Here is a 97,378-nt window from a genome sequence, read left to right as displayed (position 1 = left end):
TAGGGCGTGTTGATCTTTGTGGATTGAAATTTGTTCAATCTAGGGGCGATTAAATCGCGGCGCGAGGTTTGTAACCTAGTGGGCTAAGTAAAAACCGAGCAACAAAGAGTTAATCGTCCCTAGAAAGAACCCAAAGGGCAGCGCATGTTTGGCATTTATGCTGCGTTATCGCCTATTTATGGGGAATAACCACACTACATAGGCGCTGCCTTGCCTAAATACCAAACAGTCTGCTGCAAAATTAATCACGAAAGGTCAACACGCCCTAGGTTTAATTATATTTTAGCAATGACTAATTTTTTTGCATGCGGCTCATTTCTGCATGACAGCTTTGCATTGTTAACAAGGTTTTAGCTAGTGCTGCTTCGCAATCAGCAGGTTGTGGCTTATCCATTGCAGATTTAATTTCTGCAAGTGTTTTATCTTCAACCTCCTCAAGCTCTTTTACATATGTGCTGTCGTTGTTTGAGCTAAATGTAGTAAGTAATGCGGTATAAGCACGGCGTGCTTCAATAGCAAATGAAGAACCATCCTCACGCTCACCTTTTTCGTTAATAGCATAAGGTTGCAGGCGTTCAACGCTTACTTTTCGTGCGTCAATCATACGCTGAAAAAGTGCACCAATTGCCGGGTCTTCAATTTTTTCTTGAGCCTTTGCATAAAAGTCGATGCCACTGTTCATTACTTGGATGATGTCTGTAATATGATTTACTTCTGTTCCTTGATGGGTGTTCATAATGACCTCTTTAATTAAATGAATGTAAACTTCTATTTAATTGGAGCAAAGGCCGTTCCATAAATTTTGTTTTTTTTAACTCAATGATTTTAAATGTTTATTTTTATTTTTTAGTAAAAAGGCTAATTGTTTTTTAAATTAGCCTAGCAATTTTTACAAGGGATCGTGTAATAAAGTTATTTTAGCTCTTCTGCCACCTCGGCTACTTTTTGACGTAGCCAAATATGGCTGGCATCTCTGTGTAAAAGTGGGCTCCAGATCATGTCAAGCTCAAAGGGCGGAATAGGAAAAGGAGGTTCTAAAATTTTAAGACCAGCATCGTCTAGGTAAATATTTGCGGCTTTAGATGGTAGAGTCGCAATCAGGTTTTTCTCTTTGGCTAAATGAATTGCTACATGGTAATTACGTGTAAACGTAGCAATATTACGGTGCTTACCAAAGTGTGCGAGTGCTTCGTCAACCCAACCTAATTTTTGTACGTCTTTTGGATCCATACCCACACCGACGCCAAAACCAGTTTTACTCACCCATATATGACGTGCTTTTAAATAGCTATCAAGACTGAAGTTTTCAATTATTGGATTATCGGCTTTTACTAAGCAGCAAAAGCTATCTTTCCAAATACGTTTGTGATGAAACGATTGCGGTAGATTTTCAAAGCGGTTGATTGCCATATCTACTTTACCATTTTCAACGTCATGAAAGGTAACATCACTTGGCGTGAGTATGTCTAAGGTTGTATCAGGCGCTTCTTCGTGCAATTTACTTAGCAGCTTAGGGGCAAGGGTGCTGGCAGCGTAATCGCTGGCCATTATTCTAAATACACGCTTACTCTGGCTTGCTTCAAACTCTCTATTAGGGGCGAGAGTCTCTTCAAGCGTCATTAAGATGCCGCGTATCACAGGTTGCAGCTCTAATGCGCGCTCTGTAGGGACCATACCATCGCTGGTACGCACTAAAATCGGATCGTTGAATAGGTTACGCAATCGTTTCAGGCCGTTACTCATCGCCGGTTGTGTGATACTTAATTGGTTTGCAGCGCGTGTTACGTTACATTCTCGCAGTAGTGTGTCGAGGTAAACGAGTAAATTTAAATCTATTTTACTTATATTCATGTATCTGTCCTTGCGTTTACCAGTGGTGGATAAAACGCTGTGCTGTCGGATATGGATAAATGTGGCTCACTTGCCCATCCTTTACATTCTGCTGTGCTTGCTTCCAAAAACTAACATCAAGCAATTCAGGGTGCGTGCTTATCAAAAACTGTTTGTAAGTCGGGTTAGGTGTAACAAAGGTACATAACTGCTCAGGAAAAACATCTTGGGGTGCGACCGAGTAGCTCTGTTCGTCGGTTAAATAGTCGTCGTAACTTTTTGGTTTCGGTAGTTCTCTAAAGTTCATGTCTGTTAAATATTGTACTTCGTCGTAATCATAGAAAATAATGCGCTTGTGTTTACTTACCCCAAAGTTTTTTAAGAGCATATCACCTGGAAATATATTAACGGCAATCATTTCTTTGAGTGCTTGGCCGTATTCTTCAATGGCATCTGCTGCGCTTTCGTCATCTGCATTTTCTAAAAACAGGTTCAGAGGTGTCATACGCCGTTCAATGTAAAGGTGTTTTATTATCAACCAGTCTCCTTCAATAACCATAGATGAGCCAATTGTTTTATGTAACTGCTCAAGCAAGTTACTATCAAAACGCGACAAAGGAAATACAACATTGGAATACTCTATGGTATCGGCCATACGGCCTACACGGTCATGGCTTTTTACTAGTTGGTAGCGTTTTAAAACAGTGTCGCGGCCAAATGGCTTACTTTCACCAAATTTATCTTTTATTACTTTAAATACGTAACCAAATGAGGGCAGTGTAAATACCATCATCACCATACCTGGGGTGCCAGGTGCTATGGTAAACTCGTCATTCGAGTGCGTTAAGTGATTTAAAAACTCACGATAAAACTCTGTTTTACCTTGTTTATGAAAACCAATAGCATTGTAAAGCTCAGCAATAGTTTTATTGGGCATTAATTGATTTAAAAACCGAACTAGCGCCGAAGGGGCATGCGTTTCTACCATAAAATAAGCACGCGCAAAGCCAAAAATAACACGCATTTGTGATGATTTAGTGAGTAGGGCGTCTAAATATAGACCTTTATCTTCATGGTGAAGGACTGCAATAATAAATGGCTGCACACCGCTTTGAGAAACTACTCGGCCAACGATATATGCCGCTTTGTTACGATAAAATGCAGTATGGAGTATATCAAAACGCATTTGCCAAGGCTGATGGTGTGTGTCGGGCGCTTGTTTATAAAATGCCTTAACAAGCAGGCGAATATCTCGTTCTAAATCGACAAACGGGGCTTTAAAATCAAAATGGTTAATAATGCGCTTAATTGTTGGTTTTAAGCCATCAACTACCGGGAAATAACTCCGGTACTCAGACTCTACCGGTACCGATGGCGCATCTTTTAATGTCGCCTGTACAAATATAAAATCGTTGTGAAAGTAGCGCCTGTGATACAAACGACAAAATACTGAATTATAAAATGTTTCAGCAAGCTCGGCTTGAGGGTGAAAGCATAAAAAGTGTTGATATACTTTTTTTACTTCAAGCCAAAAAACTTCGTCGAGGGTATCTGTAGGATGTGCTTTTTTTAAAGATTGGGTGGTTTCGTTAACACGATCATCATAATAACTAATCCGCAGGCGGCTAATATCATTAATTGCTTGCCAGTTTTTATTAGCGAAAGCGAGCGGGGCTTTAGCGGTGATTTTTTGAAATAGTTTATAGTGCTTTTTAAAGCCGGTTAAAATTAATTCAGCAATATTACGTGGCTGCATAAGCACTCCTTAATACATGTTAGAGTTTATACTCTATAGTGTTAAGGGTATGTTATTTTTGATTTAAAACCAAGCTATATTACGCCTTACGCTTTTATGCGAGTTTTATTTTGCTTGCTGGTATAGGGTTATTTCTTTTTCGATCTTTTTAATTTTTTTAGAAATAACAGAGGCTTCTTTTTTATGTGTTTTATTTATTAACTTGATCTGTTTAGTAATATCTTTAGCAATACGCTTTTTGTCATCATCACTTAGAATATGACTGAGCCGTTGCTGTTGTTTATATTCGTCGCGCTGTTTTTCGCGGTCGAGTATAGCTAATTTATGGTTATTGCTTCGAAGCTGAGCTTGTAACATGCTTAGTATTCTTTCACGCTCAATATCGTTTAACTGTTTGTTGTAATCTGTTTTAGGAGCTGTTTGAAGTACGTTCGTGGTATTTACTTTGTACGTGGTTGCTTGATCATCACAAGGGAATTGAGAAAATATAGTCCCTTTTGCTGTGACACATTTGTAGTAGTTTGTTGCGTTACTGCATAAGCTAATTGAGAAGCAAAATGCATATAAAAAGTAACGAGAAAGTTTACACATAACTGCCCTCCTTGGATTTGTTTTACTTTGCTAATAGTGCACGTGAAAGTAAAACTATAACCTAGCACGGCGGTTTAGCAAGCTAGGTTATTCGCGGCAATTACTGCGTAAATGTTTTTAATTTTTTAATGCTTTGAACTAAAAATGGAATATCTAGCCCTTGCTCTATAGAAAATCCCTCAGCGGCAGAGATATTTTTAAAGTTTCCATCTGAATCTATAAGTGTAATTCTATCTTTCTTATAAGCTATCACCACGCCTTGGGAGTAATTTACGCCCGTGTCGTCTTTTTTCTTGTATAAATTAACACCCAGCATAGTTTGCTTTGCAATAGCTTTGCAATTTAGATACTGACCCACACTTGTTGCCATTAAATCGCTTGGCTGAATTAGTCCATCTACTTTTGAAATTCGCTTATCAGAGCTATATAAAACAGATGTCGTCACAACTTCTTGGCTATCACTTGCTAAGCTGAAGGCGAAAAACTGGCTAGTTTCATCACGAGAGATCAACGTGTCAGACCCCTTAATAACTCTAATAATGCTATTAGTGTGGGCTTGATCGTTAATAAAGCTTAGCTCGTCTATCCCTTTTATTTCTATGCTACGACGCTGACTTTGCCAAGCGGGTAGCGTTTTATCCTTTAAAATTGCCATTTTATAAAAAGCGGGCAAACCATATACTAAGCTAAATAGCATATCGTCATGCTCTGTTGGCTGCAAAAATTGCTTTGTTTTATACACTGTTTTATTTGCAATAAAATTTGCAAGTTGTTTATCTGTTTCAAAAACAAATATATCAACATTTTTTTGTACATAATCGTCACACTTTGCCAAAGGTGTCGGTATTTGGTAATTGATATTTTGGTTATTAATTTTAACGTTATGCGCTTGGTTGTAGCTCTCTAGATCAAGCAAATCGTTTTTAGCCAATAAGCTTTTAGCTGTCGTAGGATACGAAAGTGGTAGGACGTTATCTTGCTTAGTAATATCAAATTTTAAATTAGCATCGGCCCAAATATGAATACTGTGGCTAAGTGCAAAACACATAATTAAAAATGAAATTGCATATCGAGCAAATTTCAATTGTTTTAGTTGTTCCAACCGTTGCCACGTAAAGTTACTGACAATTAATTGAAATCCTAAGATGAGCAGAACAACAGCGCTTGCAAGTATTGTTGTTAACGCCGGAGAGCTGGTTAAGCGATGCCATAACAGCGATAAAATTTCTGGTAAGGCCGATGTGCTTAAATGATACCCTAAATTAAAATAGACATAAGCATCAAGCGTTAGTAACGAAGCTCCGCACGTAGCAATGACAGCAGCCATACCACGAATATGTCTGGGGTAGGGGAAAACTAAACTAAGCGGGAATACCGTCAGCACAAACGCTATAAAGGCAATAAAACTAGTGTGGCTTAGCCATGTCACTAGCATATAAGTGATGCCCATAAAGCTTGTTGGCGGCGAGTCTGCAAATAAATAGCTTAAACTAATTAAGAGCGCTAAACCGATATTGGCAAAGGTAAACCAATGCCCCCAGCTTAACAACTGACTCGCTTTTGATGAAAACTGATTGTGCTGCGATAAATTCATAGAGTCTATTTAACCGACTGTGAAAGAGCTTTTGCAAAGTTCTCAGTGACGGCTTGTCTTTTCCCTGTTGGTACATGCTCTTTTAGGATATGCGTGATAGAATTTCCTAAACACATTAGACTTAAATCAACCGGCGCATTGTGCTTAGTTAGCACATCAATAAGCTGATCGACGATTTGTTCTACTTCTTCATTAGAGTATTTTGATAAGATTGGCATCAGTTGGTTCAATAAAATAGTTATATTCCCGTATTTTAACACTAGAGGCGTGAAAAACAAAGATGACAACAGACGTTAAAAAATTAGTCGTTCATTATGTAGACAAAAAAGACGATGATACGCAAATTCACCTTCGAAATGATGAAATGATCATTAACGACAAAGTGGCCGTATTTATCGAACAATTGCATCATGCATACAACGGCAAGCCTGGTAAAGGCTACTGTGCGTTTAGTGGCGATAAAAACAGTGTTGTTGCGTCAGCAATGCAAAGTTATCGCAATGACGAGCTTGGCTTTTGGCATATGACAGAGCAAGCCTCAACAGTTTTAAAAGAAGAACTTGATAAGTATGCATTTAGCGAAACAGGTTATTTAGTATTTTGTCATTATCAGTATGTTGCTACCGATTACATGTTAATTGCGATGATTAATATTAAAGAGCACTACTCAATGACCTCAGAGCTCGATTTAGCGGCTTCTCGTCATTTAGATATATCTCGTATGCAACTTGCAGCGCGTATCGATTTAACAGCGTGGGATACACAGGCAGAAGATAATCGTTATATTTCGTTTATTAAAGGGCGTGCGGGTCGTAAAGTTGCTGACTTTTTCTTAGACTTTTTAGGCTGTGAAGAGGGGATTGATTCAAAACAGCAAAGCCAAGTAATGCTTAGCGCAGTCGAAGATTATTTATCTGAGCAACAATTTGATAAATCAGAAAAAGACGATTTACGTAAACAAGTATTTGATTACTGTAACGATTGCGTAACTACAGGCGAAGATGCCAGCGTAAGTGAGCTTTCTGCAACGCTTACAAAAGGCGATGACAGCCCGTTTGATAGTTTTTGCAAAGAGCAAAGCTATGACTTGGAAGAAACCTTCCCTGTAGATAAAAAAACCGTAACCAGTATGGTAAAGTTTTCAGGGCTTGGTGGGGGAGTAAGTGTCAGTTTTGAGCGTAAGCATTTAGGTGAACGCGTAACGTATAATGAAGCAACAGATACGTTAGTGATTAAAGGTATTCCACCAAACTTAAAAGATCAGCTACAACGTTTTATGGAGAATGAAAGCGAATAATTTTTTGATTTAACAGAAAGTTGATTTAAGAACGCGATATTTATATCGCGTTTTTTATACGCTGTACTTCTTATGGTTTATCATTTTATGCTGGTTGGTATTATTAGTGATTACGGGCGTTGCCCGTCACGCCAACAAGTTGCGCGTCTACAAGTGTGTGTTTATAAGTTGGGATTATGCAGGGTGTTAAATTGTGGCTGTAGGCGTAAAGCTTGCTTGCGCGAAAAGCATCGCTTTTATGTGTTTAATGTTTTGGTAAGTGAAACTTTTAGGTATTTAAACAAAAAAGCCCCGCTATTTATTAAATAGCGGGGCTTTTTAATGAGTACTAATTACTAATCAACACTCATTGTTTTAGTCATTGCAGCGCTTGCACGACCAGCAGGTTTGATGGAACCTGCACGTAACCCACTATCAGGCACTAGTTCACGTTTGTCATGAGCCATAGCAACAGATACATGTTTTACTTCGCTATCAGTCACTGGAGTTGGCTGTGCCATTGGCGCACTTGCTGACCCTTGAGTTACTACTGTTTTAACATGCGGTGCTGATTTCTCAGCTTTAGTAGGCTGCTCAGTTACTACTGGCGTTTCAACTTTAGCTGGCTCTTCAGTCACTACTGGAGTTTCAACTTTCGCTGGCTCTTCAGCTACTACTGGCGTTTCAACTTTAGCTGGCTGCTCAGTTACCACTGGCGTTTCAACTTTAGCTGGCTGTTCAGTTACCACTGGCGTTTCAACTTTAGCTGGCTGTTCAGTTACTACAGGTGCTTCAACTTTAGCTGGCTGTTCAGTTGTTACTGGTGTTTCAACTTTAGCTGGCTGTTCAGTTACTACAGATGCTTCAACTTTAGCTGGCTCTTCAGTCACTACTGGCGTTTCAACTTTAGCTGGTTCTTCAGTCACTACTGGAGTTTCCACTTTCGCTAAGTCTTCTACGGCTATTGCTTGTTCAACTTTTTCAGAAGCATCAACAGCTGTTTCTTGCGCTTTAGCTTTAAGTTCGGCTTCATATTCGGCTGCAGCTTGATCTGCTACTGGCACAAATGCAGGCGCTTCGTCTGATTTGTTTTCAGAGTTTTCACCTTCAGGGCGACGGCGACGCTGACCTGATGCACGAAGGTGACGAGGAGAGCGGCGCGAACGCGTACGTGTTTGCTCTTGTTCTTCGTCAGTAGATACTGTGTCATCGTTAGATTCAATATCTACTATTTCTTCTTTAATATGCGCCGCTTTTTCAGCTGGTGCCTGTTGTTGCTTTTCTACAGCAGGTGCTTGCGGTTGAACTTGTGGTTTTTCTTCTTTCTCTAGTGCTTGCTCAGGAGCTTGAACAGTTGACTGCACTTGCTCAGCATTTTCGTCTTCTAAGCGTACTTTCTTACGTAAATTACGACGTTGGCGACGAACCTTAGGTTTTTGTTCCTTAGTTTCTTGCGCTGGCGCTGACTTAGACTCTACTTCAACTTTCTCCGTAACTTTTGCTGGAGCATCAGTTTTTACTTGGTCTTTATCTTCAGTTTTGCGCTCTGGTCGTTTGCGTGAATTAGGATTACGACGACGCTTATTGCGATTTTCGCTTTTTTCCTGATTCTCGTTAGTTACAGCTACAGAGTCTGTTTTAACGTCTTCTTCATTCGTTGCACGTTCTGCACGAGGCTTTGAACGCGGGTTATTATTACGACGACGTTGGTTGTTATTACGACGACGATTATCATTACCACGGTTCTTATTGTTACGCGCTTCTTCTTGCTGTAACTTTTCAGCGGCTTCTTTCTTCTCTTCTTCGCTTTCGCTAGCAAAGAGTGATTTAAACCATTTCGCGATAGTGTCTAATAGCCCACCTTGCGCTTTTGAACTAGCGACAGCTGGAGTAGCAATTGCGGCCGGTGCTGCTTGAGGCGCAGGTGTAGAAGGCATAACAACGCCTTTTAACATTGGTTCTTCACGCACAGCTGCTACGGGTGTTCTCGACATTTCAAACGTTTCAGCTTCTGGAGCAACAACCTGTCCATAGCTAACAGTTTCAATCGTTTCGTCTTTGCGTAAACGCATTACTTCGTAGTGTGGTGTTTCCATATGTTGATTAGGAATAATAACTACGTCACAGTTATGTTGCTTTTCGATGCGGTGAACGCTACGGCGTTGCTCATTTAATAAATAAGCGGCAACAGCAACAGGCACTTGTGCATTTACTTGTGTGGTATTGTCCTTAATCGCTTCTTCTTCAATTAAACGAAGGATAGATAGTGCGATTGACTCGTTAGAACGAATCGTCCCTTGACCGCTACAACGAGGACATGGTCCTTGGCTCGCTTCACCCAATGAAGGACGTAAGCGTTGACGCGACATTTCAAGTAAACCAAAGCGAGATATTTTACCAATTTGAACGCGAGCACGATCTGGGCGAACAGCATCTTTTAAACGATTTTCTACTTCACGCTGATGGCGTGGTGGCGTCATATCGATAAAGTCGATAACAATTAAACCACCTAAATCACGCAGACGTAATTGGCGCGCAATTTCGTCTGCAGCTTCTAGGTTAGTGTTAAGTGCTGTTTCTTCGATATCGCCGCCTTTTGTTGCTTTAGACGAGTTAATATCGATAGACGTTAGCGCTTCGGTAGGGTCAATTACAATTGAACCACCTGATGGTAAGCGTACTTCACGTTGAAACGCAGATTCTATTTGGCTTTCAATCTGGTAATGGGTGAATAATGGAGTATCACCTTGATAAAGCTTAACGCGGCTCATAAAATCAGGACGGAAACGTTCAATGTGCGCTTTAGCTTCTTCAAAAACACGGGGTTTATCAATTAAAATCTCACCAATGTCACGGCGTAGATAATCGCGAATTGCACGGAATATAACGTTACTTTCTTGGTGGATTAAAAACGGCGCTTTAGCACTTTCAGCAGCAAGTCTAATGGCTTCCCAATGAACTAGTAGTGCTTTTAAGTCGTAGTTTAGTTCTTCAAATGATTTACCAACACCAGCGGTACGAACAATTAAGCCCATTCCTTTAGGGAGTTCTAAACGATTAAGCGCTTCTTTAAGCTCAGTACGTTCATCCCCTTCAATACGACGTGAAATACCGCCAGCACGAGGGTTGTTTGGCATAAGTACTAAATAGCTACCGGCAACACTGATAAAGGTTGTTAACGCAGCGCCTTTTTGGCCACGCTCTTCTTTATCTACTTGTACGATTACCTCTTGACCTTCTTTGATCACGTCACGAATATTCGGGCGACCATGAAAAGTGTAACCTGCAGGAAAATAAGTACGGGCAATTTCTTTTAGAGGAAGGAAACCATGACGATCAGCACCGTAATCAACAAATGCGGCTTCAAGAGATGGTTCAATGCGAGTAATTTTACCTTTGTAAATATTCGCTTTTTTCTGTTCGTGACCTGGGCTCTCTATATCTAAATCATATAGGCGCTGGCCGTCAACCAGTGCTACACGCATTTCTTCTTGCTGCGTTGCATTGATTAGCATACGTTTCATATTATTACTCTACTAGTTTATGTCGCTGACATGACGATGTTTTCTCGCCTGTTCAGTTGTTCCAGTTTTTAGAATGTGCAGCCTCACGACTGGGTCTTTAACGGAACGGCTCTGTATTTTCGTATGCAGTATTTTAATGGTGGCAAACAATAGTGCGTAGTCACGCTATTAAATTCTTAATGGTGTAAAAATGTCGGCTTTTCAGCTGCTTTACATTTTACCCAGAAGTCGGCCTGTCATATTAATCTTACTAAATATCATTCATATTAGGCGTGTTGGGCTCATTAAATAGTTTAACAATACACATTTGATGTAGTGTTAATCGTTATTTTATAAGCAAAGTCACTGCCAATGTTAATGAACGCTTATTTATTAGATTTTTTTAGTTCTAAATAAGCTGCTATACGGGACTACAATAATTGAGCAAATGCTGAACGACGTGTTGTCACGTCGTCACTATCAGACAAATTATCTGTTCATTGCTTTTTCTATCACGTTAAAAGTCGCTTCATGTTCAAACTTAACCAGCAATATATTACGCGCATTGCTGTTAATTGATCGCACGTGTTTACTAGGTATGTATAAAAGCTTTGGAAAACTTAACTCGGATCTGTATGATCGGCTACCCAGAATGTGCATCACGAATGTTTTAATGTGTTAAAAAGCACCGTTGTTATTTGCAAATACTAAATATTTGCGCTGCTGATTATCCCACTATTATTACAGTGTTAGCAACTAAATTATTTTACTTAAATTAGTGATTAGGCAATGTCAGAAAAAAACGACTTACAAGTAACTTATGTCACAATCAATGAGGACCATTTAGGTCAACGAATTGATAACTTTCTTATTACCCATTTAAAAGGGGTGCCTAAAAGCGCTATTTATAAACTATTGCGTAAAGGCGAGGTGCGAGTTAATAAAAAACGCATTAAGCCTGTGTATAAGCTGCAACTTGATGATGTACTGCGTATTGCGCCGATTAGAGTGGCTGAGCGCGAAGAATTTGTACCTTCAAAACTCGATAAAGTAACGCGCTTAGAAAACGATATATTATTTGAGGATAAATACCTTATTGTCATTAATAAACCATCCGGTATGGCCGTTCATGGCGGCAGTGGTTTAAGTTATGGTTTAATAGAAGCTTTGCGCGCACTTCGCCCAGAGGAGCGTAGCCTTGAGCTAGTTCATAGGCTTGACCGTGATACATCGGGTTGTTTACTTATAGCGAAGCGTCGTTCAGTGTTAACAGCATTGCATGAGCAACTTCGTGAAAAAACTATGGAAAAAAACTATTGGGCGCTTGTAGAAGGGCAGTGGGACTCTAAAACGAAGAATGTAACCGAAGGGCTGCGTAAAAATACACTTAAATCGGGTGAGCGCGTAGTACGTGTAGATAACACTGAAGGTAAACCTTCACATACTCGCTTTAAAGTACTTGAACGTTTTAACGATTGCTCATTGGTACAAGCATCGCCGGTTACAGGGCGCACGCACCAAATTCGTGTGCATACGCAATGTAAAGGTCACCCAATAGCGTGTGATGATAAATATGGCGATCAGGGTTTTGATGAATCTATGCGTAAAGTCGGTTTAAATCGCTTGTTTTTACATGCGCATGACTTGAGCTTTTATCATCCTAAAAATGAAACAACCATGCGTATTGAGGCACCACTAGACAAAACGCTTAAAAATACATTACTAAAATTACGAGATGCAAAACTGTGATTGCGATAACTCCCGTTAAAAAATATAAGCTTGTTATTTTTGATTGGGACGGCACTATTATGGATTCGGTCACTAAAATAGTGAACTGTATCCGCAGTAGTGCCGAATTGCTTAGCATCACACCACCAGGTGATGACGCAATCAAAAACATTATTGGCCTGTCGCTTGATAAAGCAATAGATGTTTTATTTCCAGCGAATACAGCACAACATGAAGCGTTAATTACAGGGTATAAACACCAATACAGTGTGGATATCACTCCTACTCCTGTATTTGACGATGTTGCTAGTGTATTAAGTGCTTTAAAAGAGCAGGGCATTGTTTTAGCTGTTGCCACAGGTAAAGGTAGGGGTGGGCTAGATCGTTTGCTTGAACAAAGCCAGTTGCGCCATTTTTTTAGTGCAACGCGAACAAGTGACGAAGCGCAATCTAAGCCCTCTCCAGATATGCTGTATCAATTGCTTGAAGAGCTTGGCATAAGCGCTCAAGATGCTGTAATGATTGGTGACACTCAAATAGACATGACAATGGCAAAAGCTGCTGGCATGGATCGAATAGGTGTCACTATGGGCGTACACGGTAAACAGCAGCTAAATGAGCTTGACCCTATTGCAACCGTAGATAACTATCTGCAGCTGCAACAGGTGCTACTTGGCTAATTTATTTTACTAACCTGAGCTCTGGATAATAAATCTATCTCAAGCTGCTATTTTCAGCGCTAACTACGTTGAATTTACTTGCAATAGGCCAGCTATTGACGCGTAAATTCGCCTTGTTTTCACTGAAAATCTCTGGCTAGAGAAAAATAAATTTAAATATCACTATGATTCAATACATTAGTAAATATCTTAACCAGAGTTCAGGTTAACTAGAACTTGTTTTGAACGGTTAGTACATCAATACCAAACTCAGCCAATAATTGGCTGAGTTTAATTAACGGTAAACCGATTAGGCTGTTAGGATCGTCTCCGCTTAGCTTTTCAAACAAACAGATCCCCAACCCTTCACTTTTAAAGCTGCCAGCACAGTTATACGGCTGCTCTGCATCGCAATAAGCACTAATTTGTGCGTCATTGAGTGTTTTAAATGTAACATCAAAAGGTTCAACACAGGTTTTTTTGGCGCCAGTTACAATATCGTAAACACAAAGCCCTGTTAAAAATGTTACAGTATGACCGCTAAATAAATTTAGTTGTTTTATGGCATTTTGCTTATTGTGTGGTTTACCTAAAATTTGATTATTAAACACAGCGACTTGGTCTGACCCAATAGCTAAGCCTTTGTTAAAGTGTTTATTAGCAGCAGATGCTTTTAATTCACTTAAACGTTTAACTAGTTCTGCGGGGGTTTCGCCTTTGTGCGCAGACTCGTCAACGTCTGGTGAAAATGTATCAAAGGGTAAATTAAATTTTTGTAATAAAGACTGCCTAAAAGGCGAGCTTGACGCTAATATAAGTGAGTGCATCACGGATTGTTTTCCTGCGATAAATAAGATTGAGTTAGGATAAATCAGATCCGTGAGTAAAACACGTTAAAAACCAAGTAAAAATGGTTTTTTACTTTGACTAACAAACTAACTATCTATATGATGCAGCCCCTATGCAAAAGGTGAAAATTCCCATCACTCTTCATCCAGGCAAAGCAGCGCAGCACCGTTTAAAGTATGACGGAATTGTACCGCTTGAAAAACTTACTCGTTTAGAGAAAGTTGTGCAGGAAGAAGTAGGTGAAATAGCGGTAAAAATTCATTGCAAAAACGACGATCAAGGTTTCGCTGTGATTAGAGGCAATTTGTCCACACACGTAACTGTGATTTGTCAACGTTGTAATGGTGATTTAGGGTTGGATTTGGTTCAAGACTTTGTATATTCACCAGTAGATGAAGATACTGAGTTAGATATTTTTCCAGAAGACTACGATGAAGTAGCACTTGATGAAAATGGTGAAGTTAACATCTTTAATTTAATTGAAGATGAACTGATTTTAGCAATTCCATTAGTGGCTACCCACAACGAAGCTTCATGCAGTTATTCAGCAAAGCCTGCCAGCTTTGGTGTTTTAAAGGCGGAAGATGATAAACCTAATCCATTTGATATTTTGAAACAACTTAAGAAAGATTCTTAGGAGAAGACTATGGCTGTACAAAAAAGCAAAAAGTCTCGTGCAAGACGCGGCATGCGCCGTTCACACGATGCGATCAGTGGTCCAACTTTAACTGTAGATCAAACATCTGGTGAGACTCATCGTCGTCACCATGTGACTGCAGATGGTTACTACAAAGGCGTTCAAGTAATTTCTAAATAAGAGATTACTTATATGCTGAATCATCTAACCATAGCGTTAGATATGATGGGGGGCGATTACGGCCCCCGTTCATCTATTCCTGCTGCCGTTCATGCGGTAAATGTTCATGCCAATTTAACACTCATTTTGTGTGGTAACGAACAGGTTATATCTAAAGAACTCGAATCCCTCGATTCTTTATCTCACCCAAGACTTATAATTCGTCATTGCAGTGAAATTGTCACAAATGCATGCGAACCTGCAATTGCTGTGCGTTCAAAAAAAGATTCTTCTATGCGTGTCGCCCTTGATTTAGTTAAATCGGGTGAGGCTCAAGCATGTGTCAGCTCTGGTAACACGGGCGCGCTATTCTTTATGGCTCACTACGTATTAAAAATGCTGCCAGGCGTTAAACGTGCTGCACTCATTTCAGCGGTACCCACAGAGCGTAAAAACCCAGTATATTTGCTCGATTTGGGCGCTAATGTACATTGCGACGCCGAAATGCTGTATCAGTTTGGCATTATGGGCTCTGTAGTGGCAGGGCAAGCTCTGGGCACTGATAACCCTCGTGTTAGTTTATTAAATATCGGCGCTGAAGACATTAAAGGCCATGATGATATTAAACAGGCCGCACAATTAATGCAGCAAAGCCCCTACATTAATTATATTGGTTACAGTGAAGGTAGCGATATTTTTACAGGTAAAGCTGATGTAATTGTATGCGAAGGATTTGTTGGTAATGTTGCGCTTAAAACATGTGAAGGTATTGCTAAGCTTATTATGAATAAGTTTACAGCAGCACTCGAAAAACACATTTTATACAAATGTTTGGCGTTTATGTTGCGTCCAATAATAAAAAAACTCTATAAAAGGGTGAACCCCGACCAGTATAACGGTGCTTCTCTGGTAGGATTGCGCGGTATTGTCGTTAAAAGCCATGGAAATGCCTCCGCTAAAGCATTTCAAGCTGCAATCGATGAAGCAGTTAAGGAAGTTGAACGTCAACTTCCTGATAAAATAGCTGCTATTTTCGAAAAAACACATTCTAAAGACACGGCGGTCAATCAATAATTGATGTGCCGTGTAATTCATTATTTATTTGTTTAATTAAAAAGAGCAAAGTATGGCACAAAAAATTGCACTTCTATTCCCAGGTCAAGGCTCGCAAAGCGTTGGTATGTTACACGCGCTACTAGAGAGTTCAGAGAGTGCTAAAGCAACATTTGCTGAGGCATCTGATGCGTTAGGTTACGACTTAGCAGAGTTAGTTCTTAATGGACCAGAAGAAAAATTAAATCAAACTCATCGAACTCAACCAGCCTTACTTACAGCAAGTGTTGCTATTTATCGTGATTGGTTAGCAGCAAACCCTGATACTGACGTTGTTATGGCAGGCCACAGCTTAGGTGAGTACTCGGCACTGGTATGTAGTGATGTTATTAGCTTGAGCGAAGCGGTTAAACTTGTTGAAAACCGTGGTTTTTATATGCAAGAAGCAGTTCCTGCTGGCATAGGTTCAATGGCGGCAATAATTGGTTTAGGCGATGAAGAAATTAAAGCAGCTTGCGCTGCGTCAGCTCAAGGCGACGTTGTCTCTCCAGTAAATTACAACTCTCCAGGCCAAGTTGTTATTGCAGGACATAAAGCGGCAGTAGATAGAGCATCGCAAGCATGTAAAGATGCTGGTGCTAAACGTGCACTACCACTTTCTGTAAGTGTCCCTTCGCACTGTGAATTAATGAAACCAGCAGCTGATAAATTAGCTGCTGATTTAGCCGCTTTAACATTTAATACACCTAAGTGTGATGTAATTAATAATGTTGACGTAAAAGCAGAACACTGTGCTGATGCAATCAAAAATGCACTAGTACGCCAGCTTTATAGCCCAGTTCGCTGGACTGAAACAGTGCAGGCATTAGTTGCACAAGGTGTAACGCAAAGCTACGAATTTGGTCCTGGTAAAGTACTAACAGGGCTGGCAAAACGAATCGATAAAGCAATGATCTGTGGCTCAGTAAACGATGCCGCTTCAATTGATGCAGCTAAATAAGAGTATATATAATGTCTAATTTATTTTCTTTAGAGGGCAAAGTTGTCCTCATCACCGGCGCTAGCCGTGGTATTGGTAAAGCAATCGCAACAACCTTAGTTGCACAAGGTGCAAAAGTTGCGGGTACTGCGACCAGTGAGTCAGGCGCTGCTAAAATCAGTGAATATTTAGGTGACAATGGTAAGGGCTATGCGCTAAACGTCACTGATCCTGCATCGATAGAGACAACACTTGCGGCAATAAAAGCGGACTTAGGTGACATCGATGTACTTGTAAATAACGCGGGTATTACACGTGACAACTTATTAATGCGTATGAAAGAGTCTGAGTGGGATGATATTATCGATACCAACCTAAGCTCAATCTTCCGTTTATCTAAAGCGGTATTACGTCCAATGATGAAGAAAAAGAACGGTCGTATTATTAACATAGGCTCAGTAGTCGGTACTATGGGCAATGCAGGGCAAGCCAATTATGCGGCAGCTAAAGCCGGTGTAATTGGTTTTTCTAAATCGCTTGCACGCGAAGTGGCTTCTCGTGGTATTACAGTAAATGTAGTAGCGCCTGGTTTTATTCAAACGGATATGACCGATGAACTCAGTGACGATCAAAAAGCAGCTACACTTGCTAATGTACCGGCAGGGCGTTTAGGCCAACCAGGCGAAATAGCCGCTGCAGTTTGTTACTTAGCATCTGATGCTGCGGCGTATGTATCAGGCGAAACTTTGCATGTAAATGGTGCGATGTACATGGTTTAATCGTTATTTTACCTGTACTAAAACTAATTTAAGTTAAGTAGAGTAACTCAAAAACATTGAATTTTTTGTGAACTTGCTTTAAACATACTTGAAATCGCTGCGAAAATAAGCGATAAAAGATAAAACTTACTCTCAGAGGTTTGACCAGATAATTATTTATGGTCAAATCATTGAATCAGAGAATTATGCGGCGTAAACTACGCGGCAATCTGAAAATAACGCATTGGCGTTTTTAATAAAGGAAAGAAGAATGAGCGATATCCAAGAACGCGTAAAGAAAATTATTATTGAACAACTAGGTGTTAAAGAAGAAGAAGTTAAAAATGAATCTTCTTTCGTAGATGACCTAGGTGCAGATTCTCTTGATACTGTTGAACTAGTTATGGCTCTTGAAGAAGAGTTTGATACTGAGATCCCAGACGAAGAAGCTGAAAAGATCACTACAGTACAAACTGCAATTGATTACGTTACAGCTCACGCTGAGTAATTTATCGCACATTAAGGGCAGCATTCGCTGCCCTTAATCTATATATCCAAACCACCTCAAAGTTCATGATTCAAAACCTAGCCTTAACCGCCAATCTTAATTAAAAATTATTTTTGTTTGTGTTATGCATTTTTAATCTATTTTGAGACTAGTACTTTGAGGTAGCTTGGGTATGATCATCCACCTTATAAAAATATCCCTTATTGGAGGCAAACCGTGGCTAAACGTCGAGTCGTCGTAACTGGCTTAGGAATGTTGACGCCGTTAGGTAATGATGTTCAATCAACCTGGCAAGGCTTATTAGATGGTAAAAGTGGTATTCAAACAATAACTCACTTTGACACATCAAAATTTGGTACAAAGTTCGCTGGTTTAATTAATGACTTTGATGCATCGGCTTACATGCCAGCTAAAGATGCTAAAAAGATGGATTTATTTATCCAGTACGGTATTGCAGCGGGTGTTCAAGCCTTTAAAGATTCTGGTCTAGAAGTAACAGAGCAAAATGCAACACGTATAGGTGTTGCTGTGGGCTCTGGCATTGGTGGGCTAACGCTTATAGAAGAAAACCACGTTAAACTATTAAATAGCGGTCCACGTAAGCTCTCACCATTTTACGTACCCTCTACCATTATTAATATGATTTCTGGTCATTTATCAATAATGCATGGACTCCGTGGGCCAAATATTTCTATTGTGACAGCCTGTACAACAGGTTTGCATAATATTGGTCATGCAGCGCGTATGATTGCATACGGTGATGCAGATGCAATGGTTGCCGGTGGTGCAGAAAAAGCAAGCACACCAATTGGTATGGGCGGCTTTAATGCGGCGCGCGCATTATCAACACGTAACGATGATCCACAAGCGGCTTCTCGTCCTTGGGACAAAGACCGTGACGGTTTTGTATTATCTGATGGGGCAGGTGTTGTTGTCGTTGAAGAATACGAACACGCTAAAGCACGTGGCGCTAAAATTTATGCCGAGCTGGTTGGCTTTGGTATGAGTGGCGATGCGCATCACATGACCTCCCCACCAGAGGACGGTGCAGGGGCCGCACTTGCGATGGAAAACGCGTTAAACGATGCACAAGTAAACGCACAGCAAGTGGGTTATATTAACGCACACGGTACATCAACGCATGCTGGTGATAAAGCTGAAACTGCGGCTGTTAAGTCTATTTTTGGTAATGGAGCTAAAGATGTAATGGTTGGTTCGTCTAAGTCAATGATGGGACACTTACTGGGTGCAGCGGGCTCTGTTGAGTCAATTATTTCGATTTTATCGCTTACAGATCAAAAAGTGTCTCCTACAATCAACCTTGATAACCCAGACGAAGGCTGTGATTTAGATTACATTGCGCACACTGCACGTGATGCCAAATTAGACTTTGCACTGTGTAACTCGTTCGGCTTTGGTGGTACTAATGGCTCGTTGCTGTTTAAAAAGGTATAATCTTTTTTAACAACGAACTAACTTATAAGAGCTCAGTTGTTTAACTGAGCTTTTTTTTATGCAAAAAATAATAAACCATACACAAACAATTATTACAGCACGTGATAGCAGCACCATCAGCATAAGCGATCGTGGCTTAAACTATGGTGATGGCTTTTTTACAACGGCTAAAGTTGTTGATGGGCAAGTACAGTATTGGCCTCATCATAAAGCGCGTTTGATTGAATGTGCAGAGCGTCTGGGGTTTCCTGAGTTAGACTTTTATAGCCTTGAAAATAAAATCACACAGCATATAACCGATCTGCAGCTCAGTGTGCTCAAAATACTGATAACCCGAGGTGAAGGTGGGCGTGGTTATAGCTTGCCAAGTGAATGTAATATTACTATTTTATTGAGTGTGCTCGATTACCCCCGCAATTATAGTGCACTTGCTAAAAAAGGAGTCAGGCTTGAAATAAGCCCCATTAAATTAGCAGCTCAGCCTTATTTAGCGGGACTTAAAACACTAAACCGCCTTGAGCAAGTACTTATAAAAAGAGCGATGCAAACGCAAAACTGCGACGATGTATTAGTCCTTGATCACAATAACAATGTAATTGAAGCATCTGCCGCCAATATTTTTGCGATTAAAAATCATAAAGTATTTTCACCATTGGTTGATGAGTGCGGAATAAAGGGCGTTTATCTGCAATCGTTATGTGATAAATTGCCTTTTGAATTTAAACGCGTGCAAGTAGAAGACTTAACCCAAGCCGACGCCGTATTTATGTGCAATAGCTTAATGGGAGCAGTGCCTGTAAAAAGTATTGAGCAACAGGTGTTTAATACAGCCAACAGCCATGCATTACTCACTAAATTATTAGCCAAGGAGGCTAAGTGTTAAAAGTTATTTTATCAGTGCTTTTTTTAGCTGTTATAACGACTGCTATTGGTTATCAGCAATTACAAGCGACAATAAATACCCCTTTAATGGTAACAAATAACACCCAGTTTGAAGTTAAACGCGGCACTGGCTTTAATAAGCTCTGTCAGCAGTGGCAAGCTAATAATTGGGTCGATAGCTGCTGGCGTTATCAAATAATCGCAAAACTAGATCCAACACTCACCGATTTAAAAGCGGGACTTTACGCGCTTTCAAATACGAGCGTTATCGATAACATAAAAAAAATAAATCAAGGGCAACAAGTTAGCTTTAGTTTTACTATTATTGAAGGCCAAGCACTGCGCGATGTGTTAGCGGCGATTAAAAATGCCACTAACTTAAAAAATGATTTAAACATTGAGCAACTAAGTCAGCAAGTATTGAGTAGCGATATACACCTTGAAGGGTGGTTATTTCCCGATACGTACCATTATCATAATAACGATACCGCAAGCAGTGTGTTAAAACGTGCAGCGCAAAAAATGCAGCAAACACTCGATGATGCATGGCAGCAACGGGCACAAAATTTACCTTATAACTCAGCTTATGAAGTATTAATAATGGCTTCAATTATTGAAAAAGAAACGGGGCTTGCCAGCGAGCGTCCGTTAATTGCCTCAGCGTTTGTAAATAGATTAAATACCAATATGCGCCTTCAAACCGATCCAACCGTAATATATGGGTTAGGAGAGAATTTTGATGGTGATATTAAACGCAAAGACTTACGCGACTACACACCCTACAATACGTATCGTATTAAGGGGTTACCGCCTACACCGATAGCCATGCCATCCAAAGCCGCTATTTTAGCCGCTGTTAATCCACCTCACAGTGAATACGTTTACTTTGTCGCAAAAGGTGATGGCAGTCATCAATTTTCAACCACGTTAAAGCAGCACAATGCAGCAGTTAAAACGTATATATTAAATAAAAAGAATTAATTTTTTATGAAACCAAAATTTATCGTCATTGAAGGCCTAGAAGGCGCTGGTAAATCTACGGCAATTTCATTATGCCAAGATTTCTTAAACAAAAAACAGATCGACTTTATAAACGTACGCGAACCAGGTGGTACACCGCTAGCCGAGTCACTACGCACCCTTGTAAAAGCAGAACACACTGAAGAAATTGCATTTGAGACCGAGCTGTTAATTATGTATGCGGCACGTTCGCAGTTGATGCATAACGTAATTAATCCAGCGCTTGAGCAAGGCAAATGGATACTTGCGGATCGTCATGATTTATCGTCTCAAGCCTATCAAGGTGGCGGGCGTGGTATTAGCTCAAATACACTCGCGTCGTTATCGTCAATGGTATTAAAAGGACTAAAACCTGATTTAACTATTTACCTTGATATTGACCCTGTTATTGGCCTTGAACGTGCGAAAGGGCGAGGTGAGTTAGATCGTATAGAACAAGAAGCGATTGAGTTTTTCCAACGTACACGAATGCGTTACCTTGAGCTTGCTAGTGACGATAGTTCAATTCAAACAGTTGACGCAAATCAAGATATTGACAAAGTGCATCGTGATATCACCAACGTATTACGTACATTTTTTGAAGGGTTAAAATAACATGGCATTGCCTTGGTTACACGATACAGAGCAACGCTTAGCGCAAAGCTTTCGTGGCCATCGCTTTCATCATGCGCAATTATTTTGCGGGCCTATTGGTGTTGGTAAATTTGAGTTAAGTGATCAGTTAGCTAATGCACTATTGTGCCAAAATGTAGTGGCGCAATCAGCGGCTCCTAACAGCATTTTAGCCCCGTGCGGACATTGTAAGAGTTGTTCGTTAACGCTCGCGGGTACACATCCCGATAAACGTTTAACGCAGGTAGATGGGCAAAGTATAGGCGTAGATGATATTCGGGGTATTAGTGATTTTATGCATCACTCTGCAGCGCAAAATGGCAACAAAGTTGTTGTCATCGAAAACTGTGAAAAAATGACAACAGCCGCAGCAAATGCATTATTAAAAACATTAGAAGAGCCAAGTAATAGCCGATTTTTAATACTGACCACAAGCCAAGCTGCGCAACTTCCAGCGACTATATTGAGCCGTTGTGCTAAAACCGATGTAAAAGTAACAAACACACAGCTTGCCCAGCAATGGCTTGAAGCATTGCAAATTACCGGTTATAGCTGGTTGCCTCTTTTTTACAACCAGCCGTTACAAATAAAGCAGTGGCAAGAGCAAAATCAGCTACAAAGTATTGATATGCTCTATAAATTTGCAACTGAGTTTAAACAAAGTCATAATTTCAAAGCGTTAGTCGATATTATAAATAAACAGCCTGAGCTTGTTCGTATATTTACTTTGTTCTTAAGTGAGCAATTAAAGCGGCAGCTGTTGCAAGGTATGAACTTTGAAGCGTATCAAGTTGCGCAACAAGCACTGAGCGAGTTTTTGCAAAATAATACAAAGATCCTTGGCCTTAATTTATCGCTGGCAGTATCGCGATTAGCGTACATATTACGTAATCAATAAACAGGACTAAACATGCAAGAGCTATTAGTTGATATAGATGACCTCGATGAGTTATATCGCTGTTATATGCCTTACCTAAACAAAGGGGGCTTGTTTGTGCGAACGAATATGCGCTACGAAGCGGGTCATTCATTGGCGCTTAGAGTCACATTACCCGATGCACTAGAGGATGACGTAGTCACCGGTAAAGTATCGTGGATCACGCCTCAAGGCGCACAAAGTTCAAACCCGCCTGGCATAGGTATTAGCTTTTTAGATGATAAAACAAACCTAAATGCCAAGATCGAAAAACTACTGGGGACTATGTTAAACTCCGGTAATCCAACTTACACCATGTAGTAATAACAGGCTCAATTTTGATAGTAGATTCACATTGCCATTTAGACCGTCTTGATTTTGATAAACTCGATTTAAACCTTGACCAAGTGCTTGATAAAGCACGCGAAAAAAAGATTGAACATTTTTTATGTGTAAGCGTAACACTTGATCAGTTTCCAAGTATGCTCGATAAAATTAAGCATTATGCTGATGTATCAGCCTCTTGTGGTGTTCATCCGCTTGATCAAAAAGACGCGCTCAATAAACAATTATTAACCGAACTCGCATCGCATGAAAAAGTAGTTGCGATTGGCGAAACAGGCCTAGATTACTACTACGCAAAAGACACACACGCAGTGCAACAAGCTAGTTTTGTTGGGCATATTGAAGTGGCTAACGAATTGCAAAAGCCGTTAATTATTCATACTCGTGATGCACGCGACGACACCATTAATTTAATGCGTGAGCATAAAGCTGAAAATTGCGGCGGTGTATTACATTGTTTTACAGAAGATTGGGATATGGCTAAAAAAGCTATAGACATGGGCTTTTACATTTCTATTTCAGGCATTGTTACGTTTAAAAATGCGGTAGAGCTAAAAGACGTTGTTAAAAAAATTCCACTCGATCGTTTATTAATAGAGACCGACTCGCCTTATTTAGCGCCAGTACCCCATCGCGGGCAAACTAATCAGCCAGCGTACGTAGAAGATGTCGCTTATTATATAAGTGAATTAAAGGGTATTAGTTTTAACGAGTTAGCTAAAGCGACGACTGACAATTTTTACTCTTTATTTAAATTAGCAGCTAAAGGCTAACCCTATGATGACTAAAACGGGGCAACTTCCTATTTTACTAATGGGGCCAATGGTGCGCCGTGCAGAGCAAGCGGGTGTGTGCATTCAGTTTGCTACATCCAAGCCTGCAAATTGTCGTATAGATCTTATAAATAACGAAAGTTACAGTGAACAGCAAAGTATTGCGCTAGGCGAGCACTTATTTTTACACTTTGTTGTTATAAAACCTATAAACGAGCAGTTTCCTCTCGATACACAGCTCCCTTATGCGCTTTTTATCGATGGTAAGAACATTGATTTATCTCCTTGGTGTTTTGAAAACCAGCCAACTCCCGCGTTTGTAATTCCTAATAAACTGACTGATATTTTGCATGGTTCGTGTCGTAACGCACATCACCCTGCAAAAGATAGTTTAGTATCGGCAAGTAAATGGCAAAACACTCAGCGCAGTAAGAATGAACAAGGCGCGCAGCTACTTTTGCTCAGCGGCGATCAGGTGTATGCCGATGATGTAGCAGGGCCTATGTTGTTGGTTATTTATCAATTAATAGATCAGCTTGGCATATATAAAGAGCAACCACTTGAGCTTGCTTTGCCCAGCGATATAAACGAGCAGCTTTATAATAGGCATCATTTTTTACCTAAAACGCCGTGGCAAAATCGTTCTAAGTTAGGCGTAGGTTATTGGTTAAAAAAAGACGAACCGCACTTTTCAAGCGTCAAGGCTTACAATCACCTTATTTATTTTGAAGAATATATCGCGCTCTATTTGCTGAATTTTAGTGCGGCAGCTTGGGCATGTGTTGATCTAGAGAAGACGCAATATACAGGGCAAAATAATAGAAATCAGACTATTTTCAATGCTGAGAAAACGGCTCTAATTGACTATGCAGAAGGTTTGAGTGAGGTAGAGCGGTTATTTGCTAATGTATCTACGTTGATGATGTTTGACGATCACGATGTCACGGATGATTGGAATCTTACTGCTGGGTGGGAGCAAGCAATAAGTCAAAATAAAAGTAGTAAACGTATTGTGAGCAATGGCTTAGCCAGTTATTGGTTATTTCAAGGAATAGGTAATGATGCACTCACTAAAACAAGTGCATTAATACAACCGTTCAAAGATAGCTTAGTTGATGAGGGTGTTTGGCAATTTAAAGCATTTGACAAGTCCTTACATGAGTTTAACTACTGGCATTACGAACTAACTACAACACCTAAAGTTGTTGTGCTAGACACCCGTACACATCGCTGGCGCAACGAGTCAAACTTTAACGAACCGTCTGGTTTACTGGATTGGGCGCGTTTAACTGATCTTGAAGAAAGCCTGTTAAGTCACGAACAAGTTATTATTGTATCGCCCGCCCCCGTGTTTGGTGTTAAATCAATAGAAGCGATTCAAGCCATGTTTAATATGTGTGGGCAACCGCTTATGGTTGACGTAGAAAATTGGATGGCACACGAAGGCTCGGCTAAAAAATTACTTGATACGTTTAGACGCACAGACACACCAAACGAAACACTTATTCTATCTGGAGACGTACATTACTCGTTCTGTTTTTCGGTACAAAAGCGTTTTGGTGATCACCCCAACCGAATTTGGCAACTCACTGCCAGTGGCATTAAAAACGAATTCCCTCGTAAACTTATAAACGTACTTGATAAGCTCGACTCCATTTTATACGGTCCAAAAAGTCCATTAAACTTTTTTACAAAGCGCTGGCATATGGAAGTAGATAAACACCAAACTATAGATGAAGGGCAAAAATATTTAGTGAGTGATTCGGCTATTAGTTTAATAACCTTAGAGCAGGGGAATTTATCCCGCTATCAGCTTATTCATGGCGACGGGCATTTAACTGAGTTTGATTTAGAGCATAACTAATAAGTATCCATGAACGTAAAAGCGTAGATTTTAAACGCCAGCAAGCTGTGCGTCTACAAGTGAGTTTAACCACAGTGTTAAACTTTACCGGTAGACGTTGAGCTTGCTCACGTTAGAAGTGAAGCTTCTCATTACTTAAAAAATTGGTCTGACCACTGCGGAGTTTTTCAAGTTAGTTGTCGCATCAAGTTAAATTTGTTTGCAGTTACTAGCTCCTAAAATTACTTCTCTTTTTCTTCTCCGTCTCCTCGGTGGTTAATTTATTATTGATATACCAGCGAGTTCGATTAAATATAAAAGCGTTGCTTTTAGACGCAAGTAAATTGAACCTTAGCGGTAGACGCAGAGCTTGCTCGCGTTAGAAGCGCAGCTTCTAATCACTCTATGTTAGGTAATTACTTGGCTTTGTATTTAACCATGCTCTTTTCGGTTTCGCTTGGGTGCAGGTAATTTATTGGTTAATATTGCTAAGCATAAAATAGTGATAAATAGCATTGAATTTGCGCCGGCCTGCAGTGAGTAGTCAACCGATGAGTGTAGTAGCATCGCGACTATGGCTGTGGCACAAGCAAAGGCCACCCCCTGAAATAGCGCCGTTTTACGCTTTCGCATCGTCGTAATACACAACCATAAACAATAAAGCACAAGCAAACCAAGTAGTGATGTAGCGGGTATGCCAAGCTCGGCTGCAAACTGAACATAATCATTGTGAGCGTTATCATAGTAGCCAGAGTAGGGCTCAGATTGATACTGAGGGAACGCGGTATAAAACGTACCACCGCCGGCGCCTAAAAACGGATGATCTAATATAAGCGGAATTGAGTCGCGAACTACTTCGTCACGAGTTTCTGAATGTAAGCTAGTTTCAGTGATCCGCTGTTTTACTTTTTCTACATCAAATATGGCACCAATGATAATTAAATCAATAATAAAAAAACTAACAATAAGTAATTTGAATGATCGAGGTTTTTGTTTGTATATAAATAAAGCGAGTGCGCTTATTATCATCAGAGCAATAAAAAAGGCCGAGTTACCCATGCGGCTACGGGTTAAAATGAGTGCAACAATAATTATAATTAAAGACACTCGCAATATAATTTTAGAACTTAATAATATTTCAGCCCATGCTCGCATGGTTTGCTCAAAAGTTTGTTTATAATCACTATTACTTCTTTTTAACTCGCTGATCAAAACACCAATACCTAAACATAAGCACAGAGATAAATAGTTTGCTAAAAAGTTAGAGTATGTAAATGTCCCAATTGCACGATCAGTATGCTTATAACTAAACAAAGGGCTAACGATATCGGGTGACAGATTTAAGTAACTGGCATATAAGGCTTGGAATACACCCGCACAAATAATGGCATAAATGAGTTTTCTGATTCGAAGAGCATTATTACAGTAGATAAATATTAACCAGCAAAACAGTATCATAAAGCCAGTTTTAAGAAGCATTTGCTTTGTTTGAAAAGCATCGACACTGGTGCCTAATAACTGTATACCACACACCAAAACAACAACGCCAAGCACACTAAATAAAGGCCAAGAGTATAACGGAGGATAAAGCGCTTGTTTGTCGTTCATAACACTATTAACTAAGTGAGTGCAAAACGTAGCAGCAATTAAAATGCCCATAGCTAAAATAGCCCAAGGCCTATAACTGCCTAAAGGGAGGGGAAGTAAAAATAGTATGGTGCAGATACAAAAGAATATGAAACGATTCAAAATAAACTCTAAAGCAAAAACGCAGCCTCAAGGCTGCGTTTATATTATTATTTAAGTAACGATTAGTTACCGACTTCAGAAATTCCAGTATCGCCACCTGTACCGCCTGCGCCAGGAGACACAGGTAATGTTGGTAAAGCTACAATCACTGGAGGTGCAGGTTGAGTGCCTACAGGACCTGCAGCAGTTGCTTCAGAGGCTACGGTTGCATCTATACCCGCTGTTATTGCTGCTATGGTAATAGTATCAGAGTCAACACCGTAGGCAGACAGTGCAGCTAAAAAGTTAGAAATTAATGGGCTATCTACACCAAAAGAGGCAATAACAGCCGAAATCATTCCGTCAATATTTGCAGGAGAACAGCTTCCGTAAGGGATTGTTTCATCTAGCTGATTTTTTTCGTTGTTTTTACAAATACGTGTAATGGCTTCTAGTAAGTCTTTTTCTAATTGTTCAGGAGACGTTTGCGCCGTAACGTTGCTTAAAATATTTATTAAGCTATTCATACTTTCGTTTTGAACCTTTGCAGCAGTATCCGTTTGTGCATAGGTAGGTAAGCTTATAAGTGCTGAAGCACTGGCAACTAGGCCGGCTAAAATAATTGATTTCATTTCTCATCCATTGATTTACTGACTAATTGCAAAATTTTATCGCATCCGAACAGAAAGTAAACTTTTTATTTTCACTTTCGTCATTTAATTTAATGATTTTTGACGGGGGCATAATTAAATTACCCTGCAACCCGTCACAACCCAAGTTTTCTAATATTTTTAAGGTTTCTGGCTTTTCGATTAAACAGGTTATTACTTTGATACCAAAACCATGACAAATGTTATTAACGGTTTGAATAAAAAATTGGCTCTGGGTATTCGTAATTAAGTCTTGTATATAACTGCCGTCAATTTTTACATATTCAACATCAAGACCTTGTAGATACCTAAACGAGGTTAAACTAGTGCCAAAGTGCTCAATACATACATTGATACCAATTTCTTTTATCGCATCAATATGCAAAGACGCGACGTGTACATTATAAAGTAAACTAATTTCATGCAGTTCAAATAATAGGTTGTTTTTGAGTACAGCTTTGGTTTGCGCATACAGTGTTAGCCACTGAATAAAGTCGGTTGAGTACAATGATGCCTTGCTGATATTCAGGGCAAATATATCATCGGGGTGTTGCTCTTTAACATTAACAAAGTTACGGATTATTTTTTTATCTAGTTCTTCAGTGAGATTCAACTTTTCAGCCATGGCGAATAAATGGCCATTATTTACTTTCTCACCCTCGTGCGTAAAGTGAGCAAACACTTCAAAGTAACATTGCTTGTCATTTGAGTTTGCTCGCTTAACAGGTTGTACTGAAAAACTGACTTCGCCAGAATTGATAATAGATTTAATAAGTGCACGCCATTGATTTACGCTTAATAAAGTATCTTTATCGATTTTATTAACGTTAGTGCCTTCACCAATCGTGCAGCCAGTATCGAGTGACGATAAAACGTCACCCATAGAAGAGCCATTATTAACTTGAATAAGTGCTAAATTAGAAAATCCATTAATGTGTAAGCTATTTTCTTTTTGACCAAATGCATCGGTTAACTCTAAACGGGCTTTATTTAAGAATAAAGTGTCGTAGGGAGCAAGTATAATAAAGGTACTTCCGTTTAACCTAAATACTCGTGTATTCGATAAGTCAGTAACAAGAGTTTTAAGCGTTGCGGCTGCATCAAGTACATGTTCGTCACCGTCTTGATAGCTTACGGTTTGGTTTATATTAGCCAGCGAGGGTAGTGTAAGCATCATCGCTGTAATTGGCGTGTCTTCACTAATACTCCCAACGACAGAGTTAAAGTGATTTTCAAACGACTTTCGATTACCAAAACCAGTTAACTGATCAATATAGACCTCTTCAGTAAGCGCTTGGGTTTGTTTTGTTAAAGAGTCAAATGTACTTTGTAAATTAATAACCATGTTATTAATAGCTTTAGTTACTGTACGAAGTTCTCTGGCAACTGGTATCTCGTTATTTAATGTAAAACGCTTGCGAGTAACTAACTTTGCTTGGTCTTCTACCGCTTTTAAAGGTTTGAACACAGCACGTAAGATTAAAAATGCGATGGCAAGTGATGCCATTAACAATAAAAATGAGCCGTATAAGCTACGTTTAGTGTGCTGCCAAAGTGTTAAGTAAGATTGCCCCGTATGGCTTGTTACTTCAAGCACACCTGCCATTAGCCAACCATTATTGATTTCAGACTGCATAGTCGGGGCATTTAATTTACACATAGCTATAAACCAATCAGGCACCGATTCGACCCGTTTAGGATTAGCAAGCTCAAAAACAATATTGCTTTGCGCGTCAGTAAATTTAATATGATTATAATACCCAGAGTCAAAAATAGCCGTTGCCATTGTTTGGGCAATCATGATGCTATCTTCTTCTAAGTAGGGTGATATAGAAAGCCCTAAGCTCGTTGCGGTATCTTGAGCATGGCTTGCCATTTGAGTTTGTAAATAATTACGGGTGGTATCAACGTCTGTAATAATACGTATAAAAAATGAAATAAACGAGATCGCTACTATAAGCCCATAAACTTGGGTTTTTAAGCTTAATCCATTTTTAGTAAGCAGAGACATAACTGGTAGTTCCTTTATAGTTATTTTTAACAGGAGAAAGCTGGCCTTGCTCAATTCTCTCTAGCATAGTGTTCCAAGCCGATACGCCACGACTATTCTTAACCTTATTACCCAACCCTTTTGATTTAGCTAACCATAACCCTTGACCATTAAAACTATAAATAGGGGTTAAATCGTTGCGCTTATTTGCGGGTAATAATTTTGTGTTGAAATTGCCTAATACATAAGGAATTTGATTTGGCTTTTCAAAATAGATAAGCACCATATGAGGCTGATTCACTGTACGTTGACGCACGTACATAAACCTGATTTTATCTTCAGGTATTCCCAAGGCAATTAAAGTAAAGTACTTTGCAATGACATAATCTTCGCAATCGCCCATACCCACACCTAAACTCTCAAGTGGTGTTGCCCAATAATCTTTTTGCAGCCAAAGTTCATCATCGGTTTTATATTTAATATTTTCATTAAAAAAGTCATTAACTAAATGAATTTTTTGCCACTCACTTTCAGTTTTCGATTCATCAATAAAAGCGAGCCATTGTTGTATACGACGATGGCCTTGTTCACCATAGTGTTGCTTAGCAAGGGCGATTATATCACTGTTGCGTAAATACAAAAGCATATCTTGTGCGCAAGCCAAAAATGACACTAATATAAAAATGCAAAGTCCAAAGCGCACAAGCAAATCCCTAATAAGCAAACGATGCCATTATAGTAGCATTAGTTTTAGAAAGGTAGTTCATAAAAGCGCTAAAACTCAACACTGAAACATTTTTGCAACATAAAACAATCGTAAAGGGTGTTATTTTTATTGAGCGAATTAGTGTGTTGTGTATAATGCACGCCCACAAGGTTGTGGTGCTCGTAAAGTAGATAGTATTTATCTTTTACGTGGCCTAAGTTATTTACTGTCTAAAGTAACTAAAAAGGAATTAAAGTGAGTGTATTAAAAGCAGTATTACCAGTTGCAGGCCTAGGCACAAGAATGTTACCAGCAACAAAAGCAACGCCTAAAGAAATGCTTCCCCTCGTTGATAAACCTTTAATTCAATATGTTGTAAATGAAGCCGTACAAGCTGGAATTAAAGAAATAATACTTGTTACACATGCTTCAAAAAATTCAATAGAGAACCACTTTGATACTAGTTTTGAACTAGAGGCCACGTTAGAAGCGCGTGTAAAACGAAGTTTATTAGATGAAGTGCGATCAATAGTCCCTAGGGGCGTTACTATTATATCTGTTCGTCAGTCAGCCCCATTAGGATTAGGCCACGCAATTTTAGAAGCTCGTCCTATAGTGGGTAACAATCCATTCGCAATTTTATTGCCCGACGTGATTATAGACCAATATAAGTCGAACCTAAAAACTGATAATTTAGCGCGAATGATCACTCGCTTCGAAACAACGGGCCATAACCAAATAATGGTTGAAAAAGTGCCTGCTGAACAAGTCCATAATTATGGTGTTGTTGATCTAGCTGGCAAAACAATAATGCCAGGTGAGAACGCAATAATTAAAAATATGATAGAGAAACCTACTGGCGACGATGCCCCTAGCAATTTAGCTATTACAGGTCGGTACGTAGTCTCTCCAGCTATTTGGGATTTACTCGAATATACTCCCCCAGGTGCTGGTAATGAGATACAACTTACTGATGCGCTACTTCAACTTCGCCACCTAGAACCATTAGAAGCTTACCACTTAAAAGGTAAGTCACACGATTGTGGTTCAAAATTGGGTTATATGCTTGCAAATGTTGAGTATGCAATGCAATCGAGTGTTATGGGTGAAGAATTTACCAAACAAGTTAAAAGCTTAATGGCTGCAAGCATTAGTTAAAACAACAATGAATTCGTTAAAATTAAGGAATAACATGGCTATTAAAGTATTAAGTATTTTTGGTACACGTCCCGAAGCTATTAAAATGGCACCATTGGTTAAAGCATTAAAATTAGCTGAAGGCATCGAAGCAAAAGTATGCGTAACAGCGCAGCACAGAGAAATGCTTGATCAGGTGTTAGACTTATTTGAAATTACCCCTGAATATGATTTAGATATCATGAAACCGGGGCAAAGCCTGTACGACGTAACAACAAATATTCTTTTAGGCTTAAAGCCAATACTTGAAGAGTTCAAGCCTGATTTAATTCTCGTTCATGGCGATACAAGTACAACACTTTCGGCAAGCCTAGCTGCTTTTTATCAACAAATTCCTGTCGGGCATGTAGAAGCAGGATTACGTACAGGCAATTTAGCATCTCCGTGGCCTGAAGAAGGCAACCGTAAATTAACGGGAGCAATTACCAAACTACACTTTGCGCCTACAGATACCTCCGAGCAAAATTTATTAAACGAAGGCGTAAACGCTGATGACATCATTGTCACCGGAAACACGGTTATAGACGCATTATTACAAGTAGTTGATAAAGTAAAAACGGACGAAACATTAATTCAGACTCTTCAAGCTAAATTTCCAGAATTAGATGAAAGTAAAAAACTAATTCTAGTAACCGGACACCGACGTGAAAGTTTTGGTGGTGGATTTGAGCGTATTTGTGAAGCCCTTGCTGAAATAGCCACAGCTCACCCAGAAGCGCAAGTTCTCTATCCAATGCATCTAAACCCAAATGTACGTGAACCGGTAAACCGTATCTTAAAAAATGTTAAAAACGTACAACTTATCGAGCCTCAAGACTACTTACCATTTGTGTACCTTATGAGCAAAGCACACATAATTGTAACCGATTCCGGCGGTGTTCAAGAAGAAGCGCCAAGCTTAGGCAAACCAGTATTAGTAATGCGTGACACAACCGAACGCCCAGAGGCCGTAGCTGCTGGCACTGTTAAACTTGTTGGAACAGATAAAAACCGCATTATTAATGAGGTTAAAAACTTACTAACAAACCAAGCTGATTATGAAACGATGAGTCGCGCACATAATCCTTACGGTGATGGTAAAGCGTGTGAACGTATTATTTCAAAAATTAAACAGCACTTTAACGTGTAATAGACGTTTTACAGACTTATTTATATAGGATTTTATTATGACGATTAAAACAGTATCAGTAGTCGGTTTAGGGTATATAGGATTACCAACAGCAGCCGTAATTGCATCAAGGGGGGTTAACGTTATTGGTTTAGATGTAAACCAAAAAGCAGTTGACACAATAAATGCAGGTGAAATCCATATTGTAGAACCTGATCTAGATATAATCGTAAGAGGGGTTGTGTCTACCGGTAATTTACGTGCAACGACCACACCAGAAAAAGCAGATGTGTTTATGGTGGCGGTACCTACACCATTTATACATAGCGAAAGTGGCGATCATAAAGCTGACTTAAGTTATATCGAGTCAGCAGCAAAAACAATTGCACCAGTGCTCGAAAAGGGCAACTTAGTTATTTTAGAATCGACTTCGCCAGTAGGCGCAACAGAACAACTAGCTCAGTGGTTAAGCGAAGCCCGTCCCGATCTAACATTTCCACAAGACAAAGGCGATGCCGCCGATATTAATATTGCACATTGCCCTGAACGCGTATTACCAGGTTATGTCTTACAAGAACTTGTTTCAAACGACCGTGTAATTGGTGGAATGAGCAAAGCATGTAGTGAAAAAGCCGTAAAATTATACGAACTTTTTGTACGTGGTGAATGCATTGTTACTAATGCAAGAACAGCCGAAATGGCAAAACTAACTGAAAACTCATTTCGTGATGTAAACATCGCATTTGCTAATGAGCTATCTGTAATATGTGACAAACTTAAAATTAATGTTTGGGAACTGGTAAAGTTAGCTAATCGTCATCCTCGCGTAAATATTTTAAACCCAGGTCCTGGTGTAGGCGGGCATTGTATCGCTGTTGATCCTTGGTTTATTGTAGCGAGTTGCCCAGATGAAGCCAATATTATAAAACAAGCGCGCCTGACTAATGACGCTAAACCGTATTATGTTATTAGCAAAATAACTAAAGCGGCCGACGAGTTTAAACGTCCTGTTATTGCATGCTTAGGTTTAGCATTTAAAGCAGATATAGACGATCTTCGCGAAAGTCCAGCACTTCAAATCGTACAAGAATTAGCTTCAAAAAATGTTGGTAAAATATTAGCGGTAGAGCCTAATATACATGAGCTTCCTGAGAAGTTAGCGTCAAAAGGTGTCGAACTTACCTCTCTTGATTCAGCGTTAGAGCAAGCAAATATTATTGTCGTGCTTGTTGATCATAAACAATTTAAAGCAGCGGATAAAACACAATTTGCTTCAAAAGTTGTCATTGATACTCGCGGTATAGTTTAAGAGATTCAGATGATTGCCTTTAAATCGATTCAAAGTGATGTATGTAAAGGTGCTTTATGCACCTTACATTTGGCATTATTAAATAATTTTTCCGTATGTTTTATTAAGAAAAACTATTATGCCTAAACAACATATAGTACTAATTATGCCTCTCTCAGCTTATGAGTGGGGCACTGAAAACTGCGGCGGAGTAGACAGTGTTTGCCAAATGCTTGGAGAATACTTGGTTAGCCAAGTAAACCCCGAATTTAAATACACTATTATTGGTTTAGATCCGCAAAGTAAAACACCTTACACGGGCGAAGTTATTAGCCTAGCTGAGCATGTCGATTTTATTTGGTTACCATGTTCTAGCAAGCATACGGGCTTTAAAATACCTGGAATAGTATGGCAAAATTGGCATATTCGAAAGCTGTTAAAAAAGCTAAAACCTGTTTTAGTTCATACCCATTTCTGGAGTTCTTTAATCGGTAGTGGTTACAATGGCAACACAATTGTCACAGTTCATAGCTATAAAAAAATAGCCCGCCGTAATGTCGGTTTAATTAATAACTTTTTATATGAAAAAGTTATTCCGCAAATCATAAAAAAACGAAACGATCACGTAGTTGTTGTAGGTAAACAATTACAACGCGCATTACTAAAAGATGGCTTTGAGTCCGAAGTGATTCATAACCCGATAGATCAAGCGTATTTTAATGCTCACTATATTAGAAATGAGCAAAAAAGCATAAAGCTTGTTACATGTGCACTATTAACTCCTAGGAAAAAGGTTGAGCATTCAATTAATCTATTGAGTAGGTTCGTTGATGCTGGCTTTAACGCCACACTTACTGTGATTGGGCCTGCTGCAGATAACGTCTATACAGAGCAGCTAAAAAAACAGGTTAGCACTCTTGGTCTAGAAAATAAGGTAAACTTTTTAGGTAAGTTGAATAAAGTAGAAATAGTTGAACAGTACCAGAGTGCTGATCTAGGTATTTTCACGTCTAGTGAAGAAACTTTTGGGCTGGTTCCTCTAGAAATGTTAGCTGTTGGTCTACCTCTTATTACAACTGAAGTAGGTATACTTGAAGATGAAAAAGTTTTTTTCGAAAGAATGGGCGTTTTATATTTATCAGATTCGCTGACTGTTAAAGATATTCAAGATATGCTTACCAGCCACAATATAATTACCTCTAAATCCACACTTGAGAGTAAATTTAACACAGCTTGTATTACTCAAAAATATATAGATTTGTATACAAGTATTTTAGATAAGCAAACCGATGTTTAAAGCTCTACTAAAATATGCTCCAGTGCAAATTTTTGCTGCAATCAGTGTTTTTGCTTTAATTAGTATTCACACTAAGCTATTAACCACTACAGAATACGGTATGTTGGCATTAATGCTGCTTACCGTCGAAATTGTCAGAGCCGTTGCTGCTCAGTGGATTAATTTAAGCATGCTGCGTTTACTCCCAAGTAAAAGTAGCGATCAACATTCGTATTTTGCTGCTATCGCGTGTTCAATAATACTGTGTTGCACACTACCCGCATTTGCTCTAGTGATTCTGGGTTTATATTTAACTGAACTGTTAAGTTTAAATATATTAATAGCCACATTTATACTTTTTTTTACTAAAGCGTTGTATTTGTTTTACCTTGAATTAGCACGTGTTATGGAACGTTTAAATCCGTACAGGCTAGCCGTATTGTTACAGTCGGTACTCGCTATTGTACTAACAGGGGGTTTTCTTTTAATTCGCACTGATATGCTTATTGCATTACTTTCTTTATCGCTAAGCTATTTTCTTGCTGGTTTGTTGGTTTTTACACCATTAAATTTGGGATTTAAAAAGCTCAGAGGCGCCGATGCAAAGGCTATTTATACATACGGTCTCCCTTTAATGGTAAGTGGACTTGTAGCTGCAATATCGACTCGTTTAGATCGTTACTTTATTGCAGATTCGTTAGATCTAGCCCAAACAGGAATTTATGCTGCAATTTCAAATATTTTACTTGGCATTGGTGCGCTTATTTTTATGGTTGTTGCACTGCCAGGTTATCCTGAACTAACAAAAAAGATCAATGATAAAGCCATGCTTTATAAGGCACATGGAGATTATTTAACGCTGTTAATGTTTATTGCAGTGCCTTCTTTAGTGGGATTTTGTGTACTGGCCGAACCAATAACTCAGCTGCTATTAAGTGAAGAGTATTTATCTCAAGGTTTAACTATCATTTACATTCTATGTGCGGGTGTATTTGTATTAAATATAAAAGCGCATTATATCGATCATGGTTTACAATTTTCTTTGCATACTAAATACATACCCCGAATTAGCCTAGCGTCCTTTGTAATAAATTTAATTGCGTTAATTATACTTATACCTATTTATGGACTAACAGGGGCCGCCTGGGCATTTGTTATTGCCAATACGGTTTCATGTATAGCTAGTTTGTATTTATCAATTAAAAAAGGGTACAAGTTCAATGTACCAACACAAGTCTATAAAATACTACTTGCCTCGTTGTGTATGGCTTTATTACTTAGCCAACTTCGTATCCACAATTATTTATCTATAGACACACCTATTTTATATATTCTTTTAGATATTATTTTTGGGGTACTTATATTCTTAACCGTGATGGGTCTACTCAATTATAAAAAGTGCAAATTATGGGTTACCCAATATGAAAAGTGAAAATATTTATAAAATAATGTTTTGCGTTTTTTTATTGTCCTTCATTTTGGGTGGCTATTTACTTGAAAATTTAGGTATTCAGTATGTTTCTGATGGCGGTAGCCCTTTAGGGAAAATACACATCACGAGCTATATTCTATTTTTTTGTATTGGACTGTTGACGCTTAAAAAAGGGCTCAATAAGCCGCTTGCAAACCTCAAAGAGCTAAGAGGTGCTTGGCTAGTAAGTACCTTGAGTATTTCTGTGGTGATATTTTATGGATTATTTAGATTTGGCACCTCAGGAATGGCTTATTTAATTGATACAATTGTCGCTGCGTTATTAGCCGTTTATTTGCTAAGTCAGCTAAAGTCAGAACATAAAAAAAAGTTATTGCGACTGTTGGCGTACTTATTATTTATTAACGCAGTGATTGCTATTTTAGAGTTTATTTTGGGTAAAACTTTAGTTGATGTAAGCTTTTCAAGCTTTAGTCATTTTCGTTCAACGGCGCTGTTAACGCATCCATTAAATAATGCATTAATTACGGCTGCTTTAGCGCCACTTTTAATGAACCAAACTCGTTTTCCTACCTTGCTATATTTTACAGTGATTTTTTTAGCCTTGTTTGCCTTTGGCGGCAGGGCAGCGGTCGGGGTTTTTCTTTTAGGCACATTCATACTCGTCGCTCCCAAAATACCTGTATTTTTAACGAAGGGTATTAAAATGACAAAAATGCGATTCGCCGCGTTACAAGCTCTCACTTTTTGCGCAGTCATTTTTACTTCGCTGATTATTATTTTTACACCTATAGGGTCACGTATTTTAAGTAAGTTACACGTTGATGGCAGTGCACAAGCGCGGTTTGATGTGTTTATTATATTGGAGCAATTAAGCCCACTAGAATGGATATTTGGTGCATCACAAGAGCTAATTAGTAATATCGCGTTTTATATTGAAATAGATGTTATCGAAAATTATTTAATAGGTTGGGTTGTGAGCTTTGGGTTGATAAGTACGCTGTTACTCATAGTGGGCTGTTATAGGCTTCCTTTTAAGCTAGCAAGTAAAGATAATATAAGTTTATGTGCAGCATTGATTATATTTTTTATGGTGTCACTAACAAATAATGCACTAACAACTAAAACGCCCGCCTTACTTTTTTTATTTAGCGCAATGTATCTTCATAATTCAATAGGGAATAAAAGATGAAGCTTTATCACATAGGTAATTATTTACACAGACATAAGATCCCTTTGCTTCCCAAGGCTTTCAATATTTTAATTCGGCTTATACATAACTCAGCTATTTTTTCTGAGACTAGCATCGGCACAAATACTGTATTCGCATATGGTGGAATTGGGGTAGTAATACATAAAAGATCTACGATCGGCAAAAACTGTGTAATAGGTTCAAATGTTACTATTGGTGGGAAATCTAAATCGATAAATGTCCCCGTCATTGGTGATAATTGCTTTATTGCGACAGGCGCAAAGATTTTAGGTGAAATAACGATAGGGAATAACTGCGTCATAGGTGCCAACTGCGTTGTAGTTAAGAATGTTCCAGATAATAGCGTAGTTGCTGGGATCCCCGGGAAAATCATCAAATCAGACATTGATCCAAAGGATTACTATTAATGTTTACCAGCAAAGTATATAAGTTGAGCCCTGTCTTTATCCAAAATATTTTATTAAGTTCAAGAGCATTTATACGCAAAAAACTGAGAGAAAATAAAGAGTGTGAGCAGCTCACCAAAGAGCTAATTGCCCATGACTATGACTCAGAGGCGCTAAAGCAATATCAAAGTAAAACCCTTAAAAAAGTACTCACAGAGGCGCAACGTAACATCGCTTTTTATCAACGCTTTGCCGATGATATAAATACGTTTCCTTACATTGATAAGGCTGAAGTAAATAGTAATAAAGATAGGTTTTTATCGCCTAATAAATCAGGTGTGGTTGTTAAAGGGTCCACCAGTGGCACGACTGGCGCTCCATTATCTATTCCACAAAATATGCAATCGGTAATTACTGAGCAAGCCTTTATAAATAGAATGATGTACTGGGCTGGAATTGAGCATAACGATAAACGAGCGTGGTTGCGCGGCGATATGATTGTCCCACAAGAGCAAAAAAAAGGCCCTTTTTGGCGTTACTCGTATTTTGAAAATATGATTTTATTATCTTCATTTCATCTCGCACAAAAAAACCTAGATGGTTATTTAAATGCAATGCAAAGCTATGGGGTCAAAGCGATTCAAGCGTATCCATCGTCTATTGTTACACTGGCAAAGCATTTAGAGAGTAATAACACCTATTATCAAGGTACCTTAAAGTCAATCATTACCTCGTCAGAATCTCTTAGCAAAGAAGACAAAGCATTAGTCGAGAGAAGATTTAAATGCACCGTATTTGATTGGTATGGCTTATTTGAGCGTGTAGCTGCAATTGCCAGTTGTGAACATGGCCGATATCACATATTAACAGACTACGCTCACGTAGAATTATTGCCTGCAGGGAAAGCTGAAAATGGACGAGATAGAGCTGAAATTGTCGGCACTAATTTTAACAATTCTCTCTACCCCTTAATACGCTATAAAACAGGCGACCACGTTTTATTATCAGATGAAACATCGTGTCCATGCGGGCGTGTATTTCCAATTATTGATTCTATTGAAGGGCGTGTAGGTGATTATTTGGTTGGAGAAGATGGCCAAAACATCCATATTTTGAATCATATACCCAAAGGAGTGCAGGGGTTATTAGCGACGCAATTTGTACAAAAAGCAGATTTTAGCATTGATATTTTAGTTGTTGTTGATGAGGAAATATTTAACATAGAAGAGCAAAATAAATTAATGTTAAACACGAAAGAAAAGCTAGGGCATTCAATCAAGGTTAGTGTAAAAAAAGTTGATGCTATTCCAAGAACAAAAAACGGTAAAATTAAACAAGCAATAAGAGAGTTTTAGCTTGAAAAAACTTAAAAATTTAACAATCGCGACGGATCGTAATGGGCAAGGTGGCATTGCAACGGTATTAAATGGTTACGCCAATGAACACTTTTTTGAAATGACCAATTCAGAGATATTGATCAGTCATTCAACAAATGCAAAATTTGGATTGTTGAGTCAATTATTCACCTTTGGTTTATGTATTTTGAATTTAATATATCAACTCCTATTTTGTAACATTGGGCTCGTGCATATACATATGTCCTCACGCGGTAGTTACATGCGTAAATCTAAATTAATTAAATTAATAAAGTACTTTAATGTAAAAGTGGTTTTACATCTCCATGGTGCTGAATTTAGAGAGTTTTATGGCAATGAATGCGACGCTACCAAGCAAGCAAAAATTAGGGAAACGTTTAATTCGGTTGATAAAGTAATTGTTTTATCTTCGCAGTGGATGCAATGGCTGAAGACAATATTAGATGATCCATCAAAAGGAGTTGTGGTTTATAACGCGGTACCGGCCTTAGAGATTGAAAAACGTATCACTGAAGAATTTAATTTCGTATTTTTAGGTCGTTTAGGTGAGCGTAAAGGCGTCACAGACTTAATTGAAGCATTTAAATACGTTGTACAAAAACACCCGCAATCGAGATTATTGTTAGGAGGCGATGGTGATATAAATAAATACTGTAAGTTAGTTGAAACGTTAGAGCTGACAGAGAGTGTAAAGCTGCTTGGGTGGATCTCAGGAGATGACAAGTTGAATGTACTTAAACAAGCTAATGCCTATGTATTACCTAGCTACAATGAAGGCTTCCCAATGGGGGTGCTTGAAGCTATGTCGTGTAATATTCCTGTAATTGCATCCACAGCGGGTGGAATACCAGACGCAATTACCCATGGTATAGATGGACTACTTGTTGAGGCTGGTGATACGAATGCATTACAATTAGCAATGCAGAGTTTTATTGAGTCGCCAACACAAACAAAGAAAATGGAATGTGCCGCTAAAGCCAAATTTTTAAAAAACTTTAGCCCACAAGTTATTATTCCACAAATAAAAATGATATACACAGATCTTGGAGCGCTTTAAAAATGTTAGGTAGTCAAAATTGCGCCAACTTGATACTTGATAGGGCGAAAAAAAATAATTATGCAGGACAAGATCCATTTGATGGATTAAACAGTCGCTTTTTCGATTGGTTTCCAGGTTTAAAAAAAGGCATTTTTGGTCTTGCATGGATTCAATTACATAAGCGTTTAGCCATCAATTTACGTCCTTTATTTGGTATACCTAAAAAGCGTAATCCGAAGGGGATTGGCTTATTTATTTTAGGCTTATTAGAAGACTATAAAGCAACGAATGAGCAAGTATATTTAGATGAAGCAATACAGCTAGCCGATTGGTTGTTAACTCAACAAAGCGATCGAGAATTATGGCAGCATAGCTGCTGGGGTTATCATTTTGATTGGAATGCACGCGCATTCTTTGTTCCTAAAGGTAAACCAAACGTTATTACCACCATTTATGTAGCGCAGGCTCTATATGCATTAAGTGAAATAACAGGGAAAGCTAAATATAGCGAGCCGGCACTCGATAGCGCGCATTTTATTGTTAAAACTTTATACACCGAGCTTGAGGGGAGGCAGTTTTTTGGTTACATACCGGGTGAAACTGCATTTGTTCATAATGCTAATCTGTGGGGAGCTGCTTGGGTGGCTAAAGTCGCTGCACTTATAGATAATCAAGAGTATAAAAAGCTAGCACTTAGTGCGGCTAGACAAACAGTATCAGAGCAAGGCACTGATGGGTCTTGGGTTTACGGCGCAAGACACCACCACCAATTTATCGATGGTTTTCATACTGGATATAATCTAGAAGCCTTGACTTTATTAAGTGATGCTTTAGTTACAGACGAATTTAAAACGGCTATCGACCTTGGTTTACAATACTATAAAGTGCATCTTTTTGAAGAAGATGGTACGGCTAAATACTACAACAATAATCGCTATCCACTAGACATGCACTGCGTGTCGCAAGCTATTTTTACCCTTTTAAAAGTAGGTAAAACAGCAGAAGATTTCGCAATGGCAGAAAAGATAATTAATCGCTCTATTGAAACTTTGTATTTACCAACACACCAGCGCTTTATTTATCAAAAAAACAAACACTTCACCAATAAAGTAGATTATGTGCGTTGGACTCAGGCATGGGTATATTATTCATTTGCCTTTTTTAATCGCAATAAATCTAACAAGTAGCACGTAACTGTTTAAGCTAAGCACTATTTAAGAATGGATTATATTAATGAAACGCATTGAATTTTTAAAGGCCCCGATGGACATTGCTACAATGCAAGAAACCGTGTCTTTTATCGAAAATAGAATAGAAAAAAAAGAGTTTTTACAACACGTTGTGGTAAATGTTGCAAAAATAGTAAACATGCAAAAAGATCCTGTTTTAGCTGAGTCGGTTAAAGCGTGTGATTTAATTAATATTGATGGTATGGGCGTTGTTTTTGGCGCACGTTTTTTAGGGCACGATGTGCCAGAACGCGTTGCAGGCGTTGACTTATTTCATGAGCTATTAGCGATGAGTGCAAAACGAGACTTCCCTGTTTTTTTATTGGGTGCCACCGAAGAAGTGGTGAGCAAAACAGTGGAAGTAGTTAAAGCACAAAACCCTAATTTAAATATTGCTGGTTATCATGATGGTTATTTCTTTGGAAATAAAGAAGGGGATGACGAAGAAGCCGTCGTTAATAAAATACGTGAATCGGGCGCTAAGTTGTTATTTGTTGCTATCACATCACCTAAAAAAGAAAATTTTATTAATAAATGGCAAGATAAACTCGGTGTTGATTTTGTAATGGGCGTAGGTGGCACGTTTGATGTAGTCGCTGGTAAAGTTAAACGCGCACCGCTATGGATGCAAAAAGCAGGCTTAGAATGGCTATACAGAGTGATGCAAGAACCAGGTCGGATGTGGAAACGTTATTTAGTGACTAACACTAGATTTGCTGTACTTCTGATAAAAAACAAGTTTTTTAATTAGTCGTGACACGTATTAATTATATTGACAATATGAAAGCTGCGGGGATCATATTAGTAGTATTAGGCCACGCAGCTTGGTTAAATGAAAGTATTTATATACTTATCTACTCTTTTCATATGCCTTTATTTTTTTTCATGTCAGGCTATTTGGCTTCTCGACAACAACCTATAAAAAAAGCATTAATTAAATTAAATCACAGGTTAATAATACCATTTGGTTTTTTCTTTTTTGTTTCATTTTGTTTTTGGCTCCCATTACACTTTTTTGGTAGCGGGCAGGCGAGTAACATGCCTTGGTTTGATCCATTATTTCGTTTAATAACGGCCCAAGCCGATAGTTTTCATATTAATGGGGTGTTGTGGTTTTTTCCTTGCTTAATAGTTATTTCTGTTTTGCAAATAGTTATTTTTTCTAAGATGAAACCAATAACGGCCTTTATTACTTCAGCTGTTATTTTGTCCTTTTTGTTGGTTAATGTAGAGCTAATAAAGACAAGGTTTTATTGGTGTCTTGATTCTGCAGTAGTAGGATTGTTCTTTTTTCAGATGGGGAGAGTTATAAAAGAATCTGATCTATTAAATTCTACTGCGTTGAGTCAAAAATACTTTGTCTGGATTCTTTTACTCATACTTTTACCTATTTTTTATATCGCGGCATTACAGAACGGTCGGGTTGATATGCGTGAATTGAGCTTTGGTGTTATTCCTTTTTTATATCCGCTTATTTCTTGCTTGGGAATTTTTATACTATTTTTAATTTGTAGCCTTTTAAAAGCATCGCCTACGTCTCGGCTTCTAGCCTTATCTTCAATTGCTATTTTTCCACTGCATTTAATTATTTTTCGATTTTTAAATAAATTTCAGCTAATGATCTTAGACTCAACTTCCGTTATGTTTAGTGTTTTACCTTATTTTAATTCCTTACTTGCAATTGTTATTTGCATTTTTGTTTTTAATTTTTTGAAAAAAAGAGCCCCTAGCGCTATTGGTGTGTAGGGGCTTAAATGCATAATTCTTTATACGGTGTAGAACCATTCGGTATATTTACTCTGTCAGCGTATTGCCATTTATAAATTCGTAAATAAGCTTTAGTTTAAAAGCTGTAATAAAAAATATATTCCAAGTTATTGCCAACCAAATCCCCTCAGATAGTGCTGCATTATTAAATCTCTTCGGGTCTATTCCCCGCCACTCGCGGCGTAAAGGTTTTGACCTCTAGCTAATTAAGATACCCCTCTTCGCGAAGCGAATTTGAGCCTAAGCGAGAGGTAGTTCATTCAGTAAATAGCCCCATTCTGCGTATTATTTACAGTAATATAATTTACCTTTACGACTGAACCACATAACCCTTTTTTATTTGATGCTATTTTTTAACTCGTGCTTTGTTCTAGCAGTAAAATTTTTCATTAATTCTTTTTCAAATCTAAATTTAAATTTAAAACTTTATAACTAGTTGATTTCAAATTAAATAAACATTAAATTAACATAAAGGCAGTACTTTTGTTGTATTTTGTGTTTCTTTTGATTTTATTTGTATATATAATCTTCAGCACAGGTTAAGCGGCTTTTTAATTTTTATTAAGCGCAGGGTTAAAAATTTTAGTGCCGGATAATGCACTTTTTCATTTTCGAGGGAAGAAATGACTAAATCATTAAGAAAATATAAAAAATTGAGTGCAATGATTGCACTAACTTTAGCGAGTACATCAACGTTGGCTGGTGACTTAGGTGTTGCTAATAATTTTTCTGCATTTGTATTTGAAGAATTTGAGTCGTATTTAGGGCGTGCTGATGGTGCAATTGCAGCGGGTGACATAGGTATTAAAGGTGGCTATAGCGTAGGTTACAATCGCCGTTCTAACCCGAGTGAATACTACTTAATTAGTGAGACGGGGATTGAATTTAGAATCGGTCGTCAATATGTGGGTAGCATGATTGCCGGCGGTGGCACAGATGTACACTGGAGCGTACGTTGGGGGATGGAGCGTGGCTCAAGTGTTTATGCAAATCAAGATCAATCTTCACTCCCGTTTAACTTTGACGAACAAGAAACATTTTATAAAGACTTAAGCACTGAACTTGCACAGCTTGATTCAACAGGGACAGTTCAATGGAAATGGGGCGGGCTGTATTTACAAGGCGATAATACCTCTGCAACGCAAGTGTTTAATATTGATGCACAGCAATTTGCTAGAGCACATACATTTAAAGTTCAAGGCATGCCAGCTGGCGCTACTATGATTTTTAATATAAGTGGCGACTCAACATTATTAGTAAGAGGCAAAAGTTTTGCTCGCCTTAAAAGCCATGTAACTAAAACCGTTTTTAACTTTGTTGACGCGCGCGACCTTAATATAAAAGGAAATCGCTGGGAAGGCGTAGTTTTAGCTCCTCATGCTGATATTAGTGGCCTTTACGGTGCAGCAGTTATGCCTGTTATAGGTAAAAGCTTTCAAGGTTCAATGACGCTGTTAGGTAATGAGTTTACTGGTGACCTGCCAGATATGGCAAAAACAATTAAACCATTTGCGATGCAGCAAAAATGGCAGTGGAATTCAAGCGAATTTATGCCTGAATATAACCAAGTAATGTCTACCCCAGTTGTTGTTCAACTTAATGATGATAATAACGATGGTTCAATAAACGAGAGTGATGTAGCTGATGTAGTGATTACATCGTTTAAAAGTAGTGCTAACAAGCCAGGCTTAGTGCGTGCACTTAGTGGTATTGATGGCTCTGAGCTGTGGACATATGAAAACGGGGGAGTGTTTGCTGATTCACGTAACTCAATTGCTGCCGCTGATTTAGACAATGACGGTGTTGTAGAGCTGGTTATTAACGATTATTCATCTGCAGTAGTGCAAATTATCGATAATAACGGCCTAGTTAAAAAAGAGCTTACTAAATCTGGCAAGCCTTTAGGAGCTGTCACTCTAAGTGATATAAATAATGACGGTATTGTTGAAATTATAACAGGTTCAAATGTATTTAATTACGATACGGGTTTGCTTTATACAACTAACTGGTCTGCGGCTTCTACAGCATTTGATGCTGATAATAATAATTCTCAAGAAGTGCTAGCCGGTGGCGGTTTGTATGACTCTAATGGAGCGCTGCTATGGCAATATGGCACGCCAGGGAGTACGTGGTTTAGTGCCATTGCCAACTTAGATGGTGATTTAGACCCTGAAATAGTTATTAGTAATCCTTCAAATAATATTGGAGACAGTGTTTTTGCAGTGCTTGAACATAATGGCAATGTTAAGTGGCAAGTAACTAATGAGTCTAATGTAGGTGGCGGTGCTCAAGCGGTATCTAGCTTTTTAGGTAAAGACAGCATTGGCATTGTACACGCCGGATATACTGCTGTTGATATGTATGATAAAACGGGTCAACTTGTTTGGTCAGTTTCTAATAACGATGATTGGAGTGGTAAGGTAGGAGTAAGTGCTTTTGACTTTAATGGTGACGGTATTGATGAAGTATTAGTGCAAGATCATTTCAAAGTGAGAGTACTTAACGGACTCGATGGTTCAGTTTTATCATCTGTAGACAACTCATCTGCGACGCTTTGGGAATACCCAATTGTTGTTGACCTAGAGGGCGATGATAATGCAGAATTAGTTGTTGTATCAAACAATTATGATTCTCGTTATAGCATTAATAATGGTGTAACTGTTTATGGTGCTGCTGATAGTAGTAAACCATGGAAAAATGCAACGCGCATTTGGAATCAACATTCATTTCATCAAACGAATGTGACTCAAGATGGTAAAATACCAACGGTTGAAAAACAAAGTTGGTTAAATAACAATACTTATCGCTCAAGCACAATAAAATAAGCTAAGTGTTGTTGAAAAAAGCCAATTATTTATAATTGGCTTTTTTTATTGCTTAACTAAAACATATGTTTATTTTTATAGAGGTTATTTAATGGAGTGTGTATTTGTCTGATTTAAGATCTGACCCCGCAGTAAGAAGTTTATTAGAGCGTATGCCCGAAACGATACAAGATAGTTTTTCTGATGAACAACTCACTCATTTAAAAGTGGCTATAGGTGCAAGGCAATGGGGAAATCACGCGTTTGACTGTCGTGGTGTAATAAAAATTTTAAAGTATAGATATTATTTTGTTGTACTCGCTGGCAGAAATAGGCGAGGACTCAGTGCTAAAGAGCAAAAAATGGCAAAAATTGCACAAGCAGCAATTGTTACTTTTTTTATTTTAATCGCGAGTTTAACCGTGATTTTGGCGCTGTATCTGATCAAGTCGGCTTTAGGGATTGATATATTTGAAGGATATTCGTTTGGGGTATGGGATTGGTTTAAAAATTTATTTAAATAAATAACAATCCCGTTTTTTGCAATTGTTAATGTATTTTGTAGTACTTATTTGTTAGGACACTTGTCTATGGAGTGTTGTATAAAAGTCACTAATGCTATATTATGCCCTGAAATTTAGTTAGCTGAATTAACTTCAATTAGATCGCTACAAGGATTAGCAAAATGACATCTTCAAGGACATTTAAACCTTCGGGCTCTTCTGATGCCAATTTTTACAGGCTATTTGATATTTTTGCGTTATTTTTAGCTTTTCAATGCGCTGCTTTAATGTACGGTTTTCAGTTGTCTCCTTTTTATATTATCTCGGTATTATGTGTCGCCTTGAGTTTTTTATACAGCGCAGAGCTGTTTGCCACGTATCGCTCTTGGCGTGCGGGTAAGTTTAAAACCATGGTAATGTGCGCTTGGGCTTCATTGCTTATTGCTTTTGCTGTGCTGTTTTTTATATCGTTTATATTTAAATTTACCGATTCGCTTTCTCGTTTAGGGTTAGGGATATGGTTTTTATTGAGTTTTACTTTTTTATATGCGTGGCGTCTTGCGGTGCATTTATACAAGCGAAATCGCCGCAAGCTAGGACTGAATTTACGTAATGTAGCGATTGTAGGTGCGACTGAGTCAGCCGCTTATTTACATGAAGAAATCATTAAAAATGAAGAACTAGGTTTTAAATTTTTAGGCTTTTTTGATGATCGTAAACCTGAGCGCTTATTTAGTAGATTAGCATCGCATGACGTTGAGGGCGCTATACAACAAGCGGTTGATGCAGCACGTGAAGGTAAAATTGATATTTTATACATTGCCTTGCCATTAAAAGCTGAAAGACGCATCGCTGACATATTATTACAGTTAGGCGATACAACGGTTGATGTCCATGTTATCCCCGATTTTTTATTGTCGAACCTTATTCATGCGCGTATTGAACATGTAGGTGCAGTAGATACGCTAAGTGTGTTTGAGTCACCGTGTATTGGTGCTCACGAGTTTATTAAGCGTACTGAGGATGTGGTTGTATCGGCTATTATATTGACGTTAATTACACCCGTTTTGCTCGCAATAGCAGCCGCAATAAAACTAACATCAAAAGGGCCTATTATCTTTAAGCAAGATCGCTATGGGCTTGATGGTAGAAAGATAAAAGTTTGGAAATTTCGCTCCATGACGGTGACCGAAAATAGCGATGTTGTTACGCAAGCGACAAAAAACGATGTGCGAATAACTAAGTTAGGTGCTTTTTTACGCCGAACTAGCCTTGATGAATTACCACAGTTTATAAACGTGATTAAAGGCGATATGTCGATTGTAGGTCCTCGGCCCCATGCTGTTGCACACAACGAAGAGTATCGAAAAAAGGTCGAGTTTTATATGTTTAGGCATAAAACTAAACCTGGGATTACAGGCTGGGCGCAAATTAATGGCTGGCGTGGCGAAACAGATACATTAGATAAAATGACTAAACGAGTAGAGTTTGATTTGCATTATATTAAGCACTGGTCGTTATGGTTTGATATTAAAATAATATTTATGACAATTTTTAAGGGATTTAAGAATGAAAATGCCTACTAATACAATGACTCCATTACTTGTTGCTTTAAGTGTGGTTGTATCAACACCCGCTTTAGCAAATATAAAGCCAGGCAGCTTTATGACAAAAGACGGTGCAGAAATTACGCCGACACTACAAACGGGTTTACGCAGTAACGACAATTTTTTTAGCACCCCAGATAACTCAGAATCAAGATTGATTTGGAGTATTGCACCTAAAATAAGTGCTTTGATTGATGATGGCCCTGATAGCTATAAGCTTGATTTAGGCAGCAGTACGTCGTTCCATAATAAAGATACAATTGATAACTTTACTCAAGTTAATGTAGGTGCTTTGGTACATAAAGAATTCACAAGTAAGCATCGTTTAGATATTACCGGTAATGCTGATTGGTTGTACGAACCACGAGGCAGTGGCTTAACCGAAGGCTTAGGTAATACTGTTAATGAGTTAGTGAATTACCAGCAGCAAGATATTGCAATGCGTTACGAATACGGCGCAATGAGTTCTAAAGCACAAATTGCTTTAATTACTGGCTTTTACAATAAAAAATATCAAAATTTTAGATCTGTATCGCAGTTTCGTGATTACGATAAATCTTTAATTGGTGTTATTGGCTATTATGATACTAAAGCTGCAACGCGCGCTTTTCTAGAAGTAAAACAAGAAAACTACCGATACGATGCAATACAAATAAATGGTATATCGCGTGATTCTAATGATGTAAAAGTATTGTTGGGTATGGAATGGGATGCCACAGCGGTGACTATGGGATCGTTTAAAGTAGGTTACCAAAATAAAGATTTCGCATCTAACCGTCGTCAAAACTTTAGTGGTTTAAGCTGGGAAGCCGCGCTTACTTGGCAACCATTAACTTATTCTACACTACAACTTGCGACTAGCCGTGCTGCTAAAGATCCTCTTGTTCAAGGCGATTACATTAGAGAAAGTGTTTACGGTGCTAACTGGAATCACAATTGGAGTGAACACCTTAGTTCGTTAGTGGGTTTAAGCTATATTGATGAGCAATACACAGGCAGTATTAACCGTAAAGACAAAACTAAAAATGCACGTTTAGGATTAAACTATTTAGTGAGCAGTTTTGGTATGGTTTCTAGTTATGTTGATTTTATAGACCGTAATTCAACACAGAGCACAATAGAGTTTGATCGTGTTGTTGTAGGTATTAACTTTACCTTTGCGTTGAAGGCTAATAAATGAATTTTAAATTACTGATTTTTAGTCTTTTAATTTTTAGCTTTAGTTGTTACGCGCAAAACTCACAAAGTTACATTATTGGCCCTGGCGATAAAGTAGAAATTAAAGTATTTGGTCAACCCGATTTAGATGTAACGGCTTTGTTAGGTAATAGTGGCGAAATTAACTACCCATTTTTGGGTAAAGTTAAACTGGTTGGCTTAAATCCTTCCCAAGTTGAAAAAGTGATCAGCGACGGTTTACATCCTGATTATTTAGTAAACCCTAATGTATATGCGCAAGTAATAGAGTACCGACCTTTTTATATTCATGGCGAAGTAAAAGAACCTGGTGCCTACCCTTATCAACCTGCGATGACGGTTAACCAAGCAATTGCGTTAGCCGGAGGTTTAACTGAGCGTGCTTCGGTTGATAAAATATACATTTTTAAAGAACAAACTAAAGAGCAGCAACAAAAAGGCAGCTTGAATAGCCAAATTGCAGCGGGCGATACCATAAAAATAGAACAACGCTTGTTTTAAAGCAGTTTAAAGGCAATTACAAAATGAATCATATATCCGATAAGCCTAGCAATAACGATGAAGTTATTGATTTAGGTGTATACCTCAATGTTATTAAACGTTCTAAATGGCGTATTTTAGGTTTTGCGACAGTTGTTACGCTTTTGACTATTATGGTTACTCTAACTTTAATACCTAAGTATACGGCAACCGCTACATTATTGATTGAAGCAGAGCAGACAAAAGCAGTTAGCTTTGATGAAATTTACGGTTTAGACTCCACAAAAAAAGAATATTACTTAACGCAATTTGAAGTTATTAAATCAAATAGTATTGCACGCGAAGTAATAACTAAACTAGATTTAAAGTCACACACAGACTTTATTGCTAAGCCCTCTGTTTTAGGTGAGCTTAAAAGTTCGATTAAAAGTGTCCTACCTTTTTTAAATAAAAAAGAGACAGTACTTCTTTCACCTGAAGAACAAGCTCAAAGAGAGATGCTTGATTTGCTTGCTGGCTTTAAGTCAAGGCTCAGTGTGTCGCCAATAAATAAAACTCAGCTAGTTAGAGTTAGTTTTGAGTCGAGCGATCCTAAACTTGCAGCACTTGTCGCTAATACTGTGGGTGAAGTTTATATTGAAAGCCAAATGCGCGCTAAAATGGGCATTACACAGCAGGCATCGAGCTGGTTAAATACGCGTTTATCAGAGCTGCGTATTCAATTAGATAGCTCTGAAGTACGCTTACAAGCTTATCGAGAAGAACAAAAACTTGTTGATATTGAAGGTATTGCTGGGCTGGTAACGCAAGAGCTTGAACAAATGTCTAAGCAGTTGGTAGAGACTCGTGCCACAAAAAATAACTTAGAAAGTATTAATCGCGTTATCAATGAATACGGTAACGATAATATTGAACTTTTAGGTAGCATGCCTGAAATTACATCGCACCGCGTAGTACAAGATGTAAAACGTGAGGTTGTTTTAGTTGAGCGAAAAGTAAGTGAACTTGCTGAAGTTTATGGTGCAAAGCACCCTAAAATGATATCAGCAAAGGCTGAGCTTGCGACGGTTAAAGCTAATTTAAATAAGCAAATTAAAGGCCTTATTACGGGTATTGAAAAAGAGCTTAACAGAACTACCCGCACAGTAAATGCGCTTGAACGCGATTTAGCAAAAATTCGTGCCGAATATCAAGATATTACCCGCAAAGAAACGCAGTACAATCAGCTTAAGCGTGAAGTAGAAACGAATCGTAATATTTTCAATACTTTTTTATCGCGCTCTAAAGAAACGGAAGTAACGAGTGACTTTAGTTCAGCGGCAGCCCGTTTTACTGACCGTGCTTATGCACCTAAAGATCCCAGTAAACCAAATAAAAAACTAATTGTTATATTAGCATTTGTTGCAAGTTTTGGCTTTGCAGTAGTAATGAGTTTTATATTTGATGCACTCAACGATACGATTAAAACAAAAAGTGATGTTGAAAGTAAGTTAGCGCAGCGCATGCTGGGACTGCTTCCGCATGTCAATATCCCTAAAAATAGTTACTTTCCGATCCATGCGTATTTAGAAGATCACTATCGACGCTTCGCTGAATCGGTACGCACATTCCGTACTAGCTTGTTGCTTACTCATTTAGACCGTGCGCATAAAGTAATTGCTGTTACTTCAACGTCGCCAGGGGAAGGTAAAACAACAACATCTGCTAATTTAGCCATGTCGCTTGCCCAGATGGGCAAAGTATTATTGATTGATGCTGATTTGCGCAAACCAAGCTTAGCAAAACGTTTTGATATTCCTGTTTTTCATCCTGGTTTAAGTAATTTAATGATGGGTACAGAGCAGTTTGCAGAGTGTGTGCACATGGATGAAAAGTCAGGTGTTGCTATTATGCCAAGTGGTCAAATTCCGAGTAATCCGTTGGAATTACTCTCTAACTCACGGTTTGATGATTTATTAACGGTATTAAAAGCGAAGTACGATCATATTATTATCGATACACCGCCTACTCAAGCAGTAAGTGACGCTTTGGTTATTGCACAAAGTGTCGATTCGGTAGTCTATGTTGTTAAATCAGATATAACACGTATTAAGCCTATTACGGCAGGGCTTGAGCGTTTGTTTGAAGTAAAAGCCCATGTTGCTGGCGTTGTCCTTAACAAGGTTGATATGAGCAAAAGTAAAGATGAGCATAGCCACGGTTACTACGATTACTATGACTACTCTCAACAACCAGAGCAACCGCAAAAAGATAGCTAACTTATGATTGATATACACTCTCATATTTTGCCTGAAATTGATGATGGCGCTAAAGATTTAGATGAAGCTTTAGCGTTATTAAAAATAGCGCAAAGCGATGGTATAACGCATATGATAGCTACCCCGCACATTCATCTAGGGCGCTTTAATAATGCGAGTTTTCATATATATGATGATCTTGCTAATTTAAAAACGCATGCTATAAATGCGGGGATCACGATTAAGTTAGCAGTCGCTGCTGAGGTTCGTTTAGATGTAGAGCTTATGGCATTAATAATGGCGAATAAACTCCCCTTTATTGGTCACGTTGAAGGTGTGAACTATTTATTATTAGAGTTACCCCACTCGCATGTACCTCAAGGTTACGATAAGTTTATTTCGTGGTTAGCAAAACAAAATATTAAAGTAATAATTCCTCATCCTGAGCGTAACCGTGATATTCAAGCAAAACCGTTTTATATAGAACATTTAAAACAACTCGGTTGTGAGTTTCAATTAACGGCATCAAGCCTAGAAGGGCATTGGGGCGATAAAGCTAAGCAAATTTGCGAAGATATGCTTAAAGCTGATTTAGTCAGATATGTGGCAACCGATGCACATTCAGTAAAGCGCAGGCCACCAATATTAAGTAATGCAAAGCAAATAGTTAGTGATTTAATTGGCTCTGAAAAAGCAACTGAGTTATTTTTAACTAACCCTTGGCATTTAACTGAGTCTTTATATAGTGATTAACTTTAATCGGACGATGCAAGCCGCTATTTTGGCTATGGTTACTTTATGCATCATTTATCTTAGTGTTCAGAGTATGCGTGCTAATTCTTGGTACTTCAGTGCACGTAATACTGTGCAGCAAATGACTGCTGATCCAGCCGATTACTCGCGGCTATCTGATGCAAAACATGCTATTGCCTTGGCAACTCAGTTAGAGCCTTCGCATCCGCATTATTGGCAGTTAAGTGCGCATATAAATATGTTAAGTATTAATGCCTTTAAAGATTCAACTGAAGCTACGCAAGCCAATAATGCGCAAATTTATAAAGAGGCTGAACAAGCGCTTTTAAAGTCAGTTGAGTTGAGGCAAAGCTGGGCTGAAACATGGATTGCATTAGCGCAAGTTGTTAGTTATCAAGAAGGAGCTAGTGAACGCGTTTATGAGTATATTAAACAAGCAAAGTCCGTTGGGCCAAATAAATTAAGTGTTCATTTAGGGATCATTCAACTTGCTTTAATAAATTGGCCAAACTTACCACCTAAGTTTAAAGCGCTATATGTTGCTGAATTAAATTTGGCGGTTAAACATGGATATCAATTTTTTGAGGTGTTTAATTTAGCAAAGCAGGTTAATAGGCTCCCTACATTGTGCTTGTCACTTCAATTTGGTAATGCGTTTGAAGACGTTAGAGCGGCCCACCTGTATAAAGTACACTGTAAATAAAAGCAAAAAAATGCCCAGAGACTTATAAGCACTCTGGGCTTTAAAGTGACTCAAATTTGAGTCTAGCGTTAACTAAAAAAACTTTCTAGATTCTTTAGGGAGAAGAAGAAAGTACTTAAAAGTGTAGTAAAGCTGCTCAATAAAGCATAACTAATTTTTCGATATAACTGTATTTAATTAAAAAGTATTACTTTAAATCCAGCTGATTAATTGTGTATTTTGTACCAGATCTCGTGGTAATGAATTTTTAATCTTATTTTTTTGCCATTTACCCAGCCCAATAGGGCACCCACACAGCGTTAAAACGACTTCTCCAATTGTTTGAGTTACCTCCGTTAAGCGTATATCTTTACCCTGAAAATAATCATTTGCTTGCTCGTTACTTAAAGCAAATACATTAATTTTGCACTCATTACCAAATACAGTTGCAAACTCATGTGTTAGCCTCACCCCATTTTTATGAATAACACCAATTTGAATGCCTAAACGTGCGTACTTAATTTTATTTTGCACGGCTTCAAACCCTTGTGGAAATAACCACAGTTCTTTGTCGCGCTGCATTAAATTACCTGGCAAGTTAGTTAACCCAAAATGCTTTTTAAGCGATTGCATAAACGCGACGCTTTGCTTTTTATCAAACTCGTTAAACGGAAATGCGCCTTTTTTAACAGTTTGATTTGGGTTGTTGCAACTTGCGTGCTTTTTAAATTTAGCAATAAAAAAGCCTTCGCTATCGAATGTTTGCGGCCAAACATGCAAATAGCCTTCACTTGTTGTTGCTTTACTTGCACCTTCAAATAAATCACTGAGTGACTCAGGCGCTATATAGTCACCAAACTCACTGAGTAAATAATCGCACACTTGTTGGTTTTCGAGCGGGGTAAGTGTGCAGGTTGAATACACTAATGTGCCACCTGGCTTTAATGCGTAAAATGCACTTTTAATTAAGTCTTTTTGGACTTGGGCTATTTGTATGTTTGATTCTATTGACCAATTTTTAAGTGCGTCGGCGTCTTTACGCACAGTACCTTCACCAGAGCAGGGCGCGTCTAGCAATATGCTATCAAAGCATTCAAACATGTAGTTGCCAAATATAACGCCATCAAAGTGCGAGAGCGCACAGTTACCAACGCCCATTCGTTTGAGTGTAGCGCTAAGTACTTTTAGGCGCGATGACGAAAGCTCGTTTGCAACAAGCACGCCTTGGTTATTCATAAGCGCAGCCAGTTGCGAGGTTTTAGAGCCTGGTGCTGATGCCATATCAAGTACAGTGTTATTTTGAGTGTCTGTGAGTTCAATACTTTGTTTTAAGGCAATAGGCGGCAGCATTGAACTTGCTTCTTGTACGTACATCGCACCGCTTAAATGTAAGTCGGTATTACCAAGAGCGAGGTTTTGCTCTTCATCGCTTGGGCGTTCTAACCAAAAGCCTTCACTGCACCAAGGGATGGGGGTTAGCAGCCAATTTTTTTCAGTTGTACGTTCTACAAATTCTTCAATGCTAATTTTTAATGTATTAACGCGGATAGATTTTCTGAGTGGCCTGCGACACGCATTTAAAAAGTCATCTAAGTTTAGATGCGCTGGTAAATAGGTTTTTACGTCATCAATAAAGTGCTCAGGAATAAAAGTGTTAGCGTTCACGCGTTGGCTCATACTATAAAAATAAAGCGCGATAATAGCATTTATATAACGCATTTTCAGCGCTAAAAAACTTAACATCAGCTTTATTGCAGTGTCGACACTTTACTGGTTTAGTCTATTTTAAAAGCGTTTTCATAAGGCTTTAGATTAATAGTGTCGACAATGAGTGCATTTTTTAGTCTTTTTGTTGGGTTCAAGGGTTGACATGGTTTTTTAATAAGCACATAGTAACGGCATTAATTGTCGACAATCTAAAAAATAACTTATGACACATACATTTTTAAACGAAGCGCCTATTACTACCGCATCAGATCAGGTATTTGTAGATATGCGCCGTGAGATTGTTGAAGGCAGTATAGTTCAAGGCAGTAAAATATCAGAGCCTGAACTTGCAAAGCGTTATGGTGTAAGCCGTGCAACGCTTAGAGAAGCGTTAAATCGCTTAGAGAGTTGCTACCTTGTTGAGCGTAAAGCTAACGTAGGTTGCCGAGTAGTTGCCCTTACCGCTGAGCGTTTGATTGAAGTATACCAAGTTCGCAGCTCACTTGAAGGTTTGGCATGTAGGTTGGCTGCCGACAATATGGAACCCGAAGAGATAAAAGGCTTAAAGCAATTACTTAATCAGCACCTACAAACACAACGTGTTAAAGAAGGTGAATCTTACTATCAAGAAGCCGGCGATTTAGATTTTCATTACCGTATTATTCAAGGCAGTAAAAACGCGCATTTAATTCATTTACTGTGTAATGAGCTTTATCAATTAATACGCATGTATCGTGTACAAATGGGCATGGTGGGGCCGCGTGTATCAAAAGCGTTTGATGAGCATTTAGCAATTATTAACGCCATTGAAAACCACGACGGCGAACTGGCCGAAATGCTAATGAAGCGCCACATCAGTGCATCGCAAGCAAATATTCAAACCAAATTTGAAGTATACCAATCAATATGAGTATTCGAACAATTTAACGGATTAAATAGCTCCGTAACGTCGTTAATAATTTTTTATTTAGAACCACTAAACATAAAAATTATTGCCTAGTTACAGAACGATTTTCTTATCGTTAAATAGACCTCATACCCATACAGATTGGTATGAGCAGCTCAAAACGATTTAGCCGCTAAAAATAAGTAAAACAGTTAAACAGTCATAATTACAGATTAAAACTATAAGTTACTCCACGTAGCAACCGTTCAAAGTGAGGAGAAAGTAATGTCAGCAGGATTAAAATTTAAACACGCTATTGCTAATAACCGCCCGTTACAAGTGGTAGGTACTATTAATGCCTACACAGCGATGATGGCAGAAAAAATGGGCCACCAAGCTATTTACCTCTCAGGTGCGGGTGTTGCAAACGCCTCGTTTGGTATGCCTGATTTGGGTATGACCAGCCTTGATAACGTGCTTGAAGATATTCGTCGTATTACCGGTGCAAGCGATTTACCGCTACTTGTTGATGCCGATACCGGTTGGGGTGGGGCGTTTAACATTGCGCGCACAGTAAAAGAAATGACTAAAGCCGGTGCAGCGGGTTTTCATATAGAAGATCAAGTAGCGCAAAAGCGTTGCGGGCATCGCCCAAATAAAGAAATTGTCAGCCAAGGTGAGATGATTGACCGCATTAAAGCGGCGGTTGATGCAAAAACCGACAGCGATTTTTACATTATGGCCCGTACCGATGCGTTTCAAAAAGAAGGTTTAAATGCCGCTATTGACCGTGCAGCTGCCTGTGTTGAAGCCGGTGCTGACGCTATTTTTGCAGAAGCCGTGCACGACCTCGCTGATTACCAAGCATTTGCAAAAGCGATTAACGTTCCAATTTTGGCAAACATTACTGAGTTTGGCCAAACACCTATTTATACAAAAGAGCAGCTAAGTGATGTAGGCGTTGAAATGGTGCTTTACCCACTCAGTGCATTTAGAGCTATGAACAAGGCGGCACTTAACGTGTATTCAGCAATTTTAAATGAAGGCTCGCAACAAAGCCAAATTGAAAATATGCAAACGCGCGCAGAGCTTTACGACTTTTTAGATTACCACACGTACGAGAACACACTCGATACTCTTTTTTCAGCAAAATCTGACAAATAATAATTATTAAAATAGATACCACACACAAATTATAGACAGGAGAAGATCATGGTAGATAAAGCATTAGGCGGCGCGGGTTTACGCGGACAAGTGGCTGGTCAAACAGCATTGTGTACTGTTGGACAAAGTGGTTCTGGTTTAACGTATTGTGGTTACGATATTAGCGAACTTGCCGAAAAAGCGCAGTTTGAAGAAGTATCGTTTTTACTCTCACGCGGTGAGTTACCTACAACAAGTGAATTGGCAGAGTATAAAGCTAAACTTAAAAGCTTACGCGGCTTACCAGATGCACTTAAAACCGTGCTTGAAAATATTCCTAAAGACGCGCATCCAATGGATGTAATGCGTACCGGTTGCTCAATGTTGGGTAACCTTGAAATGGAAAACGATTTTAGCCAAGCCAACGATGCAATTGATCGTATGGTTGCCGTGTTCCCAAGTATTATTTGTTACTGGTACCGCTTTACACACGATGATGTACGCATAGAAACACAAACAGATGACGACTCTGTTGGCGCACACTTTTTAACACTGTTACATGACAAAGCACCTAGCGAGTTATTTGCGCAAGTGATGAACGTATCACTAATTTTATACGCAGAGCATGAATTTAACGCCTCTACCTTTACGGGTCGTGTGTGTGCATCAACACTCTCTGATATTCACTCTTGTGTAACTGGTGCGATTGGTACGCTGCGTGGTCCACTTCATGGTGGTGCTAACGAAGCGGCTATGGATATGATCCAAGGTTTCACAAGCGCTGAACATGCCGAACAAGAAGTCATGGGCATGCTTGCACGTAAAGACAAAATTATGGGCTTTGGCCATGCTATTTATCGTGAGTCTGATCCACGTAATGTGATCATTAAAAAATGGTCTGAAAAACTAGCCGATGAAGTAGGCGATACGGTGCTTTACCCTGTGTCTGTTCGTTGTGAAGAGATTATGTGGCGCGAGAAAAAACTGTTTTGTAACGCCGATTTTTTTCATGCATCTGCTTATCATTTTATGGATATTCCAACTAAATTATTTACGCCAATATTTGTAATGAGCCGTGTTACGGGTTGGACTGCCCATGTTAAAGAGCAACGTGCTAACAACCGTATTATTCGCCCAAGTGCCGATTATACAGGGCCCGATGCACGTAGTTACACACCAATAGAGTCACGTTAAAAAATGGGTGAGCACGCATGTGCTCACTTTTTTATTGTACATAGCCACTAGCGAGCAGTTTTTCTCAAACTTTTCATTAAACACGCTAGCTGTGAGCAAACACCGTCACCAATTAGCGAATTTATTATGACCATAATTAATAATACCCAATACCGTAAACCTCTACCGGGCTCAAACGTCGACTATTACGATACGCAAGAAGCCGTAGATGCAATTAAGCCAGGTGCATACGCCACGCTACCTTATTCATCACGTGTATTTGCCGAGAATCTAGTACGCCGATGCGATCCTGCCATGTTAACCGATGCACTTAATCAGCTGATTGAGCGCAAACAAGACTTAGATTTTCCGTGGTATCCAGCGCGTGTGGTCTGCCACGATATTTTAGGGCAAACAGCACTTGTTGATTTAGCAGGTTTGCGTGATGCAATTGCAGCCAAAGGCGGTGACCCAGCAAAAGTGAACCCAGTGGTACCCACACAGTTAATAGTTGATCATTCACTAGCGGTAGAGCATGCCGGTTTTGATCCTGACGCATTTGAAAAAAACCGCGCTATTGAAGACAGACGCAATGACGACCGCTTTCACTTTATCAACTGGACAAAAACTGCGTTTAAAAATATTGACGTTATTCCACCGGGTAACGGCATTATGCATCAAATTAATCTTGAAAAAATGTCGCCGGTTATTCAAAACCGAGATGGCATTGCCTTCCCAGATACACTAGTCGGTACCGACAGCCACACGCCACATGTTGATGCGCTGGGCGTTATTGCTGTTGGCGTAGGTGGGCTTGAAGCTGAAAGTGTTATGCTTGGCCGCGCTTCTTATATTCGCTTACCTGATATTGTCGGTGTTGAGCTAACAGGTAAGCGCCAACCAGGTATTACCGCAACCGATATTGTATTGGCTATTACTGAATTTTTACGCGAGCAACGTGTTGTATCTACTTATTTAGAGTTTTACGGTGAAGGTGCTGACGCGCTTACACTTGGCGACAGAGCAACCATTTCCAACATGACGCCTGAATTTGGCGCAACTGCAGCTATGTTTTATATCGATGATAAAACCATAGATTACTTGCGTTTAACCGGTCGCGAAGAAGAACAAATTGCCCTTGTAGAAAACTACGCTAAAACAGCAGGCCTTTGGAGCGATAGCTTAAAAACCGCAAAATATGAGCGTGTACTTAAGTTTGACTTATCAAGCGTAGGGCGCAATATTGCCGGTCCATCTAATCCGCACCGCCGTGTGTCGACAAGCGATTTAGCTAAAGAAGGTATTTCGGGCGCTGTTGAAAATGAAGAAGGCTTAATGCCAGACGGCGCGTGTATTATTGCCGCTATTACTAGCTGTACTAATACCAGTAATCCACGCAATGTAATTGCCGCTGCACTGCTTGCCCGTAACGCAAATGTAAAAGGCTTAACGCGCAAACCTTGGGTTAAAACTTCATTAGCGCCGGGCTCAAAAGCGGTGCAATCATACCTTGAAGATGCAAACCTACTAACAGAGCTTGAGCAACTGGGCTTTGGCATTGTTGGTTTTGCGTGTACTACCTGTAATGGTATGAGTGGTGCCCTTGACCCTGTTATTCAAAAAGAAGTCATCGATCGCGATTTATACACGACAGCGGTGCTTTCGGGCAATCGTAACTTTGATGGGCGTATTCATCCTTATGCTAAGCAAGCATTTTTAGCGTCACCTCCTTTAGTTGTTGCGTACGCCATTGCGGGTACTATTCGCTTTGATATTGAAAAAGGGATACTAGGGCAAGATCAACAAGGCAATGATATTACGCTTAAAGATTTATGGCCATCTGACGAAGAGATTGATGCAGTAATTAAGCAAAGCGTTAAGCCTGAGCAATTTAGAAAAGTATACGAGCCGATGTTTAATTTAACCGTAGATTACGGTGAAGATAACGACCCACTTTACGACTGGCGCCCAGAAAGTACGTACATTCGTCGCCCTCCTTATTGGGAAGGTGCACTTGCGGGTGAGCGCACAATGACGGGTATGCGTGCGCTAGCAGTGCTTGGCGATAACATTACAACCGATCATTTATCGCCATCAAACGCAATTATGGCTAGTAGTGCCGCTGGTGAATACCTGACCAAAATGAACGTCCCAGAGGAAGATTACAACTCGTACGCAACGCATCGAGGCGATCATTTAACAGCGCAGCGTGCAACCTTTGCTAATCCAAAACTGTTAAATGAAATGGTGCTTGATGAAAACGGTGAGGTCAAACAAGGTTCTTACGCGCGATTAGAGCCACAAGGTACTAATACTCGTATGTGGGAAGCAATCGAAACTTATATGGAGCGTAAGCAACCACTTATTATTGTAGCGGGTGCCGATTACGGTCAAGGTTCGTCGCGCGATTGGGCGGCAAAAGGTGTAAGGCTTGCAGGCGTTGAAGTAATAGCAGCAGAAGGTTTTGAGCGTATTCACCGTACTAACTTAATTGGTATGGGTGTGTTACCGCTTGAATTTAAAGCGGGCACAACGCGTAAAACGCTCAAGTTAGATGGCAGCGAAACGTACGATGTAGCGGGTGATTTAAAACCAGGTGCCACCGTCAATCTAAGCATTACCCGTAAAGAGGGTGAAGTACTCACTGTGCCTATGAAGTGCCGTATCGATACCCAAGAAGAGCTTTCTATTTACGCAGCTGGTGGCGTTTTACAACGCTTTGCACAAGACTTTTTAGAAGCAACACAATCTGCATAAGGGCAAGTATTATGTTTAAACCGCAAATTAAAGTGCCTGCAACCTATATGCGTGGCGGCACCAGTAAAGGTGTATTTTTTAATTTAACTGATTTGCCAAAGCCTGCTCAAGTAGCAGGCGAGGCGCGCGATAATTTATTACTGCGCGTTATTGGCAGCCCCGATCCGTATGCTAAGCAAACAGATGGCATGGGCGGTGCTACATCAAGTACCAGTAAAACCGTCATTTTAAGTAAAAGTGAGCAAGCCGAACACGATGTTGATTACTTGTTTGGTCAAGTGGCTATAGATAAACCTTTTGTAGATTGGAGCGGTAACTGCGGTAATTTAACGTCAGCAGTCGGTGCTTTTGCCATTAGTAATGGTTTGGTCGATAAAAGCAGAGTACCTAATAACGGTGTTGCTATTGTGCGCGTGTGGCAGGCTAATATTAAAAAAAGCATATTAGTGCATGTCCCTATAACCAATGGCGAAGTGCAAGAAACCGGCGACTTTGAGCTCGATGGCGTTACCTTTGCAGCAGCTGAAGTGAAACTTGAATTTATGGACCCTGCTGATGGCGATAGCGCGTTATTTCCAACAGGTAACGTAGTTGATGACTTAAAAGTACCGGGTGTTGGTACTTTAAAAGCCACGATGATAAACGCAGGTATTCCTACTGTATTTATTAACGCCGCAGATATTGGCTATACCGGTACAGAGCTGCAAGACGATATAAATAACGATGTTGCAGCGCTTGAAAAGCTCGAAACCATTCGCGCTTATGGCGCCGTTAAAATGGGTTTAATCACTGATATTAATGAAGCGCAAGCTCGCCAACATACGCCAAAAGTTGCGTTTGTTGCAGCGCCTTTAGATTACACTGCGTCTAGCGGTAAAGTTATTGAGGCTGCCAACATTAACTTACTCGTGCGCGCAATGTCGATGGGTAAACTGCACCATGCCATGATGGGCACAGCTGCTGTTGCTATTGGCACAGCTGCAGCAATTGAAGGCACACTCGTTAATATAGCCGCTGGTGGCGGCGCATTAAGTGAGGTTAACTTTGGTCATCCGTCGGGCACGCTAAAAGTAGGGGCTGAGGCTAAAAACAGTGCAGGTAATTGGCTAGTTACTAAGGCAAGCATGAGCCGCAGTGCTCGAGTATTAATGGAAGGAGTTGTAAGAGTACCCGAATAATATAGACGCCATTACTTTTTGTTGCTAACAGGGATGTAGGCAACAGCTGAAGCCTTGCTTTATTTTATACAAGAATATAAGTCATTAGCATAGTACTGAAATAGTTACTGAGTTTATTCGGTCACACATTTTACATCGCAATTAAATTGCCCTTGAATAGAACAAGTATTAATTTTGAATGGTATTAAAATTATTACCCCGCCTAGCAAAAAAAGTAATGCCTGCTATACCTAATACTCAGACATGTTTATCTTTCGATGTTGAATTTACAGCAATATGTTTGGTTTTTAGGCAAGGTAGTGCCGATGGTGTGTGATTTTCCATAAATTGGCGATAGCGCAGCACATATGCCAAACATGCGCTGCCTTTTGGGTTCATTCTAGGCAGAACAAGTTTTAATCCGTAAAGGCCAACAGATCCCAAAAAACGATGATAAATATGATGCCATAACAGTAAACCATCGACTAATAATTAAAATAGGTTTAGTAATTCATGAATATTTCTAACAAGCTGATGCTAATTGTGCTGTTGACTACGTTTGAAATAAGCATTACGGTTTTTTCTGCTTTTGAGATAGCGAAAGGGGCTAAGTTTCATCAGCTTAATTTTCTTCATTTAAAGTATATTAATCAGTTAACAAAATCCGTTAGAAAAATAGCAAGTGATGCCCCTGTAGATATACAAACCATAGAATCAGATATATTAGCAATTAAGCAACAACCTATTGATTGCTTAAATGAAATAAATCATCTGAACCGCATCATAATGAAAGTAATTAAAACCGATCAAGCAATAACGATTTGCGAAGATGACATTAAAATTGCTGATAGTGCATTACTGCTTGTTCAGCAGTATAAAAACGACAGGCTTAATAAAGACGATTTTTTAATCGGTATGAATGCGGCACTTGATGGTTTTAATCAACATTCGGAGGTGTTTGAGGAACCAATCAGAAAGACGGTGTCGTTTATATTAATGACTTTGATACCGCTGGTTTTAATAATATCTCTTTTTAATATTATTTTTATAAGTTATCTATCGCGCACCATATCAAGTTCTATTCGTAATTTAACCAAGCTTTTATTAAGTAAACCTGAAGATAATATTAATTTGGATGATGAGCTTGATAAGAAGACGAGTGGAGAATTAAAAGCACTAGTCATTGCGGCTAGGCACCGAATCAAAAGTGAGATTTTAAATATCGAGAACAGTCTTGAGCTAAAAGCGATTGTAAATAGCCAAACAGCCTCACTCCAACAAGCAAATGATGAGCTTGCACAGTTTGCTTATCGGGCATCTCATGATCTTAAATCACCGTTATCGGGCGCTAAATCGTTGGCTCAATTTGTAATTCAAGATATCAAAGCAGGGGACACTGAGGAAGCAAGCAATAACGCACGTATTATTTATCAGCAGATGGAAAAATTAGAAACTCTGGTTGTTGATATTTTATTATTAGCCAAGGCCGAAATAGGCAATGAAGAAAAAGATTTCATTGATTTTGAGCAAATATTTATTGATATGAAAGAGCGGTTAACTTGGTTGATGAAGGATAACCCATGCACTTTAAATACCAGTGTTAATCTATCAACACCAATTAGGTCAGAAAAGGCGCGCTTTGCCCAAATTATTGAAAACTTGATATCAAACGGATTGAAATATTACGACAAAGATAACGCTTCACCCTTCGTTAACTGTGATATACACGATGAACTGCAACAGCTTATTATTATTGTAACTGATAACGGGATCGGAATACCAAAGAAGCATCAGAGTGAAGTGTTTGATATGTTTAAACGATTTCATGTTGAAACCAGTAGTGGTTCAGGGCTTGGGATGGCACTTGTAAAAAAACATGTTGAGTACTTAAACGGAGAAATTTCATTACAAAGTTCTAATAAAGGGACTACATTTAAAATAATAATACCGATGGATACACTAAAATGAAAAAAACCAAACCACCTATATTAATTATTGATGACAACGAGGTCGACCGCTATATTCTTAAAAGACTAATAAAAGAAGCTAATTTAGAACTCACTGTCTTCGAGAAAAGTGATGGGCAAGAAGCGTTAGAGTTTTTAGAAAATTATGAAGCTAACAGACAAGAATATCCAGGCGACTTTCCTCCAATTTTAATTTTTTTAGATATCAATATGCCAAGAGTTAACGGGATGCAATTTTTAGAAGAGTTTGCTGAACTGAGAAAAATAATAGAAATCAGCTCCTGTGTGGTTATGATGTTTAGTTCATCTGAAAGAAAAGAAGAAAAAGAAATTATCATGGCATATGACTTTGTTAAAGGTTATTTAGTCAAAGGGGATTTCCAAGCTAAAGATCTAAAAGAAAAAGTACAGGCTGTTATTGGTAAATATTTAATCTGAAGTTGGATTTTCATTAATACTCAGCTGTTTAGGGACGAATCTTGCTAAGTTTTTTTATTTTTTTAGTAACTGGCTGATTTCGTGTGCGGGCATAGGCCTTGCAAATAAAAACCCTTGTAAGTAATCAATTCCCAATGTGTTGCATAGTGCATGCTGCGTTGGGGTTTCAATACCTTCGGCCACAACAGAAAAATCCAGAGCTTTGAGCATGAGCGATAATCCTTCAATTATTTTTAATCGCTTATCGTTATTATCACCCAATGGTTGCATGCTTTTATCTAATTTCACTATATCAATAGGGTAGGACATCAGGTGAGATATGGATGAATACCCCATGCCAAAATCATCCAAGGCAATTCTAAAGCCATTATTTGACAGCGTAGTTAATATATCAATAACCTCTTTGCTGTCTTCCATAAAGGCGGTTTCAGTTATTTCAAGTATTACATTACTTGGTTTTACATTGCTCTTTTCAATAGTGGTTAATAAATACGTTAAGAGCGTGTCTTTTTGTAACTGCACCGGTGAAATGTTGATTGATAGCGTTAATGGCATTTGGTAGCTTTGTTGCCAAACTGAGAGCTGCTCTAACGCTGTAGCAATGATCCAGTCGCCTAGTGGATTTATTAGTCGGCATTCTTCAGCGATAGGAATAAACTCGTCAGGGGTATAACTAATCTCGGTGTCTGGCCAACGGATCAACGCTTCAACCCCTGATATTCTCTGAGTTTTTGAACAAAAAACAGGTTGATAGAATAGCCGGAAATTCTTTTTCTCTAGATTATGTTTAATACTATTTTGAATATCGACGCGGCGGCTAAATTCGTATTGAAATTGCGCTTTGTAAAAACTTATTTTACTTTTCCCGCTTTGTTTTGAACGATACATGGCAATGTCAGCGCACTTTAGTAATTCGTGTGCTTCTGTTGCGTCATTAGGGTATAAGGCACTGCCAATACTAACAGTACAATTAATGGTTATGCCATTGTGTATAAACGGCTCAGAGACTTTTTCCAGTATTCTGTTTGCGATCATACCAATTTGATTTATGTTACAAATACCGCCGATTATAACGGCAAATTCATCTCCCCCGAGTCTAGCAAAGCCTTCATCACGTCGCAGGCAATTATTTATTCTTGTTACTGTTTGTATTAATATTTCATCGCCAACGTTGTGCCCTAGCGTATCGTTTATATTTTTGAAGTTATCTAAATCTAAAGCTAGCAGCGCAACACAGTTTTTTGTCCGTTTATTATTCGCTATCATTACCTTTAGTACTTCTTCAAAATGGTATCTGTTAGATAGTCCCGTGAGTTGATCTCTTTCTGCCATATGTTTTACAGCCAGGTAGCTGTCGTGCATACGTTGCTCTGCCTCAAAACGTTTTTTTGCGTATATAAGTGCTTTATTTAAGCTACTTCGCGTTATATCACCTTTTGGTAAAAAGTCTTGAGCTCCGGCCTCTATACACTCAATTGCTACGCTTGAGTTTTCAGAGGAGCTGATCATAATAATTGCAGTATTGCCAAGTTTGGGCTTTGCTCGCATTTCAATAAGCATTTCAATACCGTCTTCTTTAGGCATATTGTAGTCGAGTAGTATTACGTCAAAATGAGTTTTTTCAATAGCTTGAAAACCTTCAGATACGCACGTCACCTCAGTAATGTGATGAAGTTGAGCGCCATCTGAAATCAGCATTTTTCTAATTAATTTTCGATCTACTAAGTCGTCATCAACGATTAATATATACATATGTTCCTCAATACGCCTTAAATAAAATCATTTTTTAGGCCAGTAAACAGTAAATGTGCTGCCAAGTTTTCCATCAGAAGTTACTTCTATTTTGCCGCCGTAATTCATAATATGCTTTTTTGCGATACACAGCCCAATACCGCTGCCCTCTACGTCATCACGAGATTGTAAAGTTTGAAATAATTTAAAAATGAGGGAAAAGTATTTAGGTTCTATTCCTGGGCCATTATCTTTTATTTCAATAACATAGTAATTTTTATCGGGAAGTAACGAAATATCAATAATAGGACTTTTTTTATCATTATGCTTAACGGCATTACTTATAAGATTTGAAATTACGATTTTAAAAGGGATAACAGGTATGGTTATTAATTGATTATTAGCATTAATATTAACGGTGAGTGTTTTTGGGAGGTCTAATAACTCTTTGATATCAAGGTAGGTAGCGTCTAAAGATATATTTGCCAGCGTACCATCACAACCATTTATTCTCGAATAGCTCAGTAGATCTTCTAATAACACCTGCATTCTATTAGTACGATTTATGACTAGCTGAAAGTTTTCAAGGTGCTCTTTGGGAAGCAAATCTTTGCAATCATCTGAAATCCACTCTAGTAAACGTTTTATTGCATTTAATGGCGATCTTAAGTCATGTGAAGCAATACTTGTAAATTCATCGAGTTCACTATGTGCTGCTTCTATTTTATTGATTAACTGCTCTTTTTCAGTTATGTCTTTACTGACCGTGAGAATATATAAACTGCCTAATCTATCCTCAAAACGCCGCTTGACAGTGTCAGCGATAAAGCTTGAACCGTTTGGCCTACAGAGGTTTTCGACTATTTGGCTAAAACCGCAATGCAGAGCTATTTTGTCCTGGGCTAAAAACTTTTTAGCTTTATCATCTTCATAACTTTCAACGGTAGTGCAGCCGATGATGTTGTTTTGCATATTCTCAGGGTACATATTCTTAAATGCATCATTTGCATACACTATTTTAAAATGTTCATCTTTTATGCAGACTAAATCTTTATTTAGCTCGGAAATCATTAATTGAAGTTCGGCATTATCCGTTGCCTCAAGTAGGCGACGTCGCAGAGCTAATTGATTTATTAAGCCATTTTTTAACGTCGAGAATATTGATTTTTCTTGTTCTGTGAAGGCGATATCACTTTGACGCTCAAATACTATCCAGCCAAATTGAACATGTGAGGTCAAATTAATAGGCGCAACAACTCTTAATATATTGGAGTTTATATTTACTGTGGTATTTGAAATATTTTTTAAGTCGTCTTTAGTTAACGTTATTTTTGAACTACGTTGGCATAATTCTATTGGGGTTTGAAGTGGGCTTGCGATGATAGAGCATGCCGTAGCGTCAAAAATTTTAATAACTAGTTCTACGAAATTACCCAAGCTTATTTGAACCTCACTATCAAAAAAAAGACTCCTTTGCATGTCATCTAGTCGTGACGTTTTTTTAATATAGTTGTTTGCATTAGGCATCTAAATTCCTTTAAATGTATTAGGGTCAGTTTATCTTTCGAGGTTAAATTTCAGCTTTATGTTTATTTTTGGTCAAAGCGGGCCTTATCCCCATTGATAGGCGATAACACAGCATAAATACTAAACATGCGCTGTCCTTTGTATTCGCCCCTAGATAGAACAAATTTAATCCTGATGAGGTTAACAGACCTTAGTATAATTTCGGTTAAATCATCTTCTTACGCCAAACTTCACATAACAAGTCACTAACTGATTGTAGTTGATTATTTTTATAATGCAGAAATAATTCACTTTTCGTAAATTAACGTTTAGATAGTAATTTTGGTATCAAATTAACGATCTGTTTTACAGGTTATTCGTGAGATATTTTGGTACAGGGGGGCAGCACTGTAAGTTTAACCGCAAACGATAACCCCCTTTATGTATTATTTTAAAATTACGATGGGTACATCGCTATTTTCAAGCATTTTGGTGGTGTTACTGCCTACAAAAAATTGCCTTAGTTTAGAATGTCCAAATGCGCCCATTACAATTAAACCTACATTATTTTGCTCTTTATATCGTATTAACGAATCAAAAATATTGCCCTCTAAAAAGCTGGCTGACACCTCAAAACCCATACGGGTGAGTGTGTACTGCGCGTTAACAAACTTTTCTTCAAGGTCTTTTTCGTTATTTTTAATACTCACTAAATGGCAATGCAAGCCATGTAATAAACCGCCCTCAATTACTTGTTGCAGCGCTTTATCGGCAGTTTCACGCCCATCGTAAGCAATCATAAATGACGTAGGCTGTTTAAACGTTTCAGGAATAAGCAAAATAGGTTGAGTTGCATTGCGCACTAAGGTTTCTATGTGTGAGCCAAGTACCGCTAGGCTATTACTATGCCCCGCACCATTTTGGCCAATAACAATAAGGCGCGTATCATCTGTAAAGTCTATAACGGCATCGAGTAAATCACCGTGGCGCTTAATTAATTCAAAATCAGTGATACCTGCCGATTTTGCATGCTCGCTTACGGAGTGCAATAATTCGTCAGCCATTTTTAAACTCACTTTGCAGCGCTGTTCGTCAAGCTTGGTCATTTCTTCAAGTAAAATTGAATGGGCACCTAAGCCAATACTACCAGAGTAATCGCCAATATTAGTTTGCTGTTTTTTTTCAATTGTATGCACAAAGCTAATGGATTTATTTAACTTTTTTGAAGCCCAAATAGCGGCTTCAGTTACGTTTTTAGTTATGGCTGAGCCATCCACGTAGGTAATTATTTTAGTCATTACATGCTCCTTAATGTCCGCCAAGTAGTTTTTCAACTTCTTCAGGGTTGTTATGTACACCAAATTTATCGATAACGGTTTCGGTTGCGCTATTCATCCCAATAATGTTAACCGTTGCACCTTCTCGCCTAAATTTAATAACCACCTTGTCGAGTGACGATACACCGGTTATATCCCAAAAGTGAGCATGGGTTAAATCAATTACCACGTTAGAAACCGTATTTTTAAAATCGAACGACGCAATAAATTGCTCAGCGGAGGCAAAAAACACTTGGCCAACGACTTCATAGATTATTTGATCGCTGCTTTCATCATGCTTGGTTTTAACGAGCATAAAACGGCCAATTTTATTGGCAAAAAACAACGTAGCTAACAACACGCCAACTAAAACCCCCATCGCTAAATTATGCGTAGCAACAACCACAATAACGGTGGAAATCATCACGACATTTGACGAAAGGGGGTTCTTTTTTAAATCTTTAACTGATGCCCACGAGAATGTACCAATCGATACCATAATCATTACCGCAACTAATGCTGCCATAGGGATTAAGCGCAGCCATTCATCTAAAAATACCACCATGATGATTAAAAACAAACCGGCAATAAAAGTTGAGAGTCGCCCACGTCCGCCGGACTTAACATTAATAATTGATTGACCAATCATAGCGCAACCGGCCATACCGCCAAATAAACCCGCACCAATGTTTGCAATACCTTGACCTTTACACTCTTTATTGCGGTCGCTCGTTGTATCGGTTAAATCATCGACAATAGTCGCGGTCATCATCGACTCAAGTAAGCCCACAACGGCAAGACCAATTGAATAGGGTAAAACAATTTGCAGTGTTTCAAGTGTTAGCGGTACATCTGGCCATAAAAATATAGGGAGAGTGTCGGGTAAATCGCCCATGTCGCCCACGGTTCTTATATCAAGCCCTAAAAACAGTGAAACCAATGTAATAACAACAATACAGACCAAAGGAGAGGGGATCATTTTACCAATAGCTGGAATGTGCGGGAAGAGGTAAATAATACCTAAGCCCGCCGCCGTCATTGCATACACATGCCACGTAACATTAGTAAGCTCAGGTAGTTGCGCCATAAATATTAAAATAGCCAATGCGTTTACAAAACCTGTTACAACAGAGCGCGATACAAATCGCATTAATTCACCGAGCTTTAAAAAGCCTGCAAATATTTGTAGTACACCGGTGAGCAAGGTAGCAACAAGCAAGTATTCAAGGCCATGATCTTTCACCAGCGTCACCATTAATAGCGCCATAGCGCCGGTTGCTGCCGATATCATGCCTGGTCGACCGCCTACGAAGGCAATAATAACTGCAATGCAAAATGAGGCGTATAAGCCGACTTTTGGATCAACGCCTGCAATAATAGAAAAGGCAATTGCTTCAGGTATTAAGGCTAGTGCCACAACAATACCAGCGAGTACATCGCCACGAATATTACAAAGCCAGTCTCTTTTTATGTGTTCGAGCATATAAATAACCTACTTAGTTTCCCCCAAATAAAGGGAGTGTGTATAGAATAAGAGCAAATATAGTGTAGCGGGCGATACCGTATCACGCTTCTTTGAGTAGAGCAGGGCGTAGTTTTAAATAACTATACCCTATGGTTATGTTTGACATGTAAATGTGAAATATAGTTAACGCGAGCAAAAAGCTATAATGTGAAGATTATAAAAATAATAGGAGTTTATATGCGTCAACTATTTGTAATTTTATTCGTGATTTTAAGTCTTAATTGTCAAGCCGAAGAAATGCTCAACGTGAGTGTCAAAGTTATAAATGAGGAAGGCTCTCCTCTACCTAATGTACTTTTTTCTATCAATGGCAATAATATCACAAGCGATAAAAATGGGGTGTTTACGGTTAATATAAAACGCCATTCGACGTATACAATACGTTTGTCTCACGATGATTACTACACGAGTATTCAAACTTTCAGTGACTTTGAATTAACTAATCATAAATTAGCGCATATTGATGACATTATCTTAGTTAAAAAAAAGAAAAGTCGAACGATGTTAGCGTTTGGTGGGGACGTGATGATGGGGCGTCGTTTTTATCATCCTTATTTTGGCGATAAAACACTTATCAACGAGGATAATAAACTAGAAGACAGTAAGGCGATAGTTCAATACATAAAACCTTATATGAGTTTAGCTGATTATGCTGCGGTAAATCTTGAAACTCAAATTGCGAATGAAGAACCGACAGAGCGAGCACCTAAATCGGTAACCTTCTATTCAAAACCCGAAATAGTATCAGCTTTGGCTTGGGCCGGTATTGATTATGTTTCCTTAGGTAATAATCATACTTATGACTATATGGAGGCGGGCTTACAATCCACTTTATCGTTTTTAGAGGGAAGTAAATTAGGCTACTCTGGGGCTGGTGTTGATGCAGAGTCAGCGCTAAAAGCACATTTAGAAACAATTAATGGAATTGATTTTGCTATGCTTGGTTATGTTGGCTGGGAGGGCAGTGCTAGCCCAACGCAAACTGCGAATGACCACCACGGAGGTGCTGCATATGGCTCAATGAAGAATATGCAAGCGTCGATTACTAAGCAATTAGCACAAAAAAAAATCCCGATTGTGCAATATCATGGCAGCCAAGAATACGCTAATAATCCAACAGGTGTAACAGAGCAGCGTTTGAAATCGTCATTAGATGCAGGCGCTGCTTTAGCCATTGCTCATCATCCACATGTGGCACAAGGATTAGAGCTATACAACAATAAGCTGATAGCCTATTCGATGGGGAATTTTATTTTTGACCAAAACTTTAGTGCGACTCAGCACAGCTTTATTCTTTACGTGTGGCTAGATGACGGTGAATTTCACCGTGCTGAAATCGTGCCGATATATGTAAAAGGCTATAAGCCTACGCCGGCAACAGGTATGCACCGTTATACGGTGATGAAACGTTTAACTGAACTATCTAAACAAAGAAATACAGTAATAACGACATCTGGTGGGCATGGTATTATCCGTTCTCAACACGTGCTTGATAGTAAAGTAGCAGAGAATAACGCTGAGTTAGCCATTCATGTTGCTAACAATGAGAGAGCTATTCCAATCTATCATACACCTTGGGATAGAAAAATTACTGAAATAAAAATGCCTAATACTGAAGTCGCTTATCGGTTAGGGACAAATTTAATTAATGGTAGTGATTTTGAAAGCTTTGCGACTTTTGATAGCCCTGAGCGCGGCTGGTTATTCGAGCAAAATAGCACAACGCTAAATGGTTTTGGTGCAAGCGGACAACATAGTCTGCGTGTAAAGTTGGCAGCAAATGAGCCAAGCGTATTTGGTATGCAAAGCTTTAGACGTGTATATCATGCTGGAAGTGTTATGACGTTAAAAGCTAAATTTAATGTACAAGCTCCAGTAAAAATTAACTTTTATTGGCAAGGACGAAAAAAACGTCAAAAGTTGTTTGATGCTTTAAATAACAGCGCTAAACAGTTGATAGGCAGTGTAGAACTTGACGCAGCTTCGGACTGGCAAAATATTGAATTGGATTTTAACTCACCACGTGTGGGCTATAGAGGCTACCGTGTAATAGCCGAAATACAGTTACAAAATGCTGGAGAGGGTCATATTAATATCGATGATTTTTCCTTGATTGAATGGCAAAGTGCGTACAGTAAAGAGTCTAAACCTAACTACTATAATGCTTTGAGCGCTCAAGCGGCTTATCTAGGTATAAATAAAACGGTATCTGCGCCTATAATCGTAAAGTTTTGAGTTACATATTTGGTTTCAAGTCAGGCAGAGTATGAGTTGTGTTGTTATACCAATTTTATTAAAAACATGATCATTCTAGCGTATTAAATAACTCACTAGCTACGTTAAAAAATATTTACATAGAACACTATGTATCATAATTTTAGCCTTGTTATTGAGCTATTTTTTTATCGCTATAATAGATCACTAATTTAATGCAATTGGTATTATCACCTATTTATGGGCAGTAACCGCACTTTATATAGGCGCTGAACCGCCTGAAAAGCTAAACATATCGCTGTAAATTTAAACTTCAAAGTCAACAGCCCCTAAACTTTAATGACATTTAAATTTATTTGCGCTAACTAAAAATCAGGTTTTTACAGTAATAATTAACGTGATGAGTAAAATGCGAAGCTTGACTCGGCTTTCACTTATTTTTGCAAGCATGCAAGCTATTAGCGATAAACCTAATTAAATCGATTTTGCTACAAGGATTATTATTCTGAGCCAGTTCCCCAAAGCCGACTAGTCAGGGGATACATTACTCCATTTTCAAATTTAAAACCTTCCGCATAATCATTATTAACTAAAAGTGGGCCATCTAAGTCAACAAATGCAGCTTCATTAACGAGTAACGCAGCTGGGGCCATTGCAAGTGAACTTGCGACCATACAGCCTAACATTATTTGGAAACCTTGCGCTTTTGCTGCTTGAGATAATAATACAGCTTCAGAGAGCCCACCTGTTTTATCAAGTTTAATATTTATCACTTGATAGCGCTCTTTTAAGTAAGCTAGATCGGCTCGTGTATGACAAGATTCATCTGCGCAAAGTGGGATAGTGGAGTTGAAATCTATTAATTCATCGTCTTTTCCGGCAGGTAACGGTTGCTCAATTAATACCACATTCAGTGCTTTTAATTGCGTAACACAGTTGACTAAATCGTTTATTGTCCACGCCTCATTTGCATCGACAATAAATTGGCTGTTTGGAGCCGCTTTGGCTATCGCGGTCATTTTTAGGACGATATCTTGATTATCTAATTTTACTTTTACTAATGGAGGATTATTTAGTTTGGCTACCGAGCTTGCCATCGCACTCGGTGTATCAATACTTAATGTTTGTGCAGTAATACAGGGTAGTGCAGGCGCAAGATTGAGTAATTCAGCCACAGCAGTGCCACTGAGTTTCGCTTGCAAATCCCACCATGCACAATCTAGTGCATTACGAGCAGCCCCCGCAGGCATTAAATTAATGAGGCTATTAATATTTTCTAGATTGATCACTTGCGTCGAAAACGATCTGATTTGCTGCGTCACTGTGTCTATTGATTCTTTGTAGCGAGCGTAGGGAACAGCTTCAGCTTTGCCGGTATATTGTCCATTGGAGATAGTTAATAGCACTACATCGGCTTGTGTTTTTGCGCCACGAGCAATACGAAAAATATGTTTTAATGGCAGTTGTTGATGCACCAGTGTAATAGTCAAATTTGTAGACAAAAGTTCGCCCTTCTAAGTTTTTTACTAAACAGCAGAGTTCAAGTTAAATTGGCATAATTGATTTTTTAGCTAAATTAACCTGAGCTATGCTTAAGAGGTTTACTACCTGTTTAAGATAGATTCATTATCCAGAGTGTTCAGGTTAAATTAAAGCCTTTGCTATACTGTCGGTTCCATCACGCAAGGGATCGACACACGGGAGTGAAAATTTATTACTCAGTTCATCGCAAATTTTACGGCCTTCATCAATGCTTACGCTGGATGTATTAACCGTGATCCCCACTATTTTTACATGAGGGTTAGTAAGCTTAGCAGCTTGGAGGTTGAGTGCCATTGTCGCTTCAATACTAGGGAATTGGCTATGGGGTAACCCACGCATATGGCTGCGATTCAAGTCATGACAAATAACAAGGGCATCGGGCTGTGAGCCATGTAGTAAACCCAAGCTGACGCCTGCAAACGCAGGGTGAGATAATGATCCTTGGCCTTCAATGATATCCCAGTGTTGAGGGCTGTTATTCGGTGAAAGTGACTCTGTAGCACCGGATAAAAAATCAGAGATCACGCAGTCAATTGCCACGCCTTGGCCTGCTATTAAAATGCCACACTGGCCTGTCGCACGGAAATCCACATTAAAGTTCATACGCTTCATTGATTTCTCAAGGCTCAAAGAAGTATACATCTTACCGACTGAACAGTCCGTCCCTACGGTGAGTAAGCGTTTTCCAGTTCGTTTTATACCGGTTCCAGTCTTAAATTCAGCTTTTGGATGACGAATATCAAGCAATTGCTGTTGAGTCTCTTGTGCTTTTGCTATTAATTCAGGGAAATCTGTCAGTTTTTCATGCAGGCCTGAAACAATATCCATACCATGGTCCATGGCACTTAAAATATAAGGTAGCCATCTTTTTTCTAAAATACCGCCACTATTTGCGAAACCAAGCACAAAGGATTTTGCACCTTGTTTAGAAGCCTCTTCAATACTCATTTTTTTAATGCCAGTTGTTACGGTACAACCGTCAACACTAAACTCACCCACACAAAGGTTTGGACGCCAATCAGCTGCGCCTTGCGCCATTTTTATAGAAAGTTGATCAGTGGCATCACCAATAAAAAGTAAATAGGGAGAAATTATGTGCATAAGTACGTTCCTAAGGTTGAAATAAACAGAGTAATATTGTGTTATATCGAGCTTAGCTTAGTGAACATGCATTAAAAGTGGGAAGGCTTTGAACAGTCATAACCTAGGGTTATGTTTAATCTTAACTATTTGAAATACCTCTAATTAAATACGGTATAAACTCGTCAATCAGTTTTGATTTAGTTAAAGTATCAAGGTGTATAGCACTAATATTGAACGCTAAAGGAGGGTCGAACGAAGCGATAGCAATGTTATCGGATAAATTACCTTCTGCGGTATATCGATCAACTACGCATACCCCTAACCCCCGTGTAACAAGTCTCACAGCAATAAAGTAAGTTTGCACTTTAATTGATGAAGGCTCAAAGTTGATGTCTTCCTCTAGTGCTCTCGCCCATAACATCTCAGCTAATGGACCACTATCACTAATATCAATAAACTCAGAGTCGCAAATTTCAGTTAGAGTGAGCTTCGTTGGACAATCAGGAAATTTATTTTTTGGATATACAATAACTAACTCTGATGTTGTCAAAGGGATAGCTGTGATACCAGGCATAGTGTGCGGTGAAAATAAGATCGCTAAGTCAGACTTATATTCAAGTAATGATTGTACAACGGCGTCGTTGTGAGTGGTTTGGATGTCAAATGTAACATGCGGGTAGTCATGGTGATACTGTGCAATTACGTTCGGAATTGCATCAAAACCTAATGCGGGTGTAACACCTAAGCTTATACTCCCAAACTCTGACTTTTTAATATTTAGGGCTGTGTTTTTTATAGAGCGCATTTGTTGATAAATTTTGTCAACTTCCCCAAATAACATCTCAGCCTCGTCGGTTGGAATAAGTCGTCCTTTGACGCGTTCAAAAAGATTAAATCCAAGCTGTAGCTCAGCATGGGATAATACTTTACTTACCGATGGCTGTGATACATGCAGTATTTTTGCAGCATTAGTTATTGAGCCAGTGGTGTAAATAGCATGGAAAATTTCTATATGGCGCAAGCGCATTTGATGCCCTTAATAAAATTAATCAGTAAATGAAATAGAAACTAACCACTGATAAATGGGAAACTTAGATACAACTGTATAATCAAAGCATTAGTAATATCAATAAAAAATGCACCAACTAAAGGAACCACTAAAAAAGCTTGCGGTGATGGCCCGTACCGCGACACCAAAGATTCCATATTAGCGACCGCTGTAGGTGTTGCCCCAAGGCCAAAGCCACAATGACCACCCGCAATAATTGCTGCATTATAGTTTTTTCCCATGACTCTAAAAGTTATAAAATATGCGAAAAGCATTAACATTAAGGCTTGTACTAAAATCATAAAAATCATTGGGCCGGCTAAACTGATCAGTTCCCATATTTTTAATGACATGAGCGCCATCGCTAAAAATATAGACAGTGCCATGGTCCCCCATAAATCAATACAAGCGCGACTGATGTGATAAATTTTAGTAAATTCAGTAACGTTGGTAAAAATTACACCAAACAGTAATGGGATTAAAAATGCAGGTAAAATAATATCTATCGTTCTTAAGCTATCGTAGCCCACTTTTCCTAGGTACATACACAGTAAAATGATAAACAACGTTTCCATCATTTTTTTAGGGGTTACTAAATCGTGATCTTCAGGGTCAAATGTGACTGTATCATCGCGTTGATCGTGATTAATTAGGTCGGCTTTTAAGTTATATTTTTTTATCAAACGCTTACTTACAGGCCCGCCTGTTAGGCCTCCTAGAATAAGGCCAAATGTTGCTGCTGCCATCGCAAGTTCAAACACACTATTGTGCATACCGTATTCATTTATAAATAGGTCTGCATAAGTTGCACCATTCCCATGTCCACCTGAAAGAGTAACAGAGCCACCAATTAAGCCCATTAGAGGCTCCATACCGCTAGCTAAAGCAATCGACACGCCTATCGCATTTTGGATAAGTAAATAAATTGTTGCGACACCAAGAAAAAGTACCACTTTAGGACCTCCTTTAATTAGCAGGCTAAAGCTAGCACCGAGGCCAACGGTTGTAAAAAAAATGGTCATTAATGGTGTTTTTAATGCCATGTTAAATTCAAAGTTAATATCAAAATAAACATGAACAATGGCTGCAATAATAGAAAAGCAGATACCGCCAACCACCGGTTCAGGAATATTATTATTTTTTAGAAAAGCAATTTTACTATTGAGGTAATAGCCTGAAAAAAGTATTACCAGAGAAACCAAAAGCGTTTCAAGTGTAGAAATTTCAATGTGCATATTTTATTGAACCTTATTTTACATCGCATTTTTGTTTTTATGTGCGCTTAAGCTTAATTTGATTGTAAAGGGTAATCGATAAATCAGCAGTTCAAAAAGTGTAGAGTGTCATAACCAAAAGCTCTACGTTCTTGCTTCAAAAGCGTGCAATATTTATTTAAAGCACAGAAGTTTAACATATAAGCGAATATAAATGACAAAGCAGATACATCTATGCAATCTCACCATAACCTTAGGTTATGGGGTGTAAATGAAGTGTCAATGGTATTGTTGTTAATTTGTCGGCATGGTTAACCTATAACAATAAAGAACAAATATATATTCAACTTAACAACATAATGAATAATGCAACTTACGATGGTGAAAGTGATGAAAAAAAAAGCAATATTTAAGCATAAATTAAAGCGGGTTAGCCTATGTGTGCTAGCAGCCTTGACAGCTCAAAGTACTTTAGTTCAACAAGCTTTCGCTGAAGAAGCGAAAGCAACTAAAAAAGATGTTGAACGTATCAGTGTTGTTGGATCACATATTAAAGTTAATCACGACACAGGAGCACTACCAGTTACCGCTATTTCAGCAGAGGATATTGAAAACAGTGGTGCATTATCTGGGGCTGAATTGTTGTCTGAAATCCCGCAACAAGGTGATGTTTCTTTTAATAGCTCGCGTGCAGTAGGTGGTGTGAACGACGCGCGTGGTGATGTATCTTCTTATAACTTACGTGGTTTAGGGACTGGCAATACACTTGTGCTGTTAAATGGTCGCCGTTTAGTATTGCACCCAGGCACTCAATCAGAAAATTTTGTACCAGTCACTACGGCTAACGCAAATACCTTACCCGTACGTGGTCTAAAGCGTGTTGAGATTTTACGAGATGGTGCAGCAGCTATTTACGGCTCTGATGCAGTGGCAGGTGTCGTTAATTATGCGTTAAAAGATGATTATGAAGGTTCTGAATTGAATTTAAATTATGGATCAGAAGAGGGAACTGATCGTGATGCGGTTAATTTTAGCGGTGCGACAGGCTTTTTTTTCAATGAAGAAAAAACTCATCTTTCTATGTCTGCAGGCTATTACAAACGAAAAATTATAATGGCAAGCGAAAAGTCATATGCGAAAAGTGCTGACTTGCGAAAGAACCCGCGTTTTCCGGATTATGTAACCGTGACAGGGAAGGATGATGAGGGCAACCCAATTTATAATAATGCGGATCTTCATAACCTTAATTCGTCAACCCCTTGGGGGGAGTTTCGAACCGGTACGCTAGGAACCTTTCATTTGCAACCTGCAACTCTATCGGGGTGTGAAGATTCAGATGCGCTCGGTAGCCCAACAAGTACCCTAAATGTTGATGGCGTATGCGTAGACCGCGGTAGCCAACCTTCAAACGATGGTTACGATCGAAATAGTGAACGTTCATTGAGTTCTGGCGTAGAGCGTGCAAATTTTTATGGGCTACTTACGCACGAGCTCACTAATGACATTGAACTTTATAGCGAAGCCCTTTATTACTATGCAAAGGCAGAACGTGTTCGCGAACAAACATCAAACCTAACATCTCAACGTTTTACCATTGCCGCAGATGCTTATTACAATCCTTTTGGTGAGGATGTTAATTTAAGAAAATACCGTCCAGTTGATACAGGTCCTCGAAATATTGAGGTCATTGACAAAAGCTATCGCGTGTTAACAGGATTAAGAGGGTTTTATAAGGATTGGGATTGGGATAGTGCTGTTTTATATTCTAAAGCGAATACCAAAGATACTGCCAATCGGATCCATACGCAGCGATTTCAAGAAGCAATAAACAGCCGAGATCAAGCGACGGCTTACGATGTGTTTAATGGCGCAGATGTTAATAACACAAACAGTGGTGATCCAACAGGCAATAGTCAAGCTGTGATAGACAACTTTATGATTGATGTTGTTCGGGAGAGTGAAACAGAGTTGGCGTTATTTGATTTCAAAGTAAGTAAAGCCGATATTTTCGCGCTACCAGCGGGTGACGTTGGCTTTGCTGCGGGCATTGAATATCGTTATGAAAATTTCTTCGACATTCGATCTAATGCGTTAAATACCTCTGAGCAATTTTTAGATGTAGTGGGTGGTGTAAAAGCAGTTGATCAGTTTGCCAGTACGGTGTTAGGAAGTAGCCCGACTCCAGATGCATCGGGTAGTAGAAATGTTTTCTCGGCCTATGGTGAACTTGCTATTCCCTTGCTTGAAGGCTTACCGATGATTGACAGGCTTGATATGCAGTTAGCCGCACGCTATGAGCGGTTTTCTGATGTCGGTGATGTTTTAAAACCTAAAGTCGCATTTTCTTGGATAGTAAATGATTATGTGCAAGTAAGGGCCGCTTACTCTGAAGGATTTAAAGCCCCAGGTTTACCGCAAGTAGTGGCAGTTGATATATCGAGAATAAATACACGCAGTGATCCACTTACAGACGCACGCTATGGTTTGTTAGAAGTGCGCAGTGGTAGCGATAATTTGAAACCAGAGGAAAGTGAAAGTATAAGCTGGGGGTTTGTAATTCAACCAACCAACAATTTAACGCTAACCGCAGATTGGTGGCAGCTTGATCAAACAGACACAGTGGGCCTGATAAATTCACAAACTCAAGTGCTTTATGATGCGCTATTACGTTATGAAGATCCATCGAGTAATGGAAATGCCCTTATCACTCGTGGAGGTGACGATAATGAAGTTATTGCATTGAAAAATGATTATATCAATCTACAAGATAGAGAGTCATCGGGTGTTGATTTAGGCATTACTTACGATTTAGACACTGATTTTGGTAAATTCAAATTTAAAGCTAATGCAGCTAAATTAATGAAATTTTACCAGTTAGTTGATGATGTTACTGCTCAAGTTATTGCAGCTCAAAATTCAAGTGATCAAGGTTTAGTAGATGCACTTAAGTATCGGGGGAATGAAGTCACCGTTACGGGCAGTGGTGATCTGATTGGCCAAAATGGTCGACCCAAGTGGCGTGTCACTTCTTCTGTTGATTGGAAACAAGACGCATGGGGTGCAGGTTTAAGATATCGTTATGTTAGTGGTTTTGAAGATACTAGTTTAGATTACAGCATTGCTGATCAAGACTTTAAATACCAAGTTGACGGTTTTTCAAGACTCGATGCTTATGTTAACTACAGTTTACCAAACAATATAATAGATAAGACTAAAATCACTTTTGGTGTGAAGAATTTAAGTGATAAAAAACCACCTATTGCAGATGAAACGTTTGGTTACAATAGCAGCGTTCATTCGAGCCTAGGACGCTATTTTTATGTGAATATAAACAAGAAGTTTTAACTTTTTAACACATATATTACCAAGTGAGTTGCTAACTGAAATTTTAGCTGTGGATCGAATATTACAATAGCAGCTCAATTGGTTTAATCATGGCTCACTAGATCTTAATTACTGGGCCATGTTTTTAAATAATCTGAACTCTGGATAATAAATCTATCTCAAACCGTTATTTTCAGCGTAAATCAGCCTTGTTTGCACTGACAATCTTTGGTTAGAGAAAAATAAGTTTAAATCCCCAAAATTTAGTTGGTTAGTAAGTATATTAACCAAAGTTCAGGCTAAGTAGTATTAAACTCAAATTTAGAGACTTTTACATGAAAAGATTTATTTCTATTTTTGCCTATGTAATTGTACTGACCGTACTCACATCATGCGCAGAAACAAAAAATGATACTTTATCCAGCGCGACGCAAGCATGTCACAAGGGGGCGGTGAGACTCATTGCTAATTTCGACGCTAGTCGAATGGACGAATGTGAGATTATATCAAAAAATAGCTATTTGATCACAATTAAACCAGAGAATACCCCAATTAATCCAAGCCCTTGGTATGCTTTTAGGGTTGAAGCGGATAAACCAACGGACATAATTATTACTATTAAAATAAGCGGTAAGCGAGAGAATCGTTACTTACCTAAATACAGCCATGATCTAAAAAATTGGCAGCTACTGCCTCATCAATATCGTAATAAAACCTTAGTATTAGATGTAAAAGCCACTTCACAACCTGTATATATCGCAGGGCAAGAGATTATTGATAATCAGTTTTATATTGATTGGGCTAAAAGATTACAAACTACCGACCGTATCAGTCAAACATTATTAGGTGATTCAGTGCAAGGTAGACCAATATATAAAATAGAAAGCCGTAGTGATAGCCGTGAATGGCTTGTTATTCTTGGTCGCTTACACCCACCAGAGATAACAGGCGCATTAGCTTTATTTCCATTTGTTGAAACACTATTAGCAAACAACGTTTTAGCGGATAATTTCCGAAGAAAATATAACATATTAGTTATTCCCAATTTAAACCCAGATGGTGTTGCAGCGGGTAACTGGCGTCATAATGCAAATGGAGTCGACTTGAATCGTGATTGGATCACTTTTAAGCAACCTGAGACTCAGCAAGTGCATCGCTATTTACAGCAGCTGGTGGCTGATGGTGACAAAATAAAATTTGCAGTCGACTTTCACTCAACGCAACATGATGTGTTTTACACTATGCCAATAAATTATGGTGTTGAAAATCGGTATATTGTTCGTAATTGGTTAGGAGCACTCGATAAACTGATGCCTGATTTTAATGTAGTGCAAAAGCCGGGTAACAAACCAAATAATGGTGTTTCTAAACAGTACTTTGCTGATAACTATAAAGTACATGCTATTACTTATGAAATGGGTGATGAAACAAATCGCGAAAGTATTAAAATTATTGCAAAAAATGCAGCGACAGTATTAATGCAAACGATGCTAGCGGCTAATGGACATAATAAAGAGGTAATTTTTAATGAATAGCAAGAGTAAATATTTATATATCGGGATATTTTTAAGTGGCTTATTGCTGAGCGAAAGTGTAAATGCCGATAAACTGAATATCGATACTCTACTCATTAATGGACAGGTTTACACGGGGACCAGCGAGCAGCCGCAAGCACTCGATATTGCGATTTGTGGCAGTGAGATATGTGGTCTATTTCCTTCTCAAAATAATCAAATGGTGGCAAAAAATATTATCGACGCTACGGGGAAAATTGTCAGCCCAGGCTTCATCGATCCTCATACCCACACATTGGCAGAGCTATACAGTAAAGATAAAAATCATAATTTAAATTATCTTACTCAAGGGGTAACAACCGTCGTAAATGGCAATGATGGTGAAGGGCCTGTCGATATAGTTAATACAGCTAAGAAACTCGAAGCCAATGGTATTGGCACCAACGTAGCACTATTGGTTGGCCACGGTAGTATTAGGGAGCAAGTGATGGGGCGTGCGCAACGCTTTGCAAGTCAAGCAGAGCTAAATGAGATGTCAACATTGCTATCCACTGCGATGCAAGCGGGAGCCTTAGGTTTGTCAACGGGGTTGTATTATGTCCCCGGTAGCTTTGCTAATACTGAAGAGGTGGTTACCCTTGCTAAGGTTGCAAGTAAGTATAATGGTATTTACGATACTCATTTGAGAGATGAAAGTACGTTTAATATTGGTTTTATAGCAGCGCTTGAAGAAGCAATAAACATTGCCGAAATGGCAGATATACATCTTCACCTTGCTCATATCAAAGCTTTAGGCGTTGATGTCTGGGGGCAAAGTAAAATGGCTATTGAAAAAATTGAAACTGCCCAAGCAAAAGGGGTTAGTATTTCAGCTGATCAATACCCATGGCTTGCTTCTGGCACTAAACTGCACAGTGCGGTTATGCCAAAATGGGTTATGGCTGATTCTCAGCGCGCCTTCTTTGATCGTTTGAATGATAAAAGTTTAGCCCAGCAGCTTTACAGTGAAATTAAGGAAAATATTCGCCGTCGTGGTGGCCCTGAATCTTTACTTATTACTGCGTTTAAAGATACCGAATTAGTTGGTTTGAATTTGGCTCAAATAGCGCACAAGAGAGCTATTGATCCAGTCTCAGCTTCCATACAATTAGTACAAGAGGGAGAAGTGCGAGTCGCGTCATTTAATATGTCTGAAGCTGACGTTGAAAATTTTATGCGTCAACCTTGGGTAGTTACATCTTCTGACGGTACAAACGGGCACCCTCGTAAATACGCGAGCTTTGCACAAAAATATCAAAAATACGTACAAGAAAAGTCGATACTGACCTTAGCTCAGTTTATTAATCAAAGTTCGAGTAAAACAGCTGATATATTAAATATTAAAGATCGAGGCAAATTACAAGAGGGGTTTAAAGCAGATATCATTATATTTGAAGCAAGCAAATTTAAAGCAAATGCTAATTTTGCTACTTGGAATAAATATTCCTCAGGTATTGATTATGTCTTCGTTAATGGCGAGCTGGTAATTAGTGAGTCTAATTATTTAAACAAGTTAGCGGGCAAGTTTGTTCGCTAACATATTCCCTGAATTAGTCGTATTGATTCATGAGCCATGCTTTTAACTAACACCCATTTTATTAAAAACACGATCATTTTAGCGTACTAAATAACTCACTAATTGTGTTAAAAATTATTTATAGTCGACTACATGGATACAGGAAGGTGAGCAATGTAAGAAGCAATTAATGGTAGCAACACTATGTCATCATTTTAGCCTTGTTATTGCGCTACTTTCTTATCGCTAAAATAGCTCACTATTAGGGTCTGTTGATCTTTGCGGATTAAAATTTGTTCAAACTAGGGACTATTTAATCGCGGCGCGAGGTTTGTAACCTAGTGGGCTCGGTAACTGCTCCTGCGTTACTCTAATGGCTTACATCCCTGTAAGAATAAGTAAAAACCGAGCAACAAAGAGTAAATAGCCCCTAGATAGAACCCTTTGGGCAGCGCCTGTTTGGCATTAATACTACGTTATCGCCCATTTATGGGGAATAACCACACTGCATAGGCGCTGCCTTGCCTTAATACCAAACAGACTGCTGCAAATTTAACCTTGAAAGATCAACAGACCCTAATGAAATTGGTTTAAATGATTTACCTTAAATTGCTTTACGCGCTTATGAACGGCTGTCGATCATTAGCACATCAAGTTTAATTTGTGCTCTAGTTTGGTTTTTTATATCAATAGGCTCAATCATTTCGCACTCATCGCGAATCATTTCGGAAATTAGGCTAGGGTAGTGACGGCAATCTTCTGGTCTGTCTAGATAAATACTGCATGTGTACATATTTTTAGCGAGTGGGTCTTTTTTAGGCGCAAGTTCTAAAAAAGGGCATGTGGTTAATCTTACCCCTGATTTAGGATCGAACCAAATCTCGTTGTTTTTAACGTATTCAAAAATTTCAGGATTAAAAAGCTCCCATAAATCAATTTCTTCTTTTGATGCACTTAAATCACCACCGCCGTATTTAGTACAGCATTTACCACATTGATTGCATTGTTTCATAATTGACTAATTTAGTTGGCTGTTAACGGGCTTAGAATAGCTATGAGTGTAGCACTGAATTTATTTTTAGATGTCAGTTGAGTATATAATTACTCTGTAAACTTACAGGAGTCGCAATTTAGTTAACCTGAGCTCTGGTTAAGAGATTTACTAACGTATTGAATCATGATGATATTTAAATTTATTTTCTTTAGCCAGAGATTTTCAGTGAAAACAAGGCGAATTTACGCGCCAATAGCTGGCCTATTGCAAATAAATTCAACGCAGTTAGCGCTGAAAATAGCTGATCAAGATAGATTTATTATCCAGAGTTCAGATTAGTTATGATGGAGAGTTCGAAACACGCTGTTACGCTTTATTCGTTATTTTGTAGGGACGATTTTTAGTCGATGGTTTACTCTAAAAGAAAATGCATGTCGAATTTACAGTGCTGTACTGGGAGTAAACATGAAGGGAGTTAAGATGAAAGACGCAATAAGTAAATTAAAAACAGAGTTTAATACAAGAATGTTGTATTGGAATAATCTAAAAAGTAACAAGGTTAAAGCTCTGCTTATTTTACTGTTTTTAGCGGTGGTTGGACTAAAAATTTTTACGACTATTTTTACGGTTGATTGGCTTGCGAGTTTATTTAACGCATAGCTCAGTCTTAACAGGTCCTAATATTCTATTTCATGTATAAATATTTCACCTACGTCGTGTTTAACTTCTACGTGCTACCCATTATTAATGTATTATTAGGCCAAGTGATACACTATTTAAAACAGTTGTTTAAAATATTGATAACGGCTGACATAACACATTGGTGCTAAATGGTACGAGTAAATTATTTAGTGGCAAAAAAGGATGATGAGTAATGATGAATACCAAAGTTTACAAAGCGGTACACGACCTAGCTGAAGAGTTAATGGCTGCGGCTAATAAAAACGATACAAAAAAATTCGAGCTACTTTATGGGCAATTAAAAGCAATTTGTATTGAAAACGAAAATACCCCAAAAGACCACCCAGTACAATGGGAAACTCTTGCTGATTTTACCGAAGAGTTAGAAGAAGCCATCGTAGGTTACGAAAAGGCACTAGAGAAGTCGATTGCGATTAACGATAAAGATCATATGTCATCTGTTGCTTTTTCAATGGCGACGTTACAGCTTGAATTAGGTCAAAAAGACGAAGCAATTAAGAATTTGCAAGATGCTAAAGTCAGTGCGAACAAAATTGCTGATAAAGAGCTCAAAGCTGAAATACATGATTTACTAGAATCATTGGTTGAAGAAGAAGGCTAGGGCGTGTTTAGCTTTAGCGCTTAGGTTGCAGCAGTGTGCGTTGTGGTTGCTCTAAACTAATTAGCAATAACAACGCATACACAGCAGTGATAAGTATCTAAGGTGTTTTCTAGATCAGGTATGTTTTAATCTAGAATTCCCATACAGCAGACGAATAACGTTAATATTATGGAGATTAAACGTGTTAAATCAAGTAGATCAATGGATTGATAAGACAAACCTAGAATATAAAGACCAGAGAATTAGCTGTGACAAATTTGCCAGTGAGTTTGCAGGTTTTTATCCTACCGAATTTTTAAAAAATGCGTTTTATGTTGTGGTTGATAAAATACCTAAACCAGATTTTCCTGAACTGCGTGAAATGGGATTGGGTGACTTTATCGATATGGATGCAGCAGGCGTAACGTATAAAAATACTTATTATATGCTTTCACACGTTGCCGACAACTTAAGGGTGCACTTTCATGAGCTTGTTCATGTTGCTCAGTGGAATAATCTTGGTGCAGAGGCGTTTATACTTCGTTATATTACAGAAATTCAGTGTGCTGGTTATTATGATGCACCACTTGAGATTATGGCATATAGCTTAGATGAGCATTTTACTGATGGCCGTGAAAAATTAAACGTGGTTGAGTACGTTGCTCGCACTCTTTAGCTAATTATCCACCGTTCGGTAAATTAATATCAAAAGGATTTTTATATGATACGGTTTATTGCGTGTTCAGTTGCCTTATTTTGCGTAAATGCTAAAGCAGCCTCATTTAATGATGATATTGTGACGGCCTTGCTAGAGAGAACAACGCATCAAGTAAAGTATGATGGGGCTTATCGTTCAATCGCTTACCCAGGCGGTGATGTACCCGATAATATTGGTGTGTGTACCGATGTTATAATTCGTGCTTACCGCCAATTAGGTGTTGATTTACAAAAGCTTGTTCATGAAGATATGATAAAAAACTTTACGTTGTATCCCTCAAAACGTATTTGGGGCTTAACTAAGCCCGATAAAAATATCGATCATCGGCGTGTACCAAATTTACAAGTTTACTTTAAGCGCCACGGAGACGTTTTAAGTAACTCAAAAAAGGCGCAGGACTATAAAGCAGGCGACATAGTCACGTGGATGTTAGCTGGTAATCTACCGCATATTGGTATGGTTGTTAATGACAAAGCGCAGGGCACGGGTAACTCATTAATTGTTCATAATATAGGGCGAGGCCCTGAAAAAAGCGATGTGCTTTTTGATTATGAAATTACCGGCCATTATCGGTTTGTGCCACAACAATATAAACAAGATTAAAACGATTACAGCCCCAAAAGCAAAGGATAAAACAAGTGGATAAAAGCAATAAAGGGACTTATTTAAAAAAGAGTCACTTCGCATCAAAAATAGCTAATGTATTAATGAGCATCTTTTTTGGAACCTTTGGTGCGGGACTGTTTAGCGCAATAGCATGGTGGCTAAATAGCACAAATATTGAAGTAAAAGCGTATGTGAGTTTAAGTGCCTTACTCAGTGTGTTTTTTGTTGTTTTAAACGCTTTTGGCATTATTGTATGGCAGCAACCTACGTGGCTAACGTCGAATTTAAACAGGTTAGTTACTTATGCTCAACAGCGAAAAAAACTATTTATTAGCTGTTTTTCAGTGCTGTGTTTAATTGTTATTAGTTACTGTATTTTTCTCTCCCTTCCACAGCCGGTTAGCTATAAAGCCAGTCATTCAGGACCGTTGCTTACTACTCCATCTGATGCACTTATTGCTGAACCACTATATATTGATTTTACGCCTATTTTAGAAGGGGTAGAGAACACCAGCACAGTGTCTTATTCCGTTGCTAAGCTAGATTTGGTCGGTAAACAGTTCACTAAAGGTATAAAAGTAACTCCAGAGCTTATTGGTGAATGGACGTGGTATAGCGAAAATCAGCTTAAGTTTACGCCAAAGCAAGATTGGCCAGCGGGGCAAGAATATAGCGTTAGTTTTGATACCGCTATTTTTAAAACGGATATAAAATTGAGCGACGATGAACACGTATTTAAAACGCCGCGCTTTAATTTAACCCTAAGTTCACTGGCGTTTTATCAAGACCCTAAAACTAAAAGTCACAAAGTTATCGCGACGTTAAAAGCAAGCCATCCGACAAATATAGACAGTATAAAAAGTAAATTAAAGCTCACTCAATCACTAACTAAAAACAGTAAGAGTTCGGTGGCTGAATACAAATTTGATGTCACTTATGACAAACATCAACGAGAAATTTACATTACGTCAGAGCCGGTACGTATTCAAGATACCGAAAGTTATATGTACCTCACACTCGACGGTGGCGTAAAGCCGGTTGCGGGATCATCAAAAACGGTAACCAGCATTGAAGAGTCTGTTTTGATCCCAAGTGTTAATAGTTTTTTTAGAGTTAACACTGCTAATATGCTGCTGGTAAGAAATACCGAAGACGAGCCTGAACAAACACTTATTTTAGATTTTACTGCTGCTATTGCCGCGCAAGATGTGATTAGCAAAACCACGGCTTATGTTTTACCAAAAACAACTGCTAATGGGGAAGATAAATACTGGAGTAGCCCGCGAGAAGTGACGTATGCAGTGCTCGAAAAATCGCAAAAAATTAAGCTAACTATGATCCCAGCAGCGCAAGATTCGGCTAAATTGCACAGCTTTGTATTTGACGCACCAGAAAATAGACAGGTTTATGTACATATTGACGCTGGGCTAAAATCGGCCAGTGATTTTATTATGACTAACGCCTACGACAGCATTTTAAATACACCTATGTACCCCACCGAAGTAAAAATAATGTCTGACGGTGCGCTTTTATCAAAAAATGGCGATCACAAACTGTCATTTTTAACCCGAGGCGTAAAAGCAATTCACGTTAAGGTTGGTAAAGTACACGCAGATCAAATTAATCACCTCGTGAGTCAAACCAGGGGTGATATTACTAACCCCGAATTTAACAGTTATTACTTTACAGAAGAAAATATAAGTACGGTTTCTACACGACAAATTAAGCTAAAAACGGAACATCCAAAAAAGGCGGTGTATTCGTCACTTGATTTAAGTGATAACTATAATGATTCACTAGGGTTGGGGTTGTTTTTTGTTGATGCCCAAGCCCTTAACACACAAGACAATTATGTCTACGGGCCTAATGAAAAACGACTTATTCTTATTACAGACTTAGGTTTATTGGTAAAAAATAATGCAGATGGCTCTCATGATGTGTTTGTGCAGTCTATCGAAACAGGCAATCCTGTAGCGCACGCAACAGTCTCATTACTGGGTAAAAATGGACTCGTTGTTTTAGATAGTAAAACCGATGCGAAAGGGCATGCATCGTTCCCTATTACAACATGGTTTACACAAGAGCAGACCCCCGTTGCTTTTGTGGTAGAGACAAAATCTGACGCGTCTTTTATTCCTTATAACCGCCATGCTCGTATGATTAACTATTCGCGTTTTGATACTGGCGGAGTGAGCTCTGGCTATCAAGGAAGTAATCAAATAGATGCGTTTGTATTTTCAGATCGTGGCATTTACCGCCCTGGTGATACGGTTAATTTAGCGACCATTGTTAAGCAATCAGATTTTTCAAAATTAGGGGATATACCGTTAGAATTAGAAATTACAGATCCTAAAGGCGCCACGGTTTTTAATAAACGTGTGCGTTTAAATAAATATGGCTTACTTGATTTTAACTTTGCAACTGAGCATAGCTCAGCGACCGGAACATATTATGTGTCTGTGCAATTGGTTAAAAATAATCGACGTGATCAATTAGGCAGTACGAGCTTTAAAGTAGAAGAATTTGTGCCAGATAGACTAAAAATCAACAGTAAATTTTCAGTGTCATCTACCAAAGGGTGGGTGAGTGCGGCAGAATTTAAAGCATTAGTAAGCCTTGAAAATCTATTTGGTACACCGGCTCAAAATAGACGCATAACCGCTGATTTACGTTTAACACCAGCAGGCTTTTACTTTAGCGAACATAAAGATTATGTGTTTTCTGATCCCAACAGTGGGGATCAAAATATTAGACAAACAAATGAATCGTTAGATGAAACCAAAACAGACGATGAAGGCAAGGCTGAGTTTAATATTGATTTAACGCGTTATGAGGCGGGAACGTATCAGTTAAATTTTGCGGTTCAAGGATACGAAGAAGGTGGAGGCAGAAGTGTTCGTGCTAATAGTGCGATGCTTGTCTCACCGGTTAAACAATTAGTTGGCTATAAAACCGACGGCGATTTAAGTTACATATCTAAAAAATCCAAACGAGTCGTTCGATTTATTAACATTAACTCAGACGCTGAACTTGTTGCCCGCGATGGGTTATCGTTAAATTTAATTGAACAACAATACGTATCCACATTGGTTCAGCAAAGTAACGGAACGTATAAATACCAATCGGTACAAAAAAGTAAGCAACTTACAACAGATGCATTTTATATTAGTGAGGATGGAACAGATTTTATTCTACCAACCGACGAACCAGGCGATTATTTAGCCGAGTTGGTTGATAGTCACGGTAATACGGTCAGTAGAGTATCGTTTACGGTAAACGGTACAGGTAATTTAGCGGGTAAACTTGAAAAAAATGCTGAGCTACAACTTCAATTAAACAAAAAAGATTACAAGCCTGGCGAAACAATAGAAATGAGCATCGTCGCGCCTTATACCGGCTCAGGCTTAATTACAATTGAAACCAATAAAGTACATGCTTTTAAATGGTTTAGTAGTAAAACAACAAGCAGCATACAAACAATAACGCTACCTAAAGGCATAGAAGGTAATGCTTATATTAATGTGTCTTTTGTGCGAAGCCTTGAGTCTCGAGAAATATTTACCAGCCCATTGAGCTATGCCGTAAAGCCGTTTGTTATTGATCGCAGTAAACGAGAAATAAAACTGGATGTAAACATCCCTGACAAAGTAAAACCTGGTGACGATTTAGTTATTTCATACAGTGCAAGTAAGCCATCGCGTATGCTTATATTTGCAATAGACGAAGGGATTTTACAAGTTGCTCAGTACCAAACACCAAAGCCGTTAAACCATTTTTTACAAAAGCGTGCATTAGAAGTAGGCACAATGCAAATTGTTGATCTTATTTTACCTGACTTTAAATTAGTGCGAGAGCTTGCCTCCGCAGGTGGCGGTTATGCTGGGCTTATGGCGTCAAGCTTTGAGAGTAAACAGCTAAATCCATTTTCTCGAAAAGTAGAAAAACCAGTCGCATTTTGGTCAGGTATTTTAACGCCAGACACTAAAAGCAAGGAACTGACCTTTACTATTCCTGATACATTTGCAGGTCAGTTACGTGTTATGGCTGTTGCGGTTAATGACAATGGCGTAGGTGTTAAACAAAGTACAACGCTTGTAAAAGGGCCATTTGTATTAACGCCAAATGTATTAACTACAGTAGCGCCAGGAGATGAATTTGATATTACACTAGGTGTTGCTAATACTGTTGAAGATTCAGGTAAGCAGCTTTCAATTGCGGTGAAAGCCCTTGAATCTGATAATCTTGAAATACTAAGCGATGCACAATTAACGTTAAACATTGATGAAAACGCAGAAGACACATTGACCTTTCGGGTTAAAGTACTCGATAAATTAGGCGCTGCCTCAATTACTTTTACAGCTGCATCGGGTGAGCACGTGAGCCAGCGAACAGCGACGTTGAGTATTCGCCCTGCAGTTGCTTTTGTTAGCAGCTTTGACAGTGGCTTTACCGAGTCAGGTAAACAACACCTCACAGTGCCCAGAAAGCTATACCCTAGCTTGGCGCAAGGAAGTATAACGGCATCGAAAAGTCCGTTAGCTTTGGTCGATGGGCTGATAAGCTACTTAGATAACTTCCCTCATATGTGCACTGAGCAAGTGGTCAGTAGTGTATTTCCGGTGCTCGATTATTTAGAACACCCGAGCTATATGGGTAATGTGTCGGAAAAACACAGTCGTATAAATAACTTAATCGATACACTTCGTAAACGTCAATTACCCGATGGGCGATTTATGCTGTGGCCTGGTAATACGAGAGCATCAATTTATTCTTCTCTTTACGTTATGCACTTTTTGTTGGATGCCAAAGAAGCCGGTGTAGCCATCCCAAATGACATGTGGGATATGGGGTTTGAAGGTGTCCGCAATATAGCGAGCGGCTTGTTGGCAACTAATAACAGAAACCGCGCTTACGCTATCTATTTGTTAACTCGCCAAGGTGAAGTAACCACAAATTATTTATCTGATCTAGAAAAAAGCTTTAATGCTGATAGCACTAAAGCATGGCAGCAAGATATATCGTCAGCATTTATGGGAGCGACTTATCAGCTAATGCGCGCCAGCGATAAAGCACACGCACTCATTGATGGCTACAAAATAGGCGATGATACTCAGTCAGTGACTTGGGGTCCTTATGATTCACGCCTTGCACATGACGGACAATATATTTATTTGTTATCAAAACATTTTCCAGAGCGTTTAAAACAACTAACAAAAGATGACTTATTGAGTGTTGTTGAACCTATTTTTGAAGGACGTTACAACACCTTATCATCTGCTTGGTCAGTATTAGCAATGAGCGCTTATTCAAACGTTGTGCTCTTAGCAACGCAATCAGATGATGTAAAAATCAAAGCGACAACTCAAAAAGGCACAACCGAGGCATTAACAGTAACTAATACACCTTATCCAAAAGCATCATTTTTAACCGACGTAGAGCAACTCGATATTTTGGCTGCGCCTCGTTCGTTTTATATGATGAGTCAATCTGGATTTGATACACATTTACCTCAACAAGCCTTAAGCAATGGTTTAGAAGTGACTCGAGAATATCAAGATGACAGCGGCAAAAATGTATCGAGTGTTGCCCAAGGTGCAGAGCTTAATGTTGTATTACGTGTACGTAGCACAACGGGTAAAAATATCTCGGATGTTGCCATTATTGATTTGCTCCCAGGCGGCTTTGAAATACTAAGAGACAGCGTGCGTAATAAATACAATCATTGGCAGTCTGAATATACCGATATTCGCGAAGACCGAGTAATATTTTATGGTGATTTTGGCGATATGATGACCGAGCTAACATATAAAGTGAAAGTGACTGCGGCAGGTCGCTTTGTAGTGCCGCCGGTTTATGCCGAGTCTATGTATGATCTCAGTGTAAAAGCGCACTCTCAGTCTGGCCATGTTGATGTTACTGCCGCTAAATAAGAAATACAGCGTGCGGATCAAGCTATTTTTATTGGCCACAGCATTGCTTGCAGTGCTGTGGTATGTCTTTGTTCCAAAGCCAGACATAACTCAATCAACCACTTACTCAACGGCATTTTACGACAGCAGCGGTAAGTTGTTACGCTTAAATTTAGCCACCGATGATCGGTATAGATTATGGACGCCCATCGAAAAAATTCCTTTAAGCGTTCAACAAGCGACTTTATTGTATGAAGATCAATATTTTTATCAGCATATTGGCATTGATTTTATTGCTTTAACAAAAGCATTTTACACCAGCTATATTAAAAGAAGTCGCCGCGTTGGGGCATCAACAATAACAATGCAAGTTGCTCGGTTGCGTTTTGGTATGAATACACATGTTGTTTTGGGGAAAATTGAACAGATTTTTCGTGCCTTACAAATAGAGCGTCACTACAATAAAAAACAGATATTAGAAGCGTATTTTAATTTAGCGCCTTATGGCTCAAATATAGAAGGTATTGGGGCTGCAAGTTTAATTTATTTTAAAAAACCAGCATTTAAGCTCAACTTACCTGAATCATTATTACTGAGTCTAGTGCCGCAAAATCCAAGCAAACGAAATCCAATTAAGCAATCAGCTAAAGCAATACTATTAGATGCAAGACAAACACTATTTTCTCGGTGGCTTGAAGCGCACCCTAGTGATAAAAACTGGAGTGCTACAATGCAGCTGCCCATTAGCGTTCATTCATCCTCCGAGCTGCCTTTTGAAGCGCCACACTTTATTAATAACCTACAAATTGAATTCCCGCACCTTGAGTCTGCAGAGTATAAAACAACAATAAATTTAAGCTTACAAAAGCTGTTGGAGCGTCATGGAAAAAGTTATATAAAGAGACGCGAAAGAGAAGGGATCACTAATACATCTGCAATTTTATTGAATTATGAAACGATGGAAATAGTCGCTGAATTAGGCTCAGTTGATTTTTTTAATAATACAATCAGTGGACAAGTAAACGGTACGCGTGCAAAACGTTCGCCTGGCTCCACTCTTAAACCTTTTATTTATGCTCTGGCAATAGATGAAGGATTAATTCATCCATTATCGCTGGTTAAAGATGCTCCTAAACGCTTTGGTGGCTATACCCCAGAAAACTACGATCAGCAGTTTTTAGGACCTATATCGGCGACTGATTCCTTAGTGCTAAGTCGAAACGTGCCTGCCGTCAATCTAATGTATCGTTTAAAAAAAGTGGGACTCTATGACTTACTTGTTGCGGCTGATATAAAAAAGTTACAGCCTAAAGAGTTTTATGGGTTGGCTTTGGCATTAGGTGGCAACGAAGTCACGATGTTAGAGCTGGTCAAACTATACGCTATGTTAGCTAACTTAGGGATGTATCAAAACGAGATTATTTTACAACAAGAGCCTGAGCGCGATCTTAAAAATAATACCAAGAAACGTTTACTTAGCCCCGAAGCCGCTTATTTAACGCTACAGATGTTAAGTAAAAACAACGCAGTTGATGAAATATCTTTTCAACAGCAGAGCCGAAAAACGTACCCTATTTATTGGAAAACAGGCACTTCATTTGCTTTTCGTGATGCATGGTCAGTCGGTATTGTAGGCCCTTATGTGTTAGCAACCTGGGTCGGTAATTTTTCAGGCGAAGGGCATCCTTCTTTTATTGGCCGACAAGCCGCAGCCCCTTTATTTTTTGAAATAATTCGCTCATTAGAAAGCTACGGATTAATAAAAGGCGATATAAAGCGGGGCGGCTTAAATATCGAAAAAGTAGATATTTGCTCAACAACAGGTGATTTGCCTAATGTTCATTGCCCTAAAACTCAAAAAGGGCTTTTTATTCCTGGTAAATCACCGATTAAAATCTCTGATGTGCATCGAGAAATTTTTATCGATAAAGCATCGGGGGCAAGAGCATGCCGCTTTGACGAATCGACAACAACAAAAGCCGTGTATGAGTTTTGGCCATCAGACTTAATTAGATTATTTAAACAAGCAGGCATCGTAAAACGCCAACCTCCAGCTTACCTTGCTTCTTGTGCAATTAATGATACGAGCACTTTGGGCTCAGCGCCGACAATTACATCTCCGAGCAACTTGATCAGTTACACGGTAAGAGCCAGTAAATTAACGCAAGAAAGTTTACCATTTACAGCAACTACCGACACAGACTCAAGTGCTTTATATTGGTTTGTAAACAATAGCTTTGTAGGTAAAGTAGAACGCGATACGGCGTTTTTCTGGCAGCCAAAAATCGGAATATTTGAGGTGAAAGTTGTTGATAACTTAGGGCGTAGCTCTTCAACAATACTGCGCGTAAAACTGGTTCAGTAAAATAAAATGATTGTTACTCAAAAAGCAAAGCATTAAAACGATCTATTAGCTAAGAGCAATGATTTATTACTTAACCTGAATCTCGTTTAAGAAATTGAACTAAATGCCTGTTCCGAGATCCGATCTTTCGACCAAGAGCGATTGGATAAACAAGGAACAGGCATGATTAAATTAGTTGAATTGTTTTGCGATGTCGATGATTTTTGCAAAGTATTTATACCCCAATGGAAAAAACAATTACTCGAAGATGGCACCCAAAAACGTCAGCGAGCAGGGCGTATGACGACCAGTGAAATTATGACTATTGTTATTAGTTTTCACATGTCACAT

The 97,378-nt window shown here is 38.8% G+C and carries 76 protein-coding genes and 1 pseudogene; 55 read left to right on the top strand and 22 right to left on the bottom strand.

Annotated elements, in window-relative coordinates:
• Positions 1-292 precede the first annotated feature (292 nt).
• The 6 genes from H5119_RS04415 to H5119_RS04390 all read right to left on the bottom strand — a co-directional run bounded on the left by H5119_RS04415 (position 293) and on the right by H5119_RS04390 (position 5,989).
• On the bottom strand, positions 293-736 hold the full coding sequence (locus H5119_RS04415) for a PA2169 family four-helix-bundle protein (protein ID WP_182701353.1): 444 nt from the start codon (positions 734-736) through the stop codon (positions 293-295).
• A 176-nt stretch (positions 737-912) separates the two neighbouring features.
• Entirely contained in the window at positions 913-1,851 is a 939-nt protein-coding gene (locus H5119_RS04410) for a LysR family transcriptional regulator (RefSeq protein WP_138586400.1), read from the bottom strand.
• A 16-nt stretch (positions 1,852-1,867) separates the two neighbouring features.
• Positions 1,868-3,586, bottom strand: a complete 1,719-nt coding sequence (gene aceK, locus H5119_RS04405) for a bifunctional isocitrate dehydrogenase kinase/phosphatase (RefSeq protein WP_077538274.1) — start codon at positions 3,584-3,586, stop codon at positions 1,868-1,870.
• 105 nt (positions 3,587-3,691) lie between these two features.
• Positions 3,692-4,177: a DUF4124 domain-containing protein gene (locus H5119_RS04400; protein WP_182701352.1), complete on the bottom strand. Its 486-nt coding sequence runs from the start codon at positions 4,175-4,177 to the stop codon at positions 3,692-3,694.
• Positions 4,178-4,277: 100 nt separating this feature from the next.
• Positions 4,278-5,771 (bottom strand): DUF3413 domain-containing protein, encoded by a 1,494-nt coding sequence (locus H5119_RS04395; protein WP_182701351.1) that lies wholly within the window; start codon positions 5,769-5,771, stop codon positions 4,278-4,280.
• A 5-nt stretch (positions 5,772-5,776) separates the two neighbouring features.
• On the bottom strand, positions 5,777-5,989 hold the full coding sequence (locus H5119_RS04390; protein WP_007375276.1) for a DUF1414 domain-containing protein: 213 nt from the start codon (positions 5,987-5,989) through the stop codon (positions 5,777-5,779).
• A gap of 62 nt (positions 5,990-6,051) precedes the next feature.
• Between H5119_RS04390 and yejK the strand changes: the two genes are divergently transcribed.
• The gene (yejK, locus tag H5119_RS04385) at positions 6,052-7,068 is read left to right on the top strand and encodes a nucleoid-associated protein YejK (RefSeq protein WP_077538271.1); all 1,017 of its coding nucleotides are present in this window, start codon (positions 6,052-6,054) and stop codon (positions 7,066-7,068) included.
• A gap of 335 nt (positions 7,069-7,403) precedes the next feature.
• Here the strand turns inward: yejK and rne are convergent, their stop codons facing one another.
• Positions 7,404-10,571 carry a ribonuclease E gene (rne, locus tag H5119_RS04380; RefSeq protein WP_182701350.1) on the bottom strand — a complete coding sequence of 1,056 codons (3,168 nt, stop codon included), beginning with the start codon at positions 10,569-10,571 and terminating at the stop codon, positions 7,404-7,406.
• A 768-nt stretch (positions 10,572-11,339) separates the two neighbouring features.
• Between rne and rluC the strand changes: the two genes are divergently transcribed.
• The gene (gene rluC, locus H5119_RS04375; protein WP_077538268.1) at positions 11,340-12,299 is read left to right on the top strand and encodes a 23S rRNA pseudouridine(955/2504/2580) synthase RluC; all 960 of its coding nucleotides are present in this window, start codon (positions 11,340-11,342) and stop codon (positions 12,297-12,299) included.
• Entirely contained in the window at positions 12,296-12,958 is a 663-nt protein-coding gene (locus tag H5119_RS04370) for an HAD-IA family hydrolase (RefSeq protein ID WP_310737435.1), read from the top strand. The genes rluC and H5119_RS04370 overlap by 4 nt, the downstream gene beginning before the upstream one ends.
• A gap of 209 nt (positions 12,959-13,167) precedes the next feature.
• Here H5119_RS04370 and H5119_RS04365 read toward each other — a convergent pair whose 3' ends face one another.
• The gene (locus H5119_RS04365; protein ID WP_182701349.1) at positions 13,168-13,767 is read right to left on the bottom strand and encodes a nucleoside triphosphate pyrophosphatase; all 600 of its coding nucleotides are present in this window, start codon (positions 13,765-13,767) and stop codon (positions 13,168-13,170) included.
• A gap of 131 nt (positions 13,768-13,898) precedes the next feature.
• Between H5119_RS04365 and yceD the strand changes: the two genes are divergently transcribed.
• The 14 genes from yceD (at position 13,899) to H5119_RS04295 (ending at position 25,747) form a co-directional block, all read left to right on the top strand.
• The gene (gene yceD / locus H5119_RS04360) at positions 13,899-14,423 is read left to right on the top strand and encodes a 23S rRNA accumulation protein YceD (RefSeq protein WP_182701348.1); all 525 of its coding nucleotides are present in this window, start codon (positions 13,899-13,901) and stop codon (positions 14,421-14,423) included.
• A gap of 9 nt (positions 14,424-14,432) precedes the next feature.
• The gene (rpmF, locus tag H5119_RS04355; protein WP_002962381.1) at positions 14,433-14,603 is read left to right on the top strand and encodes a 50S ribosomal protein L32; all 171 of its coding nucleotides are present in this window, start codon (positions 14,433-14,435) and stop codon (positions 14,601-14,603) included.
• 12 nt (positions 14,604-14,615) lie between these two features.
• Positions 14,616-15,656 (top strand): phosphate acyltransferase PlsX, encoded by a 1,041-nt coding sequence (gene plsX / locus H5119_RS04350; protein ID WP_077538265.1) that lies wholly within the window; start codon positions 14,616-14,618, stop codon positions 15,654-15,656.
• Positions 15,657-15,708: 52 nt separating this feature from the next.
• The gene (gene fabD / locus H5119_RS04345; RefSeq protein ID WP_182701347.1) at positions 15,709-16,635 is read left to right on the top strand and encodes an ACP S-malonyltransferase; all 927 of its coding nucleotides are present in this window, start codon (positions 15,709-15,711) and stop codon (positions 16,633-16,635) included.
• Positions 16,636-16,646: 11 nt separating this feature from the next.
• A complete protein-coding gene (gene fabG, locus H5119_RS04340) occupies positions 16,647-17,393 on the top strand; it encodes a 3-oxoacyl-ACP reductase FabG (protein WP_182701346.1) in 747 nt (248 codons plus the stop codon).
• 250 nt (positions 17,394-17,643) lie between these two features.
• Positions 17,644-17,880 carry an acyl carrier protein gene (acpP, locus tag H5119_RS04335; RefSeq protein WP_002962377.1) on the top strand — a complete coding sequence of 79 codons (237 nt, stop codon included), beginning with the start codon at positions 17,644-17,646 and terminating at the stop codon, positions 17,878-17,880.
• 216 nt (positions 17,881-18,096) lie between these two features.
• Complete coding sequence (gene fabF / locus H5119_RS04330; protein ID WP_182701345.1) at positions 18,097-19,335, top strand: beta-ketoacyl-ACP synthase II; 1,239 nt, start codon at positions 18,097-18,099, stop codon at positions 19,333-19,335.
• 58 nt (positions 19,336-19,393) lie between these two features.
• Entirely contained in the window at positions 19,394-20,218 is an 825-nt protein-coding gene (gene pabC / locus H5119_RS04325; RefSeq protein ID WP_182701344.1) for an aminodeoxychorismate lyase, read from the top strand.
• Positions 20,212-21,198 (top strand): endolytic transglycosylase MltG, encoded by a 987-nt coding sequence (gene mltG, locus H5119_RS04320; protein ID WP_077538261.1) that lies wholly within the window; start codon positions 20,212-20,214, stop codon positions 21,196-21,198. Before pabC ends, mltG begins: the two co-directional genes overlap by 7 nt.
• Before the next feature lie 6 nt (positions 21,199-21,204).
• Positions 21,205-21,831, top strand: a complete 627-nt coding sequence (gene tmk / locus H5119_RS04315) for a dTMP kinase (RefSeq protein ID WP_077538260.1) — start codon at positions 21,205-21,207, stop codon at positions 21,829-21,831.
• Between the two features lies 1 nt (position 21,832).
• Positions 21,833-22,747, top strand: a complete 915-nt coding sequence (locus tag H5119_RS04310; RefSeq protein WP_182701343.1) for a DNA polymerase III subunit — start codon at positions 21,833-21,835, stop codon at positions 22,745-22,747.
• A gap of 12 nt (positions 22,748-22,759) precedes the next feature.
• Positions 22,760-23,086: a PilZ domain-containing protein gene (locus H5119_RS04305; RefSeq protein WP_077538258.1), complete on the top strand. Its 327-nt coding sequence runs from the start codon at positions 22,760-22,762 to the stop codon at positions 23,084-23,086.
• Positions 23,087-23,103: 17 nt separating this feature from the next.
• On the top strand, positions 23,104-23,883 hold the full coding sequence (locus H5119_RS04300; protein ID WP_182701342.1) for a TatD family hydrolase: 780 nt from the start codon (positions 23,104-23,106) through the stop codon (positions 23,881-23,883).
• 4 nt (positions 23,884-23,887) lie between these two features.
• Positions 23,888-25,747, top strand: coding sequence for an alkaline phosphatase D family protein (locus tag H5119_RS04295; protein ID WP_182701341.1), 1,860 nt, complete (start codon positions 23,888-23,890; stop codon positions 25,745-25,747).
• A 411-nt stretch (positions 25,748-26,158) separates the two neighbouring features.
• Here H5119_RS04295 and H5119_RS04290 read toward each other — a convergent pair whose 3' ends face one another.
• The 4 genes from H5119_RS04290 to H5119_RS04275 all read right to left on the bottom strand — a co-directional run bounded on the left by H5119_RS04290 (position 26,159) and on the right by H5119_RS04275 (position 30,797).
• On the bottom strand, positions 26,159-27,475 hold the full coding sequence (locus tag H5119_RS04290; RefSeq protein WP_182701340.1) for an O-antigen ligase: 1,317 nt from the start codon (positions 27,473-27,475) through the stop codon (positions 26,159-26,161).
• Between the two features lie 62 nt (positions 27,476-27,537).
• On the bottom strand, positions 27,538-28,086 hold the full coding sequence (locus tag H5119_RS04285) for a hypothetical protein (RefSeq protein ID WP_077538254.1): 549 nt from the start codon (positions 28,084-28,086) through the stop codon (positions 27,538-27,540).
• A 22-nt stretch (positions 28,087-28,108) separates the two neighbouring features.
• The gene (locus tag H5119_RS04280) at positions 28,109-30,115 is read right to left on the bottom strand and encodes an EAL domain-containing protein (protein WP_077538253.1); all 2,007 of its coding nucleotides are present in this window, start codon (positions 30,113-30,115) and stop codon (positions 28,109-28,111) included.
• Positions 30,099-30,797, bottom strand: a complete 699-nt coding sequence (locus H5119_RS04275) for a transglutaminase-like cysteine peptidase (RefSeq protein ID WP_077538252.1) — start codon at positions 30,795-30,797, stop codon at positions 30,099-30,101. The genes H5119_RS04280 and H5119_RS04275 overlap by 17 nt, the downstream gene beginning before the upstream one ends.
• A 258-nt stretch (positions 30,798-31,055) precedes the next feature.
• On the opposite strand from H5119_RS04275, the gene galU reads away from it, so the two are divergent.
• The 20 genes from galU (at position 31,056) to H5119_RS04175 (ending at position 54,395) form a co-directional block, all read left to right on the top strand.
• On the top strand, positions 31,056-31,958 hold the full coding sequence (gene galU / locus H5119_RS04270; RefSeq protein WP_182701339.1) for a UTP--glucose-1-phosphate uridylyltransferase GalU: 903 nt from the start codon (positions 31,056-31,058) through the stop codon (positions 31,956-31,958).
• A gap of 34 nt (positions 31,959-31,992) precedes the next feature.
• Positions 31,993-33,126 (top strand): non-hydrolyzing UDP-N-acetylglucosamine 2-epimerase, encoded by a 1,134-nt coding sequence (gene wecB, locus H5119_RS04265; RefSeq protein WP_182701338.1) that lies wholly within the window; start codon positions 31,993-31,995, stop codon positions 33,124-33,126.
• Positions 33,127-33,163: 37 nt separating this feature from the next.
• Positions 33,164-34,414 (top strand): UDP-N-acetyl-D-mannosamine dehydrogenase, encoded by a 1,251-nt coding sequence (gene wecC, locus H5119_RS04260; RefSeq protein ID WP_182701337.1) that lies wholly within the window; start codon positions 33,164-33,166, stop codon positions 34,412-34,414.
• A 118-nt stretch (positions 34,415-34,532) separates the two neighbouring features.
• A complete protein-coding gene (locus H5119_RS04255) occupies positions 34,533-35,690 on the top strand; it encodes a VpsD family glycosyltransferase (protein ID WP_182701336.1) in 1,158 nt (385 codons plus the stop codon).
• Positions 35,683-37,101: a lipopolysaccharide biosynthesis protein gene (locus H5119_RS04250; protein WP_182701335.1), complete on the top strand. Its 1,419-nt coding sequence runs from the start codon at positions 35,683-35,685 to the stop codon at positions 37,099-37,101. Before H5119_RS04255 ends, H5119_RS04250 begins: the two co-directional genes overlap by 8 nt.
• Positions 37,091-38,293, top strand: coding sequence for a VpsF family polysaccharide biosynthesis protein (locus H5119_RS04245; RefSeq protein ID WP_220492770.1), 1,203 nt, complete (start codon positions 37,091-37,093; stop codon positions 38,291-38,293). The genes H5119_RS04250 and H5119_RS04245 overlap by 11 nt, the downstream gene beginning before the upstream one ends.
• Positions 38,290-38,721 (top strand): serine O-acetyltransferase, encoded by a 432-nt coding sequence (locus tag H5119_RS04240; RefSeq protein ID WP_182701334.1) that lies wholly within the window; start codon positions 38,290-38,292, stop codon positions 38,719-38,721. The genes H5119_RS04245 and H5119_RS04240 overlap by 4 nt, the downstream gene beginning before the upstream one ends.
• The gene (locus H5119_RS04235; protein WP_182701333.1) at positions 38,721-40,055 is read left to right on the top strand and encodes a phenylacetate--CoA ligase family protein; all 1,335 of its coding nucleotides are present in this window, start codon (positions 38,721-38,723) and stop codon (positions 40,053-40,055) included. Before H5119_RS04240 ends, H5119_RS04235 begins: the two co-directional genes overlap by 1 nt.
• A gap of 1 nt (position 40,056) precedes the next feature.
• A complete protein-coding gene (locus H5119_RS04230; RefSeq protein ID WP_182701332.1) occupies positions 40,057-41,133 on the top strand; it encodes a glycosyltransferase family 4 protein in 1,077 nt (358 codons plus the stop codon).
• A gap of 2 nt (positions 41,134-41,135) precedes the next feature.
• Positions 41,136-42,302, top strand: a complete 1,167-nt coding sequence (locus H5119_RS04225; protein WP_182701331.1) for an aspartate-semialdehyde dehydrogenase — start codon at positions 41,136-41,138, stop codon at positions 42,300-42,302.
• Between the two features lie 46 nt (positions 42,303-42,348).
• Complete coding sequence (locus H5119_RS04220) at positions 42,349-43,095, top strand: WecB/TagA/CpsF family glycosyltransferase (RefSeq protein WP_182701330.1); 747 nt, start codon at positions 42,349-42,351, stop codon at positions 43,093-43,095.
• 2 nt (positions 43,096-43,097) lie between these two features.
• The gene (locus tag H5119_RS04215; protein ID WP_182701329.1) at positions 43,098-44,090 is read left to right on the top strand and encodes an acyltransferase family protein; all 993 of its coding nucleotides are present in this window, start codon (positions 43,098-43,100) and stop codon (positions 44,088-44,090) included.
• Positions 44,091-44,734: 644 nt separating this feature from the next.
• Positions 44,735-46,936 (top strand): choice-of-anchor A family protein, encoded by a 2,202-nt coding sequence (locus H5119_RS04210; protein WP_182701328.1) that lies wholly within the window; start codon positions 44,735-44,737, stop codon positions 46,934-46,936.
• Between the two features lie 98 nt (positions 46,937-47,034).
• Positions 47,035-47,439 (top strand): 3-phosphoshikimate 1-carboxyvinyltransferase, encoded by a 405-nt coding sequence (locus H5119_RS04205; RefSeq protein ID WP_310737436.1) that lies wholly within the window; start codon positions 47,035-47,037, stop codon positions 47,437-47,439.
• Between the two features lie 161 nt (positions 47,440-47,600).
• On the top strand, positions 47,601-49,004 hold the full coding sequence (locus H5119_RS04200) for an undecaprenyl-phosphate glucose phosphotransferase (RefSeq protein ID WP_182701326.1): 1,404 nt from the start codon (positions 47,601-47,603) through the stop codon (positions 49,002-49,004).
• On the top strand, positions 48,988-50,205 hold the full coding sequence (locus H5119_RS04195) for an outer membrane beta-barrel protein (protein ID WP_182701325.1): 1,218 nt from the start codon (positions 48,988-48,990) through the stop codon (positions 50,203-50,205). The genes H5119_RS04200 and H5119_RS04195 overlap by 17 nt, the downstream gene beginning before the upstream one ends.
• Positions 50,202-50,723: a polysaccharide biosynthesis/export family protein gene (locus tag H5119_RS04190; RefSeq protein ID WP_182701324.1), complete on the top strand. Its 522-nt coding sequence runs from the start codon at positions 50,202-50,204 to the stop codon at positions 50,721-50,723. Before H5119_RS04195 ends, H5119_RS04190 begins: the two co-directional genes overlap by 4 nt.
• A gap of 23 nt (positions 50,724-50,746) precedes the next feature.
• On the top strand, positions 50,747-52,960 hold the full coding sequence (locus H5119_RS04185; RefSeq protein ID WP_182701323.1) for a polysaccharide biosynthesis tyrosine autokinase: 2,214 nt from the start codon (positions 50,747-50,749) through the stop codon (positions 52,958-52,960).
• Positions 52,961-52,963: 3 nt separating this feature from the next.
• A complete protein-coding gene (locus tag H5119_RS04180) occupies positions 52,964-53,692 on the top strand; it encodes a tyrosine-protein phosphatase (protein WP_182701322.1) in 729 nt (242 codons plus the stop codon).
• 13 nt (positions 53,693-53,705) lie between these two features.
• Positions 53,706-54,395, top strand: coding sequence for a VpsP family polysaccharide biosynthesis protein (locus H5119_RS04175; protein ID WP_182701357.1), 690 nt, complete (start codon positions 53,706-53,708; stop codon positions 54,393-54,395).
• Positions 54,396-54,587: 192 nt separating this feature from the next.
• Here the strand turns inward: H5119_RS04175 and rsmF are convergent, their stop codons facing one another.
• Positions 54,588-56,039 (bottom strand): 16S rRNA (cytosine(1407)-C(5))-methyltransferase RsmF, encoded by a 1,452-nt coding sequence (gene rsmF / locus H5119_RS04170; protein ID WP_182701321.1) that lies wholly within the window; start codon positions 56,037-56,039, stop codon positions 54,588-54,590.
• Positions 56,040-56,304: 265 nt separating this feature from the next.
• Here rsmF and H5119_RS04165 point away from each other — a divergent pair, with 265 nt between their 5' ends.
• The 7 genes from H5119_RS04165 (at position 56,305) to H5119_RS04135 (ending at position 65,602) form a co-directional block, all read left to right on the top strand.
• Positions 56,305-56,991, top strand: a complete 687-nt coding sequence (locus H5119_RS04165; RefSeq protein ID WP_077538230.1) for a GntR family transcriptional regulator — start codon at positions 56,305-56,307, stop codon at positions 56,989-56,991.
• Positions 56,992-57,252: 261 nt separating this feature from the next.
• Complete coding sequence (gene prpB / locus H5119_RS04160; protein ID WP_182701320.1) at positions 57,253-58,131, top strand: methylisocitrate lyase; 879 nt, start codon at positions 57,253-57,255, stop codon at positions 58,129-58,131.
• A gap of 48 nt (positions 58,132-58,179) precedes the next feature.
• Positions 58,180-59,304, top strand: a complete 1,125-nt coding sequence (gene prpC, locus H5119_RS04155) for a 2-methylcitrate synthase (protein WP_182701319.1) — start codon at positions 58,180-58,182, stop codon at positions 59,302-59,304.
• A gap of 126 nt (positions 59,305-59,430) precedes the next feature.
• Entirely contained in the window at positions 59,431-62,040 is a 2,610-nt protein-coding gene (gene acnD / locus H5119_RS04150; protein ID WP_182701318.1) for a Fe/S-dependent 2-methylisocitrate dehydratase AcnD, read from the top strand.
• Positions 62,041-62,051: 11 nt separating this feature from the next.
• Complete coding sequence (prpF, locus tag H5119_RS04145; protein ID WP_182701317.1) at positions 62,052-63,218, top strand: 2-methylaconitate cis-trans isomerase PrpF; 1,167 nt, start codon at positions 62,052-62,054, stop codon at positions 63,216-63,218.
• Positions 63,219-63,710: 492 nt separating this feature from the next.
• Positions 63,711-65,165 carry an ATP-binding protein gene (locus H5119_RS04140; protein ID WP_182701316.1) on the top strand — a complete coding sequence of 485 codons (1,455 nt, stop codon included), beginning with the start codon at positions 63,711-63,713 and terminating at the stop codon, positions 65,163-65,165.
• Positions 65,162-65,602, top strand: coding sequence for a response regulator (locus H5119_RS04135; protein WP_077538224.1), 441 nt, complete (start codon positions 65,162-65,164; stop codon positions 65,600-65,602). Before H5119_RS04140 ends, H5119_RS04135 begins: the two co-directional genes overlap by 4 nt.
• 54 nt (positions 65,603-65,656) lie before the next feature.
• Here the strand turns inward: H5119_RS04135 and H5119_RS04130 are convergent, their stop codons facing one another.
• The 4 genes from H5119_RS04130 to H5119_RS04115 all read right to left on the bottom strand — a co-directional run bounded on the left by H5119_RS04130 (position 65,657) and on the right by H5119_RS04115 (position 71,638).
• Entirely contained in the window at positions 65,657-67,354 is a 1,698-nt protein-coding gene (locus H5119_RS04130) for a GGDEF domain-containing response regulator (protein WP_077538223.1), read from the bottom strand.
• A 27-nt stretch (positions 67,355-67,381) separates the two neighbouring features.
• Positions 67,382-68,860, bottom strand: a complete 1,479-nt coding sequence (locus H5119_RS04125) for a PAS domain-containing sensor histidine kinase (RefSeq protein ID WP_259398976.1) — start codon at positions 68,858-68,860, stop codon at positions 67,382-67,384.
• 425 nt (positions 68,861-69,285) lie between these two features.
• The gene (locus H5119_RS04120; protein ID WP_077538221.1) at positions 69,286-70,137 is read right to left on the bottom strand and encodes a universal stress protein; all 852 of its coding nucleotides are present in this window, start codon (positions 70,135-70,137) and stop codon (positions 69,286-69,288) included.
• Positions 70,138-70,147: 10 nt separating this feature from the next.
• A complete protein-coding gene (locus H5119_RS04115; protein ID WP_182701315.1) occupies positions 70,148-71,638 on the bottom strand; it encodes a SulP family inorganic anion transporter in 1,491 nt (496 codons plus the stop codon).
• A gap of 219 nt (positions 71,639-71,857) precedes the next feature.
• Between H5119_RS04115 and H5119_RS04110 the strand changes: the two genes are divergently transcribed.
• Positions 71,858-73,915 (top strand): CapA family protein, encoded by a 2,058-nt coding sequence (locus H5119_RS04110; RefSeq protein WP_182701314.1) that lies wholly within the window; start codon positions 71,858-71,860, stop codon positions 73,913-73,915.
• Positions 73,916-74,394: 479 nt separating this feature from the next.
• On the opposite strand, the gene dgcA is transcribed toward H5119_RS04110, so the two are convergent.
• The 4 genes from dgcA to gltS form a co-directional block, all read right to left on the bottom strand.
• Positions 74,395-75,396 (bottom strand): N-acetyl-D-Glu racemase DgcA, encoded by a 1,002-nt coding sequence (dgcA, locus tag H5119_RS04105; protein ID WP_259399003.1) that lies wholly within the window; start codon positions 75,394-75,396, stop codon positions 74,395-74,397.
• Between the two features lie 142 nt (positions 75,397-75,538).
• Positions 75,539-76,537: an N-acetyltransferase DgcN gene (gene dgcN, locus H5119_RS04100; RefSeq protein WP_077538218.1), complete on the bottom strand. Its 999-nt coding sequence runs from the start codon at positions 76,535-76,537 to the stop codon at positions 75,539-75,541.
• A 121-nt stretch (positions 76,538-76,658) separates the two neighbouring features.
• Positions 76,659-77,546 carry a LysR family transcriptional regulator gene (locus H5119_RS04095; RefSeq protein ID WP_182701313.1) on the bottom strand — a complete coding sequence of 296 codons (888 nt, stop codon included), beginning with the start codon at positions 77,544-77,546 and terminating at the stop codon, positions 76,659-76,661.
• 41 nt (positions 77,547-77,587) lie between these two features.
• On the bottom strand, positions 77,588-78,802 hold the full coding sequence (gene gltS, locus H5119_RS04090; protein ID WP_182701312.1) for a sodium/glutamate symporter: 1,215 nt from the start codon (positions 78,800-78,802) through the stop codon (positions 77,588-77,590).
• A gap of 369 nt (positions 78,803-79,171) precedes the next feature.
• On the opposite strand from gltS, the gene H5119_RS04085 reads away from it, so the two are divergent.
• The 3 genes from H5119_RS04085 (at position 79,172) to H5119_RS04075 (ending at position 85,195) form a co-directional block, all read left to right on the top strand.
• Entirely contained in the window at positions 79,172-82,126 is a 2,955-nt protein-coding gene (locus tag H5119_RS04085) for a TonB-dependent receptor domain-containing protein (RefSeq protein WP_259399620.1), read from the top strand.
• A gap of 314 nt (positions 82,127-82,440) precedes the next feature.
• Positions 82,441-83,640 carry a M14-type cytosolic carboxypeptidase gene (locus H5119_RS04080; protein WP_182701310.1) on the top strand — a complete coding sequence of 400 codons (1,200 nt, stop codon included), beginning with the start codon at positions 82,441-82,443 and terminating at the stop codon, positions 83,638-83,640.
• Complete coding sequence (locus H5119_RS04075) at positions 83,633-85,195, top strand: amidohydrolase family protein (RefSeq protein ID WP_182701309.1); 1,563 nt, start codon at positions 83,633-83,635, stop codon at positions 85,193-85,195. The genes H5119_RS04080 and H5119_RS04075 overlap by 8 nt, the downstream gene beginning before the upstream one ends.
• Before the next feature lie 601 nt (positions 85,196-85,796).
• Here the strand turns inward: H5119_RS04075 and H5119_RS04070 are convergent.
• Positions 85,797-86,186, bottom strand: coding sequence for a YkgJ family cysteine cluster protein (locus H5119_RS04070; RefSeq protein ID WP_077538214.1), 390 nt, complete (start codon positions 86,184-86,186; stop codon positions 85,797-85,799).
• A gap of 462 nt (positions 86,187-86,648) precedes the next feature.
• Here H5119_RS04070 and H5119_RS04065 point away from each other — a divergent pair, with 462 nt between their 5' ends.
• From H5119_RS04065 to H5119_RS04035, 7 genes and pseudogenes are all read left to right on the top strand, one after another.
• The gene (locus H5119_RS04065; RefSeq protein WP_077538213.1) at positions 86,649-86,828 is read left to right on the top strand and encodes a hypothetical protein; all 180 of its coding nucleotides are present in this window, start codon (positions 86,649-86,651) and stop codon (positions 86,826-86,828) included.
• Positions 86,829-87,042: 214 nt separating this feature from the next.
• On the top strand, positions 87,043-87,471 hold the full coding sequence (locus tag H5119_RS04060; protein WP_077538212.1) for a Replicative DNA helicase: 429 nt from the start codon (positions 87,043-87,045) through the stop codon (positions 87,469-87,471).
• A gap of 181 nt (positions 87,472-87,652) precedes the next feature.
• A complete protein-coding gene (locus H5119_RS20420; protein WP_182701308.1) occupies positions 87,653-88,126 on the top strand; it encodes a hypothetical protein in 474 nt (157 codons plus the stop codon).
• Positions 88,127-88,171: 45 nt separating this feature from the next.
• Positions 88,172-88,771, top strand: a complete 600-nt coding sequence (locus tag H5119_RS04050; RefSeq protein ID WP_182701307.1) for a DUF1287 domain-containing protein — start codon at positions 88,172-88,174, stop codon at positions 88,769-88,771.
• Positions 88,772-88,806: 35 nt separating this feature from the next.
• Positions 88,807-94,704, top strand: coding sequence for an alpha-2-macroglobulin (locus H5119_RS04045; protein WP_310737437.1), 5,898 nt, complete (start codon positions 88,807-88,809; stop codon positions 94,702-94,704).
• A gap of 10 nt (positions 94,705-94,714) precedes the next feature.
• Positions 94,715-97,048 (top strand): penicillin-binding protein 1C, encoded by a 2,334-nt coding sequence (gene pbpC, locus H5119_RS04040; protein WP_310737438.1) that lies wholly within the window; start codon positions 94,715-94,717, stop codon positions 97,046-97,048.
• A gap of 162 nt (positions 97,049-97,210) precedes the next feature.
• Positions 97,211-97,378, top strand: a pseudogene (locus tag H5119_RS04035) (IS982 family transposase); the annotation flags it as partial.

It is taken from the genome of Pseudoalteromonas sp. SG45-5 (assembly GCF_014164085.1).
Lineage (GTDB): Bacteria > Pseudomonadota > Gammaproteobacteria > Enterobacterales > Alteromonadaceae > Pseudoalteromonas > Pseudoalteromonas aliena.
This window is presented reverse-complemented; position numbering and strand designations above follow the sequence as displayed.

Bases quoted from the DNA above. Each gene is read 5' to 3' on its own strand.
- H5119_RS04415 (WP_182701353.1), bottom strand. From the start codon at position 736: ATGAACACCCATCAAGGAACAGAAGTAAATCATATTACAGACATCATC.
- H5119_RS04410 (WP_138586400.1), bottom strand. From the start codon at position 1,851: ATGAATATAAGTAAAATAGATTTAAATTTACTCGTTTACCTCGACACA.
- aceK (WP_077538274.1), bottom strand. From the start codon at position 3,586: ATGCAGCCACGTAATATTGCTGAATTAATTTTAACCGGCTTTAAAAAG.
- H5119_RS04400 (WP_182701352.1), bottom strand. From the start codon at position 4,177: ATGTGTAAACTTTCTCGTTACTTTTTATATGCATTTTGCTTCTCAATT.
- H5119_RS04395 (WP_182701351.1), bottom strand. From the start codon at position 5,771: ATGAATTTATCGCAGCACAATCAGTTTTCATCAAAAGCGAGTCAGTTG.
- H5119_RS04390 (WP_007375276.1), bottom strand. From the start codon at position 5,989: ATGCCAATCTTATCAAAATACTCTAATGAAGAAGTAGAACAAATCGTC.
- yejK (WP_077538271.1), top strand. From the start codon at position 6,052: ATGACAACAGACGTTAAAAAATTAGTCGTTCATTATGTAGACAAAAAA.
- rne (WP_182701350.1), bottom strand. From the start codon at position 10,571: ATGAAACGTATGCTAATCAATGCAACGCAGCAAGAAGAAATGCGTGTA.
- rluC (WP_077538268.1), top strand. From the start codon at position 11,340: ATGTCAGAAAAAAACGACTTACAAGTAACTTATGTCACAATCAATGAG.
- yceD (WP_182701348.1), top strand. From the start codon at position 13,899: ATGCAAAAGGTGAAAATTCCCATCACTCTTCATCCAGGCAAAGCAGCG.
- rpmF (WP_002962381.1), top strand. From the start codon at position 14,433: ATGGCTGTACAAAAAAGCAAAAAGTCTCGTGCAAGACGCGGCATGCGC.
- plsX (WP_077538265.1), top strand. From the start codon at position 14,616: ATGCTGAATCATCTAACCATAGCGTTAGATATGATGGGGGGCGATTAC.
- fabD (WP_182701347.1), top strand. From the start codon at position 15,709: ATGGCACAAAAAATTGCACTTCTATTCCCAGGTCAAGGCTCGCAAAGC.
- fabG (WP_182701346.1), top strand. From the start codon at position 16,647: ATGTCTAATTTATTTTCTTTAGAGGGCAAAGTTGTCCTCATCACCGGC.
- acpP (WP_002962377.1), top strand. From the start codon at position 17,644: ATGAGCGATATCCAAGAACGCGTAAAGAAAATTATTATTGAACAACTA.
- pabC (WP_182701344.1), top strand. From the start codon at position 19,394: ATGCAAAAAATAATAAACCATACACAAACAATTATTACAGCACGTGAT.
- tmk (WP_077538260.1), top strand. From the start codon at position 21,205: ATGAAACCAAAATTTATCGTCATTGAAGGCCTAGAAGGCGCTGGTAAA.
- H5119_RS04310 (WP_182701343.1), top strand. From the start codon at position 21,833: ATGGCATTGCCTTGGTTACACGATACAGAGCAACGCTTAGCGCAAAGC.
- H5119_RS04305 (WP_077538258.1), top strand. From the start codon at position 22,760: ATGCAAGAGCTATTAGTTGATATAGATGACCTCGATGAGTTATATCGC.
- H5119_RS04295 (WP_182701341.1), top strand. From the start codon at position 23,888: ATGATGACTAAAACGGGGCAACTTCCTATTTTACTAATGGGGCCAATG.
- H5119_RS04285 (WP_077538254.1), bottom strand. From the start codon at position 28,086: ATGAAATCAATTATTTTAGCCGGCCTAGTTGCCAGTGCTTCAGCACTT.
- H5119_RS04280 (WP_077538253.1), bottom strand. From the start codon at position 30,115: ATGTCTCTGCTTACTAAAAATGGATTAAGCTTAAAAACCCAAGTTTAT.
- wecB (WP_182701338.1), top strand. From the start codon at position 31,993: ATGGCTATTAAAGTATTAAGTATTTTTGGTACACGTCCCGAAGCTATT.
- wecC (WP_182701337.1), top strand. From the start codon at position 33,164: ATGACGATTAAAACAGTATCAGTAGTCGGTTTAGGGTATATAGGATTA.
- H5119_RS04255 (WP_182701336.1), top strand. From the start codon at position 34,533: ATGCCTAAACAACATATAGTACTAATTATGCCTCTCTCAGCTTATGAG.
- H5119_RS04250 (WP_182701335.1), top strand. From the start codon at position 35,683: ATGTTTAAAGCTCTACTAAAATATGCTCCAGTGCAAATTTTTGCTGCA.
- H5119_RS04245 (WP_220492770.1), top strand. From the start codon at position 37,091: ATGAAAAGTGAAAATATTTATAAAATAATGTTTTGCGTTTTTTTATTG.
- H5119_RS04240 (WP_182701334.1), top strand. From the start codon at position 38,290: ATGAAGCTTTATCACATAGGTAATTATTTACACAGACATAAGATCCCT.
- H5119_RS04235 (WP_182701333.1), top strand. From the start codon at position 38,721: ATGTTTACCAGCAAAGTATATAAGTTGAGCCCTGTCTTTATCCAAAAT.
- H5119_RS04225 (WP_182701331.1), top strand. From the start codon at position 41,136: ATGTTAGGTAGTCAAAATTGCGCCAACTTGATACTTGATAGGGCGAAA.
- H5119_RS04220 (WP_182701330.1), top strand. From the start codon at position 42,349: ATGAAACGCATTGAATTTTTAAAGGCCCCGATGGACATTGCTACAATG.
- H5119_RS04210 (WP_182701328.1), top strand. From the start codon at position 44,735: ATGACTAAATCATTAAGAAAATATAAAAAATTGAGTGCAATGATTGCA.
- H5119_RS04200 (WP_182701326.1), top strand. From the start codon at position 47,601: ATGACATCTTCAAGGACATTTAAACCTTCGGGCTCTTCTGATGCCAAT.
- H5119_RS04195 (WP_182701325.1), top strand. From the start codon at position 48,988: ATGAAAATGCCTACTAATACAATGACTCCATTACTTGTTGCTTTAAGT.
- H5119_RS04190 (WP_182701324.1), top strand. From the start codon at position 50,202: ATGAATTTTAAATTACTGATTTTTAGTCTTTTAATTTTTAGCTTTAGT.
- H5119_RS04185 (WP_182701323.1), top strand. From the start codon at position 50,747: ATGAATCATATATCCGATAAGCCTAGCAATAACGATGAAGTTATTGAT.
- H5119_RS04180 (WP_182701322.1), top strand. From the start codon at position 52,964: ATGATTGATATACACTCTCATATTTTGCCTGAAATTGATGATGGCGCT.
- H5119_RS04175 (WP_182701357.1), top strand. From the start codon at position 53,706: ATGCAAGCCGCTATTTTGGCTATGGTTACTTTATGCATCATTTATCTT.
- H5119_RS04165 (WP_077538230.1), top strand. From the start codon at position 56,305: ATGACACATACATTTTTAAACGAAGCGCCTATTACTACCGCATCAGAT.
- prpB (WP_182701320.1), top strand. From the start codon at position 57,253: ATGTCAGCAGGATTAAAATTTAAACACGCTATTGCTAATAACCGCCCG.
- prpC (WP_182701319.1), top strand. From the start codon at position 58,180: ATGGTAGATAAAGCATTAGGCGGCGCGGGTTTACGCGGACAAGTGGCT.
- acnD (WP_182701318.1), top strand. From the start codon at position 59,431: ATGACCATAATTAATAATACCCAATACCGTAAACCTCTACCGGGCTCA.
- prpF (WP_182701317.1), top strand. From the start codon at position 62,052: ATGTTTAAACCGCAAATTAAAGTGCCTGCAACCTATATGCGTGGCGGC.
- H5119_RS04140 (WP_182701316.1), top strand. From the start codon at position 63,711: ATGAATATTTCTAACAAGCTGATGCTAATTGTGCTGTTGACTACGTTT.
- H5119_RS04135 (WP_077538224.1), top strand. From the start codon at position 65,162: ATGAAAAAAACCAAACCACCTATATTAATTATTGATGACAACGAGGTC.
- H5119_RS04130 (WP_077538223.1), bottom strand. From the start codon at position 67,354: ATGTATATATTAATCGTTGATGACGACTTAGTAGATCGAAAATTAATT.
- H5119_RS04125 (WP_259398976.1), bottom strand. From the start codon at position 68,860: ATGCCTAATGCAAACAACTATATTAAAAAAACGTCACGACTAGATGAC.
- H5119_RS04120 (WP_077538221.1), bottom strand. From the start codon at position 70,137: ATGACTAAAATAATTACCTACGTGGATGGCTCAGCCATAACTAAAAAC.
- H5119_RS04115 (WP_182701315.1), bottom strand. From the start codon at position 71,638: ATGCTCGAACACATAAAAAGAGACTGGCTTTGTAATATTCGTGGCGAT.
- H5119_RS04110 (WP_182701314.1), top strand. From the start codon at position 71,858: ATGCGTCAACTATTTGTAATTTTATTCGTGATTTTAAGTCTTAATTGT.
- dgcN (WP_077538218.1), bottom strand. From the start codon at position 76,537: ATGCACATAATTTCTCCCTATTTACTTTTTATTGGTGATGCCACTGAT.
- H5119_RS04095 (WP_182701313.1), bottom strand. From the start codon at position 77,546: ATGCGCTTGCGCCATATAGAAATTTTCCATGCTATTTACACCACTGGC.
- gltS (WP_182701312.1), bottom strand. From the start codon at position 78,802: ATGCACATTGAAATTTCTACACTTGAAACGCTTTTGGTTTCTCTGGTA.
- H5119_RS04085 (WP_259399620.1), top strand. From the start codon at position 79,172: ATGAAAAAAAAAGCAATATTTAAGCATAAATTAAAGCGGGTTAGCCTA.
- H5119_RS04080 (WP_182701310.1), top strand. From the start codon at position 82,441: ATGAAAAGATTTATTTCTATTTTTGCCTATGTAATTGTACTGACCGTA.
- H5119_RS04075 (WP_182701309.1), top strand. From the start codon at position 83,633: ATGAATAGCAAGAGTAAATATTTATATATCGGGATATTTTTAAGTGGC.
- H5119_RS04070 (WP_077538214.1), bottom strand. From the start codon at position 86,186: ATGAAACAATGCAATCAATGTGGTAAATGCTGTACTAAATACGGCGGT.
- H5119_RS04065 (WP_077538213.1), top strand. From the start codon at position 86,649: ATGAAAGACGCAATAAGTAAATTAAAAACAGAGTTTAATACAAGAATG.
- H5119_RS04060 (WP_077538212.1), top strand. From the start codon at position 87,043: ATGATGAATACCAAAGTTTACAAAGCGGTACACGACCTAGCTGAAGAG.
- H5119_RS04050 (WP_182701307.1), top strand. From the start codon at position 88,172: ATGATACGGTTTATTGCGTGTTCAGTTGCCTTATTTTGCGTAAATGCT.